Below are 93,269 nucleotides of genomic sequence, written 5' to 3' on the forward strand. Positions count from 1 at the left end.
TAATTCACTATTTATGACATGTCCATCAAAAAATTCTAAAGTAAAACTTGAGTAATCTCCCGAATCGTAGAAAAGCTCGTATAGGTCACTATTTTTACCTAATCTTTCTTCAATTTTTTGCAAACTGTGATAAGTTATTAAATCATAAATGAATCGATTGAAACCATAATTATCGATTGCTTTATAATTTTTATCAATGGCTCTATTAACTTTTGTAACTAATTCAAATTCTGTTTTAATCTCATTTTCGATTATCTTTGAAATTGAAGTTGTATTGCTATAGTAATCATTGCGAAAACAGAAAAGTCGGTAGCAACTTTCAAATAAGTTATAATTTTTGCCAATTAAATTATTATAATATTTTTCGGATAATTGAAATCTAATTCTGTCGATAGCATGTGGAAATGGTCTATCATCATTTTTAAATTCTTTAAACTGCTTTATTATAAAGTATTCAGCCTTGACGAAGACCTTTTTTAAAATGTAATCATAATCCATCTAATTTCAAATTTATTCGGTTAGCTGCAATTATTTTATTGCTATCAATTACTTTTGTATATATCTGTGTAGTTGCAACATTTTTATGTCCTAGCAGTTTTGAGACAGTATATATGTCTGCTCCATTTGCAAGTTGTAATGTTGCGTAAGTGTGTCTAAAATTATGGAAAGAAATTTTCTTTGTGATTCCAGAATCCACCAACCATTTTTTAAGTGGTCTTCCAATATCCGTGTATTTTACATCGCCAAAAACTAACGAGTTATCTTTCGGTTGCAAATTTATAATGTCCAAAACGCTCTGTGAGATGGGATGATTGAATAAATTTCCTGTCTTCTTCTCTCTCAATTTAATGTAGCTACCTTGATGTTTATCGTTATAAATATTAGAAAAAGGCAATGCTTTAACATCGACAAAGCGTAAGCCAGTCAAAGCAGAAAAAATTGCCATGTGTTTTAATTTTGGCATGTCGCACGGTGTGTCCCACAAAATTTCTAATTCTTCTTGGGAAAGGTATTCTCTATACGTTTGCTCTTCTTTAATAAAAACAATTTCGGAGGCAAGGTCTTTTTCAATAATGTTTTTCTTGTAAGCCCTTTTTAAAACAGAAGCAAAGTTTTTAAAATAGGAGGAAGCAGTATTGACTGATAATTTACCTTTGCCAGTTCTTAAATTGTTTGTTTTTAGAAGAAAGTTTCTGTATTTTCTTACATGCTCATCATTTAAAAAGTGTGATAGTAGTCGATTACCTGCAAAAGCTTTATAATAAGTAAGTGAAGCATTCCAACTTGAATGGTTTGAATCAGTTCCATTATTGTAGTATTCCTCAACGACACTATTGTAGAACTCGATGAAATCGACATTGTAAGTGATGTTTTCCTTAAAACCAAACTCTTTATCTTTGATTTGAGTTAACCTTTTGGCGCGCACTAAATTTGCAAACTCCAAAATTGATTTATTATGGGTTTTTTCAACCTCATTCTTTGGTTTTAAATAAACGTAAATTTTTAAAAATTCCCTGCGAGTGGGTTTTCCTGTCTTTGCACTTATAATTTCAGGGAAGAAATCTAAATACAAACTTGCTCTACCGTTTGCAATTGGTTTTTGACGTAGTGATACTGTTGCCATTTGTTTATATTTTAGGTGAAAATGGAATCGATATCTTCTCTTTTTACTAGTACGAATTTACCCTGATTCCTTTTAGGGATATTGAAACGTTTTATTATATTGTATAAAGCTCCATTTGAAATTTGAAATTTGTCAATAATTTCTTGCATGGTGTAGGAGTTATAAATTGTAATTTCATCTTTTGGATCAATTTTATTTTTTTCAATTTCTTTTAAGTTGTTGTCAAAATATCTCTCGATGTCACTTCTTCTAATTAGTGTTTTTCTTTCAGAGAATTGTACCGCATTAATGGCTTCTCGCTCAATCAATCTGTAAACGGTTTTTGGAGACATATTAAGTAGTATTGAAGCGTCCTTAACAGTTAAGAATTGCTTTTCTTTAATATCATCAAATACATCTTTTTGCTCTTTCTTCTGACTTAATGCTGTTGCTGCATTGCTGATTTCAATTTTTGCGTTCCTTTCTTTTAATTTTCCATTCTTACCTCGGCACTTATCAGAACAAAAACGAGTAGTTGTTTTTTGTGCAACAAATACATTTTTACATATCTCACAGACTCGATTTACTTCCATATTTAGATAATTTATGATGTGTAGTAAAAAACTATTATCCCAGTTACATATAAATAAGGGTAATTAAGGGACACAAAATTTATTTTTATTTTCAAAGATAGCAAAAATTTGAAACGAGGTACACTATAGGTACAAAAAATAGCAAAAAATGCAAAAATCTTACAAAATGAAAAAAATATGAAACATAAAAAAACCCTTGATTTACAAGGGTTTTAGTGCTATTTATTTTGTGTTTTTTTGTTAAAAAAAGTGATTTTATTTTCCAATACAAAAGTTAGCAAATATATTCCCCAATAACTCATCATTCGTAACCTGCCCCGTAATTGTCCCAAATTCAAACAACGCATCCTTAATATCAAGCGACATCAAATCAGCAGATAAATCGCTTTGCAATCCCCATTGTACTTTCTGAATCGCCTCCAAGGCTTTGATCAACGAATCGTAATGACGGGAATTGGTTACAATCGTCTCATTATTACGCAAAGCACCAGTGTTTACAAAAGATAGTAATGTATTCTTTAACGCATCAATTCCTGTTTTTTCTTTAGCAGAAATGGAAATCAGTTGTCGGTTGTCGGTTGTCGATTGCGAGTGATGTTCTGTAAGTTCGTGTGCAAAAAAGGATAGCTCATCCTCCGACAATAAATCCGATTTATTGATAACAATTACCAACGCCTTTAGCGGATATTTATTTTTTATTTTTTCAATTTCAGTTTTTAACGTATTAACCGAGAACCGAGAACTGTCAACAGACAACTGATATCCGTCAACCAAAAACAAAACAACCTGTGCTTGTTCCATTTTCTCAAACGTTTTTTTAATCCCGATACTTTCCACCACATCCGTAGTTTCGCGGATTCCCGCCGTATCGATAAATCGAAAACCAATACCGCCAATTACTAGTTCGTCCTCGATCGTGTCCCGCGTCGTTCCTGCAATTTCAGAAACAATCGCACGTTCTTCGTTCAATAAAGCATTTAGTAAAGTAGATTTTCCCACGTTTGGCTCGCCTACAATTGCTACAGGAATACCGTTCTTGATGACATTTCCCACAGCAAACGAATCGATAAGTCGTTTCAACACAAACTCAATTCGCGTTACCAATTCATTAAATTGCGTCCGATCCGCAAACTCTACATCTTCTTCTGCAAAGTCCAATTCTAGTTCAATTAGCGAAGCAAAATTCAATAATTCTTCTCGTAGTTTGGCTATTTCATTACTAAATCCTCCACGCATTTGCTGCATCGCAATTTGGTGACTTGCCTCATTATCTGACGAAATCAAATCGGCAACGGCTTCTGCTTGAGATAAATCCAGTTTTCCATTTAAAAAGGCACGCAATGTAAATTCGCCCGCTTGTGCCATTCTACCACCTTTTCGCAACAGCAATTGAATAATTTGCTGCTGAATAAAAGACGAACCGTGACACGAAATTTCAATCGTATTTTCTCCCGTATAGGAATTTGTACCCTTAAAAATGGTCACTAAAACTTGATCCAAAACTTTTTGACCGTCCAAAATATGACCCAGATGCACCGTATGTGTTTTCTGCCTGCTCAAATCTTTCCCCGAAACCGACTGAAAAACAGATGCTCCAATAACAATGGCATCCGGTCCCGAAATCCGAATTACAGCAATCGCTCCAGCACCAGAAGGCGTTGCCAAAGCCACAATCGTATCTTGATAAATCATAACATTTTAATTTTGTGCAAAAGTACGCAATTTCAGCCAAGCAATAAATACAACTGATGGACTATAAAAATTTTTTGGATCACGGCTTTTGGGCATTCTTTATTCCTTGTTCCCGCCATCCTCCCGCATCTGCACTAGATTGCTTCCTACGTTGGAAAGACTATGGCAGGACGCTCCTTCCTGTCGGGGATAGAAAAACAATCTTCAGGCTTCTTTTAATCCTTTTTCGCATTGCACGAATGAAAGTTTTGATTAACTTTATAACAGAAATCATAAATACGCAACCGATGATAAAAATCCTCTTTCCTACCGACTTTTCAGAAAAGGCAAACAACGCCTTTATATATGCACTAAAATGGGCCGAAAAGTACGACGCCGAGATTACCACGCTGCACGTTTACGATTTGCCAATTTTAGACATGAGTTATGTAGATGTGCCTATTTATCAAGCGGAAGTATACCAAACATTAGAACTCAACTCTTTTGAGAATTTTAAAGATCAAATTCCCGCTTTAAGAGAGGTAGCAGAAAGACACAATTTGGGACACATTCCAATTAAAAATGTGTTATTAAGTGGCGATTTAGTGTCAAATATCATAAACTTGGTGGAGTCAGAACACATTAATTTTGTGATTATGGGAACTTCTCGGGCAAGCGGTTTTAAAGAGATGTTTTTAGGAAGTAATACCGCCAATGTAATGACTGGAAGTGATGCTTGCATTATCGGAATTCCAGACGACTCCTATTACAGACCAATCCGAAAAATTTGTTACACAACACAATTTTCTGATGAGGAACAAGAAGCGCTTCGAAAATTATTGCCCATCGCTAAAAAGTTTGATGCCGAAATCGAATGCATTTTCATTCAAACCGAAGACAATGAAGTAAAGGATGTGATTGTGGCCAACTGGAAATTACTTTTTAAAGATGAAAAAGTGAGTTTTCATACCATTAAAAGTGAAAATGTAGAAGATTCCATTTTAAATTTTTTAGAAACCAATCACATTAATTTATTGGCTGTAGCCAAGCACAAACGCGGATTCTGGGACAGTCTTTTTCATGCCAGTTTGACTAAAAAATTGGCCATGAACATTCATATTCCGCTTTTAGTACTACACGACCATTGATTTTTTAGTAATTAGGAAGTAGTTACAGTATATTTGTCAAAGTTTCAATACCAGATATAATGTACCAAGAATTACAAGACCATTACCGAAGTCAATTAAAAATACGTACCCGGAAGTACAGTGCAATCAGTCTATTTAGAGTGGTAGTTGCTGTACTTTTTTTGGTAAATGCCTATTTGGCAATTGAAGCGTATCAAACCTTCCATTTCTATATCGGAATCTTACTTGTGGCTGTTTTCATCGCCGTCATGCGATTTCACAAAGCGATTGAATTAAAAAGAAAGCTGGATCAAAATCTTATGCAAATCAATACCGCCGAAGCCGCTTATATCAATGAGCAAAAACTTCCCTTTGAAAACGGATCTGAATATATTGATTTTAAGCATGAATATGCCTATGATCTAGATGTTTTTGGACCGGATTCGTTGTTCCAGCACTTAAACCGAACGGCCACTTTTATTGGTAAGAAAAGATTAGCCAACCAATTACTTGCGTGTCAAAATCAGGAACAAATATCGCTCAATCAGCAAGCTATTCAGGAATTGGCCAAAGACCTCACTTGGAGGCAAGATTTTGAAGCAATTGCCAAGTTGAGTACTGATTCCGAGAAATTGTACACCAAACTTAAAAATTGGAGTACCGCGCCAAGTGCCCCAATTGGAACTTTCATGCACGTACTTTCGTATGTTACACCACTTTTATTTATTGCAGCAATTACGACATACTTTCTTACAGAAAAATATGTTTTCTTATCGGTAAGTAGTTTTATCTTTGTTTTCAACTTGGGTTTACTGGGTAATTTCTTTAAACGCATTATGATCGAAAATGCTAATTCGGAGCATATTGACAAAACCTTGTTGCATTACAGCTCACTTTTGTCAAAAATAGAAAAAAGTACTTTTTCGTCTCCGTATTTAATTCAATTGCAGGATCAACTGCTTGCAAATAATGAAAAGACTTCGGTCAAAATTAAAAAGCTATCAGAATTATTTGCTCGGTTGGACAGTATTGGAAATTTAGTAACTACGCCTATTTTTAATGGTGTTTTTCTGTTTCACATTCATACACTAAAAGCGCTAATTGATTGGAAGAAAAAGAACGGAAGTCAATTAATGTCGGCCATTGAAGTCATGGGAGAGGTGGAAATGCTCAATAGTTTGGCAAATTTCACCTACAACAATCCCGAATATGCTTTTCCAAAATTAAATAACGATTACGCCATTGCCTTCACGGATTTAAGTCATCCTTTATTGAATAAAAAAAATAGAATAGGGAATGACGTGAATTTTTCAAAAGAAAATTTCATCATTCTCACCGGATCGAATATGTCGGGCAAAAGTACTTTTTTAAGAAGTTTAGGAATCAATATGGTTTTGGCAGGAACGGGAGCACCCGTTTGTGCATCGGAAGCGAATATTCACCCGCTAAAAGTATTAGTTTCGATGCGACTATCCGACTCATTATCCGACAGTACCTCTTATTTCTTTGCCGAAATCAAGCGTTTGAAGCAAATTATGGACAGCCTAGAAAATGAGCGATCCTTTGTGTTGCTAGACGAAATCCTCCGAGGAACCAATTCAGATGACAAACGGAATGGAACCATTGAAGTGATCAAGAAAATGATTCAGAAAAATGCCGTTGGAGCTATAGCAACTCATGATACGGAAGTGTGTTTGACTACTAATGCGTTTCCAAATCAGTTGGTAAACAAATCCTTTGAAGTAGCGATCGTGGATAATGAGTTGTTCTTTGATTACAAATTACGCGACGGTATTTGTCAAAATAAAAGTGCTACATTTATTATGAAAAAGTGGGGCGTGATCTAGTTGAATTCAATTGACAGATAGTTTTATTTACACAAATTGCACAAATTTTTACAGATGTATCTTTTTTAATTTGTGAAAATTTATGCAATCTGTGTAGCTCTTATTTTTTCGCCTACTAACTTCAACTTCCAAATTCCAACTCAATTTTCCAGCTTCCATCTTCCGATCTTCTCAACCAATCAACTGTTAAACTTAAACAAAGCCATTCTACTTTCCGGCTTTGAATTTGTAATTTAGTGCTGCTAATGAAAAAAAAAGTAGTAAAATGAGTATTCAAACCACAAATCCGTACACTAACAAAGTCGTAAAATCATTTCATCCTATAAATGAAGACGAATTAGAGCAAAAAATTACAGCAGCTCACAAAGCATATCAAAGTTGGAAAACAACACCAATTGCTGAACGTGCAAAATACCTGCATAAAGTTGCCGAACTGATGTTAGAACGCAAGCAGGAACTTGCCCAGATTATTACACTTGAAATGGGGAAACTCATTAAACAAAGTGAAGCCGAAATTGAAATGTGTGCTTCCGTTTACGCATATTATGCAGCCAATAGCGAAGAATTTCTGAAAGATAAAGAAATTGACGACGACGGCGGAAAAGCGTTTATCCGCTACACACCAAAAGGAATTATTTTGGGAGTAGAACCTTGGAATTATCCGTTCAATCAAGTGGGTCGTTTGACAGCACCCAATATTATGGCGGGAAATGTTGTGGTTATTAAGCACGCATCTAATGTGCCGCAATGTGCTCAAATGATTGAAGATTTGTTTCACGACGCCGGATTGCCAAAAGGAGTCTACACTAATTTATATTTAGAAAGTAGTCGAATTGCAAAATTGACTGAAGATCCTAGAATCGTTGCAATGTCATTGACAGGTAGTGAAAAAGCGGGAGCAAGTCTTGCTGAGAATGCGGGTAGAAATCTGAAGAAATCGGTGCTTGAATTGGGAGGAAGCGACCCTTTCATAGTTTTAGAAGATGCCGATATGGATTTAGTACTGAAAGAAATAATGATCGGACGTTTTGGAAATATGGGTCAAGCCTGTACATCGTCAAAGCGAATTATTATACACGAAAGTCTTGCAGATGAATTTACTGAAAAATTAAGTGATGAGTTGTTTCATTTAAAAGCAGGCGATCCAATGGATCCTGCTACATCGGCCGGACCAATGGTCAGTCAAGAAGCAGCAGAGCATATATTAGAGCAAGTAATGGATACCGTAAATGCTGGTGCCAAATTAATTGCCGGAGGAAAATTAATGAACCGTGAGGGCGCCTTTTTTGAACCTACGATTTTAACGGAAGTCAAATCTGGAATGAGAGCATATCACGAAGAATTATTTGGACCTGTGGCTGTAATTTATCGCGTTAAAAGCCAAGATGAGGCAATCCAACTGGCCAACGACTCTACCTTTGGTTTAGGAGGTTCAGTATTTAGTGAGGACATTGAAAGAGCGATTGACGTAGCAAGTAAAATTGATACAGGAATGGTTTTCATCAATGAACATGCGGCTTCAAAACCTGATTTACCTTTTGGAGGAACCAAACGTTCGGGATACGGAACGGAATTGTCTCCTTCTGCAGCACGGGAGTTCATGAATGAGAAATTAATTCGAATTAAAAATAGGTAATACTATTTTTCAAGTAAAAGCATAAAAAAACCGTAGCATTACACTACGGTTTTTTCTATGTATAGAAGTGTTCTACTAGTTATTTAACATTACTGGCATAACCAACATCGTTACTGTTTCTCCTTCTTCTAATCCGTCAATTGGCGTTAGAATTCCCGCACGATTGGGAAGAGACATTTCCAACATAATTTCGTCGGATTGTAAGTTGGTCAACATTTCTGTCAAGAAACGCGAGTTGAAGCCAATTTGCATATCGTCACCTTGGTAGTCACACGTCAATCGTTCTTCTGCTTTATTAGAATAATCAATATCTTCTGCTGAAATATTTAATTCGGTTCCAGCAATTTTCAATCGAATTTGGTGCGTTGTTTTGTTAGAGAAAATCGCCACACGTTTTACAGAGCTCAAGAATTGTTGTCTGTCGATCAATAATTTGTTTGGATTTTCTTTTGGAATAACCGCTTCGTAATTTGGATATTTTCCATCAATTAGACGACACATTAAAATGTAGTTGTCAAACGAAAATGTAGCATTAGAATCATTGTATTCAATCTTAATTTCTGCATCAGAAGTAGAAAGAATATTCTTTAAAATGGTCAATGGTTTTTTAGGCATGATAAAATCAGCTACTTGAGACGCTTTTACATCTGTTCGTGCATATTTTACCAATTTATGTGCGTCTGTTGCTACAAAGATCAATCCTTCCGGAGAAAATTGAAAGAAGACACCTGACATTACAGGACGTAAATCATCGTTACCTGCAGCAAAAATCGTTTTGCTAACAGCTGTAGCCAAAACACCCGCTGGAACTAAAGTTACCGATGGATCTTCTAACTGAACTGATTTTGGAAATTCTTCACCTGGTGCATACGCCAAAGCATATTTCCCTGAATTAGAACTAATTTCAATCGTACTATTTTCTTCAACGGTGAATGTCAACGGTTGTTCTGGAAAGGTTTTCAAGATCTCCAAAAGCAACTTTGCAGGCACGGCAACACTTCCGGTACTGGTGGAATCGATATCGATGGTGGATGACATCGTCGTTTCTAAATCAGAAGCAGAAACCGTTAAAACGGTTGTGTTTAATTCAAACAAAAAGTTGTCTAATATGGGTAAAGTATTGTTACTATTGATAACGCTACCTAAAACTTGTAATTGTTTTAATAAGTACGAACTCGATACGATGAACTTCATTTTCATTTATTTTTATCTCTTCGACCCTTTGTAGGCGAAAATTTTACATTGCACAAATATATCTTAATTGCTTTAATTAAAATAGTAAATTTTTAAAATTTTATTGGTACTTGCGTTTTCTAATGAACGTAAAAGCAAAACCAAATGCCGCTAGCAAAACTAATGGAATTCCGACTGTAATTATTTGAGATGTCGTATACTTTTCACTTACTTTTTGTTCATCAAGTAAAGGCAGCTCTACATTTTTACTTCGAATATTGATTAAACCTTCGTCATCCAATAAGTAATTGATACTGTTGATTAAAAAATCTTTATTCCCGTACACTTGTTGTGTCCATTGGTCGTAACCATTCAGTACCGGTTTTTTATTGACGTACATATAATTGACAATATCGCCATCAGCAATTACAATCATTTTTGTAGCCACTCCTTGGTCTTTATTGTCAGAAATTTTAAAGGGTTTTACACGATTATTGTACACCGAAGTAAATTTACCTTCTAATAAAGTACCGATAATTTGATTTCCTTCGTTAAATTTACTTTCGTCCAAATCGTCCATAAATTGATCCAAACCAATTAAAATTGGCGCACCAACTGCCTTGGATTGTGGCGAACTTTTTAAAAGAACGGTCTTTTTAATGCCGTTTTTCAACGTATCCATTTGATTGGCAAATTCTAATTTTACCAAATTAATATTTTTGTTAATCGGATGATTTTCTTCCGACCTTACCGTGGGCGAATACAACCAATCTATTGGGAAATCCTCACCAGTTTCTGACTTGGCGGTTATTGGCGTAGAAAGTAAATCTTGCACCAATCGCGGATTAATACGAACACCGTATTTAAAAAACAAGTCGTCTAGATTTAGATTTCTAGGAAAAGCAACGGTTTGCTGGTCTGCATTTTGCAAGCTGTCTAAATCAACCGTTACTTGATCCATCAGCCACATGGTTTTTCCACCTTGCATAATGTATTGATCTAAAATATATTTTTCCTCGTCCGAAAAGGCTTGCGTCGGTTTTACAATCAAAGCCATATCAAAACGCTTCAGATTTTCTAGCGTTTTGGGCAAATCATTGGTCAAAGAATCCAAGTTGAATTCGCCCAGAGCGTAATATTCTTTTGCATTCAAAAGCAAATCCGACATATATTTATCAGCGATTTGACCATTACCTTTTAAAATTGCAATACGTTTTTTCTTTTCTGAAGTCAATTTTGTAATGGCGTCCGTAAATGCATACTCTAATAATTGAACCGATTTATTGATGTTTTCTTCCGGTTTATTTCCGTAATTATTCACTAAAAGTGGTACTCGAACTGATTTTTCGCCCATATTGGCGATTGCCCAAGGAAAAATCTGAATGAGTTCTTTTTTACCTTTATTATTTTGGTTGATATTCGTAGGCGAAAATCCCAAACCGATTAATTCAGCAGCAAATTGGTCTGCATTGGCTTCATCAGCATTTGGATTGTTGAATTTGAATATAATGTTGCTATTGTACGCTTTGTACTCTTCTAATAATTGATACGTTTCGCTTTGCAAACGTTTAAATTCTACCGGGAAATCGCCGTCCAAAAACACATCAATGTTGATGGGTTCTTTTACATTTTTCAGTAGATTTAAAGTCGTTTCCGACAAGGTATAGCGTTGATCTGAAGTCAAATCAAAACGCTTGAAAAATTGGGAACTGATAGCGTTTACAATAATTAAAGCAACGATAGTTAGTCCTAAATGTTTGATATTTTTCTTGGTATAAGTAGTCATTAGGATTTTAGTGCTTTTAATTTATAAATCGTTAATGCTAAAAATAGTACAGATATACTTACAAAGTAAATGATATCTCTTGTGTCCAAAACGCCTCTGGCCATACTTTTAAAATGCGCATCCATGCCAATTCCAGAAACCGCAGATTGAAACGAGCCAAAATAACTGGCAATTCCTTCAAAGCCAAAATAGAAAATAAAACAAAGGAAAACAGCTAAAATAAAAGCTACGATTTGATTTTCGGATAGAGTAGAGGTAAAAATTCCAATGGAAGCATACGCTGCAATTAGGAAAAACAGTCCGAAATAGGAACCCAAGGTACTGCCTAAATCAATGTTTCCTTCGGGCAATCCAAGACCGTAAACCACCCAAACATATAATACAGTGGGAATAATGGCAATGGCAATCAAGAGCAAAGCGGCAAAAAATTTACCATTAACAATTGCTGCAATTGACAACGGTTTTGTCAATAGAAGTTCTAAAGTTCCTTGTTTTCTTTCGTCTGAAAAACTCCGCATGGTAACTGCAGGAATTAGAAATATTAAAATCCAAGGTGCCAGCGTAAAAAACGGACTTAAATCCGCAAATCCGCTGTTTAAAATATTGAAATCACCATCAAAAACCCACAGAAATAATCCGTTGAGAATTAAGAAAATGGCAATCACTAAATAACCAATTGGCGAACCAAAAAAGGAATTTATTTCACGAAATAATATGGCTTTCATACGTATTGTTTAATAGGTTTAAGGTTCAAGGTTTAAAAGTTGCGTAAACTTTAAACTTTAAACAAGAGAAACTAATTTATCCACACTCCAGGCTTGCGGTTTATCATTGAATAATTTTTTTGTAAACGCCCACACTTCTTTAAACAATTCAGAATGGCGGTAATTCTCTAAATCCGATTCGTGTTCCCAATAACTGTAGGTAAAAAACAAGTCGGGATTGTCTTTATCTTGATACAGTTCTAATAAACGGTTTCCCGGAGCATTTCGTATCTTATCTTTATTTTGTTCGAAATTTTCCAGAAAAGCGGGAATATTTTCTTGGTGAAAAGATAATTTTACAATTCGTACAAACATATAATTACTATTTTATTTAAAAATAATTTCAACAGTGTCGCGGTAATTTAATCCAAACAAACTTGCCGCACAGCCCACTGTTTTTGGATTGCTTCTAAAAACGCCCAATTCCAAATAATTGGCTTCATTAAAAATAGCCACACGTTGACCGTCGTAAATATCGTTTGAATAATCCACGTTATTGATGATTTCAGAGTATTTAGGATAAATGGTTTTTATAGGAGCTTTCTTTTTTATAACTGCTTTGGCATTAAAAAATATCTCATAAGGCCGGCCTTGACCAATTTCTAAAAATAATTTTTTTGAAATATTGGTTACTACATTGCCAAAATGATCAATGTAAATAATACAGCCTTTAATAACGGCGTTTCCTTCTACAGAAGCTTGTAATTGTGTAACCACTTTCAAAGCATTGATTTCTTTTCCAATTACATTGAGTAAGCCGCCTTTGGCTATGTGCGTTGCTACGGTCACAAAAACATCGAGGTCCGTGGCATCAAGATGCAACCGATCGTGAATGTTGATGGCATACATTTTTTCGGGCGTAATTTTTTGGGTCAAAATACTCAAAATACCGTTATCCGCTGCAATGAAATAATGATCGTTCCACTGCATTGCAATGTGTTGGTTTTCCTTATTCATTTCTGCATCTACACCAATTAAATGAACGGTTCCTTTTGGAAAACTGGAATACGCAGCTTCAATAAGGTAACTGGCTTGGGCTACATTAAATGGATCCACATCATGAGAAATATCAATTAGCGTCGCATCGGGTAATTGCGACACAATTTTCCCTTTCAAAGCGCCCACAAAGTGGTCCTTTAATCCATAATCGGTAAGAAGGGTAATTATTGACATAAAAATGTTTAATTTTATAAATTGTGGAACTCAAAAAAATGCTAAATTTGAGAATCGCAAAGCTAATAATTATCAGCGACTATTTTTAATTAAATACTATTCCATTTGAACGAAAGAACTATTGAACTCGTAGATATCGCTCCCAAAGACTTTTGGGGTGCTCAAGACATTCATCTTGAAACGATAAAAAAATACTATCCGAAGCTTAAAATTGTAGCGCGAGGAACGACTCTAAAAGCCTTTGGCGAGAAAGAAGTCTTGGACGAATTTGAAAACCGATTCAACCGCTTGCTGGTGCATTTTTCCCGATACAATCGCATTGACAACAATGTAATTGAACGCGTCATTGAAGGTGAACATCAACCATCTGAACGCATGAATGACATGGACAAAATTCTGGTTCACGGTGTAGCTGGAAAAATCATCAAGGCAATGACGCCAAACCAAATGTTATTGGTGGAAACCATGGGCAAGAACGATATGGTTTTTGCAGTTGGCCCAGCAGGAACTGGTAAAACGTACACGGGTGTTGCAATGGCTGTTAAAGCATTGAAGGAAAAACAAGTAAAGCGTATTATACTGACTCGTCCTGCGGTGGAAGCTGGTGAAAATCTTGGTTTTCTACCTGGCGATATGAAGGAAAAATTGGATCCGTACATGCAACCGCTATATGATGCGTTGCGCGACATGTTGCCCAATGAAAAACTTGAAGATTACATCTTGAAAGGAATCATTCAAATTGCACCTTTAGCTTTTATGCGAGGAAGAACGTTAGACCACGCTTTTGTAATTTTAGATGAAGCACAAAACACCACACATTCTCAAATGAAAATGTTTTTGACCCGTATGGGAAAAAGTGCGAAGTTTATGATTACAGGAGATCCAGGTCAAGTAGATTTGCCAAGACGTACTATTTCGGGACTGAAAGAAGCTTTATTGGTGCTGAAAGACGTGGAAGGTATTGGAATTATTTACCTAGACGATAAAGACATCGTGCGACACCGATTGGTTAAAAAAGTGATTGATGCGTACAAGCAAATAGAAAATAACGATTAAATTTATTTTTACTTCAAAAGACACTTTTTATAGGTGTCTTTTTTTGTTAAATTTGCAACAGCAATATCAATAACGAAAAACAACTAACTACTTAAGTTTTCTAAAAATTCCTCTTTTTGAGGGTTTACGGAAGGAACTAACACCAACTACAATGAAGTCTACAATAACAGCAACTGCTTTTAATTTTCCAAAACAGAAGAATGTATACCACGGTAAAGTGCGTGATGTGTACAACATTAACGATGAACTTTTAGTAATGATTGCTACTGACCGACTTTCGGCTTTTGATGTGGTCTTGCCAAAAGGAATTCCTTATAAAGGACAGATTTTGAATCAAATTGCCACCAAAATGATGGATTTGACCAAAGATATAGTTCCCAATTGGTTGATTGCCACGCCGGATCCAAATGTAGCTGTTGGTCATTTATGCGAGCCTTTTAAGGTGGAAATGGTAATTAGAGGTTACCTTGCAGGTCATGCTGCTCGTGAATATGCACTTGGAAAAAGAAGTATTTGTGGCGTGTATATGCAAGAAGGTTTAAAAGAAAACGATAAATTTCCCGAAGCAATAATTACACCTTCTACCAAAGCAGATAATGGTTCGCACGACGAAGATATTTCGCGTGAAGAAATACTGACAAAAGGAATTGTTTCTGAAGAAGATTATCTGGTTTTAGAACAATTTACGCGTGCTTTATTTCAGCGAGGAACTTCCATTGCTGCAGCTAGCGGACTAATTTTAGTAGATACGAAGTACGAATTTGGTAAAACAAAAGATGGAAAAATTGTATTGATCGACGAAATTCATACCCCTGATTCTTCCCGCTATTTTTATTCGGAAGGTTATCAGGAGCGTCAAAATAACGGTGAGGAACAAAAACAATTGTCCAAAGAATTTGTGCGTCAATGGTTGATTGCAAACAATTTTCAAGGAAAAGAAGGTCAACAAATTCCCGATATGACTCAAGAATATGTCGATTCGGTTTCCGAACGGTATATTGAATTATTTGAAAAAATTGCAGGACAGGAATTTGTAAAAGCTGACATCTCAAATATTAACGATCGAATTGAGAAAAATGTTTTGGATTATTTGGAAAAGCATTTGAAATAAGAATAACAATTAGGTAAAATGTAAAATGCCCTGAAATAGTAGAGTACTAGTTCAGGGCATTTTCATTATAAAGTAAAAACGATTATTTTTTATCCTTACGTTTCTTCGCTTGTGTTTTTAGCATATTTCTATTCACAGAACCGTGGGTTTTCTTTTTGGTTTTTGAAGGACCACCTAAATTAACCTTTTTGTTTTTCTTGTCCTTTTCATGGAATGCACCATCGCCTTTTAAGTTTACTTTTTTCATCAAGAACTTAATTGGTTGCTTGTCTTTTTCAGGACCGATTAGCAAACTAGACACTTCTACAGTTGATGGAAAATCAATTGTAGGAATTTCATAATTCATTAATAATTCTGCCTCTGCTTTAAAATCTTGCTCGCGCTGCGTTACCATACTGATTGAAGTTCCTGTAGCGTCTGCTCGACCCGTTCTACCAATTCTGTGCATGTACAATTCAGGAAGTTCTGGCATTTCAAAGTTAACTACGTGTGTAATATTTGAAATGTCCAATCCACGCGCCATGATATCTGTGGTAATAATTCCACGCAATTGATTATCTTGGAAATTAGCCATCGTAGTCAATCGATAATTCTGCGATTTATTAGAGTGAATCACGCCAAACTGACCTTCAAAATTGGGCTCAATTCGTTCATGCAGCATGTCGGCAATCTTCTTATTGTTTACAAAAACCAGAACCCTTTGCATGGTTTCATCAGTTTCCAATAAATGTTTTAATAAATTTATTTTAGTATTGAAATTGACTACATCATAAGAAACTTGTTCAATGTTTTCTAACGGAGTTCCCGAAGCTGCAAGTGTAACTTCTTCTGGATAGTCAAAATAATCTTCCAAAATGGCATCCACTTCGTCCGTCATGGTTGCTGAAAATAAGATGTTTTGTCGCTTACGGTCCATCATTGATAGGATAGAGGTCAATTGTACTCTAAAACCTAGGTTCAACATCTCGTCAAATTCATCAATGACTAATTTTTGAGTTTCGTCAAAGCGAATTACACTGTCCAAAGCTAAATCCATTACACGACCTGGAGTTCCAACCAAAATATCAATTCCTTCGTAAACGGCTTTTTTCTGTGTATTGATATTTACACCTCCAAAAATCCCTAAGGTGGAAACTGACATGTATTTTGTTAGTTTTTCAATCTCGGCTACCACTTGGACTACAAGCTCACGAGTGGGTACAAGGATGACAATTTTAGGTGTGTTGGTAGGGGTAAATTTATATAATTTCAATAACGGTAAAAGATATGCAAAAGTCTTACCTGTTCCCGTTTGAGCAATTCCCATCATATCCCGACCAGACATAATTGTTGCAAAAGATTTTTCCTGAATAGGAGTGGGTGTGGTAAATCCTAATTCATCAATTGCTTTCTGTACTGATTTGGGAAGATTAAATTGTTCAAAAGTTGTCATTCGCTATTTTTTTGCAAAGATACGCTTTTTGCATTTAACAAATTTTTGAAGTTTTAAAAAAATTAAGCTTCGGATTAACCAATAAAAAAGAGACTAGATGGCACAACGGAAAATATTTAGCGTGTTGCAAATTTATATTTATTTAGAATAACTATAAATAAATCTTGCAGAACCGAAATTGACACTGTACATTTGCATCGTTATATTAATTAAATCTAAATAACTATATGAAATTTTCTAACTATGCCTTGGGAGCTGTAGCATTGAGTTTAACTTTTTTTACATCTTGTTCCAATGATGATACTGATTCAAATGCATCAAATTATGTAATTCCAACTACTTATACTTTCGAAAGAAACGGAAACACTACAATTGATTTTTCGGGTCAAACAACGCGTTTGCAAATGTTGGACGAAATGGGAGCTAAATTTAATACGGCAGCGGCAAATGGAACAGCGTTGGATGCGGTAGAGTTACAAAATATGTTCAGTAATACCAATACTCCTTTTGCTGTGGCAGATTTAAATAGTTCTGGAAAAAATATTAAAAGTAAAACAGCAGCATCGTCGGATTATTTTACTTTGTTTTTAGGAGGTGGATCTACAGTTGAGAAGACGGCAGTTCAAGCATTTTTTGAAACTCAATTTACAAATGGTGCAGCAGCAAGTCAAGGAAATGCAGCTTCTGCAGGAGTTGCAGGTTCGTATTTGGACGGTAGCAAAGTGCGTCTTTTTGCAGCTAATGGTTTGGAACCACAGCAAATTTTATTGAAAGGTTTGATGGGTGCTATGATGATGGATCAAATCTCTAACCAATATTTATCCGTAAATACATTGGACAATGCTTCAGCGCGTGTGGAAAATAGCAACAAGGTTTTAGCTGAAAATGCTAATTTCACTACGATGGAACATTATTGGGATGAAGCGTATGGCTACGTTTACGGTGCTGATATTGCGTCAACTAATTCTTTAAAATACTGGAGTTCGTACATTGAACAAGTTAATGCGGATGCTGATTTTAATACTGTAAGCGCAAATATCAATCTTGCATTTCGCAAAGGTCGTGCAGCAATTGTGGCTAACGATTATGTAGTGCGTGACCAACAAATTGATATCATTCAAAAGAATTTGGCTTTAGTTGCTGCAGTACGAGCGGTGTATTACATGCAAGAAGGTAAAGTAAAATTAGTGGAAGACAATGGAGCAAAGGCATTTCATGCATTGTCTGAAGGTTACGGTTTTATTATGTCCTTGAGATATACGCGTCAGCCAGGAACAGATGTGCCTTATTTTAGTAAGGAAGAAATAAACACAATGTTGGCTTCATTAACCAGTGGTACAAATGGTTTATGGGACATTGATACTTTAACTCCAAAATTAGATGCAATTTCTGCACAAATTGCGAGTCGATTTGGATTTAGTGTCGCTCAAGCGAGTACAGTAAATTAATTTAGAATAAATACAGATAGATTGTTTTTGAATGCTTAATTTTGCACCAAATTTGAAATTCATATGAAAAAACTGATTTTAGTAGTAAGTTTTGTAAGTGCTTTAGCGGCATGTTCGTCTAGTGACACGGATTCTACCTCGCAAGGAGACAGCTTTAATCGCACCACGTTATTGACTCATTGGGCAGATGACTTGATCATTCCAGCGTTTCAAAATTACAACAGTAAATTGACTGTGTTGACTGCTGATGTAAGTACTTTTAACACCAATCCTAGTGCAGAAAATTTAGCTTTAGCAAGAACTTCTTGGATCGAAGCTTATAAAGCATACCAACAAGTAATGTTGTTTAATGTAGGAAAAGCAGCTGATATTAATTTTAAAGAAGCAGCCAATACGTATCCAACCGATGTAGCAGGAATCGAGCAAAATATTACGGCTGGAACGTATAATCTAGAATTATTATCGCAATTTTCAAAGCAAGGTTTTCCAGCTTTAGATTATTTGTTGAATGGTTTGGGAAATTCGGATACTGAAATTGTTGGCTTCTATACCACTAATGCGAAAGCAAATGCTTACAAAAATTATTTGGTAGATTTAGTTACTGCTTTGAATTCAAAAGGCGGAGCTGTTTTAGCAGATTGGAATGGTGCATATCGTAATACTTTTATTGCAAGTAACGGAACCGCAGTTAGTAGTTCGACCAATAAAATGACCAATATTTTTGTTAAAAACTTTGAAAAAGACATCCGAACAGGTAAAATTGGAATTGCCGCTGGTATATTTTCTAATGGCAATCTATTTCCAGAAAAAGTGGAAGCTTTCTTTAAAAAAGACATTTCAAAAGTATTGTTAAACACGTCAATTCAAGCGCAACAAGATTTCTTTAATGGAAACGATTTTAATGGTTCAGGTACTGGTCCAAGTTTAAAATCGTACTTGGATGATGTAAAAGCGGTTAGAAACGGACAAAATTTAAGTACGATCATTAACGATCAATTTGCCGTGATCTTTGATTCCAATCAAACTTTGAACGATAATTTTGCGCAGCAAGTAAGTTCTAATAATGCAAAAATGATTGAAGCTTACGATGCCTTGCAACAGAATGTGATTTATTTTAAATTGGACATGATGCAAGCATTGAATATTACAATTGACTATGTTGATGGCGACGGCGATTAATTTAATATGAATCAACGCATACATACATATCTCAATACGTACACATCAACCGCAACGCTAGCTTTTTTTAGGCTAGCGTTTGGTTTAATGATGCTCATGAGTCTGATTCGATTTGCAGCGTACGGATGGATTGAAAAGTTCTACATTAAACCTCAATTTCATTTTAGCTACTATGGTTTTGAATGGATAAAACCTTTGGGAAATTACACATATTTAATTTACATATTGGCAGGTATTGCAGCATTTTTTGTGGCAATAGGTTTCAAATACCGTATTGCAATAATTACCTTCTTTTTGGCATTTACATACATTGAGTTGATGGATAAAACTTATTACCTTAATCATTATTACTTCATGTCGCTGGTTAGTTTTGTGCTCATTTTCCTTCCGGCAAACGCCTATTTTTCGGTCGACGCTTACCAAAATAAAGAGTTGGCTTTCGCCAAAATTCCCCGATGGAATCTTGATATTTTAAAAGTAATGCTTGCCGTAGTGTACTTTTATGCCGGTTTGGCAAAAATTAATTCCGATTGGTTGATGGAAGCGATGCCATTAAGAATTTGGCTTCCAACAAATGCCGACTTGCCGCTGATTGGTTCTTATTTAAAAGAAACATGGGTCGCTTATTTCTTCAGTTGGTTTGGTATGGTATACGATTTAGGAATTGTATTTCTTTTGTTGTACAAACGTACGCGCTTATTTGGATTTTTCTTTGTTGTTGTTTTTCACGTATTTACGCGCATTTTATTCCCGATTGGAGTATTCCCTTACGTGATGATCATTAGCACATTGATTTTCTTTGATGCCAATTTCCATAAAAAAATTCTGTATTATATTTCAAATTGGTTTAAAATTTCTACTACCATTTGGGAGAATAATAAAACTAAAGCAGCCACTTTTACGAATCTATACCAAACGAAGTTGATTTTCTTGAGTTTCTTTCTACTGCTTCAATTGGTATTTCCGTTTCGGTACTTGCTGTATCCAAATGAATTATTTTGGACGGAAGAAGGATTTCGATTTTCGTGGCGTGTTATGTTGATGGAAAAAGCCGGTTATACTGAATTTAAAGTCACAGACGCCATTTCAAAAAAGACAATTTATGTAGATAACAGCGCGTTTCTCACCCGATTTCAGGAAAAGCAAATGTCGTTTCAACCGGATTTTATCGTACAATACGCCAATCACTTACATAATTATTATAAAAAACAAGGAATCAATAATCCCATCGTCACTGCCGAAAGTTATGTCGCATTGAACGGACGCTTAAGTCAGCGGTACATTGATCCAACAATAAATTTAGCACAAGAACATGATACATTTCAGCACAAAACCTGGATTTTGCCTTTCAATGATTCCATCAAAGGGTTTTAGTTTATCGTTTTTTCTTCTCTTTTCAGTTGTCCTTTTTGGTCAAACTAAAATTATGGGAACCGTTCAGAAATTTAATAAGGCGGTAATTTCTGGCGTGGAGGTATACAATACTACTTCGGGTGCGAAAACGTTGACCGATGAAAAGGGTCAATTTACCATTGAAATAAAAGACCAAGTTTCCAATCAAATTGCTTTTTATAAAGACGGTTTTGAGTTACTAGAAACTTCAATTAGTTCAGAACAAGAAAATTTCATAGTTACTTTACAAGAAATAACGAATCTTTCTGAAGTAGTTATTCAAAATCAGCGTGCCAAATTATTTAGTTTGAACCGTTTGAGAGATGTGGAAGAAACGGCAATTTATGCAGGTAAAAAAACGGAGGTCATTTCTCTGGCTAAATTAACATCAAATAAAGCAATTAATAATCCGCGTCAAATTTTTGGACAAGTAGTTGGTCTAACAATCAACGAAGGTTCCGAAGGTGGATTGCAGTTGAGCATTGGCGGTCGTGGTTTAAATCCGAATCGAACTTCAAATTTTAATACTAGACAAAACGGCTACGACATCAGTGCTGATGTTTTGGGTTATCCTGAAAGTTATTACGCAACGCCAACCGAAGCATTGGAGGAAATACAAATTGTTCGTGGAGCGGCTTCCTTGCAATACGGAACACAGTTTGGTGGTTTAGTCAATTTTAAAATCAAATCACCTTCTAAAAAGGAATTGGAAATTTCAACTAGAAATACGGTAGGCTCAAATAATTTATTTACCAATTTTACTTCATTAAGTGGTACTAAAGGCAAATTCAGTTATTACACTTTTTATAATTTCAAGCAGGGTGATGGCTTTAGGCCAAATTCAGAATTCAACAGTAAGAACTTTTTTGCCAATTTAAATTATCAATTCAATGCTAAAACGTCGGTGCATTTTGATTACACGCATTTCAATTATTTGGCCAAACAAGCCGGTGGTTTAACCGATTTTATGTTTAATGAAGATCCGCTACAAAGCAATCGGGAACGCAACTGGTTTGCGGTAAATTGGAATTTATATGCATTGCGATTGAAGCATAAAGTTTCTGAAACAGCTGATTTTTCTTTGCAATTGTTTGGTTTAGACGCAAGCCGAAAAGCTGTGGGTTACAGAAGTAATCGGGTTTCAACTCCGGATGTGGATGGAACCGTTAGAGATTTGATTCTGGGTGATTTTGTAAATTGGGGAGCGGAAGCACGTTATTTAAAACGCCATAATTTTTTAGGAATAAACAATGCATTTTTAATTGGTGCCAAATATTATCAGTCCAAGAATACAGGAATTCAAGGTCCAGGAAGTTCAGGAAGCGGAGCCGATTTTTCTTTAGCTACGGGCGAATTTCCCAATTATGCCAATCAATCAAATTATGAGTATCCCAATTTAAACATTTCTGTTTTTGGTGAAAATATTTTCAGAATCACTCCAAAATTTTCTGTTACACCAGGTTTTCGATTTGAGAATATCAGAACTCAAGCCGAAGGTTCTTATAGAAAAATTGGTTTAGATCTTGCTGGAAACGTTATTTTGGATGAGACAATTGCCGAGAATAATGTCAAGGACCGAAATTTTATTTTGTTGGGAATTGGCTTGAGTTACAAATTGAAAAACCGATTAGAATTGTACGGAAATGTATCACAAAATTACCGCTCCGTTACTTTTAATGACATTAGAACGGTTGAGCCAAGTCAGGTAATTGCTGAAAATATTACGGATGAAAAAGGATATACATCGGATGTTGGAATTAGAGGTCAGATTGGCGACAAAGTTAGTTTTGATGCAAGTGTTTTTGGTTTGTATTACAATGAAAAAATAGGTGAATATTTTACAATAAATCCCAATGGAAGTGCAGCACCTGTTCGATTGCGTGATAATATAGGAACTGCTTTAACATACGGTTTTGAAGCTATGTTTGATTGGAGTATCAGCCGAACATTTTTTGCCGAGAACGATCAATTTGTATGGAGTGCGTTTACAAATTCAGCAGTTACAACTTCTGAATACCTGAAATCAAATGCACCAAATATTGAGGGCAATGAAGTGGAATTTGTACCGCTATTAAATTTGAAAACAGGAACATCTGTGGGGTACAAGAATTTTATGACGAGTTTGCAACTGACGTACGTTTCATCTCAATTTACGGAAGCTACAAATAGCATTACTGATGATAACGACAACGCATATGGTATTTTCGGTGAAATTCCTTCCTATTACGTTGCCGACTTTTCTGCTTCATACAAATGGAAAAAATTCAAATTAGAAGCCGGTGTAACCAATTTTACCGATAATAAATATTTTACACGTCGCGCAACAGGTTATCCAGGTCCTGGAATCATTCCGTCTGAAACGCGGACTTTTTATACGACATTAGAATTTACCTTTTAGAACTTCATTTTCTGAATTCGAATCGCATTTAAAATCGCAAGTAAAGCAACGCCTACATCGGCAAAAACAGCTTCCCACATCGTGGCCAATCCACCAGCACCAAGGATCAAGACCAATCCTTTGACCACAAAAGCGAGTGTAATGTTTTGCCAAACAATTTGTTTTGTCTTTTTACCAATAGCAATTGCAAGAGGAATTTTATTGGGATTATCGTCTTGAATAACAACATCTGCCGTTTCAATTGTAGCATCGCTTCCTAAACCGCCCATTGCAATTCCAATGTCGCTTAATGCTACAACTGGCGCGTCATTTACACCATCACCCACAAAGGCAACAATCTTGTCTTGCTTTTTAATTTGTTCCAAATGGGTTACTTTATCTTCCGGAAGTAAATCTCCAAACGCATTTTTAATACCTAACGTTTGCGCTACTTTTTGAACCACAGCATTTTTATCGCCACTTAAAAGTGTTGTTTTGATGTGAAGTGTTTTCAATGCATCAATTGTAGTTTGCGCTTCAAATTTAATAGCATCTGAAATGGTGAGGTATCCGACAAATTCATTTTTGTACGCCACAGCTATAGTTGTGAAAATTATTGCATCTACATTCACCTCATGTGTGATTGAAAACGCATCCATCAATTTAAAATTTCCAACTAATAGCTCATTATTTTGAAACGTGCCTTTCAAACCTAAACCAGCTAATTCTTGTACGTTGCTGAATTTGATTTCATTATTTAAAGTGCCTACATGCTCATGAATGGCCGTTGCAACCGGATGTGAACTTTGACTTTCCAAAACATTAACCAAGGCTAAAATTTCGTTTTTGTCAAATTTAGAATTAAAATTCACTTCCTGCACTTTAAAAACCCCTTCGGTCATGGTACCTGTTTTGTCCATCACCACGTGATTGACTTGCGCAATTAAATCCAAGAAATTACTACCCTTAAATAAAATTCCGTTTTTACTTGCAGCACCAATTCCTCCAAAATAGCCAAGAGGTATACTGATGACTAAAGCACAAGGGCACGAAATAACCAAGAATACCAACGCGCGATACAGCCAATCGTTGAATATGTAATTTTCAACAAATAGTGCAGGAATAAAAGTAATTAGTACGGCTAATCCAACAACTATCGGTGTGTAGATTTTAGCAAATTTGGTAATGAATAATTCTGTTGGAGCTTTTCTCGAAGTCGCATCGCGTACCATTTTTAGAATGTGGGATAATTTACTATCGGAAAATTTTGCAGTAACTTCAACATGCGAAACCGAATTTAAATTGATCATTCCGGCTAAAATGCTTTCATTTTTCACTTTTGAATCTGGAACACTTTCCCCTGTTAAGGCAGAAGTATTGAAGGATGATTTTTCTGAAAGTAGAATACCGTCGAGCGCCACTTTTTCGCCAGGTTTTAGTTGCATTATTTGGCCAATGGATACATCAGTAGCTTTAAGAACAGTTGCATTATTTTGAGCATCTATTACTGTTACTTCATCCGGTCTAGAATCCAAAAGTGATTTAATATTTGCCTTTGCACGTGTTACCGCAAGACCTTGAAACAATTCGCCGATGGTATAAAAGAGCATTACAGCAACACCTTCTGGAAATTCACCAATAGCAAATGCACCTAATGTTGCAATACCCATCAAAAAGAATTCTGAAAACACATCTCCTTTTTTAATGCTTTGAAACGCTTCTTTTAGTACAGGATAACCTACAGGTATGTAGGCGAAGGTATATAAAACGAGTCGGAATGTTTCGGTAAACCAGTCGGGTTTTAGTACATAATCCAACACTATTCCGATAGCTAAAAGAATAAATGAACCCATTGCAGGTCCAAATAGTGCCAGATTATTGTCAGTATCTAATCCGTGGTCGTGAGAATGACCTTCCAAATTGTCATGAGAATGTTCCTCATCTTCAGTAGAATTGGAACAGCATTGAGAATGAGCGTTTTTCATAATTTTTAGGTAGAAAAAATTAATTGTACAGTATAGAATTTGATACGAAGTACAACCACTATATTCAAATATACTACTTATGTAAAGGTAGAAATTTTGAACCAATACATTTTACGCTATTAAAGTAAATCGTTACAAAAAATCAAGAAGAGCATCAAGAATTATAAACAACCATTTTATTTTGATAATTCCGCTTTCAACAAGCGCATTCCTTCCGAAGCGGTATTTGCAAAAACCACTAATTGATTTCGAAGATTTGGAATTTTGATGGGTTTTGGATCGATGTAATAGATTGTAGCGTCGTTTGGCACAAAGTCAACCAATCCAGCTGCTGGGTACACCTGCAATGAAGTGCCAATAACTAAACATAAATTAGCTTCCATTACCAATTGAACAGCTTCTTCCAAAGCGGGAACTTCTTCACCAAACCAGACGATATGAGGACGCAAATTAAACCCATCTTGGTCTTTATCTGAATCTAGTAAATCGATTTTCCAGTCTAAAATATGATTTGAATTTCGTGTACTTCTTACTTTTAGAAGTTCGCCATGCAAGTGCAAAACATTGGAGCTTCCAGCACGTTCGTGCAAATCATCTACGTTTTGTGTAATGATATGCACATCGAAATCATTCTCTAATTCTGCTAAAATTATATGTGCAGCATTCGGCTGCACTGTCAATAATTGTTGGCGCCTTTTATTGTAAAAATCCAAAACCAATCTAGGATTTTTTTGGTAACCTTCCGGTGTGGCAACATCCATCACATTATGACCTTCCCAAAGTCCATCGCTGTCACGAAAGGTTTGAATGCCACTTTCGGCGCTAATTCCGGCTCCGGAAAGTACAACAAGTTTCTTTTTCATATTATTTTTTCTATTAATTCTAATTAGGTTTAATTTTGAAAAATGTTATTTCGGCTGTTTTACAAACTTTACTTCGTCGAGGGGTGGCACAGGGGGAAATATTGGTGGCAATGGTACTAGTAAAGTGTCTTTATTATTGGCATATTTTAAAAATTTACCTTGTTTAAATTTTAGTTTAACTATTTCTTTTGAGTTGTAAGTATTTATTTTTTGAGTATTATTTATCTCGTCGTATAAAGTTTTATATAATTGATATTTAGAGGTTTGTTCGTAATTTATATCATGAAAAATAAACGACACTACTTTTCCATTTGTATATGAAATTCTGATACGAATTATCGGTCCGTCACAAATGAAAATGTCATCTGATTTTTCCATTTCAAAATAAGTGGCATCTCTTTTAAAGGTTTCGTTAGCTATTTTGTGCACTAAATTTTCTTCTAAAGTAGAATCATAACCTACACTACTGACTGAATCGATTTTAATTAAGTTTTTAGCGTTTCCGAATGAATTGATCGTCGAGTAGAAAATTGGTACTGGAATGAATTTCTGCACTTCAGAATCGAGTATATAATTATAGGCCATTACATCTATAGTGTCTAACTCAACTTTGTTAGAATTACATCCCACAAATAAAATGGTAAATATTAAAATGTATTTATTCATTGAGTGTAATTTAGATTACAAATATTGAACATAGATTAAAGTCTAAAGCTACCATTTTTTCTTATTTTTGCCAAAATTAAAATAATGATTGACCTCAAATATCTTGAATTCCTAGAAAACATTTTGACTGATAACCGAAAAGAACGTTTTGCAACTGTTTTAGCAAATCGTACGAATCACTTTACCGTTGCAATGGAAGATATTTTTCAATTGCATAATACCAGCGCGGTAATGCGAAGTTGTGAAGTTTTTGGAGTACAAGAATTGAACGTAGTAGAGGAGAAGTTTGGCAAAAGCATCGATAAGGAAATTGCAATGGGTGCTCAAAAATGGGTGGATGTCAATCGCTTTGAGTCGATTAGCAATTGTATTGAAAGTTTAAAATCAAAAGGATATCAAATAATTGCTACTACGCCACATGAAAATGATTGCATGTTGGAGGATTTTGACGTAACTCAAAAATCGGCTTTTTTCTTTGGAACTGAACGTGACGGACTTTCTGAAGAAGTATTGAAAAACGCAGATGGTTTTTTGAAAATTCCAATGGTGGGGTTTACGGAGAGTTTGAATATTTCTGTTTCTGCGGCAATTACGCTCCAAAATTTGACGAGCAGACTGCGAAAGTCGGATATTAAGTGGCAGCTTTCTGAAGAAGAAATTTTAGTTAAAAGATTGCAATGGGCTAAAAATACTATTAAAGATATTAAGAGAATTGAAGCTAGATATTACGAAGAAAATCCTAAATTATAATTAGAAACGATTTTTCATTTTTCCAATTTCGCGTTAGGGGTGGAAGTGGAGCTCTTTATTGCTTTAAAGAAAGCAATAAAAGCGGGAACGAACGACCCGACCCTGGTGGTAACGCCCAAATAAAATTACAGGTGATTCATTATATTATCTTTTCAAAATCTTATACTCTTCATAACAAGCGCTAATGGCATCCATGATTTGCAAATCGTTTGCGCTTTTTACAAATGCTTCGGAGTAATTACAACGTTCCATGATTTCGGCAATTTCGGATTTGGTTACACCCAATAATGCAGAAATGGTTTCTCGGTCAAATTTAGAAGCCAAAAGATTTTTAACGGTATCGTCTTTTTTCATTTCTTTTAAACGACGTAATTCTTTCGGTTTTTTTCCAAAGAAATTATACAACATGTCTGCTGGATTAAAAATTGAACCTAAAACGCGACCAAAAGCATTTGGAGAATATTCGCCGGCTTCATAACCTTCTGATAGTCCGGAAATACTGTATCTGTAATTTTCTCGTGTTGGAATTAATTTGGCATCTACTTCCAGGTAACCGGTCAGAATGTAAGGACGGACCGTTACTTCTTCCAGAGCGTAGGCTTTTTGGGTCAACTGAATGGTAGTCGACTTATTTTTTATCCAGTCGTTCGTAACTTTAACCTTGATGGATTTAAAACCAAGCAACGAAACGTGTAGCGTGTCGTTGGCAAAAGCCATCAACGAAAACTCACCTTTATCATTTGTTACCGCACCTTTTACGGTGTTTACATTGATGACGTTTACATTGGCCAATAAAAGCCCTGTAGTGTCATCTTTAATGATACCTTTTATGGTGGCACTTTCTACTTTTTCTTGTGCAAAGAGGAAGGAGGAAAGTAAAGTAAAAAAGAAAACTGCAAGATATTTCATGACTTATTTTAAGACCCTAAAAGTACTAAAACAGTTGAAACAATCTTGCAGTTTGCCTATAATTATAAGAAAATTAACTAAATAGTTTAGCTTTTTCTTGGTCTTCTTGGTTTAGGAGAATCTCCAAAACTTTCTGAACGTCTAGGTGCTCTTTCTGAACCTTCGCCTCTTGGCGCTCTATCAGAAGAACCTTCTCTTCGTGGAGCAGCACTTCTTCTTCCAAATCCACCTTCTGATGAACCGCTAGATCTTTCACTTCTGAAACCACCTTCGCGTTTTGGACCGAATCCGCCACCGCCAGAACCTTCACGTCTTGGACCAAAGCCGCCTGATCTTCCACCAGAACTTCTTTCGCCACCAGATCTTCCACCACCGGATCCACCTCTATTGTTATGATCACGTCTTCCGCCACCATCATTTTTAGAAATTTCAACGTTGATTCTTCGTCCTTCGATTTGAGTATTATTCAAAATCTCCATTACTTTATCAGAATGTTCTGCATCTGTATTAAAGAAAGAGAATCCTTCTTTTACATCTACTTTATAAACATCATCACGACCTAAATCTAATGTTTCTTTCAAGAAATCCTTCAATTGCATCCAGTCAAAATTATCTCTTGATCCGATGTTTACAAAATAACGAACAGCATCCGAATTGCTTACCGGACGATCGCCACGGTCTTCACGAGGACCCGCTGATTGATTTGATAAATCGCGTGTTTTCTTGTAATAATTGATGAAACGGTTGAATTCAACAGAAACCATTTTCTTGATCAATTCTTCTTTCGTCAAATCTTCAAGAACCGTGTTGATAGCAGGCAAATACGTATTGATTTCGCTATCTACTTCTGTATCTTTAATTTTGTTTGCCAAGTGCAACAACTGAATTTCGCAGATTTCAATTCCAGAAGGGATCGATTTTTCTTCAAATTTCTGTTTGATGATACGCTCGATAGAAGAAATTTTACGCAACTCACTTTTCGTTACAATAACGATAGAAGTTCCTAATTTTCCTGCACGACCTGTACGACCTGAACGGTGATTGTATGTTTCAATTTCGTCTGGTAATTGGTAATTTACAACGTGTGTAATATTATCAACGTCAATTCCACGAGCGGCAACGTCTGTAGCCACAAGCATTTGGATTTGTCGACCTCTAAACGATTTCATAACTCCGTCACGTTGCGCTTGAGATAAATCTCCGTGCAATGCAGCAGCACTGTATCCATCTTCAATTAATTTCTCTGCAACTGCTTGTGTATCGCGTTTTGTACGACAGAAAACAACAGAGAAAATATCTGGATTGGAATCGGCCAAACGTTTCAACGCTTCGTAACGGTCACGAGCATTTACAAGGTAAAATTCGTGAGATACGGTTGCTGAACCAGAGTTTTTAGCACCAACTGTAATTTCAATTGGATCATGCATGAATTGTTTAGCAATTCGTGAAACCTCTTGAGGCATCGTAGCCGAGAACAACCATGTGTTTTTATCGTCAGGAGTTGTTGACAGGATGTTTACGATGTCTTCGTAGAAACCCATGTTCAACATTTCATCTGCTTCATCAAGGACGCAAAAGTTAATTTTGGAAATGTCAACCAATCCTCGGTTGATCATGTCTTGCATTCTACCTGGAGTTGCTACAATAATTTGAGCGCCTCTTTTAATGTCTCTGGCTTGGTCTGAAATACTTGCACCACCATAAACAGCTACTACATTAATACCTTTTTCGTATTTTGAGTAGTCTTTAATTCCGTTTGTAATTTGCAAGCAAAGTTCGCGTGTTGGAGATAAAATTAACGCTTGTGTGCTTCTGTTGCTAGCGTCAATTTTTTGTATAAGTGGAAAACCAAAAGCTGCCGTTTTCCCAGTACCCGTTTGAGCTAACGCAACCATATCAGTGTCTTTTTCCAATAATAGGGGAATCGCTTTCTCTTGTACTTCAGTCGGATTCTCAAATCCTAGATCTAAAATCGCCTTCAGTAACGATTCACTCAATCCTAATTGTTCAAATTTATTCATATAGTATTTTAAATATTTTGCAAAAGTACGGCAAATATCTCTGAAAAACTAATGTTAATTTATCTTTTATTGAATTGTTAATAATTGATACTCAATAAATTATGATTTACTTAACTTGGCTGAAGAGTTAAAAACAGTACTATTCATGTTAAATAGTATCAAATTCGACTATAATCGACAACTTTAAAATAATTTGATTGTCTTTGGGCGTTACCACAAGGGTCGGGCTATACACTCCCGCTTCCCGATAAAAAATCGGGAGAGCTCCGCTGCTATCCCTAACGCGACTATTCCTGAAGGAGTTTAATCATAGCAAAAATAGTCATAAGTAGTTCATCCAATGTATTTTTCTCTAATACCTGAAATTCTTTTAAACCACAAATTGCACAAATTCGCGCAAATTTAATTTGTGAGAATATGTGTAATTTGCGGTAAAATTTTAATATTGAAGTTTACTTTTTCAAAAATTCAAGCAATTGCTTCACCGCCAATCCTCGGTGACTAATGGAAGATTTTTGCTGCTGGTTCATTTCAGCAAAAGTAATGTTGTAATCATTAGGTTGGAAAATAGGGTCGTAGCCAAAACCTTCAGTTCCCCTTTGTGTAGTAGTAATGTTTCCGTTGATAATTCCAGTAAATAAATGCTGTTTCTTATTTAGGTTCAAAGCAATTACAGTTTTAAAGTTTGCTTTCCGGTTGTCAGCTTCCTTTAATTCAAACAAAACCTTATCGATATTGTCTTGGTCATTTTTTTGTGCACCTGCAAATCGAGCCGAAAAAACACCTGGAGCTCCATTTAAATAATCAATTTCCAATCCTGAATCATCGGCAAAGCAATCAAATCCATACTTTTCCGTAACATAATTGGCTTTCAAAATTGCATTTCCTTCAATTGTATCTGCCGTTTCGGGAATTTCTTCGAAACATTCTATATCTTTAAGACTTAAAATTTGAATAGAATCAGGGACTAAATTCTGAATTTCTGCAATTTTATTTGGGTTGTTAGAAGCAAAAACGAGTTTCATTGTATTTAGTTTTAAAGGTAATTTGATTTTAAAAGGATATCAGACATTAAAGTATATCCATCCAAATTTGGGTGAACTCCATCTTCCGTAAATTTCACATTAAATTTTTCTTTGTCTTCCAATGCAGTGTGAAAATCGATGTAAAAAATCATTTCATCATCTGCTAAAGAAGCTAAAAATGCATTTAAAGTCCTGATTTTATTTCCTGGAAGAACTTTTGGATTCCAATAATAAGCAGAAACAGGTAGAATGGAACACAAAATTATTTTTAAATCGTGCTCTTTCGCCACAGCAATCATAGTCAAGAAGTTATGCTGTATTTTTTCTAAAGTTATTGGTCCTTGATTTTCGGCGATGTCATTGGTTCCAACAGAAATCACAACACACTTTGGTTGTAATTGAATGACATTAGCTGTGAAGCGTGCTAAAATTTGAGAGGTCGTTTGACCACCAATTCCACGATTGATGAAATGAGCATTTTCTTTAAGAAAAGGGTGTTGATTCCAACCTTCAATTATAGAATCGCCAATAAAAACAACCCGATTTTTATCAAATTGCATTTTTAAACTTTGGTTTTCAGCACGAAATCTTTCCAAATAAGCCCAATAATTCTTTAAGTTTTGCAAAAAAGAACAATTTTTATTTCTTTCCGTTCTTGTAACGTACTTTTTCTACCACTTCAATTTTCGGCTCTTTCTTTTTAGATCGGTCGTTACCTTTAAAAGCAGGTTTTCCTGTTGAAGAAACGGGTTTATTGCTAGAATAAGGTTTGCCACTTCCTGACGGCTTTCCTTTTGGTGCAGTAGAACTTCCTGCAGGTTTCGCCGTTTTAGGTCGGTTATTTACTTCATCACGATTTTTGGAAATCACATCCATCGCATTTTTAGGCTCTTCTTTGGTTCCTCTTAAATGAATAATTAATCCGTTCAAAAAATTACGTAGTACTTGGTCGCCACATTCCATATAATTAGGATGGTCATCCGCTCTAAAAAGTGCGTTCAATTCTGGTTTTTCAATATTGAAATCTACTAATTTTAATATATCTACAATTTGGTCGTCACGTAATTGCAGTGCCACTCTTAATTTTTTGAAAATATCATTATTGTTCATAAAAGGAAATTTTTTGTAAAGGTAATTTTTATTTTGTTGTAAAAAGATAGGATGATTTAATATTGTCGCTTTTAAGTTTTTATTGGTAAATATTTAAAGTTAAAATCTCGCAAAGGCGCGAAGACGCAAAGTTGGAGTACGCTTGCTTTGGGACTTAGCGAGATAATTTTTTATAAGTGGAAGAAATGATTCAACCTAAAACAACCATTTCACCGCTTGCTCAAAGTTTTCTCTCCAAAGTTTCTCATTATGTTCTCCGTCTTTCACAATAACCGATTTATTTAATTTTAAACATTCACAACGGTTTCGGTCCAGTAGTCGCACCATTTTTTTTAAATCCAAAGCCATAGTTTCATTTTCTTTATCTCCAGCGAGAAAGAAAATTTTAGCTTTCGTAGTTTCCGATTTTTCCATCAATGTATAAATTTCTTCTGAAAACCAAAATGATGGTGAGAAAACACCCGCTTTTCCAAAAACTTCTGGATATTTTAAAACTGCATAAAACGAAATTAATCCAGCAAGTGAACTACCGAAAATCGCTGTGTTTTTAGTATTCGATTTAGTTCGATAAACACTATCGACTTTTGGTTTCAAAGTTTTTACAATGAATTCCAAGTAGTTATCGCCATTTCCACCGCCGTATTTTTCGTTTTTATAAGGCGTCAATTCGTCGATTCTTTTTTCATTTCCGTGTTCAATTCCTATGACAATTATTTGTGCATTCATTTTATTCAACGTTTCGTCCACTTCCCATTCACCGACATAAGACGTTTTTGCATCAAATAAGTTTTGAGCATCGTGCATGTAAATTACAGGATATTTCTTGTTAGAAGTTGAATAATCCTTCGGTAAATAAACCCATATTTTTTTCTGCACATTTAATTCAGGTGAAAATATTTCAAAAGTAGTTACATTTTCAGAAGCAGTAGATTCTTGAGTATGAACCTTTAAAGAAAAAAATAAAGTAATTATGAAAATGAAAATCTTTTGCATAAGGTGGAAACTTGTGATTTTAAATAAAAAGAAATAATTTAGCTAAAAATAGTTATAATATGAATACGTATGCGATAAAAATTAATTTATTGAGCGAGATGATTGCGTTTTCTATCGTGGATGGCGAATTGCATGAACGTGAATATCAGTTTTTATCTTTAGTTGCAAATGAATTAAAAATATCAAAAGAAGAATTAAATGATTTGTTTCATCAAGAACATTTTTTAATTCCGATAAAGTCTGAAAAACAACGTATTCAACAATTTTATCGTTTGGCTTTGTTGATGCATATTGACGGTTTTTTACACGAAAAAGAAGCCACTGCTATCAAACAAATTGCTATTGATATGGGTCTAAGTCCATCAGCAACTTCACGTTTTTTAGAATTAATTCGCAAGACGAAAAACAGAATTATCGAGCCAAATGAAGTGTATGCTTTATTTAAAGAACAACGGAATTAAAATACTTTTTCTTGCAATGCTTTTATATCATCACGCAACTTTGCCGCTTGCATAAAGTCCAATTCCTTCGCTGCTTTTTCCATTGATTTTCGTTTTTCACGAATCAATTTATCAACCGCATCTTTACTCATATAAGTGGTATCAGGTTCTGCAGCAATGGAAGCTGTGTTTCCTAATTCATAATCGACCAACTTATTTTTCGTAAATGCACTTTCAATTTTCTTATTCAATGCCATTGGCACGACATTATTATCTGTATTGTATTGAATTTGTTTTGCTCGTCGATATTCCGTGTCGTCAATTGTTTTCTGCATACTAGCCGTCATTTTGTCGGCATACATAATCGCTTTTCCATTCAAATTTCGAGCCGCTCGACCAATAGTTTGCGTCAAAGAACGGTTGCTTCGAAGAAATCCTTCTTTATCCGCATCCAAAATTGCAACTAATGAAACTTCGGGTAAATCCAAACCTTCACGCAATAAATTGACACCAATTAAAACATCAAAAATCCCTTTTCGTAAATCCTGCATGATTTCAATTCGCTCTAAAGTATCGACTTCAGAGTGAATATAACGACAACGAATATTCAATTTTGTTAAGTATTTTGCCAATTCCTCTGCCATTCTTTTGGTCAAAGTCGTTACCAAGACGCGTTCGTCTATTTCTGCACGAATCTGAATTTCTTCAATTAAGTCGTCAATTTGATTCAAGCTCGGACGAACTTCAATAATCGGGTCCAACAATCCCGTGGGACGAATAATTTGTTCGACATAAACACCATCTGATTTTTCCAACTCATAATCCGCCGGAGTTGCCGAAACGTAAATTACTTGGTTTTGCATCGCCTCAAATTCCTCAAAACGCAAAGGTCGGTTGTCCATTGCCGCTGGAAGTCGGAAACCATATTCCACCAAATTTTCCTTTCGGCTTCTATCGCCACCATACATGGCATGTACTTGCGAAAGCGTCACGTGACTTTCATCCACGATCGTCAAGAAATCTTTTGGAAAATAATCCAATAAACAGAACGGTCGTGTTCCCGGAAGTCGGCCATCGAGGTAACGCGAATAATTTTCAATACCCGAACAATACCCCAATTCCCGAATCATTTCTAAATCGAAATTCGTTCGTTCTTCGAGTCTTTTGGCTTCAAGGTGTTTTCCAATTTCTTTAAAATAGTCAACTTGCTTCACCAAATCTTGCTGAATTTCCCAAATCGCTCCATTCAAAACATCAGGCGAAGTCACAAACATATTTGCAGGATAAACCGTCAACGTTTTATATTTCTCAACCACTAACGAGGTTTTTGCATCAAAAGCTTCTATTTCTTCAATTTCGTCACCAAAGAAATGCACCCGAAACGGTTCGTCGCCATAACTTGGGAAAATCTCTACCGTATCACCTTTAATTCTGAAAGTTCCAGGAGTAAATTCAGCTTCCGTTCGTGAATATAAACTTTGAACAAGCTGATGTAAGAGTTTTGTTCGAGAGATGATTTGGTCCCTATCTAAAGTGATTACGTTTTTTTGAAACTCAACTGGGTTTCCAATTCCGTATAAACAAGAAACGGAAGCAACAACCAGAACATCGCGTCGTCCCGAAAGTAAAGAAGACGTCGTGCTCAAACGCATTTTCTCCAATTCTTCATTAATAGATAAATCTTTTTCAATGAAAACTCCCGTAACTGGCATAAACGCTTCGGGCTGATAATAGTCGTAATACGACACGAAATATTCCACCGCATTGTTTGGAAAAAACTGCTTAAACTCCGAATACAATTGAGCGGCCAAAGTTTTATTATGTGCCAAAACCAAAGTGGGTCGTTGCACTTCTTGAACCACATTTGCCACCGTAAACGTTTTACCCGAACCGGTAACTCCTAAAAGTGTTTGGAATTTTTCCCCATTTTCAATTCCTTCCGCCAATTTTTTAATTGCTTGAGGTTGGTCGCCTTTGGGTTGGTAATCGGATACAACGTTGAATTTCATAGTAGCTTTTTTTCGAAATACAAATTTAGCAATGTTTTGCGGTATAAAGAAATAAGAAAAACTTAAAACTTCTGACTGGAATGGAGCCGGAGAAGGTTTGCACCCTGTTTTGGGCGTTACCACAAGGTTCGGGCTATCCAGTCTCGCTTTTTTATTATTATTTTTAAAAAAGAAACAATAATAAAAAGAGCTCAATTACTATCCCTTACTCAAAATGTACTTAAACACTAAAAATATATTTTTAAAATCAAAAAATCATATTTACAATACCTGTATATCGCTCGAACTTAATTAAAGTGTGCATTTACGTTAATCAATTGTTTGTGTTATTTTCTCTATATTCAAACTGTTAGCCATAGCTGTAAATATTTCATAATAAGCACCTTTCAGTTCATACAAGTATTCATGCGTTCCTATTTCTACTGATTTTCCTTTCTCTAAAACGATAATGTTCGAAGCATCAATAATTTGCGAAATACTGTGAGAAATAATGATTACAGTTCTGTCTTTTTTAATTGCATCTATCGATTTTTTAATCTGTTCTGTAGCAATTGCATCAAGACTTGCCGTAGGTTCGTCAAGAAATATAATTGGTGGATTTTTTAAAAATAATCGTGCAATTGCAATGCGTTGTTGTTGTCCGCCGGAAAGTAAATGGGCTTCAGATTCATAACCTTTAGGCAGGGCAATTATTTGTTCGTGTATGTAAGCATTTTTTGAAGCAGTTACAATCTCCGCTTTCGTTGCATCTGGATTTCCGTAGCATATATTTTCTGAAATAGTTCCTTTAAAAATGTGATTCTTTTGCAAAACTAATCCTATATTTTTTCTTAGAAAATCAGTGTCATACTCTTTTAAATCAATTCCATCGAGTAAAATCTTTCCTTGAGTTGGCTGATAAAATTTATCTAAAACGTTGACAACTGTACTTTTTCCGGCACCACTTAATCCAACTAATGCGGAAATTTCATTTGGCTTTATAGTAAAATTTACTTTTTCAAGTGCTTTTGTACCATTTGGATAAGTAAAATCTAAATCTATAACTTCAATTTTTCCAGTTATTTTTTCAGGAATATACGTTCCGCTATTTTCTTTGTGATGGTCTGATTCTATAATGTCAAAATAGCCTTCAGAATAAATCAAGGCATCGTTCACTTCGTCATAAATGCGATGCAATTGCCTGATTGGTGCTGAAACATTGTTGAAAAGCATTATGTGAAACATTATCGCACCAATGGTCATTGACCCATTTAACACAAAATAAGCAGTTAAAATGATGATGAATACGACACCTATTTGTTCTACAAAACTTTTAATACTTTCAAATAAAAAGCTCGTTTTCCTTGTTGCCATTTGATTTTCAGTCATTTCAAATTGTATTTTTTGATGACGCTCGGCTTCAAGTGGTTCTCTCGTGAATGATTTTATCACAGTAATGGATTCAATTAATCCTATAATTCCATTGTTTTTTGATTCTCTATAGGTCCGCATTCTTATCCTAAAACCACTTAATTTATTGGCTTGGAGTTGACTGATGTAAAAATAAATAGGTACAATACACAAACTAACTAATCCTACATAAAAATTCGCATAAAACATCAAACCTAGCGCCACAATTGCATTTGCAAAAAGCGGTAAGATATCGATAAAAAAGTTTTGGACAAGTCGGGTTATGCTACTTATTCCCATATCAATACGGGTTTGTAATTTTCCACTTTCGTTTTCGCTTGACGTGTAAAACTCCATTCGATAGGTTAGAATTTTCTCGACAATTGTTTGTGAAATATCGCGAGAAATATAAATACGCAATTTTTCGCCATAAAACTTCTGACCAAATTGTAAGGCAGAATATATTATTTCTTTGGAAAATAAAACGATAGCAATTGTACCAAGCAAATAAAAACCTTTTGAAAGTGGTTCTTGAGCAACCATCAAGTCACTGATGGAATCGACAGTATATTTTAATATTAAGGCGTTAACTTGTGCAGCAAATGACCCTAAAAAAGTAAGTAATAAGGTAGCCAAAACCATTTTTTTATAAGGTTTGACAAATGGAATTACTTTTTTATACAGCGTTTTTATGGTCATCTTTGATTTTAATACTTTTTAAAACGATAAGCAACAATCAGATTTTGCACAAAATATTTCTTATCGTTTGTTCTTTGCTATTCAAAAGTGATCTAGTACATTGTGAACTCCAAACAAGAGATTTTAGTTCAAATTTGTAACAGCTTTCTTATTTATTTTATCAAAAATCATTTTCCTCATTAGGTTTTTGCTCATCAAATCGTCCATTATTCATACGACCTTCATTCATAAAAGTCCAAGCTAAAATCCGACTCGTTTTCTGACCTTGTTTCATTTCAATGACTTTGATTTCCGTTGGTTCAATTTTATCTAGCACTTTCATCAAACTTTTCAAATGTTCGTTTTTTGAAACTAGAGTCGTAAACCACATCACTTGCTGTTGGTATTTGGCACTTTCAAAAATCATTTGCGTAATGAATTTTACTTCGCCACCATCACACCATAATTCTTCTGAAATTCCACCAAAGTTAGGTGTTTTATCAACCGCATCCTTTTGTAATCCTAGGTTATTTAATTTTCGAGTCGTTCCTTTTTTCGCTTCCAACGCTGACATATGAAAAGGAGGATTACACATTGTGAAATGAAATTTATCTTCCGGTTCGATGATGTCTTTGAAGATAAAACGAGAATTCAACTGTTGTTGCAACGCAATTTTTTCACCTAATTCAGGATTGTGTTGTAAAATTGTCGAACAGTTTTTTAAAGCTTTCAAATTTGTATCTGTCGCCACAAAACCCCAGTCGTAAAAACTAGCTCCAATCAATGGATAAATGCAGTTGGCACCCACTCCAATGTCCAAACCTTTGACATAACTTCCTGTTGGAATTTCTGCCTTATTTCCTTTAATTAAATCGGCGATGTAGTGAATATAATCCGCTCTTCCAGGAATAGGAGGACAAAGAAAACCTTCTGGAACATCCCATTTTTCGACTTTGTAATAATGCATCAAAAGTGATTTATTCAAACTTTTAACCGCTTTAGGATTGTCAAAATCGATGGTGAGTTGGTCTGTATTTTTTACTTTTTGAACAAACTGTTGTAATTTCGGATTGGTTTGCACTAAAAGTTCAAAGTCGTAACGTGAACGGTGACTGTTTCTAGGATGCAAATTATTTTTTTCTGTAGATTCCATTTAGTTGATTTATATTAGGTTGCAAATGACTGTTGTATGTTTGCTTATTCTTGTTTACTCTTTTCCACTTTCATATATAAGAAATTTAATTATCAACAGATATTGTAATTCTTTTTCGTTTGTACTTATTTCCATTTCAAAAACTTTTCCATTTACCCATTTCAATACTTTCGATGTCGCTATTTTTTCTGCTCCAAGATAATAATGAAAATTTGAGTTTGTGATATTTAATCCTATTCTTTTGCGATTAATTATTACACCATCTTCTGTGATTATTTTTGAATTATCTACTGATTTTAATTTTCCATTTAAATAGCTTGATTGATAAATTATCTGAAATTTGTCGTAAAAATATCCGTTATAATTTACCTCAAATATTTTTCTATTTTCGTTATCGAAAATCTCAGTAGTTTTTCTATTTCCCCATTTAAAAGTACATTTTGAATAGAACAATTTAAGTTCGTTTTCATAAAGGCAAAGATTTCGATTGGGAAATTCAAGAATTTTAAGGTTCATTTCTAATTAATTATTCTTCGGAATTTCTGTTGCTCGAATTGACACATAACTGATTAATTTTTGCGTATTGCAAAAGCATTATGGTTTTGGCATCGACAATTTCGCCTGAAGCAATCATGTTGTAAGCCGTTTCAAAAGGGAGTTCGATGACTTCAATATTTTCGTGTTCTGAAGCTAAACCGCCGCCTTTTCCTTTCCTCATTTCATCATCGTATTCGGCTACAAAGAAATGAATAATTTCTGTAACCGCACCCGGAGACATGTATGCTTGAAATATTTTTTTTACTGCATGTAATTCATAACCCGTTTCCTCTTCAGTTTCACGTTTGATGCATTCTTCTGGATGTTCAATTTCTAAAACACCTGCACAAGCTTCGATTAGAATACCACTTTCATTTTGGTTTAAATAGGTAGGAAGTCGGAATTGTTTTATTAAAACAACTGTCTCTTTTATTTTGTTGAAAAGTAAAATTGCAGCACCATCGCCACGGTCGTAGACTTCTCGTTTTTGCTCTTCAACTTCACCATCTTCTTTGGTGTAGTCTAGCGTTATTTTGGAAAGTTTTGCCCATTTATCAGACAATATTTCTGTCTTCTTGATAGTTATATTTGGGTTTTTCATAGAAATTTTAGTTTTTAATCGTGGCATTCCATTAATAGTAAATCGCCATCAGAATGTGTAATCGTAACCATTCCATCACTTAAAACCGAGTTACTACTTCCGGTTCGGTAACCAATAGTTAGGGTATCGTTTTCCAAAGGGTATTCTAAATTTTCGGATGAAATTCCTTCTACTAAACCAATTGGAATCAACGATAAAATCGTTTTTGAAGGATACCATTTTTGAAATTTTCTTGGCAATTGAAAAACTTTAGAATAATCATCAAGAATTACAATTTTCAAATCATTTTGGTAGCGAACAATATTAGTCACATTTGTAATGGTGTGGTCTGCTCTTCGTCCCGTTGCCCAAACTACGTTTACAGCAGGAATTTTTCGTTCAATTAAATAATCAAATGCTTTTTCTAAATCGGTTTTGTTTTGATTTGGCGTATGCACAATTTCAATTGGATATTGCGCATTTTTATATTTATCTGCATTGAAATTTCGGTCGAAATCTCCTAATAAAACATCGACTTTAATCCCTAATTCAACGACTCTTGTCATAGCAGAATCAAGAACAACCACAATCGGCGACCATTCTAGTAATTGTCCTAAAAGTTCTGGGCTGCAACTTTCGCCATTTGCAATAATTAAAGCAGGTTCTTGGTCGTCACGAACGATGTGATGGGATGACATTGATTGTAATTAGAATTAAGTTGTAAATATAAAAAAAGACGGCCTTTAAAAAGCCGTCTTTTTCAAAATCCTTTATATAATGTTATTTTAATTTTGCCAAAGCAGCATTAAAAGTAGCACTTGGTCGCATTGCTTTGTCTGTCAACTCATAATTTGGATTGTAATATCCTTTAATTTCTTGACGTGAACCTTGAGCAGCAATTAATTCCGCATTAATTTTATCTTCATTTTCGGATAATTCTTTCGCGATAGGAGAGAAGGTAGCTTTCAATTCAGCATCTTTATCTTGAGCTGCTAACCCTTGAGCCCAATATAGAGCAAGGTAAAAATGAGAACCACGATTATCAATTCCGCCAAGTCTTCTAGAGGGTGATTTATCATTTTCTAAAAATTGTTCCGTAGCAATGTCCAATGCTTCTGCAATTACAATTGCTTTTGCATTGTCGTTATTTTGACCTAAAAATTCAAGAGAAGCACCCAAGGCCAAGAATTCACCTAATGAATCCCAACGTAAATAGCCTTCTTCAATAAATTGTTCGATATGTTTTGGAGCAGAACCTCCAGCACCTGTTTCAAATAAACCTCCACCATTCATCAAAGGAACGATAGAAAGCATTTTAGCAGATGTTCCAACTTCTAAAATTGGAAACAAATCCGTTAAATAATCACGTAATACATTTCCAGTTACGGATATTGTATCAAGACCTTTTACGATTCTTTTCAAAGAGAAATTAGTCGCGTCAATTGGGTTCATGATTTGGATATCTAAACCAGTTAAATCATATTCTTTTAAATATAATTGTACTTTTTTAGTCAATTCACGGTCGTGAGCTCTATTTTCATCCAACCAGAAAATTGCTGGAGTATTAGAAAGTCGTGCACGATTAACAGCTAGCTTTACCCAGTCTTGAATTGGAGCATCTTTTACTTCACACATTCTGAAAATGTCTCCAGCTTCGACTTTTTGTTCGAATAAAACAGCATTATCTCCATCTAAAACTTGAACAGTTCCACTTGCAGCCGCTGTGAATGTTTTATCGTGGGAACCATATTCTTCCGCTTTTTGAGCCATTAAACCAACATTGGCAACACTTCCCATAGTTGTTGGGTCTAATGCACCATTTTCTCTACAAAAATCAATTGTAGCTTGGTATAATCCTGCATACGAACGGTCTGGAATAATCGCCAAAGTATCTTGTGATTTTCCTTCCGTATTGTACATTTTTCCTGAATTACGAATCATCGCTGGCATAGATGCATCAACGATCACATCAGAAGGAACGTGCAAATTGGTAATTCCCTTATCAGAATTTACCATAGCAACCTCAGGACCATTTTCAAAAGCACTATTTAAAGCAGCCTCTATTTCAGCTTGTTTTGGGTGACCTGCAATTTTAGTATATAAAGCAGCTAAACCGTTTTTGGCGTCTACTTTCAATTCTGCAAATTCAGCAGCGTATTTTTCAAAAACAGAAGCAAAAAACACTTCTACAATTGCACCAAAAATGATTGGGTCAGAAACCTTCATCATCGTAGCTTTTAAATGCACAGAAAACAAAATACCTTTAGCTTTAGCTTCTGTCATTTCTTTCGCAATGAACTTTTTTAATGTATTGATGTTTAATGCAGCACTATCGATAATTTGACCGGCAGTCAATGCACTATTTGCTTTTAAAACGGTAGTTGTTCCATCTTGAGCAACGAATTGAATGCTATAGCTTTTTTGATTTTCAATAGTGAGCGACTTTTCACTTCCGTAAAAGTCACCTTCTGGCATACTTGCTACATTTGTTTTAGATGCTGTAGACCAAGCACCCATAGAGTGTGGATGTTTCTTTGCGTAATTCTTAACTGCTTTTGGAGCACGTCTATCAGAATTTCCTTCGCGTAATACTGGGTTTACTGCAGATCCTAATACTTTAGCATAAGCTGCTTTTATTTTAGTTTCCTCGTCATTTGTTGGATTATCGGGATAATTAGGTACCGAAATTCCGTGTGATTGAAGTTCTGCAATTGCCTCTTTTAATTGAGGAATTGAAGCAGAAATATTAGGAAGTTTGATAATATTCGCTTCAGGAGTTGTGGCTAATTTTCCAAGTTCCGATAAAGCATCTTCTTGTTGTTGGCTTTTTTCAACGAAATCAGGAAAGTTGGAAATTATCCTTGACGCTAAAGAAATGTTTTTGGGTGTAATTGTAATTCCGGCAGGAGCTGTAAAAGCTTGAACTATTGGTAAAAACGAATGTGTTGCAAGCATTGGCGCTTCATCCGTAATGGTATAGAAAATAGTAGATTGTTTTGACATAAAGTAAAAATTATTTTTGTTTAATGCGACACAAATATACTAAAAAGTGCTTGAATTCGTATTGTATCTGATAGCGAAAACATTATAATTATTAATTTGGTAAAACAGCGCGGTAGAATTGTTGAATTGATAATTTTTGACACTATAAATTATCTAATTCTAAAATTAGACAATTAAATTACCTGTTTTTTAAACAAAAAAAAACTCCGATTTGCATCGGAGTTTTTAGTAATTGAAAGAAAATTAGAATCTTCTTTTATCTTTAATCTTGGCTTTTTTACCAGTAAGTTCTCTAAAGTAGAAAATTCTAGCTCTACGAACTGCACCTTTTTTGTTGATTTCAATTTTTTGCAAAGCTGGCAAATTCACTGGGAAGATACGCTCAACACCAACTGAACCTGACATTTTACGAATAGTAAAAGTTTCTGTAGCTCCAGAACCTCTTCTTTGAATTACAACACCTTTAAAAAACTGTGTTCTTGTTTTTTCACCCTCTCTAATTTCGTAGAAAACTGTGATAGTGTCTCCAGCTCCGAAAACGGGGAAATCTTTTTTTGTAGTAAATTCGTCTCTAACGAATTTCATTAAATCTGCCATGATAATTTTTAATTATGGTTGTAATCAGACCAACATACACGCCTTTCGCCAGAGGTTAATCCAATAAGGGTGCAAAAGTAGGTAAAAAAATCAATTAAAAATATTTAAGGCCTACTTTTTTTATAAGATAAATCAATTAACCTAAGGTAGTCTTTATAAAATTTCCCTCTTTGTCAAAAACGACAACTGTAAAACGATTGTTGATGTAAATTCCAAGTTCCACAGTGGAATTTGCTCCGCGGTCCACCATTCCCGCTTCGGTAATATTTTGATACGGATAATTTTCCATCATGTAAGTCAGCGCTTTCTCAGGAATTTCGCTATTTTCAATTGTAGCTGTAAACGCAATCATAGCGCCATCTTTATTGTAAATCGCAGCGGAATAACGGCGGTCAAAGATAAATCGAGCTTCATATACCAACTTATTATCATAGCGCCCTTGATATTGCGAAAACCAAACTGGATCTTTTTTAGGAAACCGAGACTCAAAATTTTCAGATATTAGTAGTGGAACATTACTTTCCGGTTTTTTAGGAACAATATCTTGCGCAAATAAATTGGCAAAAGAAAACAGACATAGTAAAGTTGAAATTGTAAGTAGTTTTTTCATAATTTTTTGTTTTTTCTTAAAGTTAAGAATTTTATCAAAGAATTAAAAATGAACAATCTAACTTTAGGAAAAAATTAAACTACTAATCCTCTAATAAATCAGGGCGTCTATTTTTAGTATGTTCGTAGGCTTTGTCCTCACGCCATTTATCGATTTTTGCAAAATGGCCGCTTGTCAACACTTCTGGAACCTTCCAACCTTTATAGTCGGCAGGTCGTGTATAAATAGGTCCTGAAAGTAAATTGTCTTGGAAACTATCGGTTAACGCCGAAGTTTCGTCACTTAAAACACCAGGAATCAATCGAATCAAAGCATCAGAAAGTACTAAGGCACCTAATTCACCACCGGACAAAACATAATCACCAATAGAGATCTCTTTGGTAATAAAATGATCGCGCACTCTTTGATCTACACCTTTATAATGTCCACATAGAATAATAATATTCTCATACATTGACATTGTGTTGGCCATTTTCTGATTCAACGTTTCGCCATCAGGACTCATATAAATGATTTCGTCGTAGGTACGTTCTTCTTTTAATTTTGAAATACAAGCGTCTATAGGTTGCACCGTCATCACCATTCCTGCTCCACCACCAAACGGATAATCGTCAACTGACTTTTGCTTGTTCGTAGTATAATCCCGCAAGTTATGAAAATGCACTTCTACTAATCCTTTATCAATGGCGCGTTTCATAATTGAAGCTTCAAACGGACTTCTTAATAATTCAGGTAAAATAGTGACAATATCGATTCGCATAATTTAATTTTCAAGATTGCAAAGGTACAAAGTTTAGCACAGTTTTGGCCATAAAAAAAGCGACTAGAATTAAAGTCGCTTTTCGTAGAAATGTGTTTTTATTATGGATTTGTAGACCATAAAGAAGCTGATTTTAACATCGCTCTTCTTGAAAGCTGCAAAGCACTCACAATTAATTCTGCAAAATCTTCCGGTTGTAATACTTTTTCAGTATCGCCATCGGTAATTCCCAGATCAAGTGACATTTGTGATGCAATAGTACTTGGCGTCAAAGTACACACACGGATGTTGTTTTTTCTAACTTCTTTCATCAATGATTCTGACAAACCAATTACTGCAAATTTTGAAGCCGAATAAGCCGACGTTCCTGCATTTCCATTAATTCCAGCTGTCGAAGAAACGTTAAAAATATCACCTTGATTGTTCTTGATTAAATGAGGTAAAACTTCGCGCGTTACATAATACATTCCCATCACATTGGTTTGGATCATTCCGTGCCAATCTTCTGGACTCATTTCTAAAAATGTTCCAAAAGCAGCAATTCCAGCGTTATTTACCAAAATATCTACCGTGCCAAAGTCTTTAATTATAGAATCAATTCCCGTTTTAACTTCAGCATGATTTCCTACATCAAAGCTTGCATAAGTGGCATTCACACCTAAAGCTTTCAATTCTGAAACTGTTTCCTGCAAGTTTTTTTCATTTCTACCTGTAATGGCAACGTCAATTCCTTCTTTGGCGAAAGCCAATGCTGTTGCTTTTCCTAGTCCAGATCCGCCGCCTGTAATAATTGCTTTTTTACCTTTTATATTTTCCATGTTCGTTTATTTTAAAAGACAAATTTAATATTTCGGATAAACATAGACGAGTGATTAACGAAAGATTATAGTTCAATTTTTTTAGAAGCTTATTCCAGCACTCCATTTCAAGTCCTCATCAGAAAAGCTATTTTTCCAAACTCAAAAAGGAGCTTCCTTTGGTCGCTCTTTTTGAGCAGGAAAAAATTAGCTTTTCTAATTCCGGGCTTTCCACTTCGATCTGGGCTAGGGGATTTGGGATTTCAGCAATTCTTTTTAATGAGGTTAAAATAATTTTTGTCACATTATAATTGCGGGAAAATTTACGATGTACGCTCGACTGACTCTAACTTTTCTTCGCTTGTAATTTTCTCATTTAAATGTAACTTTTAAGTAGGTTAAAAAATTTAAATATCTTCATTTGGAAATATATAGGTATACGAAGTAACAACTTTGTGCTCTTCGACTTTCAAATGTAAATCAACTGCTTGCTGATTTTTATCAAAAAGTAGAAAGATAGCGTCTCTTGATTTTAAATCATGTAATTTTTAAGCAGTCATTTCGACAGTCAAAAATGGTAGTATTAGAATTAAACAATAAGAGTTCAACGCAATTAATTTTTTTATTTATTCTAATCTATAAAAGTTATTAGTTGGAATTTTTTATGGTCTTACTTTAAAAAATTATTGCCTTGCTAAAAAAATTAAGTACTTTGTCGGAATGGCAAAAATGGTATCATTTATAAACACGAAATCGTTTTGTTTTCAATATTTAAGTGTTTCTTAATTTACGTAAATGGTTTAAGAAACTTTAAGAAACTTTTAAAAAATAGACCCTATTTGAATGAGTACTTTTGCAAAATGTATTTATCACAATCCAAAGTTTTATTCATGGCAGTTGCCACAGGAATTATTGTTGCTAATTTGTATTATTGTCAACCGTTAATCGTTCTAATCGCAAATGAATTTAACATCCCAGAAGCAGAAGCGGGAAGCATCACTTATTTAACGCAAGCAGGTTATGCCATCGGGTTATTCTTAATGGTGCCTCTTGGCGATAAAGTTGAGCGTAAAAAGCAAATTTTAGTTACCACATTTGCATCAGTTCTGGCTTTAATTCTTGCTGCACTTTCAAAAAGTTTCTTCATTCTCGAAATTGCATCCTTATTAATAGGAATAACTTCTATAGTTCCACAACTCATTTTACCGCTTGGCGCTTCGTTAAGTGCTCCTGAAAAAAGAGGAAAAGTGATCGGAACCATCATGAGTGGTTTACTCGTGGGTATTTTATTATCGCGAACCTTGAGTGGATTTGTTGGTGAAATCTGGGGCTGGCGTTCTATGTTTTGGATTGCAGCAGGCGTTTGCTTGGTCTTGTTTTTTGTAATCCGTAAACTATTTCCTGAAAATAAACCCACATTTGAGGGTTCATACGGTCAATTAATTCAATCGCTATTTACCTTAATACGAACACAACCCGTTTTGCGTGAAGCAACATTAATTAATGTGTTTAGTTTTGCACAGTTTGGCGCTTTTTGGACTACTATGGTTTTACTTTTGTCCGAAGCTCCTTTTAATTTCAACAGTGCCACGATTGGTTTATTCGGAATTGTAGGGGCTTCCGGAGCTTTAGCGGCACCATTAGTTGGGAAAATTGGTGATAAAGGAAGTTCCCGAATTGCAATTGGTTATGGTATTTTACTTATGTTTTTGAGCTTTATCGTGTTCTATTTCTCGTCAGAAAGCGTTGTTGGACTCGTGATCGGAATTATCTTAATTGATATTGGTATACAAGCCATTCACATTTCAAATCAAACGCGTGTCTATTCCATTTTACCCGAAGCGCGAAACAGGTTGAACACCGTTTTTATGTCGTTCAGTTTTTTTGGAACAGCTTTAGGTTCTGCTTTCGGACTGTTTTTATGGAAAATAGGAGCATGGGAAGCGGTTGGTTTAGGCGGAATGGTACTTGCTGCTTTGGCATTTGCTGTATATGCGTTTACCTATAAATCAAAACGAAAACAGCAACACGCACTTAACAATTCAGAAATTAATTTGTAAATTTGCCCTTTAATAAAAAAAATAAATACGATGGAAAACGGAATATATGCTAAATTCAACACGCCAAAAGGTTCAATTTTAGTAAAACTTACACACGATTTGACTCCAGGAACGGTAGGGAATTTCGTGGCTTTGGCTGAAGGAAATTTAGAAAATACAGCACGTCCACAAGGACAGCCTTTTTATAACGGATTGAAATTTCACCGTGTAATTCCAGATTTTATGATTCAAGGTGGTTGTCCTCAAGGGCAAGGAACTGGAAATCCTGGTTATAAATTTGACGATGAATTTCATCCTTCTTTGAAACACGATAGACCGGGAGTTTTAGCAATGGCTAATTCAGGACCAGGAACTAATGGTTCTCAATTTTACATCACGCACATTCCTACGGATTGGTTGGACAACAAGCATACTGTTTTTGGTCACGTTGTTGAAGGACAGGATACTGTAGATACTGTTGCTCAAGGCGATACTTTAGAGTCTGTTGAAATTGTGAGAGTAGGAGACGAAGCTCAAAAATGGAATGCTGTAGAAGCTTTTAGAACTTTTGAAGGTTCAAGAGCCAAACGCGAAGCTGCAGAACGTGAAGCTGGAGAAGCTGCAATGGAAGAAATTGCTGCAGGTTTTGAAAAAACAGCTAGCGGTTTGCGTTATAAAATGATTAACAAAGGAAGTGGTAAGAAAGCAGAAGTTGGTAAAACAGTTTCGGTACATTACTCAGGACAATTGCCTGATGGTAAGGTTTTTGATTCTTCTTACCCAAGAAAAAAACCAATTGAATTTCCTTTAGGAAAAGGGCATGTAATTGCAGGTTGGGACGAAGGTATTGCTCTTTTAAGTGTTGGAGATAAAGCTCGTTTTGCTATTCCATCGCACTTGGCTTACGGTTCTGCAGGAGCAGGTGGAGCAATTCCTCCAAACGCAAACTTAATTTTTGATGTTGAATTAATGGACGTAAAATAATTAAGAATTATGAGTTATGAATTTTGAGTGGTAAACGGTATTATCTAAGCTCAAAATTTTAAAACACAAATCCCATTGCAATTTTGCATTGGGATTTTTGTTTTTTGTAGATTTGTAGCACTTTCAAAAAAACTCAAAATGCGAATTCTCTATATCTTTTTATTTCTAGGATTTTTCTCTGCAACTGCACAACAACATTGTGGTTATGATTTTTCATCGTTCTTGGTGCTGCACATTCACGAAGATGGAAAGCCTGAGAATATTCCCAATCTAAAAGTGACTTTGATTGATTTCTTTGGAAATGAAATGGTTAATACGGGAAATAAATACAGCTGGACTCATCGTGATGAAGTGATGACCTTTTATGAAAACTATAAAATTGACAGTAAAGGGAATAAATTAACTGAAGATTCAACCGAAGAAAAAGTGCGTTGGTTTTTTCCTTTTTCGAAAGCTACTTATATCATTGCTACTACGAATGATTTTCCTATTGAAGGAATGCGTGCTAAAATAGAAGATGTTTCTGAAAAACCTGTTTATCAGACTCAAATTATCAATTTATTTGCTTTTAATATGTACGTTTTGTGTACGACTCAGGCAGAAAAAGCACAGCAATTTGGGGCTAGAGTGAATAAGCCGGTTAATGTGGTTTTGAAGAGGAGAGAGTAGGATTTCTTGCGATGATTTGCAGTATTTTTCTATTTACTTTTATATGAGTTGAAAACATTTCATTTAATAAAAAAAATGGTCTCGCAAAGGCGCTAAGTCCCAAAGGTTGTAATGCAAATTTTGCGTCTTTGCGACTTTGCTAGATTAGAAGTGATATGCTAGAAGAAGAAAAGTTTAAAGTATTATGCAAATTAGGTCTCAATTTAATGATTTAAGAAACTCACCTTTATTTCCATTTTATTCCACAGCCAATACTTGGTTTTTGTGGAGAAGCCAAATTCCTATTATAAATCAAGCTGTCAATCGCGTTTCTCAAGTCTGTTCCTCCGGTAGCTAAACCATTTCCAGGTCGGGAATCGTCTAATTGACCTCTGTAAATTAAGCGATTTTGAGCATCAAATAAAAAGAAATCGGGTGTACATGCAGCGTCAAAAGCTTTGGCTACTTCCTGCGTTTCATCATATAAATAAGGAAATTCCATTTTATTTCTAAAAGCAAATTCGGTCATTTCCAAAGGTCCATCTTGTGGATATTTAACAGCATCATTACTTGAAATTGCCATAATCCCAAGACCTTGAACACGGTAATCATTGGCAATCATTACAATTTCGTCGATGGCGTGAATCACAAACGGACAATGGTTGCACATAAAGATGACCAAGGTTCCTTTACTGCCTTTTAATTCGTCGAATGAATACTGGTAGTTTGAGTTTGTGTCTTCCAATTTAAATGAAGGAGCCACCGTTCCAAGAGGTAACATGCTAGAAGGAGTTTGAGCCATTGTGAAATTAATTTGAAGCTAAATGTACTAAAAAAATACGGTTCGAGTTGTATATTTGAAATACTTAACGAATTTGCATTATGGAAAAAAAGGATCTGATTAGTTGGCCTGATTTTGAAAAAATAGATTTACAAGTGGGAACTATTCTTGAAGTAAACGATTTTCCTACGGCTCGAAATCCCGCTTATCAATTGCATATTGATTTTGGCAGTGAAATTGGGGTTTTAAAAACTTCAGCACAAATTACCAAACGTTATTCAAAAGATGATTTACTGAATCGGCAGATTGTGGCCATTGTAAATTTCCCTAGAAAGCAAATTGGGAAGTTTATGAGTGAATGTTTGGTTTTAGGAGCGGTTGGAACAGAAGGAGATGTGGTTTTATTAAATCCGGACTTCAGAGTTAATAATGGAACTTCAATTGCATAAAAAAGTCTGAAAATCATATGATTTTCAGACTTAATGGTGGTTTTTTGGTTTGGTTGTATGCTATTGTTTAAATGTCTTCAAAACGAATGTCTGTAAAACTATTTATTTTAGGTTCTGCTAAAATCGTTTCTTCTTTTTCAGAGAAAAACTCTTTTTTGTAATCTTTTTGATGGCGTTCAGAAATTACTTCTTCACCTTTATGATTTAAAACATAAGAAGTCATTTCCTCCAAAATTTCAGCGAAAGCGGTAAAATCCTCTTTGTACAAGTAAATTTTATGTTTCTTGAAATGAAAAGAACCGTCTTCCTCAGTAAATTTTTTACTTTCCGTAATGGTAATGTAATAATCATCAGCTTTTGTAGCTCTTACATCAAAAAAATACGTTCTTCGTCCTGCTCTTAAAACTTTAGAAAAAATCTCCTCTTTTTCTAACATATCATTTTCTCTCATAACGCTTCTTGTCTAAAATCTTGTTGTTATTGGTATCCAAAAATCAGAAAAAAAAGTTAAATGACCAACAATTACTGCATTTCTTTTTCAGAAAGTTGCTTGTTATAAAGTTCCTTGTAATAGCCTTCTTGGTTTAATAATTGATTATGAGAGCCTTGTTGAATGATTTGACCATCCTCTAAAATGATGATTTTATCGGCGTTTTTAGCCGAAGAAACTCGGTGCGTTACAATAATAGTAGTTTTGTTCTTACAAAACTCTAACAGATTGTGTAAAATTTGCTCTTCAGTTTCCGTATCTACAGCCGAAAGTGAGTCGTCCAATAATAGAATTTTTGGATCTTTGATAATGGCTCGTGCAATTGAAACCCGTTGTTTCTGTCCTCCAGAAAGTGTAATTCCACGTTCACCAAGGACCGTTTCATATTTCAAATTGAAGTTGATAATATTATCATGAACTACTGCTTTTTTCGCAGCTTCATAGACTTCTTCATCTGTAGCATTTTCATTTCCAAACTTAATATTGTTCTTAATAGAATCTGAAAACAAGAAGGCGTCTTGTGGAACGACCCCGATACTATTTCTTAAATCGAATAAATTCAGTGCTCGAATGTCTTTGCCGTCAATGGTAATTTTTCCTTTATTGACATCATAAAGTCGGCTGATTAATGAAATAATGGTTGATTTTCCAGAGCCTGTTTTTCCAATAATTGCAAGTGTTTGACCATTTTCCAATGAAAAGCTTACATTTTTTAAAGCCACAATATCGGTGTCTTCGTAGGTAAATCCTACATTTTCAAAAGCCAACGTACCGTTTATAGGAGTGGATTCAGGATTTTTATTTTGAATTTCAGGTTCAATTTTTAAAAACTCATTAATTCGTTTTTGTGACGCTTCTGCCTCTTGAATCATCGACGAAACCCAACCCAAAGAGGCAACGGGCCATGTAAGTAAATTGACATACAAAATAAATTCAGCAATAATTCCAATGCTGGAAATGGTGCCGTCAATGTACATCATTCCACCAAAATATATTACAACTAAATTACTCACGCCAATAAGCGCCATCATCAAGGGACCGAATATGGAATTTATTTTGGCCAATCGCATACTTTTTGCGCGACTTTCTTCTGACAATCGTTCTACGTTTACTTGCTGGTTGGCTTCCAAGGAATAGGCTTTGATCACACGAATTCCAGAGAAAATTTCTTGGGAAAAGGTGGATAAATTAGATAGATTTTCCTGAAAAATGGTACTTCTTTTGTTGATTTCAACGCTTAACTTGAAAATAGCATACGATAATATAGGTAATGGAAGTAACGTATATAAAGTTAATTTTGGCGATACATTATACATATAGGCAATTACAAACGTAAAGCGTATTAGTGTATTTATAGAATACATAACTGCAGGACCAACATACATGCGCACTTTTCCTACATCTTCGCTAATGCGATTCATTAAATCTCCTGTACGGTTTTTCTTATAAAAGTTTTGGGTTAAAACTTCATAATGACGGAAGACTTCGTTTTTTAAGTCAAATTCTACCAAACGAGACATTACAATTAAGGTTTGACGCATCAGAAATGTCAAAATTCCTGCAATAATTGTGGTGATGATAATAAGTATGATGTTTTGCAATAATTCACTTGCTACAGCGGTATTGTCAACCAAAGTATCCGCTTTCATTGATGTTTCAATAGCTTGAAAAGATTTGCTGATCAGCTTTGGTGTGAAGAGCATAAATATTTGAGCAACGATCGTAATAAGGATACCGAACAAAAAACGATATTTATATTTTGCAAAGTATTTATTCAAAAATTGGAGTTCTTTCATAGGTAAGAGAATCGAAAATGATTTAGTTGAATTAAAATGTTAAAAAATTGTATAATTTTAAATTTTGATATGTTTGGCTTTCGGCTCTGAAAATTATTGTATTATTAAATATATGCAAATTTATTGCAATACTTTGAATAAAACAGTAATTTTGCCCCGTCTTTTTAACAAAGTCATAAAAATCATTTAATAAGTCACAACTATGATTACAGAAGTATTAAAACCGAGTGAGCTTCACAAAATCGATCCAGTTTTTGGACAAATGTCATTTGACAACCATGAACAAATTGTTTTTTGTAACGACAAAGATACTGGTTTAAAAGCAATAATTGGTATTCACAATACGGTTTTGGGACCTGCCTTGGGAGGAACACGTATGTGGAATTATGCCAACGAATGGGAAGCATTAAATGATGTTTTGCGATTGTCTCGTGGAATGACTTTTAAGTCTGCCATTTCAGGTTTAAATCTTGGTGGTGGAAAAGCCGTAATTATCGGTGATTCTAAGATAGACAAAACACCAGAGATGATCAAAAAGTTTGGTGAATATGTAAATTCTTTAAGCGGAAGATACATTACAGCGGAAGATGTTGGAACTACAACTGAAGATATGGACAATATCAAAAGTGTAACCAACTTTGTAACTGGTATTTCTGAAAGCAAAGGTGGATCAGGAAATCCTTCGCCAGTAACAGCTTACGGTGTTTACATGGGAATGAAGGCTGCAGCTAAATTCCAATTCGGAACTGAAAACTTAAGTGGAAAGAAAATCTTGGTCCAAGGAATTGGACATGTTGGAGAAACTTTAGTAGATTATTTGACGAAAGAAGGAGCCATAGTTAAAATTACAGATTTAAATCAAATGCGTTTGCAAGAAGTGAGTAATAAATACGGTGCTACCATCTTTGGAGGTGCTGATTTATACCGTGCTGATGTAGATATTTATTCGCCATGTGCTTTAGGTGCTACAATTAATGATGAGACTATCAATAAATTGAAAGCGAAAGTAATTGCTGGAGCGGCGAATAACCAATTGGCAAATGATGCAGTTCACGGTCAGATTTTAAGAGATAAAGGCATTACTTATGCTCCTGATTTCTTGATTAATGCAGGTGGAATTATCAATGTATATGCAGAAATCGTAGGATACGATAGTGCAGAAGCAATGAGAAGAACAGAGAACATTTACAATACAACTTTAGAAATTTTAAATTTCGCTAAAGAAAGTAATATCACCACGCAAGATGCAGCAATGCGTATGGCACAAAAAGTGATTGACAAAAGAAAACAAGAAAACGCATCTAAATAAGAAGCAGTTTCAATATTATTATTTATTTTTGCAAAGCGAAAGAAGTCTCTTTCGCTTTGTTAATTTTATAAAAGTTCTTATCCGTGCTAAACAGAAGACATATCCGTGTAAAAGTAATGCAATCCATCTATGCATTACACCAAAGCCAATCTGGTGATCTTGAAAGAGAAGAAAAGTTTCTATTCTACAGTTTAGAAAATATTCAAGATTTATACCTCGTAATGATTTCAACACTTATGGAGTTGAAAAAAATGGAGGAAGTGTTCTTACACAAATCAAGTCTAAAACATTTAGTAACTTCAGAAGAGCGAAATCCGAACAACAAATTTATTAAAAACAAAGTCATTCATTTATTAGCAGAAAGCAGTCATCTGACCCTTTCTCTAGAAAATAGAAAAATTGACAATTGGGAAACACATGATGATTACATCCAGCTTTTGTTGCGATTGATCAAAGAAAGTGATGTGTATGCAAAATACATGTCCAATCGTGAAAATGATTTTCAAGAAGACAAGCAATTTGTGTTAGATATCTTTACCGATATCATCGTTCCTAATGAAAAATTATACGATTACCTTGAAGACAATAAATTGACTTGGATAGACGATATTCCATTGGTGAATACCGAAATTATCAAGCAGTTAAAAGCAATAAAAGAAGAAACCGAAATCAGAATGCCTCGCTTGTACAAAGACATTGAGGACAAAGATTTTGCTAAAAATTTGTTTCGCAAGACAGTTTTAAATGAAAAAGATTTAGCAAAACAGTATTTTGATAAAACACCAAATTGGGATACAGAACGAATTGCAGAAATTGACACCATTATTTTAAAAATGGCCATTTGTGAGTTCATGAAGTTTCCATCTATTCCTGTGAAAGTAACTATTAATGAATATTTAGAATTAGCTAAGGAATATTCTACGCCAAAAAGTAGTATTTTTATCAACGGAATTTTAGATAATTTGGTTAAGGAAATGCAGGCAAATAATACCTTGCTAAAAACGGGAAGAGGTTTAATGTAAGATTTTAAAAATATAATTTAGGTAGATTTAGAACAGTAGAACATACGTTTCAAAATAAGCTTCTTTTATAAATTTAATAATAAAAAGTGTTCAGATATGAATTATAAATCGATTGGTTTTATTATCCTTGCGGGATTAGCGTTTGTTTCTTGTAAAAAAGAAGCAGCAGTTGAAAAACCCAAACACGGGTATGTAATTATGCCGGAAAATACGGAAGCATCAAAAACGATTGATCCGAATGCTAAGTATGCCGTAATGGGATTTGAGGCAACTCATCACGATTTTGGGTCTATTAATGGAACGGATAAAGCTGAAAAAGTATTTACTTTTACAAATATTGGTGATGCCGACTTGATTATCACAGATGCTAAAGCTTCATGTGGTTGTACAGTGCCAGAATTTCCGAGAGCACCAATTGTTCCTGGAGGAAAAGGTACTATCAAAGTTGTTTTTAATCCGATGGATCGAAAAGGAATGCAAAATAAATCGGTTACTTTAACCACGAATACCGCTATTGGCAAAGAAAAACTGACCATAAAAGCAAATATTGTAGAATAATTAATTTTAAATAGAATACAGAAAATGGGAGACATAATGCAATTTTTACCGTACGTTTTAATGATCGGAGTTTTTTACTTTTTAATGATTCGTCCACAACAAAAGCGTGCAAAAGCAGAGAAAGAATTTGAAAGTCAATTGAAAGCTGGTGATAAAATTATTACAAAAAGTGGCATCCACGGCAAGATTTCAGAATTAGCTGAAAAAACAATTGTCATTGAAACCATGTCAGGAAAACTGAAAATGGAGCGTTCTGCTATTTCAATGGAAATGAGTGCAAAATTGAACGAAGTAGTTGTTCTTAAAAAATAAGCAACCACAAATTATAATATTAAAACCGAGTTTTTTAAAAGCTCGGTTTTTTTTTGCACATTTTTTTTATAAATAGTGTAAAACCGCTTTAAAAAAGGAAATCTTGAGAAATTAAAGTACCTTTGTGTGCATTTAATTTTTAAAATTATGATTTCAACTGAAACCACTTTTACTACTGAATTAGAAACGTATTTTGATAAATTTCGTAAGAATATTATTGGAATAAACCAGGAATTCACTTCTCCTTACGGCACCAAGAAAATCGTGTATACAGATTGGACCGCAAGTGGTAGATTGTATCAGAATATTGAAAATAAATTGATGAATGAGTTTGGTCCATTTGTAGCCAATACCCACACAGAAACAACCGTTTCAGGAACTGCAATGACCATGGCATATCATCATGCTAGAAAAATTATAAAAAAACACGTTAACGCCAACTCAGATGATATCTTAATTACTGACGGAACGGGTATGACGGGTGTAGTAAATAAATTTCAACGTATTCTAGGTTTAAAGGTTCCCGAGGATTTAAAGTCTTTTGTGCAAATTCCAGAAGAAAAAAGACCGATTGTTTTTATTTCACACATGGAGCATCATTCCAATCAAACGACGTGGTTGGAAACAATTGCTGATGTAGTTGTTGTTCCAGCGTGCGAACGCGGTTTGTTCTGCTTAGAAAACTTCAAAGTTCTTTTAGAAAAGTATAACGATAGATTGATCAAAATAGCATCAGTTACAGGTTGTTCAAATGTGACTGGAATTAAAACTCCGTACCATGAAATTGCAAAATTAATGCATCAAAATAACGGTGTATGTTTTGTAGATTTTGCTTGTTCAGGTCCGTATGTTCAAATTGATATGCATCCCGAAGATCCTGAAGCATATTTAGATGCAATATTTTTATCGCCACATAAATTTTTGGGTGGACCCGGTACATCTGGAGTACTAATTTTCAATAAGAAATTATACAAAAATATGGTTCCGGATAATCCAGGTGGTGGAACAGTAAGTTGGACCAATCCTTGGGGAAAACACAAATACCTAGATAATATTGAGGATAGAGAAGATGGTGGAACTCCTGGTTTTCTGCAAGTTATTAAAACTGCTTTGGCTGTACAGTTAAAAGAGCAAATGGGTATTGATAATATCTTGAAGCGCGAAAAAGAAATTGTGGACCAGATTTTTGCGCAATTTGAATCAGTTGAGAATATACATATTTTAGCGGGGGAACATAAAAATAGGTTGGGAGTAATTTCCTTTTATATTGACGAACTGCATTTTAACCTTGGTGTTAAAATTTTAAATGATCGTTTTGGTATTCAAACCCGAGGTGGTTGCAGTTGTGCCGGAACGTACGGTCACTTTTTGTTACATGTAGACGAAGCACAATCCAATGCCTTAACTACTAAAATTGATTCTGGAGATTTACTTTTAAAGCCAGGATGGATCAGAATGTCTATACATCCTACAACGACTACTTCTGAAATTCAGTTTGTGACTGATGCAATTATTGCACTTTCAGAAAATCATAAGGAATGGGCTGCTGATTACCGTTACAATCAATGTTCAAATGAATTCAGCCATATAAATGCTACCGATTTTGAAAAAGATCTTGTGGAGCGTTGGTTTCTTTAAAAATAATTAGACAAAAAAAACTAGAATATAAAATTCTAGTTTTTTTTTATTCGATTTTCTTACCGACTGTGTTTCCATCTTTTATGCGTCCAGAAATAATATTCAGGTGCTTCGTAGATTTGTTTTTCAACTTCTCTTAAAAACATAGAAGTAATTTCATAATCAGGATAATCTCTAGGGTTATCAACAAGAGGAACAATGGTAGCTTCATAATAACCTCTTTTTACTTTTCGGACACGAATAAAAAACATATTCATATCGAGCCTTTTTGCAAGCATTTCTGCACCTGTATATACGGGAACTTCAATTCCCATAAATTTATCCCAGTATTTTGCTTTAGAAAGTTGAGGCGATTGATCAGATGCAAATCCGTAAAATGCTTTAATTCCGTTTCTTTGGTTGTATTCCATCAACGAAACTGTTTTCTTGGTTTCAACCAACTCCGCTTTTAGACGTTTTCTGATGTCGCGAATGAGCTTGTCAAAATATTTATTATTGATTTTTTTATAAATACCAATGCTGCTGTAGTTCATCTTTTTTGCAATATTGATCAGCCATTCCCAACTGGCATAATGAGCACACATCAAGATCACACTTTTACCTTTGTTCTCGTATTCTTTAATAAGTTCAATGTTGGTAATGACAAATCTTTTATTTATTTCTTCATCAGAAATATTCATGGTCTTGATCATTTCCAAGAACATATCTACCATGTGCGTGTAAAATTTTCGCTCAATGGCTAGTCGTTCACTGGTATTTAAATGAGGCAAAGTAAGCGCTAAATTTTTCCGAACAGTATCTTTCCGGTATCCAAAAACATTGTAAACCCAAAAACAGATAAAATCAGATAGAAAATAAAGGAGGCTAAAAGGTAAGATCGAAATGAACCATATAAATGGATACATCAGAATGTAAACAAGTAGCTGCATAAAGAAGAGTAATTTCTTGCAAAGATACTTTTATTCTTTGGATTTAGTGGAATTATAACAGCGTATCAGGGGTATTTGTTTAAATTTGTAACTTAAAAAAAAAGTTATGAGTACAGCATTAATAGTTATTATTTTAGCTAATGTTCTTTTCAGTTATAAAGGTTTCAATGATTTGATGTTCTTTAGAAAATATGATTTCCACATTGGAAGCATCCGAAATGGAGATCAGGTACGCATGTTCTCGTCAGCATTTTTGCACGCAGACATGACCCACTTATTTTTTAATATGTTAACATTATTCTTTTTTGCACCAATAGTAGTGGCGTATTTGGGCGAATTGTCTTTTATACTTATTTATTTTTCAAGTTTGCTTTTTGGAAATGTGCTGACGCTTTATTTGCATAAAAATAATTTAAATTACCGTGCTATCGGTGCTTCTGGAGCAGTTACTGGAGTATTATATTCGGCAATTTTATTAGAACCAGAAATGACAATTAATTTTTTCATTCCTGGATACGTTTTTGGAATTCTTTATTTGCTGTATTCAATTTATGGTATGCGTGCTAAAAATGATAACATTGGACATACAGCGCATTTTGGTGGAGCTATTGGCGGTTACCTATTTACGATCATTAAACAGCCGGAAATGTTAACCAACAATACTTTTTATGTTGTAGCATTAGCCATTCCAATTGTTATTTTATTTGTTATGGATCGCATGGGAAAATTATAATGGCATGCATTTTGAATTTATTCAACTAACTAATTATAAAAACCAACAAAATGAAAAAGACTTTAGTAATAGCACTTACTTTTTTTATGGCTTTGGGCCAAATTCATGCACAAGAAACCAAACCGATGATTACGGTAAATGGTGAGGGTAAAATTAAAGTGGCACCAGATCAAGTGAGTATTTCAGTATCGGTTGAAACCAAAGGAAGCAAAGCTGCCGATGTCAAAAAAGCCAATGATTCCAAAGTAGACGGCGTTTTAAAGTACATCAAAAAGATGGGTATTGCAAAAGAAGATTTTCAGACCACGCGTGTATCTTTAAATGACCAGTACGATTATGAGAAGAAGAAGCACAATTATGTAGCAGTACAATCTATTGAAATTTTGGTAAAAGACCTTGCTAAATATGATGAATTGATGGAAGGTTTAGTAGATTCTGGAATTAATAACATTGGAAATATCGAATTTAAATCGTCGCAAATTGAACTGCATAAAACAAAAGCGCGAATTGCAGCTATTAAAAACGCAAAGGAAAAAGCGCAAGATTATGTAGGAGCTTTAGGGCAAAAAATAGGACAAGCTTACACTATTGTTGATAATACTCAAGATAATTATTCCAGTCCACGTTATGAAATGATGGCAATGAAAATGGCCGACAATATTCTAGGTGGAACAGATACTTTAGCGGTTGGAGAAATAGAGGTAACAGCAAACGTATCCGTAAGTTTTCTGCTGATCAATTAATACAAAGTGATTCAATTATAAAATCCTTTCAAATTTTAATTTTGAAAGGCTTTTTTTTATTTATTAAATGCTACCGATAATGAATTGATGCAGTACCGTTGTCCTGTTTCAGAAGGACCATCGTCAAAAACGTGTCCTAAATGACCACCACAATTGGCACAAACCACTTCAGTGCGAATCATTCCATGTGTAGTGTCTTTAATATATTCTATTTTCCCAGGAATGGATTCGTCAAATGAGGGCCATCCACAACTCGAGTTGAATTTAGAACTACTTTCAAAAAGCGGTTCATCACAAGCTCCACAACAGTATGTACCTTTTTCAAAATGCATATTGTATTCGCCTGAGTTGGGAAATTCTGTTCCTTTTTGGCGCAAAATTCGATAGCGTTCTAAGCCTAGTTTTGCTTTCCACTCTTCTTCAGTTTTTTTTTCGGAGTAATTCATAGTTTTTATTTTTTTGCTGGAATAAATTTAATTGATACAGAATTCATACAGAAGCGATCGCCTGTGGTTTCTTTCGGACCATCGTCAAAGATATGACCTAAATGACCTTTACAATTGGAACAAATAACTTCTGTTCTACTCATTCCGTAACTATTGTCTATTACATAAACTACCGATCCTTCAATGGCTTTATCAAAAGAAGGCCAACCACAATCGGATTCAAATTTAGAATCTGAATTAAATATTTTTTGACTACAAGCCGCACATACATACTTTCCTTCTTCAAATGTATTCCAATATTCACCCGTAAAAGCACGCTCCGTACCTTTTTCTCGTAAAACATGGTACTGTTCCCGCGTTAATTCTGCTTTCCATTGTGCGTCTGTTTTTGTAGAAGCTGCTGTGATTTTTTCCATTGTTTCATTTTTTAAAACACTACCATTTTGACTTTGACATGAAATTATAGCAAATAAAAAGGTCAATATATACAATAACTGTTTCATGATTATTTTTTTTAATTTTTAATAAAATCAATGATTTTGCCAATCACCTTGTCGTCGCCCAAAATTTTACGGTGTCCTAGTTTCTTGGTAATAAAAAGCGAGCCGTTGGTCAGATAATCATGAATGTGGATTGAAGCGCTTACAGGAACATCAATATCATTCTCGTCATGAATAACCAATACGGGAATATTAATTTCTTGTGCAGATAAATACGCAGAATAACTGTTCATGGTTTTGCTGTACTTTTTTTCAAAGTGCTGACTCAGTAAAGGACCAATTGTAGGTTTCAACTTTAATTTTGAAATAAAATCGGTGATAATATCTTGTACAACGTCGCCACTTCCAATGGTGATTAATTTTTTAATTTGAAAACCATCTTTTACTGCATTAAATAAAGCCATTCCTCCCAATGAGTGTCCAACTGCAGCTTCAAAAGGCCCGAATTTTTTATCAATTTCCTCTATCGATGCAATAAACTCCAACATTATTGAGGAATTTCCAGCTGATTTTCCATGAGCCGGAGCGTCAAAACTAACTACGGAAAATCCCTCAGCCACTAAATTTTCTGCAATTTTAAACAGTTGAGTACCTCGTCCAGACCATCCGTGTACAAGCAATATTTTTTTAGAAGAAGCTCCTAATTCATAAACGACAATATTTTTTTCAATATTTGGAACATTTAGAATCGATTGTTTGCTGCTTTTATCCATATCAAACTCCCGTTTTGGCATCTTATGTTTGATTGGTGTAGAAAATAATTTTGCCGCAAATAATACAGTCAGTCGTTTCGACAACTTTTCTAAAATACCCGCGGTAACAATGACGAATTGAGGCACTTCTTGCGAATTTCGAACATTCGATTTGGTTTGGGACATGAAATAAACTTTTATGCAAGTTATTATTTTATTCACTATTTTTGAGTTGAAATCCTCATAAATAAAGTATAAATATAAGTCAGTTCTTTCACTTTTTTTGAACTTTGAACGATTGAGTTTTTATTTTTTTTAGTAATTTGATACCAGCTTTATATGAAAAAACTAGATTCGATTCCGATTTACCAAAAAGCGATGAGCCTTGTAACATCGGTTAACGGTTTAATGGCAACCATTCCTGAAGACGATGCATTTTTGCAAAATTCGAAAGGAATGATTATGGAAGACGCGATGGTCATGGCTGCAAAAATTGCTGGAGCAGAAGGCGGAGATTTATACAGCATCCGAATGCAAAATTCCGCTATCATCCGCTCGCACGCCATGCATCTTTATACACAGATTGGAAGTCTGCGTTATCATGAAAACTTCAAAGATCTTGAATACGTTACTTTATTGCGAAACGAATTGGACGAATTCAGATTGCTCTTCATTGATTGGGTTGCATCATTTGATACAAATAATCACATGTGGGATGAATGGGGTTTGTTTAATCCTCCTGGTGCAATTCCTCCCACCGATTCGTACGATGATTCTTTTAATATTGATGACTTCCTTGAGGACGAAGATTTGTAATTTACTTCCTATTTGATAGATTGTACTTAGTATAAAGTTATTGTTTTCTCAAATTAACGCGGTTCTCGTGATAATTTTGTAAATTTCTATACAAATATTTTGCTATTAAAAATTTGAATAAAAATTACTATGAAAAAAACAAAACTAGTCGTGATAGGTGGCGATGCCGCTGGAATGTCGGCAGCATCAAAAGTGAGAAGAGAACAACCTGATTTTGAAATTATCGTTTTTGAAAAGTCGGAATACACCTCGTATTCAGCGTGCGGAATTCCATATTTTATTTCCGGAAAGGTAGAAGAGTTGGACGAGTTAATAGTGCGATCTCCAACTCAATTTATTGAAAAGTATAACATTCAAGCCAAAACACTTCATGAAGTTTTAGAAGTAGACACGGATCAGAACAGAATTTTGGTCTGCAACCGTAAAGACAAAACTCAATTTTGGGAATCGTATGATGCGCTCTTAATTGCCACAGGTGGAAAAGCGTTTTGCCCTGAAGTTAAAAATCATACAGCAAATGGAATCTTTGGAATTCAGACGCTGACTAGTGGTAGTAAGGTGGACACTTTTTTAAAGAAGCATCAACCTAAAAGTGCTGTAATTATTGGAGGTGGCTACATTGGTTTAGAAATGGCAGAAGCCTTAATTTTGAGAGGAATGAAAGTAACAATCGTGGATAGAGCTCCAGAAGTAATGTCTACTTTAGATCCCGATATGGGAAAAAAAGTACATGAAGCCTTAGAAAATTTGGGAGTAGAAATTTTCAATTCGGAATCACTTGATCACTTCGAAGAGAAAGACGGGTTGGTATCAGCCGTGGTTACGGACAAACAAACGATCAAGACCAACTTAGTGATTTTAGGAATGGGAACCGCTCCAAATACTTCGTTCTTGATTAATTCTAATATTGAATTATCGGAGAAGAAAGCCATTAAAGTCAATGACAAGCAGCAAACGAATGTTAAGAATGTTTGGTCTGCAGGAGATTGTGCAGAAACGTTACATTTGGTAAGTAATAAACCATTTTACATCGCTTTGGGAACTGTGGCCAATAAGACAGGTTTAGTTGCAGGAACCAACATTGCTGGTGGCGATTTAAAATTTCCAGGAGTTGTGGCCACAGCCGTTTGCAAAATTTGCGTGCATGAAATAGCAAGAACTGGATTGTTAGAAAAAGAATGTGTAGACTTAAAAATTGATTTTGTATCAACTATTATCAAGTCTAAAACACGGGCACATTATTATCCTGAGGCAAAAGATATTTTTGTCAAATTAATTGCTGAGAAAGGAACGGGTAAGTTGCTTGGAGGACAGATTATTGGTGAAGAAGGAGCTGCAAAAAGGATTGATGTACTAGCAACCGCTTTGACTTATAAACTTACTTTGCAAAACATTATAGATCTAGATTTGTCTTATGCACCACCATTTTCGCCTGTTTGGGATCCCGTTCAAACTGCTGCGCGAAAATTAATTGGTATGATTTGATTTCAAGTTATTTGATATTTTAATAACTCATAATATAAATTACATTTCATTAAAAAACCCACGGCTAGTACCGTGGGTTAATTTTTAGAACCGTAATTTAAGTGCTTACTTTATTTTTTAAAGTTTGCAATTCCTTCTCGTAACCACGATTTGTATTCTTCAACTTCAGGTGTATAACCCACTGGTTTATTTAAATTTTCTTCGTCATGACCCATTAAGATATAATACGGCTGAATGTTCGCTTTGTATTTTGTAATGGCAAAATCACTCCACTTTTTTCCACAAGTATCAATCTCTTTTCCATTTGCATTTACAAAGACTTGATCAGCAGGTAACGGAGTACGATCATCTACGTACAGAGAAATCAATACAACTTCACCTTTTAAAATTGATAAAATTTCTGGTTTAGACCATACTTTTTCTTCCATTCTTCGGCAATTTACACAGGTAACGCCAGTAAAATCAATCATTACAGGTTTGTTTACTTTTTTGGCATAAGCCAAACCATCGTCATAATTGTGAAAGGCGACGATGTTATGTGGTCCATATTGAGCATGGTCTGGTAAACTTTCTGCCGTTGTTGCAGCGGCTGCAGAAGCTTTAGAGCCTACACCGTTTGGACTTTCACTATAACTCATAGGTGGTGGAAAACCGCTTATAATATTTAAAGGTGCACCCCAAAGACCAGGAATTAAGTAGACTGTAAATGTAAGGGTCAACAACCCTAGTAAAAGTCTTCCAACTGATATATTAGAAATGGGACTGTCGTGTGGCAAAGTAATTTTCCCCAAAAGGTACAGACTTAACCCACCAAAAATAGCAATCCATACGGCAATAAATGTTTCGCGTTCCAATAAATGCCAGTCCATTACTAAATCTGCCATCGATAAGAATTTAAATGCTAAAGCCAATTCGATAAAACCAAATACCACTTTCACAGTATTTAACCAGCCGCCTGATTTAGGCAAGCTTCCCATCATACTTGGAAATAATGCAAAAATCACAAAAGGAAATGCAAGGCCTACGCCAAATCCAAACATAGCAATTGTCAGTAAAGTTGCACCACCATCTGTAGATAAAACGCCACCAATAACAGCTCCTAGAGCAGGTCCCGTACATGAAAAAGAAACAATAATTAGGGTTAAAGCCATGAAGAAAATCCCAGCAAAACCACCTTTATTTGAAGCATTATCTACTTTGTTTGCCAATGAAGAAGGCATTGTAATCTCGAACGCACCTAAAAATGAAATAGCAAAAACTAAGAAGATGATAAAGAAAAAGATGTTCAAGTAAGGATTAGTAGAAATCTCATAAAAAATATCTGGACTTAAACTTTGGAAGATGTGGAATGGTAAAGAAATCAAAACATAAATCATGATGATGAAAAACCCGTACATCAATGCATTAATTCGGCCCTTTTTCTTATCACCACCTGCACTTTGCTTCAAGAAAAAGCTTACAGTCATTGGTATCATTGGAAAAACACAAGGTGTGAATGTTACTAAAATTCCCGCCAAAAGTGTTCCTAAAAATAACAACCAGAGATTAATTTCATCTGATTTTTGTTCCTCAGTAACAGGTGCTGGAGTTTCTGTTGTAGCTGTATCAGGTTGGTCTGCCGCTTTCATCGTTTCTACATCAGAAGTATCAACAGTACTTTTGTTTGAAATAGGCACAATTGGCTCAATGGATGATTCGTCTGTGTCGGCTACTACAGCTTTTTCAGTGATTTTTAATACGGGCAATTTAAAAATCAAATCTTTATCTTGCTGAATACACTGTTCCTTGCAAACTTGGTAATACAGATTAACTCTTATTTCTTTTAACTTAGGATTGGTGATTTTTACAACTTGCTTAAATTGAGCCGATTTTGCAAAGTAATATTCATCTACTTCAAAAATGTCATTGAATACTTTTTTGTAGGGACTTTCGATTGTTTTGCCTACGGTAGCGTAATTTCCTTTGGTGTCTTTATAGGTAAATTCAAATGGCAAAGAACCACCATCAGGAGTATATTGCGAATACATGTGCCATTCGTCTTCTATTGTTGCACTCATGATCAGCTCAAACTCAGTGTCTGATTTTTGAACCACTTTGGTTTTCCACTTTACAGGATCTAAAATTTGAGCGGACAAGGAATGAACTGCAAAAAAAGCTAGTAGAATATAAAGTAATTTTTTCATTGTATTAAATCAATTTGTAATAGGGTTGTTGTTGTGTTACTAATTTTAAATCGTTCATCAGCTCTTAATCCTACTACCCAAATAATTTCGGTTCCAGAACATAAAAGCCACGCATTTTCTTTTTCTATTTGGGAAAGTTTCTCATCTTTAAAAAATTTACTAACTTTTTTAGACTTGCCATTCATTCCCAAAGGATGAAAAATATCGCCTGTTTTCCAACGTCGCAAAGTCAGTGGATAACTCAATTTTTCGTCATCGACAAATATAGTTTTATTTGTACTATAAAAAGGTTTTGAAACTTTACATAAAAGCAGTTTTATGTGAAAATTAACTTCGGCCGTTCCTTTATGAATACGAAACTCAGAAGTACTATTCCCGATTTTCGGAGCAATTATTAGATAGTTTCTGTTTTTAAGCAATTGATACTGCTCAGAAAGAATTTTTTTACCAGATTCTGCATCTACGAGGTCATAGATGTCTTGCCAAGCAGTAAAACCCAAAGGCTGAAGCCACTGATACAAGTACGCTTTATAGTTTGGGAGGAGTTTTAGTTCTTCAATATTTATTTTCTTATAATCCACTTCATCTTCAACTACTTTTTTGTAAACAATACGCGAAGCATCATCAACTAAAGATTGTGCTTGCTGCAGGTTTTGTAAAGTTTGCTGAAATGAATTGGAAAAGGAAGGATTTAGCTCACGCAAAATAGGAGCGAGGTGGTGTCTGATTTTATTTCTTACGTAATAATCGGTTGCATTTGAAGCGTCTTCGCGCCAATTGATATTATTAACCTTGGCAAATTTTTCAATATCACTTCTGCTAAAATTTAACAATGGACGAATAATTTTATCATTTTGTAGCGGAATGCCGGTCAGTCCATCGATACCAGTTCCACGGGAAAGATTAATGATAAAGGTTTCAACACTGTCGTCCAAATGGTGAGCCGTAGCAATAAAGTCAAAATTTTCTTTTTGTAAAACTTCGTAGAAATAGTCGTAACGCAATTTTCGAGCGGCTATTTGGGTAGATAATTTGTAATCTGTGGCAAATGCCTTTGTGTCAAAACTAGTAGTAAAAAACTGAATATTATTTTCTAAACAATACGCTTCAACAAATTTTTGATCCAAATCACTCTCAGTAGCTCGAAGATTAAAATTACAATGTACGATTGAAAAATTCAAGTTGCTTTTTAGAAATAATGCTGCAAGTACGATACTGTCAATGCCACCACTCACGGCCAAAAGCAAGTGCTTAGAATGGATTGAAGGAAAATGGTGTACAATATTATTTTGAAATTTTAATAGCATGTTCAAAAATACTAAATTTATATCTAAAGCACTTCGCTATCATTCAAAACAAGACGCATTGCTCGTGCTTTTAAAAGACATTCCTCATATTCTTTTTCAGGTTCGGACTTTGAAGTTATCGCGCTTCCCACTGAAAATGAAGCATAATTTTCAGTTGCGTTATACAAAATACTTCGAATGACTACGTTAAAGTCAAAATCGTTTTCAGGAGTAAAATAACCAATGGCGCCACTGTACAATCCTCTTTTGGTTTCTTCCAATTCTTCAATAACTTGCATTGCCGAAATTTTTGGTGCACCAGTCATGCTTCCCATGGGAAACGTAGATTTTATAACATCTACAGCCGAATATTCAGGATTTAAGTTTGAGGTAATAGTAGAAATCATTTGATGTACTTGTTTAAAAGAGTAAATTTTGCATAACTCTTCTACTTCAACTGAATTTTTTTGAGCTGTTTTAGATAAATCATTTCGTACTAAGTCCACAATCATTATATTTTCGGAACGCTCTTTTGGGTCATTTGATAAATGAATTTTGCTCAATTCGTCGTCATCTTTATTGACAAAACGAGGTGATGTTCCTTTTATCGGTTGCGAAATACACTTTTCTCCTACTTTCTTTAAGTAGCGTTCTGGGGATGCAGAAAAGGCAAAATGCTTGTTGTTCTTCAGAAAAGCCGAGAAGGGTGCTTGTGATATTTTATTTAAATCGTCGTAAGTAGTTACGGGATCTAGTATTATTTCCGTAGCAAAAAATTCCATGCAAAAATTGGCCTCATAAATAATTCCTTTATGAATGTATTCCAGCATTTTCTCAGTTTTTTGAAGATACTCTGTTTTTGAGATTTTTTGTTGAATAGTAATTTCAGGTTTATTTGATTCCAACGTAGTTTCCAAGTGAATAATTTCCTGATAATCGGATTCCATTTCATCTGCACAAACATTGAGGTATAGAAATTCAAGTTGATTACCCTTAATGAAAATCAATTTCTTAGGTTGAAAAAAAAACAAATCGGGAAACTGCAGTCCATCGTTATTATTGGACGTTAATTTTTCAGTATCATTTTTTAAATCATATGATAAATAGCCAAAAAGCCAGTCTTTTGTGGTTTTCTGATAAATATTTAAATCCTCAAACGCATTTATAAAATCAGTCTGAATGGATGTAAAAGCGTCAGTGGCTAAAATGCAGTCGAAAGTAGAGTATTCGGAATTACTCTTATTGGAATCCAGAAAAATAATTTCTCTAAATTGCTGACTCCATTGTAATAATTGTTTTTTTACAAGGTCAGCATTTTCAACTGTTTGAATAAAAGTAGTTCTCAAGGTCGGTATTATTTTAAACCTCAAATTTACATTAAAACAAGTGTAAAAAAAAACTCCTCAAAATTTTGAGGAGTTTTTAATAAAATGTTTTGAACTATTGTTTCAAGAATTTCTTTGTAACCGTATTTTCACCTGAAGTGATACTAATTAAATATAGACCTGATGATAAGTCATTTACATCAATTTGTGCGTCAGAAACATTATTAAATGTTTTAGTAAAAATTTGACGACCGTTTAAGTCTAGAACCTTAGCAGAGTTGATTGTTTCTGAACCTTTGATAGCAAGGTTTAATACATCAGCAGCTGGATTTGGATAAACCGAAATTACATCATTTCCAACAATGTCAAAATTAGAAGAGCTCAATAAAGTACTTGTTGCAGAAGCTCTTGAAATATAATTATCAAATATGATTGTAGAAGTAGCAGTGTTTGCAGGAACAGGTGGCGTAGCTGCAGCATTGGCGCTTACGGCAACTTGAAGATAATCAACTTCTGTTGGTGTCATATTTGGAATTCTATTTGCCTCTGGAAGACTGATTGGAGCGGCTGATGGACTTGTTTTCCACATTGCTTCTCCTGTAATTGTGTTGTAGGAACAACCAATGGTATACCAAGTATTTGATGCAAGTACTAATGGTGTTGTTCCCAAATTAATTAAAAACGTACCATTTGTAGCTCCGTTTGCAGCATAAGCAACTCCTGATAAAACTCTAGTATTAGTTGAATAGGCAAATCCAACAGGTGTTCTTGTAGTAGGAATGTCTTGTACTAGTTGGATACCATATAACCTCATTCCAACTTGTGTTCTACTTTCAGTTTCAGCACCAGTAAAAAAATCATATTCGATTTCAATGATATTATTTCCAGCAGTTCTGTTTGCCCATGATACATCTAAGCCGTTTTTCCACATGTAGCGTGATCCTTTGTCGCCATTTGGACTTGTAATTTGTAGGCCATTTGTACCCATATTCCCATTGCTAACCACTTGGAAGTTCGTCACCGCGGCGTTAGTAGATGTTGTAGGTTCTGTTCCATTTGAGGAAAGAGTCAGCCAAGATCCTTGCCCAGGCGTGTTGGCTGTAAAGTCCGTTGACATATTTCCAATAGTATATGTATTAAAATTCTCAGATTGTAATGTTTGAGAAAACGCAATCGAAGAGGCTACTAATGTTAATGATAGTAAAATTCTTTTCATTTTTAAACTTTTTTAAATTGTTCCAAAATTAATCAATTTTATGTACAAATTACATTTGAATTGTGAGATTTTTGAAAGTCTAAAATAAAGGTTATTAGTTTAAAAGTTTTGTTTATATTGTTGATTAATGTACATGGCTTCTCAAAAATATACTTATCGAGTTTTAATAGATTAAGTAAAAGTCAGATCTATAGATGTTGATTTGAGTAAGTTCCAATAGTGTTTAATATGGGTCAAAAAAAAACTCCTCAAAATTTTGAGGAGTTTTAATAAAAATAGTGTGAAAGTTATTGTTTCAAGAACTTCTTAGTGATCGATTTATCACCAGAAGTAATATTGATCAAGTACATTCCCGAAGCTAAACTATTTACATTGATTTGTACATCAGAAACACGCGAAATTAGCAAATTTTAAATACAATCTGATTCTATTATGTTAAATTATTAAAAAGATAAACAGGAGTTTTTTCTACTTTAAAACATATATACTTAATATTCGATACACTTGATTAATGTTGTCTCCACCTTTTCCAAATTGTTTCTTTATCGGTTCATCTTCATGCGACAACCAAATTTTCAATTCTGCATCTAAATCCATAATTCCAGCACTTTCTTTAGAGAATTTCTTGATACTAGAATAGGGGATAGAGAGATAATCCACTTTTGTTCCTACTAGTTGCTTTTCAGCCAAAATCAATCTTTTGTTGGTAAAAACAAACATATCACGAATCACTTTGAAAGCGCCTTCAATTGATTCCCCCTCGATTAAAAGCGGCAAAAATTCCTTCTCAACATCGTTTTTATTGGCCTCTGAGGCATTCCCTAAAATTGCATTAAATAATCCCATAGTATTTTTATTATTAGTTGTTTTTTATCGGTCAAATCTAAATATATTTTCTTCTGTTTGTTTACCTAAATACATATCTTTTATCATTTCAGCAGCAATTACACTAAAAGTAATTCCGTTTCCTCCATAGCCAAGAGCAAAATACATGTTGGGATGTTTTTTATGTTCTCCAATATAGGGCAATCCATCTTTTGTTCCCCCAAATGTGCCGCACCAATAAAAGTCTATCTCTATTTTACTTTCAGGGAAAAATGTTTTAAAACGCTTGAGTATATCTTTATTTTTTTTGTCCATTAAAGCATCGCGTTTTTTAGGATCTTGGAAGGGTTCGTCAAAACCACCCACCATTATGCGGTTGTCTTCGGTGGTTCTGATGTAAAGGTAGGGTCGTGCGGTTTCCCAAATCAAACATTTTTCCTTCCAAAGTTCATCAGGATGCATTGGTTGACTGACTAAAACATAGGTAGACTCCAGCTGCATTACTTTTTCATCTAATAAATTTTCCGATTCAAATCCGGGTGCAGCTACAATTTTCTTTGCTTTTATTTTAATCTCCTTGTCGGTATAAGCTGTTATCGCGTCTTTTTTTGATTTAATTTCAACAATATTAGTATGACTGTATACTTTTAATCCTGAATTTTTTCGATGGTAATCCAAAATTGCTTGACAAAATTTATAGGTATCCACTTGAGCTGATTCATTATTGTACAAAGCGGCTTTACGTTTGATGTTATATTCTGAAAGTAACATCTCTTCGGTCAAATATTGTACAGGTAAACCGTGCTTTTTTCTAATTTCAAATTCTTTTTCTAATTGCTTTTTACCTTTAGCATCTGAAGCCAGATATAGGGATGGAACTCTTTTAAAATCTACATCTATTTTAAGTTGTTTGACGATTTTCTCCAGTGTTGTAATGGATTCTAAACACATTTTATAAGCTTTAACAGCATCTTCTTCGCCCACTTTTTCAATTAAGTCATACAAATATTCATCAATTTCGTACTGCAATTGAGCGGTACTTGCGGTAGTACTTCCCGTAGATTCCATCCTTCGGTCTGCGATGACACATTTTACATTATTTTCACATAGAAAATGTGCCACCAAAGCACCTGTGATACCTGAACCAATGATTAATACCTCGGTTTCAATATCTTGTTCCAACCGTTCGTAGTTTTCCGATAATCCGTTTTTGATCAGCCAAAAAGGCAATCCTGATTTTAAATCCATAGCATTTTTCTATTAAAATTAGTGCAATTTTCTTAGGGCAGAATTTTTTTATCAAATTTTTAAGAAATTTAATCTAATCCTACTTTTTGAGTTGAAAAAATGACTAATTTTAAAAAGTTAAAACTATGTGCCATGTTAGTTAAAGTGTATGGAAGTGCGGTATTTGGAGTGGAAGCCACAACAATTACCATTGAAGTCAATATTGATAAGGGAATTGGGTACCACCTCGTTGGTCTTCCCGACAATGCCATCAAGGAAAGCAGTTACCGAATTGCCGCTGCTTTAAAAAACAACGGTTATGAATTGCCGGGTAAGAAAATCATTATTAATTTGGCTCCAGCCGATTTAAGAAAAGAAGGTTCTGCCTATGATTTATCTTTAGCGATGGGTATTTTAGTAGCTTCGGGACAAATAAAAACGGATGATATTGACAAATACATTATTATGGGAGAACTTTCGCTTGACGGAGGATTACAACCCATAAAAGGAGCATTACCCATTGCAATAAAAGCAAAAGAGGAGGGATATAAAGGTTTTTTTCTGCCGATACAAAATGCTAAAGAAGCAGCGATAGTTTCAGGTCTAGACGTTTACGGAATAGAAAATATAAAAGAAATCATCGATTTTTTCAAAGGTAAAAGTACGCTAGAACCAACCATTTTTGACACCCGAAAAGAGTTTTACAAAACATTAGACTTTCCAGAATTTGATTTTAGTGACGTAAAAGGGCAAGAATCTATAAAACGTTGCATGGAAATTGCGGCTGCTGGAGGTCATAATATTATTTTAATTGGTCCTCCTGGAGCAGGAAAAACAATGTTAGCCAAAAGATTACCCAGTATTTTGCCACCAATGACGTTGAAGGAAGCATTGGAAACCACTAAAATCCATAGTGTAGCGGGAAAATTAAAAGAAGTGGGCTTGATGAATCAAAGGCCATTTAGGAGTCCACATCATACCATTTCAAATGTAGCCTTGGTCGGCGGCGGAAGTTATCCACAACCTGGCGAAATTTCTATGGCACACAATGGTGTCCTTTTTTTAGATGAATTGCCCGAATTTAAAAGGGATGTATTGGAAGTGATGCGGCAACCTTTAGAAGATCGAGAAGTGACCATTTCACGCGCAAAATTTACAATCACCTATCCGTCGTCCTTTATGTTAGTGGCAAGTATGAATCCTAGTCCCAGTGGTTTCTTCAATGATCCGAGTACGCCTTCAACTTCATCTCCGTATGAAATGCAACGGTATTTGAGTAAAATTTCAGGACCGTTATTGGATCGAATAGACATTCATATTGAAGTTACGCCAGTTCCTTTTGAAAAATTGTCGGACAAAAATAAGGCAGAATCCAGCGTCACCATTCGAGAACGCGTAACCAAAGCTAGAGAAATTCAAACTGCTCGATTTGAAGAATCAGAAAAAGTAAATTACAACGCGCAAATGACTTCAAAGCAAATTCGAGAATATTGTGCCTTGGACGAAACATCTAATCAACTTTTGAAAACCGCAATGGAACGACTTAATTTATCGGCTAGAGCTTACGATCGTATTTTAAAAGTTTCTAGAACTATTGCTGATTTAGGTGCTGCTCCAGATATTCAATCGAGTCATATTGCAGAAGCGATTCAATACCGAAGTTTGGATCGTGACGGTTGGTTGGGATAATTTTTATGTTTTTTCTTGACTCCCACGGTTAAAACCGTGGGTTATATTTTGTAAAAAACCCTTTTACAGTTATATTTCTTTTGCACAGATTTCACAAAAGTAAACAGATTAAATTGGTGAAAATTTGTACTAGAAATAGTACATGCGCTTCAAATAAAGTTTATAAATTCTTTGTAAAAGTTTTTCTACGTTTGTTGATTTTTGGGTCAAAATGCTTCCAAATGGCATGAATTGCAGTATTTTCTGCCAATTCTGGTGTTCGGATACAGTCAATAATTCCCCTTTCAGTGAATGTATCGTAATATTGTTTAAAAATAATTGCGGTGACTCCCTTGTTTTGGTATTCGGGTGCAATTCCAATTAAGTAAAATAAGACCGTTTTACTGTGTTTTTTAGCTTTCAACATGTGGTAAAATCCAAAAGGAAACAGTTTGCCATTTGCTTTTTTTAATGCTTCGGAAAAGTCGGGCATGACAATTCCAAATGCGATCAATTTATCGTTTTCGTCAAATACGAATTTGATGTATTCGGGATTGATTAAACTAATGTACTTCTTTTTAAAGTACTCTTTTTGCAAATCAGTAATGGCAACAAAAGACGCCAACTTTGCATACGAATAATTGAAAAGATCAAACATTTCGTCCACATACGGCATCACATCTTTGATTTTTGTAAAATCGGCTGCACGTAATTTATAGCGTTTTTTAATCAATTCCTGTGCTTTCTCAAACATTTCTGGTTTTACATTTGCAAAAGGAAAAATACTTTCTATATATTCTTTTTCAGGTACGTAACCCAGCTTCTCCAAATGAGTGATGTAGTAGGGAAAATTGTACCAAGTAATCATATTTCCTTTTTGATCAAAACCTTCGGTAAGAAGTCCAACCTTATCCAAATTTGAAAAACCCATCGGGCCTTCCACATATTCTAATTGGTTCTTTGTGCCAAATTCATACACTTTTTCAAGTAGAGCTTTTGTAACTTCAATGTCGTCAATTACATCATACCATCCGAAACGCACTTTCCTCTTTTCCTGATTATTGACTTCATCCCAATTAATGATTGCGGCAATACGTCCTACAATTCTATTGTTCTTGTACGCAAGAAAAAGATGTGCATCTGCATTATCAAACAATGGATTTTGATTTTTGTCAAATGAATTGACTTCATCGTTAATTATAGTGGGTACCCAATTGGGTTCATCTTTATATAGGTCAAACGGGAATTTTACAAAATCAGTAATTTCTGCTTTGCTCTTGGCTTCTTTGATAGTTATCATTATGGTTTCTCTACTTCAATTGTTTCTACTTTATCCTTGCGTTCCTTTTTCTCCTTCTTCTTGTCTTTTTCTTTATCTTTCCCTTCTTTACCACTTCGGATTAGGATGGGTTTGTAGTTTTTATCAAAACGCCAAGAAAGTCCGATTCCAGCATCAAAGATGGAAGGCGTATCTTTAAAATTTCCACCAATGCTAGCGTCAATTTGGATGTTGTCTTTAATTAAATATGCCGCACCAGCTCTTAAATTATAATCGGTGTAAGCATCGCTAATAATACCTTGATGCTCTAAAAATCCCGACCATTTATCGTTAAATCCTTTTGTCATTGTAAGAATATAACCGTAGCTATTAAAGTCAGTAGCAATTTTATCTGCAATGAAATTCATGACCAAAACATAGCCGCCGCTAAATTGATTTTGAGTGATAACCGCTAACTTTGGCGAAAATGTATTTTCCAAACTTGAATAGTAAACGCTATTAAAATTTAAATTAGCACCAGCGTAAACACCGACTGCGGGTATAAACTGCCTCCATTTAAATCTGTGGTTTGCTTTCCAGCTTAAAATATTGATTTTTTCTTCGTAGTTTTTGTACGGGTCGTAAATTAAATATTTGGCACCTAAAGTAATTCTTTTAAAATCATTTCTATTTTCGGTCCCTAATGCCGTTTTATATTGATCAAACTGATATTTAAGATCTACGTTAAATTCCAATTGTTCAAAAAAGGCACCATATCTAAGCACCAACTGTCCACCCACTCCTTTTGTCTCAGTACCTAGAAGTACATGTTCCTGACTGATACCGTATACGCCAGTTTCGGCTTGCAATACAGTTTGACCAACTGAAAATGCGGACTGAGACTCTCCAGGTCGGTTGGAATTAATGGCATCGGTATATTGGGCTAAAATAGAATTTCCCGCAAGTACCGTGAGAACTAGTAGACTGTTTTTTATGTACTGAATCATATCAAATAAATTTTCAGATTGGATTGAAACCCAAAAGTACTGTATTTTATTAATAATTTAAGAACGATAATTTATTTTTAAAATTCAAAATGGCTAAATTTGACCTCTTATATTTTAATCAATGGATACTGCTTCTTTTACTGGACTGCTTAGAGTAATACTATATTTCGTAGTTGGATATTATATTGTAAAATTTTTAGCGCGTTTATTTTTTCCAATTGTGATCAGGAAAGTTGTCTCTAAAGCCGAAGAATCGTTCAAACAGCAATACCAATCTCAGCAACAACACAATGACCCTACGTCGTGGCAAAGTCGTTCGAGCAAACAAGAAATCGTTTCGGATACCGAAAAGTCTAATAATCCTAAGTCTACCAAAAAAGTAGGAGAGTATGTAGATTATGAAGAAATTGAGTAAGTTTGCACAGTTCTGTTACAACTATTGATTTTAGTGGTTGGTATTAGAATTTTAAACCTTAATTTTAAGCTGCATCCATGAAATTTTTGAATAAGTTTTATCCCCATCTTTTAGCCTTTTTTGGATTTATAATCATTTCCTTATTTTATTTTTATCCTGTTCTCCAGGGAAAACAATTGTCACAATCTGACATTGTGCAATACACAGGAATGGCAAAGGAGCAAAACGATTTTCGTGCAGCTGAAAATACAGAGCCCTACTGGACCAATTCGGCTTTTGGAGGAATGCCAACCTATCAAATGGGTGCCAATTATCCCAACGATTATATTGGAGCATTAGACGATTTCCTTCGATTTTTACCTCGTCCGGCTGATTATTTATTTCTCTACTTTCTCAGTTTTTACGGCTTACTTTTAGTCCTCAAAGTAGATCCTTTGAAAGCTTTTATTGGTGCTTTGGCCTTTGGATTTTCTACCTATATGATTATTATTTTAGGCGTTGGACATAATGCTAAAGCACATGCAATTGCATACATGCCGTTAGTATTGGCGGGAGTGCTCTTGGTCTTTCAACGAAAATATGTGGTTGGTGGAATTTTGACCATGCTTGCCGCCGCTTTAGAAATAAATGCGAATCACTTTCAGATGACCTATTATTTATTGATTCTGATTTTAATTGTAGCCCTTTTTTACAGTTATCAATTTATTAAAAGCAAGGAATACAAACCACTCTTAACTGCTTTTGGAATTTTTGCCGTAGCCGGAATTTTTGCTATTGGTTCCAATGCTACCAATTTATTGGCGACAGCCGAGTATGCAGATTTTAGTATGCGTGGCAAAAGTGAGCTTTCTTTTAACCCCGACGGAAGTAAAAATGAAACGACTTCTGCAATGGATTACGACTATATCACCGAATACAGTTATGGAATTGCCGAAAGTTTAAACCTTATTGCACCACGTCTATTCGGTGGTGGAAATTCTGAGAAATTAGGAAAAGAATCCAATGTATTTGAATTTATTTCAAAAAAAGGAGCTTCACCAGATGAAGCTTTGAATTTTACGCAAAATTATGGAGCTACATATTGGGGAGATCAGCCTATCGTTGCCGCTCCAGCGTATCTTGGTGCTGTAGTTTTCATGTTGTTTGTTCTGGCTATGTTCATCGACAAACGTAAAATCAAATATGCATTTTTAATTGGAGCCATTTTTACGTTGATGTTGTCTTGGGGTAAAAATTTTGCGATATTGACCAATATCTTTATTGATATTGTGCCTTTGTATGACAAATTTAGAGCGGTATCTTCTATTCAAGTTATTGTAGAACTGTGTATTCCAATTCTTGCAATTATGGGTTTGCAAAGTTTTTTCAAAGCAGAAAAAGCAGCACAAGTGGATGCATTGAAAAAAACAGCGATGGTCAGTTTAGGAATGGTTGCACTTTTATTTGTTTCCAAATTTCTATTTGATTTTGCGGGACCAATCGACGCTCGATTGCAACAAATGTTTGCTCAAACGGGCGATCCAACCTTCGGAACTGATTTTATGGATGCTTTGCGATTGGATCGAAAAGACATGTATTCTGCAGATGTACTTCGATCTGGATTTTTAATTGCAGCTGGTTTAGCTTTCTTATGGTTTTACACCCAAGAAAAATTGTCACAAATGACGACGGTGCTACTTGTTGGAGTTTTCATGGTGGGCGATTTAGTTCTTGTAGATCGAAAATATGTAGATACTTCTGGATTTGTCTCTGCAAGAGAAGTACGTGAACCTTTTCAACCTACACAATCTGATTTGCAAATTTTAGAAGACACATCAAATTTTAGAGTATACGAAGTAAACGGAAGATTGCAAGCGCGAACTTCTTACTTCCATAAATCGCTGTCGGGTTACAGTGCTGTTCGACCAAGGAGAATGGATCAGTTGTTTAATTATCAAATTGACAACGGAAATATGGAAGTTTTAAATATGTTGAACACAAAATATGTGATTCAAGTTGACGATAAAAATCAAGAGTTTCCAGCTTTAAATGACAAGGCAAATGGAAATGCATGGTTTGTCCAAAAAATGAATTTTGTCAATTCGGCTGATGCAGAAATGAAAGCATTGGATAAATTTGACAGTAAAAATGAGGTCATTATCAATAATAAAGAATTTACCGTTTCAGCAGCAACAACGTATAGTAAGGATAGTTTGGCAACAATTAATTTGATTGAATATAAACCAAATTATGCCAAATATGTAACGGTTAACAAGCAAAATGGTTTGGCTGTTTTCTCTGAAATTTACTATCCTAAAGGTTGGATTGCTACTATTGATGGTAAAGAAGTTGCAATTTTTAGAACAAATTATACGTTACGTGGTTTAGAAATTCCAGCTGGAAAACATACTGTTGAATTTAAATTTGAACCGCAAGTGGTTAAAACAGGAAGCACAATCGTATTATTGAGTGGACTGGGGATGCTACTGTTAATAGGCGGAGGTATTTATTTTGAAAGAAAAAAACGAACTAAAGAAGACGTAGTGTAAATCTATTTATTCTATCAATCTCTAAAAATTGACTTTTGAAAAAAACACTAATCATCGCTTACTATTGGCCACCTGCTGGAGGTCCAGGCGTTCAGCGGTGGTTGAAGTTTGTTAAATACCTACCAGATTTTGGAATTCAACCGCATGTTTATGTTCCTGAAAATCCAACGTATCCTATTATAGATGTAGCGCTGGAAAACGAGGTTTCGACAAAAGCGGTCATCGTAAAAAAGAAAATCATTGAACCTTATGGTTTGGCTTCTTTTTTTTCAAAGAAAACGACTCAGAAAATCAGTTCAGGAATTATTCCGCAACAACGAAAACAATCTTTGTTACAAAAGGTTTTATTGTATGTTCGAGGAAATGTTTTTATTCCAGATGCTCGTGTTTTATGGGTAAAGCCTTCTATAAAATTTCTAGAAAATTACATTGCAGAGCATCAAATCGATACGATTATTACTACAGGTCCGCCTCACAGTTTGCATTTAATCGGATTGGGCTTAAAAGAGAAGTTGGACCTGAATTGGATTGCTGACTTTCGGGATCCGTGGACAACAATTGGTTACCATGATGAATTAAAATTGTCATCTCGTTCGGCTCAAAAACATAAGGAATTAGAATCAAAAGTTTTACAAACGGCAGACTCAATTTTAGTGACTAGTGCGACTACAAAATTAGAGTTTCAGCAATTGACCAAGCAACCCATTCATGTCATTACCAATGGCTACGACGTGGAAAAAGTTCAGAATGTACCTTTAGACGAAAAGTTTACCATGGCACACATTGGTTCTTTTCTATCACAACGCAACCCGCGAATTTTGTGGAAATGTCTGAAAGAAATCATCAAGGAAAATCCGTCCTTTAAAAACGATTTTGAACTAAAATTAATTGGAGCGGTAAGTCAAGAAATTTTAGATACAATTGCTGAATTTCGGTTGGATCCGTATGTCAATAATTTAGGATATGTTTCGCACCAAGAAGCAGTTTTACATCAACGCTCGTCTCAGGTGTTACTGTTAATTGAAATAGATTCAGAAAAAACCAAGAGTATTATTCCGGGAAAATTATTTGAATACATGGTTTCTGAACGACCAATATTGGCCATGGGACCTCAAGATTCTGATTTTGAAAGTATCATAAAGTCAACTAATACGGGAGTTTTTCATCAGTATGATGAGTTTGATGCATTGAAGCAATCGATTCTTTCATTCTACGAAAATTACAAGAACCAATCTTTACATGTTCATGCCGTTGGGCTGCAGCAATACAGCCGAAAAAATTTGACTCAACAATTGGCCGAATTAATTAAATCGAAACGCTAATTCTATGGGAATCGTAATCAATCAATCGGCTAAAAACATCGTTGTTACCTATCTCGGTTTTGGAATTGGTGCGGTTAATGCACTTTTTTTATACACCAGTTTTCTTGGAAAAACCCATTATGGAATCGTTGCTTTTTTGCTTTCCGCGGGAAATATAATGATGCCATTGATGGCTTTTGGTGTTCACAGTACGTTGATTCGGTTTTATTCTAAATATAAGGATGACTTAGAACGCGAACGCTTCATGAGTTTTATGCTCTTGATGCCGTTTTTATTGATAGTTCCCATTTCCTTAATAGCCTTTTTCGGCTACGATCTGATTGCTTCGTTGCTTCCCGATAAAAATAAGATTGTCGAACCGTATTTGTGGCTCATTCCTATCATCGGATTATTCATGGGGTATTTTGAAATTTTCTATGCTTGGGTAAAAGTCCACATGAAATCTGTGTTTGGAAATTTTATAAGTGAGGTTTTCGTCCGAATTATAACCACCGGTTTATTGTTTTTGGTGCATTGGCAAACGATTGATAAAACTACATTTATTTACGGAATTACAATTGCTTACGCTATTCAAATGCTCGCAATGTTGGGTTACGCTTTTTATCTAAGAAAGCCGAAATTCCACTTTACGTTACCAGAAAACACAAAAGAAATATTTAGTTATTCGTTCTTTATTATTTTGTCAGGAAGTGTAGCCGTATTTCTTTTGGATTTGGATAAAGTCATGATTCCAAGTTACTTAAATATTACTGAAGTTGCCGTTTATTCAGTTGGAATTTTTATTGCAACTGTTATTGTCGTGCCAAGTAGAGCGATGCTGCAAATTATTTATCCAATTACAGCCAAGTTGATGAGTGAAAATAAGATGCAGGAACTGAATGAGTTGTACAAGAAAAGTGCAATTAATTTGCAAGTATTTGGTGGTTTGATATTGGTGGGTATTTTTTTGAATATCAATCAGATGTACCTCATAATTCCAGGTGATTATGCTGGTGGTTTGAGCGCCGTATTTCTGATTGGTTTGGCCAAATTTTACGATGTAATTTTAGGAAATAATAATGCAATTATTTTAAATACCAAATATTACAGAATGGTCTTGCTATTTGGCGTTATTTTAGTCGTAATGATGATTGGTTTAAACATGCTGCTCATTCCGCTTTACGGCATCACGGGAAGTGCATTGGCAACTTTGATTTCCGTAATTTTTTACAATACCATTAAACTTTTGTTCATTGTAAGGAAGATGAATTTGTATCCTTTTGGACCTACAACACTCAAATCGTTCGGCATTATTGCATCCATATTGGCTTTTTTCTATTTTTGGGAATTTCCTTTTGAACCTTGGATTAATATCGTGCTTAAATCCATCTTGATCACAATTTCATATGTATATCTGAATTATAAATTTAAAATTTCATCAGACATTAACTTTTTGATTGATGGTCAATTGTCCAGATTTTTTAAATAATGAACGTCGAAAATAGTAGGTTTTTCATTGGCTCATCTTATTTTTCAAAGTACAGTTTAACAAATATTTGACTTTTTGAAACATAATTTTCTAAAGTTAATTCCTATGTTTGCTGCCGATGAAACAACAATTTTTTCATAACAACCGATTACTACTTTTCGCAATGGTAGTTCTATTTGCACTTACGCCTTGTAAAGTGAAAGCATCGTTGTTTGAATCATTTGGTTTTACGTATGAGCAAACTTTAAATCAAAGTAAAGTCGCTTCAAGCTGTACAAGTAGTTCGTTTACGGCACACAAAAAGGTGGATTTTAAAGCCACATCTACTGCAGCTGTAAGAAGTAATGGAGTATCATTTTATCTTTCAAAAGAAGAAAAAATTGTTGTAAAACCTAGTGTTACCAGACGGATAGCTTTACAACGTCCTCCCAAATACATTCTCTATAAACAATTTAAATTTGACGTGGTATAATTCTTCCTACCGCGACATTTTAAAAATAGTACGTTTATAAATTATGTTCTCATGAAAAATACTTCTATTATACCTACCCAAAATTGGGCGGGCCTTTTTACATTATCCATTCGCTTCGTTATTGGATGGACTTACTTTTCTGCTTTTTGGCGTCGACTCGTTTTAGAAAATAAATTAGATCCCGAACAAGTGGGCTATATTGGCGAAAAGTTCAATCACTTTATACCGAATGCTTTAGGCATAAAACCTATGATTGAATTCTTGGTTACTAATCCAGATCACCTTTGGTATTCCATGGTGGCGTTTACCATTATTGAAGGAATTGTGGGACTATTTTTAATACTAGGATTCTTTACTCGCTTGATGAGTATTGGTGTTTTCATGCTTGCCATGGGAATTCTTTTGGGTTCAGGCTGGATAGGTACGACTTGCCTTGACGAATGGCAAATTGGTGTTCTAGGAATTGCCAGTGGTTTTACGTTATTCTTTAGTGGTAGTAGTTACTACTCGCTCGATTACTATTTTATGCAGAAGAAATTTAATTTCACAAAAACCAATTGGTTTAAATGGTTGGGATCAGGTGAATTGCAATTTGCAAAAATAAAACCCATAATCTTGACTGGCGCTTTACTTATTTTTGGACTCACTTTATATACCAATCAATTTTTTCACGGTGGTGTTTTTGGGACTTTACACAATAAATCGGTTAAACCAAAAGTAGAAATCAGCGATTTTACAATAGGTGAAAATGAAATCAAATTTCAATTGTATCGAGTAGAAGGCGTCGATGTTTACGGTTCATTCTTGATTGGAATTGATTTATTGGACGCCGATAATAATGGTATCATGGCCCTGAATCAGGATGAATTAGCTACGCTGTCTACTGATGTAATTAAGAATATTTATATAGCCAAAATCAAACCTGGAATTCACAGTTTAATTATTCCGCTTGGTTCTAAAGCTGATTTGACTCTTCCAATTGATACTACAAAACTAACAAAAGGAAAGAAATATACTTTAAAGCTTACTGATATTAGTGGAATTACGTGGACTGCGGAAACCATTTTCAAATAATTATTAAAACTTTTTACCACAGGTTTAGAAGATTATACGCATTTTAAAATCTTTGTAAATCTTCTTAATCTGTGGTTATTTTTTAGATCGTCTATTTGGTCAAGTTGGTGCATCCCGAAAGTTATCTGAAGTGCAAAAAGTAGCATTGTTTTAAACTACAAAAGGACCTGTAATCAATTACAGGTCCTTTTGTATATAAATTAGTTCAAGAATATTACCTCAAAACAGCTTCCAATTCTGTTTCAAAATTCTTCTGTAATTTCGACATGATTTTGTCAATTTGTACATCCGTCAAAGTCTTTGTGGCATCTTGAATGGTAAAACTTACGGCATATGATTTTTTGCCTTCTGGCAAATTAGCACCTTGATACACATCAAATAGATCGATGTTTTTCAATAACGATTTCTCTGTTTGGCGTGCAATCTTATAAATACTATCAAACTTTACTGCATCATCAACGAGTAAAGCTAAATCACGACGAACACCAGGGTATTTAGGAATGTCAGTAAATTTAATTTTACTACTGGCCACTTTTAAAATCGCATTCCAATTGAAATCAGCATAGAAAACTTCTTGTTTGATGTCAAACGATTTAGCGACTGATTTTTTTACTGTCCCAAAATCTACAATTTTTTCTGTCCCTAAATTGTAAGCAAGACCTTCGGCAAAAACATCAGAAGTGGTAGGCTCACTTTGAAATTTCTCAATTCCAAATCGAGAGAGTAAACTGTTAATGTAACCTTTAAATAAGAAGAAATCACTTGGTTTCTGTGGATTGGTCCACGATTCCGCATTTTTATTTCCAGTAACAAAAAGTGTCAAGTGCTTTGGCTCTTCGTAGCCTGAAGGCAACTTATGATACGTTTTACCGAATTCATAAAACTTTAAATCTGTGGCTCTTCTATTGATATTATAAGACAACGCTTCTAATCCAGAAAATAATAAGGATTGTCGCATGGACGATAAATCACGACTCAAAGGATTCAGCATTGTGATATTAAATTCTTCTTTTAAATCATCAGATAATTTGATGTAATCCGGCGATGTCAGAGAATTTGCCATCATTTCATTAAAGCCTAAACTGGTCAATAAACTTCCCACACTATTTTGCATCTTATAATCCTCATTTTTAGGAGATTTTGATACAGAAGCATTTAATTTTTTAGAGAAACTAATATTATTGTAACCGTATACACGCAAAATTTCTTCAATAACATCAATATCGCGTTGAACATCCACACGATAATTCGGAATAATCAGACCTAAAGCCACATCAGAAACGCTATTAATTTTTATATCTAACGAAGCTAAAATCTTTTTTATGGTTTCTTTTGGCAATTCTTCGCCGATAATTTTTGCCGTTTTATTAAAGTTAAAAACTACGGAGTAATCTTCAAGTTTTTTCGGATAGATATCGGTTATATCAGATGTAATTTCTCCGCCGGCTAATTCTATGATTAAATTTGCCGCACGTTTGAGCGCATATTCAGTTATTGTAGGGTCAATTCCTCGTTCAAAACGGAATGAAGCATCGGTACTTAACGTATGTCTTTTTGCCGTTTTTCGAATAGCAACAGGATTAAAATACGCACTTTCTAAAAATAAAGTACTTGTATTTTCTTTTACACCAGAATTTAAACCACCTAAAACTCCAGCAAAACACATCGGTCCATTTTCATCACAAATCATCAAATCTTCTTCGTGTAATGTTCTTTCAACATCATCTAAAGTGGTAAATTTTGTACCTGCAGGAAGCGTCTTAACAATGACCTTATTTCCTTTAATTTTTGCAGCATCAAATGCATGAAGTGGTTGTCCCAATTCGTGCAAGACATAATTAGTAATATCAACAATATTATTTTTAGGTGTTATTCCAATAGATTTCAAACGGTTTTGCAACCAATCTGGCGAAGCTTTCACTGTAATTCCTGATATTGTAACGCCACAGTATCTTGGAGCAAGTTTAGCATCTTCAACGGAAACATCCATTTTTAGCGTTCGTTTGTCAATTCTAAAATTTGAAACAGACGGTGTGATGAATTCAGTGGTAACATTTTTTTGCAACATTCCCGCACGTAAATCTCTTGCAACACCCATGTGACTCATTGCATCGGCACGATTTGGCGTCAAGCCTATTTCAAAAACTTCATCGTTTTCAATATTAAAAACTTGAGCAGCTGGAGTTCCAGCGATCAAATCTTCGTCCAAAACCATAATTCCATCGTGACTTGTTCCCAAACCCAATTCATCTTCGGCACAAATCATTCCGTGACTTTCCTGATCGCGAATTTTTCCTTTTTTGATTACAAATGAATTTCCATCTGCATCATAAAGCGTAGTTCCAATAGTTGCAACAGGCACTTTTTGCCCCGCAGCTACATTTGCAGCTCCACATACAATTTGAATTGGAGTTCCTGTACCTATATCAACAGAAGTGATCTTTAATCGATCTGCATTGGGATGCTGAACACAAGTCAAAACATGTCCTACAACAATGCCTTCTAATCCTCCTTTTACAGATTGAAATTTCTCAACACCTTCCACTTCCAAACCTAAATCGGTCAATAAAGTAGCGGTTTCTTCAGAAGTCCAGTCGGTTTTGATAAATTGCTTTAACCAGTTGTAAGAAATTTTCATTTGCTTGAAATTTATTTTGGGTATTTAAAATCGAATGCAAATATAATCATTGCAAAGTGGAGTTGAAAACAAATAATTTCCTTTTTTAAATTTTAAATGAGTGACATATTTATGTCATAACGAAAAATTCATTGTGTTAAAATTGTTAATTATGTAATAAATTAAGGTTAAAATTATCAATGTGGAAAAAATGTGCTATTAGTTGGTCGAATTGTGCTAATCAAGCTGGAAACAAACATGTAAATTTGAGAAAACGTAAAAAATTATAATATGAGTAATACTGCAAAAAGACCTGATTTTAAGGCAAAGTATGATAATTATATAGGAGGAAAATTTACTGCACCAGTCAAAGGAAATTATTTTGACGTAGTTTCTCCAATTGATGGAAAAGTGTTCACGCAAGCGGCACATTCAACTAAAGAAGATATAGAATTAGCGGTGGATAAAGCGCACGAAGCTTTTGAAACTTGGAGTAAAACATCGGTTACAGAACGAAGTATTTTACTAAATAAAATTGCACAGAAAATTGAAGATAATCTTGAATTTATTGCAACTGTGGAAACCATTGATAATGGTAAACCGATTAGAGAAACTTTAGCAGCAGATATTCCTCTTGTAGTTGATCACTTCAGATATTTTGCAGGAGTAATTCGAGCTGAAGAAAGTTCTATTGCAGAATTGGATTCACAAACAGTTTCTATTGCATTAAGCGAACCATTGGGAGTTATTGCACAGATTATTCCTTGGAATTTCCCTATTCTAATGGCAGTTTGGAAATTAGCACCGGCATTGGCTGCAGGAAACACAGTGGTTTTAAAACCAGCAGAAAGTACACCAATTTCGATTTTAGTATTGATGGAATTGATTGGAGATATTTTACCTCCTGGCGTTATCAATATCGTGAATGGCTTTGGAGCTGAATTGGGACGACCATTAGTAACCAACAAAAAAGTTTCAAAAGCTGCATTTACAGGTTCTACAGCTACAGGACGTTTGGTAATGCAATATGCTACAGAAAATATTATTCCTGTAACGTTAGAATTAGGTGGAAAATCGCCAAACGTTTTCATGAAGTCGGTGGCTGATCATGATGATGATTTCTTTGACAAAGCGATTGAAGGAGCAGTATTATTTGCATTGAACTCAGGCGAAATATGTACGGCACCATCACGATTACTTGTTCATGAAGATATATATGATAAATTCATGTCAAGAGTAATTGAAAGAACAGAAGCAATTGTGGCAGGAAATCCTTTGGATAAAGCTACGATGATTGGAGCACAAGCTTCTCTAGTTCAAAAAGAAAAAATCATGTCGTACCTTAAATTAGGTAAAGAAGAAGGCGCTGAATTGTTGACTGGTGGTGATGAAAATAAATTAGGCGGCGATTTAGATGGCGGATATTACATCCAACCTACTATTTTTAAAGGACATAATAAAATGCGTATTTTTCAAGAGGAAATCTTCGGACCTGTTTTAGCTGTTACCACTTTTAAAACTACGGAAGAAGCAATTGAAATTGCAAACGACACCATGTACGGACTTGGAGCTGGAGTTTGGACACGGGACGCACATGAAATTTATCAAGTGCCAAGAGCCATTAAAGCAGGTCGAGTTTGGATCAACCAATACCACTCATATCCTGCAGGAGCGCCATTTGGAGGTTACAAACAATCGGGGATAGGTCGTGAAAATCATAAAATGATGCTAGGACATTACCGTCAAACAAAGAACATGTTGATTTCTTATGATAAGAAGAAATTAGGTTTCTTTTAATACTTAAATTTTATAAAAGCACTGCTGAAAAGTGGTGCTTTTCATTAATAAAAATTTACATTATGGCAACAATGAAAGCTGCAAGATGGCACAAAGCAAAAGATATTAGAGTTGAGGATGTAGAAATCCCTACGACAGGAAGCCAACAAGTTAAAATCGAAGTACAATTTGCAGGTATTTGCGGTTCAGATTTACACGAATACAACCACGGACCAATGCTGATTCCAGTTGATCAGGCTTATCCTTTAAACGGACATCAAGGTGTAACGACATTGGGGCACGAATTTGCAGGGATTATAAGTGAAATCGGTACCGATGTAAATAATTTGAAAGTTGGTGATCGTGTAGTTGTCGAGCCCCTCTTTAGAAATCCGGAGAGTCCATTTATTTCGAATGGAGAATACAATCTTTCTGAACCATTAGGGTTTGTAGGTTTGACTTCCAATGGGGGATTTGCAAAATATACTGTTGTAGAAGACTATATGATACATAAGATCCCAGATTCAATGAGTTTTGAGCAGGGAGCTTTAGTAGAACCGGCAGCGGTTGCAGTATATTCAGTATTGCAAAGTGGTTTAAAAATGGGACAATCGTGCTTGGTTTATGGAGCAGGACCTATTGGCCTACTGTGTGTTCAAGCGGCAATCGCTGCTGGAGCCTCAAATGTAATCGTCGTAGATATAGCCGAGAAACGTCTGGAAAAAGCGAAAGAAATTGGTGCTACCACAGTTATAAATGGGAAAAGCGCAGATGTCGTAAAGCAAATTAAAACACTTACAAAAGGCGGCGTTGATATATTTTTAGACGCTGCGGGTGTTCAAGCCTCCTTTGATGGAGGAATTAAAAGTTTGAAAAACGGAGGTACAGCTGTTTTGGTTGCACTATTTGGCAAATCGGTCACATTAGATGCATTTGATCAAGTAGTACGAGAAATTACAATTAAAGGAATTATTGCTTACAGGAATATTTTTCCTCAAGTAATCGATCTAATAGATTCAGGAAGAATGGATGTAGAAAAGCTCGTTACTAAGCGAATTAAACTAGACGATATTGTTACTGGAGGGTTTGAAGAGCTAGTTTCAAATCCCGAGCAAGTAAAAATTTTAATAGACATAAAAGGGTAAAAGCAATTTAAAAGAGAATCGTGACTGGCAATTTTGCGACTCTTAATAAAATAACGTAAATATGACAAAAAGAATTGACGCGACAGAAAAAGCAATTGAGCTCATACATATTTTAAAAGAGAAACACGGTGATTTAATGTTCTACCAAGCGGGAGGATGTTGCGAAGGAACGCAGCCCCAATGTTTTGAAAAAGGAGGTTTTTACCAACGGATGGGCGATGTATGTATTGGCGAAATTGAAGGAACCGAATTTTGGGTGGACAACGACTTATTCGAATATTGGAAAAATGCACATTTCACTTTAAAAGTCATTGATGCTTTTGGTGCAGGTGGATTTTCACTTGAATCGCCACTTAAAAAATCGTTTCAAATAGAATATAGACTATTCACAGAAGAGGAATTAGAAAATTTAGAACCCGTTCACTTTATTGAATAATTAATTAACAAGGAGTAATTGATACTGCTTTGGCGTCATGCCCTCATGCTTTTTAAAAAGTCGGCTAAAGTAATTTGCATTTTCAAAACCGGACAAATAACACACTTCATTGATTTGAATACTTGGATTTTTGAGTAATTTCTTGGCACACTTCAATTTTTCATTTAAAATAAATTCAAGTGGACTCATACCCAATTCGCGTTTAAAAAACCGGTAAAAGGAAGTGGTACTCATGCTAGTGATGCTGCTTAATTTTTTCAGGCTCACGTCTTCTTTCAAGTTCTTCTGGATGTACTCCGTAATGTAATTTATGGGTTTGTTTTTAGACACAGTCAAATTTGGATTGTCCAATTCCTTTATGGTTTGCGTCTGTATGATCCGGACCAATAACTCTTGTAAAGTCAAGTCTGCAAGCACATCTTTTGTTATTGAAGTACTCATGCATTCTCGCATTAATTTATTTATGGTCGTGGCCAAATCAATATTGTTATAGAAAAAATAATTGTGGAAGTCCAATTCCCACATTTGATTTTCTCCCACTTTGGGATAGCGCTCGTTTAAAAATTGAAGGGTTTCAGTAATCTTGTTTCGATCAATTGCTAACGCGATGCATTGCGTAGGATGCTCTTTAGAAGCTTCTGGAAAATCAATTTTCATTTTCACATTTGCAGGAATAACCAAGGTTTCGCCCGGAAGATATTCAAAAGCGGGATCGTCGTATAAATGCATTATTTTTTTGCCACGCATCATGCTTGTAACCACCAAATCATTAAATTGAAGTGGTACCAACTCTGACTTTTCGTAGGTTTCAAAAATGTTTAATTCGCAATGATTTAAAGAATATACAGACCTATTTTCAACTAAAGTTTTTAAAGACTTTTCTGTTGTAAGAGCTGGAAGATGCAACTTATCATGCTGGTGAATCATATTTAATTTTTAAAAAATTTACATTTTGAAAGATAAAAAAAATCTACCGAAAATAGTCTAACCAAGTACTATTTTAACTAAAGCACTTCGCCCACATGTTTTTTAATGTTTTCAGCTATTTTTTGCGTAGGCAAATCATTTTCATCATTCCCAAAAGGGTCTTCAATTTCTTCTGCAATAAGTTCTAAACTTGCCAAAACATAGAAGATAAAAACCACTACCGGAATTACATAATAGCCCAAGCTAAAGGCGTAGCCAAAAGGCAAAGTCATAATGTAGAAGAAAATAAACTTTTTGATAAATGCGCTATACGAGTAGGGAATCGGGGTGTTTTTAATGCGTTCGCAAGCGCCACAAACTTCGGTAAATGATTTAATTTCATCATTTAATACAATCAGTTGGTCGCCGGTAATTTGACCTGAAACATATAATTTATTGATGCGCTCAAAAATCTTCATTGCCACTTGATTGGGCAGGTGAATTTTGTGATCTATTTCTAATTCTAAATCATCAAAAAGCTGCAACGCCGTTTCCTCATTTTTCAAGTGCTTATTTAAAACAGTTGCGTAATGCGGAATGATCGTTCTAAAAAATGTTTTGTCATCTTCCGAAGTCAAAATCACACTTAATTTTAAAGCAAAATTTCGACTGTTATTGACCAACGTACCCCAAAGTTTTCGACCTTCCCACCATCTGTCGTAAGCCGTATTGGTTCTGAAAACCAGCAAAAGTGAAATTACAAAACCCAACATACCATGCATGATGGTAATGTTTTTAATATTGTTCTGCGAAGACAAATTTAGATAGGTGATTTCCAAATATTCTATGATTCCGCAATACAGACCAATCGCTAACATGATAGGAATCAACTGTCTGAACGTGTCGCCTTTGTGAAAACGAAAAATGAAGGTAAACCAATCTTTGGTATTGTATGAAACCATTAAGCTAAATTATTTTCTTCAAATTTAAGCGAAAAAAGACTGCTATTCTATTGAAATTTTAAATTCCAACCACCTTTTTCTTGGTAATTTCAGGAATTTTAGCTTATGATAGTATCCAAGTGTTTCGGAATGTAGTCTTTACATCGTTTAATTGAGCGGTTCTAGTGTTCTTTTTTACTCGGTTTGGTTGATTTTGATAGTGTTTTGTGGTTTTTAGGAAATGGACCTTTTTTTCTGACGGGTTGGGATTAAATGTATATATTTGAGAATCGAAAAGATATAAAAAGTTGTATAGACTTGAGTATATCTAGTAGTTGGCGGTAATTCTACAAGATCGACTATGAAGAACAAATATTGAATAATTTATGGCAAGAATATATTATCACGAAGAAAAATTAAGTGGACAAGCTTTTGAAAATAATGTAACTAATTTACAATTATTTGATTTCATTTTCAATAATACCAACAGTAACAAATTTGAAACTGAACCTGTTTTAAGTAGTTCTTTTTTTGGATTATTAAAATCAAAAAAAGAAATTTTTAAAACTGTACTAATTTCCAGAGATGGGATAAATTACAATACAACGGAAGGGAATTTCTATTTACCAAAAGCAATTATTTTTTATGATGAAGACGATTATAATTTCCCGTCTGAATTTTATTTCATTGCAAAATTGGGTGATAAAATTGAAATTCGTAAATGCAACGGCGGAAAAGACATAAAATGGTTTCAGATTCCTGACTTACATAAAGAAATAATAGACATCAAAATAATTTCAAAAATAGAAAATACGATTTTGGAAGTTAAAAGGCTTGTTGAAACAACATACAACAAACAAATTGATATTGACAAGGAAGAGAAAAAAGAAGATGAACTTAGGAAAGTTGAAGAGAATAGACCTTTCTTGACCGAAATTCAAAAAAATGCGTATAAAGAATTGACTGAAATGTGCATCGGTTTAAACTCAAAAAAGAAAAAAGTCACTCATTTTATTGAAAAGCTTAAAAACTATGACAAAGACAGTGAATATTTGACAACACTTAATTTTGTAATGGACTTTTCGGATGAAAACAAAATTCCATTTATTTTGAGATTAGATTGGAAAGCAGAAATAGAAGATTTAGAATGGGCCTTGATATCATCATTAAAAGAAAATTTTAATTTATCAATTGATTTACCTAGTTCAGTAAATTATGACAAAAAAGCATCTGTATCCTCTGACAACGTTTTCGAAGATTTTGATAAACCATTACGAAAAAATGGACTTCAAATAGGATTTATCGACACAAAATCAGATGAATATATTATCGTAATGCATAAAATATCGGACAAAGGTAAAGTAGTAAGTGCAGTAAATGAAATCGGATATGAATATTTTGACAGATAAGAACTACCGCCAACAGCTAAGGTTTCGTTGCGTTCGGAGAACGAACAATGAAACCTGTGTTGAACGGAACCGATTACATGCCGTCAACACTTATGGAGTTATCGTAAAGCGTTTTGAAGAATATCAAGAGGATTAGATGATCCTCTTTTTTT

Annotated in this window: 84 protein-coding genes (1 of these 84 only partly in view); 35 read left to right on the forward strand and 49 right to left on the reverse strand. The window is 34.8% G+C overall.

The features are described from left to right. The 4 genes from H602_RS0104265 to mnmE form a co-directional block, all read right to left on the reverse strand. Positions 1-498, reverse strand: partial view of a hypothetical protein gene (locus H602_RS0104265; RefSeq protein ID WP_026976895.1) — the 5' portion only. Its footprint begins 495 nt before the window's first position; 498 of the gene's 993 nt are visible here — the first part of the coding sequence; it begins with the start codon at positions 496-498; the stop codon falls past the left edge of the window. Next, positions 488-1,624, reverse strand: coding sequence for a tyrosine-type recombinase/integrase (locus tag H602_RS0104270; RefSeq protein ID WP_026976896.1), 1,137 nt, complete (start codon positions 1,622-1,624; stop codon positions 488-490). The genes H602_RS0104265 and H602_RS0104270 overlap by 11 nt, the downstream gene beginning before the upstream one ends. An 11-nt stretch (positions 1,625-1,635) precedes the next feature. Beyond that, positions 1,636-2,196, reverse strand: coding sequence for a helix-turn-helix domain-containing protein (locus H602_RS0104275; protein WP_035758891.1), 561 nt, complete (start codon positions 2,194-2,196; stop codon positions 1,636-1,638). 255 nt (positions 2,197-2,451) lie between these two features. Continuing rightward, positions 2,452-3,888, reverse strand: coding sequence for a tRNA uridine-5-carboxymethylaminomethyl(34) synthesis GTPase MnmE (gene mnmE / locus H602_RS0104280; protein ID WP_026976898.1), 1,437 nt, complete (start codon positions 3,886-3,888; stop codon positions 2,452-2,454). 287 nt (positions 3,889-4,175) lie between these two features. Between mnmE and H602_RS0104285 the strand changes: the two genes are divergently transcribed. From H602_RS0104285 to H602_RS0104300, 3 genes are all read left to right on the forward strand, one after another. Then, positions 4,176-5,015, forward strand: coding sequence for a universal stress protein (locus H602_RS0104285; protein ID WP_026976899.1), 840 nt, complete (start codon positions 4,176-4,178; stop codon positions 5,013-5,015). Between the two features lie 59 nt (positions 5,016-5,074). Next, positions 5,075-6,841 (forward strand): MutS-related protein, encoded by a 1,767-nt coding sequence (locus tag H602_RS0104290; RefSeq protein ID WP_035758893.1) that lies wholly within the window; start codon positions 5,075-5,077, stop codon positions 6,839-6,841. Between the two features lie 265 nt (positions 6,842-7,106). Then, a complete protein-coding gene (locus H602_RS0104300; protein WP_026976901.1) occupies positions 7,107-8,477 on the forward strand; it encodes an NAD-dependent succinate-semialdehyde dehydrogenase in 1,371 nt (456 codons plus the stop codon). Positions 8,478-8,552: 75 nt separating this feature from the next. On the opposite strand, the gene dnaN is transcribed toward H602_RS0104300, so the two are convergent. The 5 genes from dnaN to H602_RS0104325 form a co-directional block, all read right to left on the reverse strand. Next, on the reverse strand, positions 8,553-9,671 hold the full coding sequence (gene dnaN / locus H602_RS0104305) for a DNA polymerase III subunit beta (protein WP_026976902.1): 1,119 nt from the start codon (positions 9,669-9,671) through the stop codon (positions 8,553-8,555). A 100-nt stretch (positions 9,672-9,771) separates the two neighbouring features. After that, a complete protein-coding gene (gene gldG, locus H602_RS0104310; protein ID WP_026976903.1) occupies positions 9,772-11,436 on the reverse strand; it encodes a gliding motility-associated ABC transporter substrate-binding protein GldG in 1,665 nt (554 codons plus the stop codon). Then, a complete protein-coding gene (gene gldF / locus H602_RS0104315; RefSeq protein ID WP_026976904.1) occupies positions 11,436-12,161 on the reverse strand; it encodes a gliding motility-associated ABC transporter permease subunit GldF in 726 nt (241 codons plus the stop codon). Before gldF ends, gldG begins: the two co-directional genes overlap by 1 nt. A gap of 57 nt (positions 12,162-12,218) precedes the next feature. Continuing rightward, the gene (locus H602_RS0104320) at positions 12,219-12,515 is read right to left on the reverse strand and encodes a putative quinol monooxygenase (RefSeq protein WP_026976905.1); all 297 of its coding nucleotides are present in this window, start codon (positions 12,513-12,515) and stop codon (positions 12,219-12,221) included. Between the two features lie 12 nt (positions 12,516-12,527). Next, positions 12,528-13,373, reverse strand: coding sequence for an SAM hydrolase/SAM-dependent halogenase family protein (locus H602_RS0104325; protein WP_026976906.1), 846 nt, complete (start codon positions 13,371-13,373; stop codon positions 12,528-12,530). 105 nt (positions 13,374-13,478) lie between these two features. On the opposite strand from H602_RS0104325, the gene H602_RS0104330 reads away from it, so the two are divergent. After that, on the forward strand, positions 13,479-14,429 hold the full coding sequence (locus tag H602_RS0104330) for a PhoH family protein (RefSeq protein WP_026976907.1): 951 nt from the start codon (positions 13,479-13,481) through the stop codon (positions 14,427-14,429). A 151-nt stretch (positions 14,430-14,580) separates the two neighbouring features. Next, positions 14,581-15,540, forward strand: a complete 960-nt coding sequence (locus H602_RS0104335; RefSeq protein ID WP_026976908.1) for a phosphoribosylaminoimidazolesuccinocarboxamide synthase — start codon at positions 14,581-14,583, stop codon at positions 15,538-15,540. A gap of 82 nt (positions 15,541-15,622) precedes the next feature. On the opposite strand, the gene H602_RS0104340 is transcribed toward H602_RS0104335, so the two are convergent. Continuing rightward, positions 15,623-16,972 (reverse strand): DEAD/DEAH box helicase, encoded by a 1,350-nt coding sequence (locus H602_RS0104340; RefSeq protein ID WP_026976909.1) that lies wholly within the window; start codon positions 16,970-16,972, stop codon positions 15,623-15,625. Between the two features lie 227 nt (positions 16,973-17,199). On the opposite strand from H602_RS0104340, the gene H602_RS0104345 reads away from it, so the two are divergent. The 4 genes from H602_RS0104345 (at position 17,200) to H602_RS0104360 (ending at position 23,389) form a co-directional block, all read left to right on the forward strand. Further along, a complete protein-coding gene (locus tag H602_RS0104345) occupies positions 17,200-18,420 on the forward strand; it encodes a DUF4856 domain-containing protein (RefSeq protein WP_035758895.1) in 1,221 nt (406 codons plus the stop codon). A 63-nt stretch (positions 18,421-18,483) separates the two neighbouring features. Beyond that, positions 18,484-19,599, forward strand: coding sequence for an imelysin family protein (locus H602_RS0104350; RefSeq protein WP_026976911.1), 1,116 nt, complete (start codon positions 18,484-18,486; stop codon positions 19,597-19,599). Positions 19,600-19,605: 6 nt separating this feature from the next. Next, positions 19,606-20,973: an HTTM domain-containing protein gene (locus H602_RS0104355; protein ID WP_026976912.1), complete on the forward strand. Its 1,368-nt coding sequence runs from the start codon at positions 19,606-19,608 to the stop codon at positions 20,971-20,973. A 52-nt stretch (positions 20,974-21,025) separates the two neighbouring features. Further along, positions 21,026-23,389 carry a TonB-dependent receptor family protein gene (locus H602_RS0104360; RefSeq protein ID WP_157504909.1) on the forward strand — a complete coding sequence of 788 codons (2,364 nt, stop codon included), beginning with the start codon at positions 21,026-21,028 and terminating at the stop codon, positions 23,387-23,389. Here the strand turns inward: H602_RS0104360 and H602_RS0104365 are convergent. The 3 genes from H602_RS0104365 to H602_RS0104375 all read right to left on the reverse strand — a co-directional run bounded on the left by H602_RS0104365 (position 23,386) and on the right by H602_RS0104375 (position 26,882). Continuing rightward, positions 23,386-25,353, reverse strand: a complete 1,968-nt coding sequence (locus tag H602_RS0104365; protein WP_035758899.1) for a heavy metal translocating P-type ATPase — start codon at positions 25,351-25,353, stop codon at positions 23,386-23,388. The two genes, H602_RS0104360 and H602_RS0104365, sit on opposite strands and share 4 nt — an antisense overlap. A gap of 176 nt (positions 25,354-25,529) precedes the next feature. Then, the gene (locus tag H602_RS0104370; protein ID WP_026976915.1) at positions 25,530-26,216 is read right to left on the reverse strand and encodes an SIR2 family NAD-dependent protein deacylase; all 687 of its coding nucleotides are present in this window, start codon (positions 26,214-26,216) and stop codon (positions 25,530-25,532) included. Between the two features lie 45 nt (positions 26,217-26,261). After that, entirely contained in the window at positions 26,262-26,882 is a 621-nt protein-coding gene (locus H602_RS0104375; RefSeq protein WP_026976916.1) for a hypothetical protein, read from the reverse strand. 84 nt (positions 26,883-26,966) lie between these two features. Here H602_RS0104375 and H602_RS0104380 point away from each other — a divergent pair, with 84 nt between their 5' ends. Beyond that, complete coding sequence (locus H602_RS0104380) at positions 26,967-27,632, forward strand: TrmH family RNA methyltransferase (RefSeq protein ID WP_026976917.1); 666 nt, start codon at positions 26,967-26,969, stop codon at positions 27,630-27,632. Between the two features lie 144 nt (positions 27,633-27,776). Here H602_RS0104380 and H602_RS0104385 read toward each other — a convergent pair whose 3' ends face one another. The 6 genes from H602_RS0104385 to H602_RS0104410 all read right to left on the reverse strand — a co-directional run bounded on the left by H602_RS0104385 (position 27,777) and on the right by H602_RS0104410 (position 33,690). Next, the gene (locus H602_RS0104385) at positions 27,777-28,541 is read right to left on the reverse strand and encodes a carboxypeptidase-like regulatory domain-containing protein (protein WP_026976918.1); all 765 of its coding nucleotides are present in this window, start codon (positions 28,539-28,541) and stop codon (positions 27,777-27,779) included. Between the two features lie 86 nt (positions 28,542-28,627). After that, positions 28,628-30,562 carry a DEAD/DEAH box helicase gene (locus H602_RS0104390; RefSeq protein WP_026976919.1) on the reverse strand — a complete coding sequence of 645 codons (1,935 nt, stop codon included), beginning with the start codon at positions 30,560-30,562 and terminating at the stop codon, positions 28,628-28,630. Between the two features lie 452 nt (positions 30,563-31,014). Next, on the reverse strand, positions 31,015-31,587 hold the full coding sequence (locus tag H602_RS0104395) for a non-canonical purine NTP diphosphatase (RefSeq protein ID WP_026976920.1): 573 nt from the start codon (positions 31,585-31,587) through the stop codon (positions 31,015-31,017). 11 nt (positions 31,588-31,598) lie between these two features. Next, positions 31,599-32,213, reverse strand: a complete 615-nt coding sequence (locus tag H602_RS0104400; RefSeq protein ID WP_026976921.1) for a GDSL-type esterase/lipase family protein — start codon at positions 32,211-32,213, stop codon at positions 31,599-31,601. Between the two features lie 13 nt (positions 32,214-32,226). After that, positions 32,227-32,697, reverse strand: coding sequence for a DUF1456 family protein (locus H602_RS0104405; RefSeq protein WP_026976922.1), 471 nt, complete (start codon positions 32,695-32,697; stop codon positions 32,227-32,229). 195 nt (positions 32,698-32,892) lie between these two features. After that, on the reverse strand, positions 32,893-33,690 hold the full coding sequence (locus H602_RS0104410) for an alpha/beta hydrolase (RefSeq protein ID WP_026976923.1): 798 nt from the start codon (positions 33,688-33,690) through the stop codon (positions 32,893-32,895). 59 nt (positions 33,691-33,749) lie between these two features. Here H602_RS0104410 and H602_RS0104415 point away from each other — a divergent pair, with 59 nt between their 5' ends. Then, positions 33,750-34,151 carry an excinuclease ABC subunit B gene (locus H602_RS0104415; protein WP_026976924.1) on the forward strand — a complete coding sequence of 134 codons (402 nt, stop codon included), beginning with the start codon at positions 33,750-33,752 and terminating at the stop codon, positions 34,149-34,151. Here H602_RS0104415 and uvrB read toward each other — a convergent pair. From uvrB to H602_RS0104470, 11 genes are all read right to left on the reverse strand, one after another. After that, the gene (uvrB, locus tag H602_RS0104420) at positions 34,148-36,139 is read right to left on the reverse strand and encodes an excinuclease ABC subunit UvrB (RefSeq protein WP_026976925.1); all 1,992 of its coding nucleotides are present in this window, start codon (positions 36,137-36,139) and stop codon (positions 34,148-34,150) included. The two genes, H602_RS0104415 and uvrB, sit on opposite strands and share 4 nt — an antisense overlap. A 309-nt stretch (positions 36,140-36,448) precedes the next feature. Continuing rightward, the gene (locus tag H602_RS0104425; protein WP_026976926.1) at positions 36,449-38,227 is read right to left on the reverse strand and encodes an ABC transporter ATP-binding protein; all 1,779 of its coding nucleotides are present in this window, start codon (positions 38,225-38,227) and stop codon (positions 36,449-36,451) included. A 160-nt stretch (positions 38,228-38,387) separates the two neighbouring features. Then, positions 38,388-39,359 carry a 23S rRNA (adenine(1618)-N(6))-methyltransferase RlmF gene (gene rlmF / locus H602_RS0104430; RefSeq protein WP_026976927.1) on the reverse strand — a complete coding sequence of 324 codons (972 nt, stop codon included), beginning with the start codon at positions 39,357-39,359 and terminating at the stop codon, positions 38,388-38,390. Between the two features lie 54 nt (positions 39,360-39,413). After that, positions 39,414-39,875 carry a hypothetical protein gene (locus H602_RS0104435; protein WP_026976928.1) on the reverse strand — a complete coding sequence of 154 codons (462 nt, stop codon included), beginning with the start codon at positions 39,873-39,875 and terminating at the stop codon, positions 39,414-39,416. 10 nt (positions 39,876-39,885) lie between these two features. Next, a complete protein-coding gene (gene nudK, locus H602_RS0104440) occupies positions 39,886-40,497 on the reverse strand; it encodes a GDP-mannose pyrophosphatase NudK (RefSeq protein ID WP_026976929.1) in 612 nt (203 codons plus the stop codon). Positions 40,498-40,511: 14 nt separating this feature from the next. Then, positions 40,512-41,174: a thiamine diphosphokinase gene (locus H602_RS0104445; RefSeq protein WP_026976930.1), complete on the reverse strand. Its 663-nt coding sequence runs from the start codon at positions 41,172-41,174 to the stop codon at positions 40,512-40,514. A gap of 82 nt (positions 41,175-41,256) precedes the next feature. Continuing rightward, positions 41,257-43,479, reverse strand: coding sequence for an NADP-dependent isocitrate dehydrogenase (locus H602_RS0104450; RefSeq protein ID WP_026976931.1), 2,223 nt, complete (start codon positions 43,477-43,479; stop codon positions 41,257-41,259). Positions 43,480-43,722: 243 nt separating this feature from the next. Further along, complete coding sequence (gene rplS, locus H602_RS0104455) at positions 43,723-44,076, reverse strand: 50S ribosomal protein L19 (RefSeq protein WP_026976932.1); 354 nt, start codon at positions 44,074-44,076, stop codon at positions 43,723-43,725. 136 nt (positions 44,077-44,212) lie between these two features. Continuing rightward, the gene (locus H602_RS18185) at positions 44,213-44,686 is read right to left on the reverse strand and encodes a hypothetical protein (RefSeq protein WP_051224187.1); all 474 of its coding nucleotides are present in this window, start codon (positions 44,684-44,686) and stop codon (positions 44,213-44,215) included. A gap of 82 nt (positions 44,687-44,768) precedes the next feature. Then, the gene (gene trmD / locus H602_RS0104465; protein WP_026976933.1) at positions 44,769-45,446 is read right to left on the reverse strand and encodes a tRNA (guanosine(37)-N1)-methyltransferase TrmD; all 678 of its coding nucleotides are present in this window, start codon (positions 45,444-45,446) and stop codon (positions 44,769-44,771) included. Positions 45,447-45,547: 101 nt separating this feature from the next. After that, positions 45,548-46,264: a 3-ketoacyl-ACP reductase gene (locus H602_RS0104470; RefSeq protein ID WP_026976934.1), complete on the reverse strand. Its 717-nt coding sequence runs from the start codon at positions 46,262-46,264 to the stop codon at positions 45,548-45,550. Between the two features lie 869 nt (positions 46,265-47,133). Between H602_RS0104470 and H602_RS0104480 the strand changes: the two genes are divergently transcribed. The 3 genes from H602_RS0104480 to H602_RS0104490 all read left to right on the forward strand — a co-directional run bounded on the left by H602_RS0104480 (position 47,134) and on the right by H602_RS0104490 (position 49,935). Continuing rightward, positions 47,134-48,303: an MFS transporter gene (locus H602_RS0104480; RefSeq protein WP_245574910.1), complete on the forward strand. Its 1,170-nt coding sequence runs from the start codon at positions 47,134-47,136 to the stop codon at positions 48,301-48,303. A gap of 30 nt (positions 48,304-48,333) precedes the next feature. Further along, the gene (locus tag H602_RS0104485) at positions 48,334-49,266 is read left to right on the forward strand and encodes a peptidylprolyl isomerase (RefSeq protein ID WP_026976936.1); all 933 of its coding nucleotides are present in this window, start codon (positions 48,334-48,336) and stop codon (positions 49,264-49,266) included. A gap of 138 nt (positions 49,267-49,404) precedes the next feature. Further along, positions 49,405-49,935, forward strand: a complete 531-nt coding sequence (locus H602_RS0104490) for a hypothetical protein (RefSeq protein WP_026976937.1) — start codon at positions 49,405-49,407, stop codon at positions 49,933-49,935. Positions 49,936-50,161: 226 nt separating this feature from the next. Here H602_RS0104490 and H602_RS0104495 read toward each other — a convergent pair whose 3' ends face one another. Further along, positions 50,162-50,716 (reverse strand): thioredoxin family protein, encoded by a 555-nt coding sequence (locus H602_RS0104495; protein ID WP_026976938.1) that lies wholly within the window; start codon positions 50,714-50,716, stop codon positions 50,162-50,164. An 80-nt stretch (positions 50,717-50,796) separates the two neighbouring features. Between H602_RS0104495 and H602_RS0104500 the strand changes: the two genes are divergently transcribed. Further along, positions 50,797-51,144, forward strand: coding sequence for a tRNA-binding protein (locus tag H602_RS0104500; protein WP_026976939.1), 348 nt, complete (start codon positions 50,797-50,799; stop codon positions 51,142-51,144). Between the two features lie 67 nt (positions 51,145-51,211). Here the strand turns inward: H602_RS0104500 and H602_RS0104505 are convergent, their stop codons facing one another. Continuing rightward, positions 51,212-51,595: a PUR family DNA/RNA-binding protein gene (locus H602_RS0104505; protein ID WP_026976940.1), complete on the reverse strand. Its 384-nt coding sequence runs from the start codon at positions 51,593-51,595 to the stop codon at positions 51,212-51,214. A gap of 71 nt (positions 51,596-51,666) precedes the next feature. After that, a complete protein-coding gene (locus H602_RS0104510) occupies positions 51,667-53,430 on the reverse strand; it encodes an ABC transporter ATP-binding protein (RefSeq protein ID WP_026976941.1) in 1,764 nt (587 codons plus the stop codon). Positions 53,431-53,632: 202 nt separating this feature from the next. On the opposite strand from H602_RS0104510, the gene H602_RS0104515 reads away from it, so the two are divergent. From H602_RS0104515 to H602_RS0104535, 5 genes are all read left to right on the forward strand, one after another. Further along, positions 53,633-54,739, forward strand: coding sequence for a Glu/Leu/Phe/Val family dehydrogenase (locus H602_RS0104515; RefSeq protein WP_026976942.1), 1,107 nt, complete (start codon positions 53,633-53,635; stop codon positions 54,737-54,739). A 116-nt stretch (positions 54,740-54,855) separates the two neighbouring features. Continuing rightward, entirely contained in the window at positions 54,856-55,761 is a 906-nt protein-coding gene (gene nusB, locus H602_RS0104520; protein WP_026976943.1) for a transcription antitermination factor NusB, read from the forward strand. A 96-nt stretch (positions 55,762-55,857) separates the two neighbouring features. Then, positions 55,858-56,319 carry a DUF1573 domain-containing protein gene (locus H602_RS0104525; protein WP_026976944.1) on the forward strand — a complete coding sequence of 154 codons (462 nt, stop codon included), beginning with the start codon at positions 55,858-55,860 and terminating at the stop codon, positions 56,317-56,319. 24 nt (positions 56,320-56,343) lie between these two features. Next, positions 56,344-56,631 carry a preprotein translocase subunit YajC gene (gene yajC / locus H602_RS0104530; RefSeq protein ID WP_026976945.1) on the forward strand — a complete coding sequence of 96 codons (288 nt, stop codon included), beginning with the start codon at positions 56,344-56,346 and terminating at the stop codon, positions 56,629-56,631. Between the two features lie 147 nt (positions 56,632-56,778). Continuing rightward, positions 56,779-58,269, forward strand: coding sequence for an aminotransferase class V-fold PLP-dependent enzyme (locus tag H602_RS0104535; RefSeq protein ID WP_026976946.1), 1,491 nt, complete (start codon positions 56,779-56,781; stop codon positions 58,267-58,269). A 59-nt stretch (positions 58,270-58,328) separates the two neighbouring features. Here the strand turns inward: H602_RS0104535 and H602_RS0104540 are convergent, their stop codons facing one another. Continuing rightward, complete coding sequence (locus H602_RS0104540; RefSeq protein WP_026976947.1) at positions 58,329-59,198, reverse strand: lysophospholipid acyltransferase family protein; 870 nt, start codon at positions 59,196-59,198, stop codon at positions 58,329-58,331. Between the two features lie 106 nt (positions 59,199-59,304). Here H602_RS0104540 and H602_RS0104545 point away from each other — a divergent pair, with 106 nt between their 5' ends. Together H602_RS0104545 and H602_RS0104550 are read left to right on the forward strand one after the other, a co-directional pair. Then, positions 59,305-59,931: a rhomboid family intramembrane serine protease gene (locus tag H602_RS0104545; protein WP_026976948.1), complete on the forward strand. Its 627-nt coding sequence runs from the start codon at positions 59,305-59,307 to the stop codon at positions 59,929-59,931. 50 nt (positions 59,932-59,981) lie between these two features. Further along, the gene (locus H602_RS0104550) at positions 59,982-60,674 is read left to right on the forward strand and encodes an SIMPL domain-containing protein (protein ID WP_026976949.1); all 693 of its coding nucleotides are present in this window, start codon (positions 59,982-59,984) and stop codon (positions 60,672-60,674) included. 56 nt (positions 60,675-60,730) lie between these two features. Here the strand turns inward: H602_RS0104550 and msrB (H602_RS0104555) are convergent, their stop codons facing one another. The 3 genes from msrB (H602_RS0104555) to H602_RS0104565 are packed head-to-tail and all read right to left on the reverse strand — an operon-like array spanning position 60,731 to position 62,498. After that, positions 60,731-61,120 (reverse strand): peptide-methionine (R)-S-oxide reductase MsrB, encoded by a 390-nt coding sequence (msrB, locus tag H602_RS0104555; RefSeq protein ID WP_035758905.1) that lies wholly within the window; start codon positions 61,118-61,120, stop codon positions 60,731-60,733. Between the two features lie 5 nt (positions 61,121-61,125). Continuing rightward, positions 61,126-61,623 (reverse strand): peptide-methionine (R)-S-oxide reductase MsrB, encoded by a 498-nt coding sequence (gene msrB / locus H602_RS0104560; protein WP_026976951.1) that lies wholly within the window; start codon positions 61,621-61,623, stop codon positions 61,126-61,128. Between the two features lie 11 nt (positions 61,624-61,634). After that, entirely contained in the window at positions 61,635-62,498 is an 864-nt protein-coding gene (locus H602_RS0104565; protein WP_026976952.1) for an alpha/beta hydrolase, read from the reverse strand. A gap of 153 nt (positions 62,499-62,651) precedes the next feature. Here H602_RS0104565 and H602_RS18190 point away from each other — a divergent pair, with 153 nt between their 5' ends. Together H602_RS18190 and H602_RS0104575 are read left to right on the forward strand one after the other, a co-directional pair. Continuing rightward, positions 62,652-63,128: a hypothetical protein gene (locus H602_RS18190; protein ID WP_051224190.1), complete on the forward strand. Its 477-nt coding sequence runs from the start codon at positions 62,652-62,654 to the stop codon at positions 63,126-63,128. A 129-nt stretch (positions 63,129-63,257) separates the two neighbouring features. Beyond that, positions 63,258-64,613 (forward strand): FAD-dependent oxidoreductase, encoded by a 1,356-nt coding sequence (locus H602_RS0104575; protein ID WP_026976953.1) that lies wholly within the window; start codon positions 63,258-63,260, stop codon positions 64,611-64,613. 110 nt (positions 64,614-64,723) lie between these two features. On the opposite strand, the gene H602_RS0104580 is transcribed toward H602_RS0104575, so the two are convergent. The 7 genes from H602_RS0104580 to H602_RS0104605 all read right to left on the reverse strand — a co-directional run bounded on the left by H602_RS0104580 (position 64,724) and on the right by H602_RS0104605 (position 72,696). Next, on the reverse strand, positions 64,724-66,796 hold the full coding sequence (locus H602_RS0104580) for a protein-disulfide reductase DsbD family protein (RefSeq protein WP_026976954.1): 2,073 nt from the start codon (positions 66,794-66,796) through the stop codon (positions 64,724-64,726). Continuing rightward, a complete protein-coding gene (gene tilS / locus H602_RS0104585) occupies positions 66,793-68,103 on the reverse strand; it encodes a tRNA lysidine(34) synthetase TilS (protein WP_026976955.1) in 1,311 nt (436 codons plus the stop codon). Before tilS ends, H602_RS0104580 begins: the two co-directional genes overlap by 4 nt. A 23-nt stretch (positions 68,104-68,126) precedes the next feature. Continuing rightward, positions 68,127-69,428 carry an anthranilate synthase component I family protein gene (locus H602_RS0104590; protein ID WP_026976956.1) on the reverse strand — a complete coding sequence of 434 codons (1,302 nt, stop codon included), beginning with the start codon at positions 69,426-69,428 and terminating at the stop codon, positions 68,127-68,129. A 94-nt stretch (positions 69,429-69,522) separates the two neighbouring features. Then, positions 69,523-70,623 carry a T9SS type A sorting domain-containing protein gene (locus H602_RS0104595; protein ID WP_026976957.1) on the reverse strand — a complete coding sequence of 367 codons (1,101 nt, stop codon included), beginning with the start codon at positions 70,621-70,623 and terminating at the stop codon, positions 69,523-69,525. A gap of 287 nt (positions 70,624-70,910) precedes the next feature. Continuing rightward, positions 70,911-71,030 carry a T9SS type A sorting domain-containing protein gene (locus H602_RS20515; RefSeq protein ID WP_084404206.1) on the reverse strand — a complete coding sequence of 40 codons (120 nt, stop codon included), beginning with the start codon at positions 71,028-71,030 and terminating at the stop codon, positions 70,911-70,913. Between the two features lie 61 nt (positions 71,031-71,091). Further along, positions 71,092-71,469 (reverse strand): PH domain-containing protein, encoded by a 378-nt coding sequence (locus H602_RS0104600; protein WP_026976958.1) that lies wholly within the window; start codon positions 71,467-71,469, stop codon positions 71,092-71,094. 24 nt (positions 71,470-71,493) lie between these two features. Then, on the reverse strand, positions 71,494-72,696 hold the full coding sequence (locus tag H602_RS0104605; RefSeq protein WP_026976959.1) for an NAD(P)/FAD-dependent oxidoreductase: 1,203 nt from the start codon (positions 72,694-72,696) through the stop codon (positions 71,494-71,496). A 132-nt stretch (positions 72,697-72,828) separates the two neighbouring features. On the opposite strand from H602_RS0104605, the gene H602_RS0104610 reads away from it, so the two are divergent. Next, positions 72,829-74,364: a YifB family Mg chelatase-like AAA ATPase gene (locus H602_RS0104610; protein ID WP_026976960.1), complete on the forward strand. Its 1,536-nt coding sequence runs from the start codon at positions 72,829-72,831 to the stop codon at positions 74,362-74,364. 160 nt (positions 74,365-74,524) lie between these two features. On the opposite strand, the gene H602_RS0104615 is transcribed toward H602_RS0104610, so the two are convergent. Together H602_RS0104615 and H602_RS0104620 are read right to left on the reverse strand one after the other, a co-directional pair. Beyond that, the gene (locus H602_RS0104615) at positions 74,525-75,643 is read right to left on the reverse strand and encodes a hypothetical protein (RefSeq protein WP_026976961.1); all 1,119 of its coding nucleotides are present in this window, start codon (positions 75,641-75,643) and stop codon (positions 74,525-74,527) included. Beyond that, positions 75,643-76,608: a transporter gene (locus tag H602_RS0104620; protein ID WP_026976962.1), complete on the reverse strand. Its 966-nt coding sequence runs from the start codon at positions 76,606-76,608 to the stop codon at positions 75,643-75,645. Before H602_RS0104620 ends, H602_RS0104615 begins: the two co-directional genes overlap by 1 nt. A 121-nt stretch (positions 76,609-76,729) precedes the next feature. Here H602_RS0104620 and H602_RS0104625 point away from each other — a divergent pair, with 121 nt between their 5' ends. The 6 genes from H602_RS0104625 to H602_RS0104650 all read left to right on the forward strand — a co-directional run bounded on the left by H602_RS0104625 (position 76,730) and on the right by H602_RS0104650 (position 83,887). Then, entirely contained in the window at positions 76,730-77,023 is a 294-nt protein-coding gene (locus H602_RS0104625) for a DUF4834 family protein (protein ID WP_026976963.1), read from the forward strand. A gap of 77 nt (positions 77,024-77,100) precedes the next feature. Next, the gene (locus H602_RS0104630; protein WP_026976964.1) at positions 77,101-79,551 is read left to right on the forward strand and encodes a YfhO family protein; all 2,451 of its coding nucleotides are present in this window, start codon (positions 77,101-77,103) and stop codon (positions 79,549-79,551) included. Positions 79,552-79,586: 35 nt separating this feature from the next. Next, a complete protein-coding gene (locus H602_RS0104635) occupies positions 79,587-80,873 on the forward strand; it encodes a glycosyltransferase family 4 protein (RefSeq protein WP_026976965.1) in 1,287 nt (428 codons plus the stop codon). Positions 80,874-80,877: 4 nt separating this feature from the next. Next, positions 80,878-82,341, forward strand: coding sequence for an oligosaccharide flippase family protein (locus H602_RS0104640; protein ID WP_026976966.1), 1,464 nt, complete (start codon positions 80,878-80,880; stop codon positions 82,339-82,341). A 118-nt stretch (positions 82,342-82,459) separates the two neighbouring features. Continuing rightward, positions 82,460-82,813, forward strand: coding sequence for a hypothetical protein (locus H602_RS0104645; RefSeq protein ID WP_035758907.1), 354 nt, complete (start codon positions 82,460-82,462; stop codon positions 82,811-82,813). A 51-nt stretch (positions 82,814-82,864) separates the two neighbouring features. Beyond that, positions 82,865-83,887, forward strand: coding sequence for a TQO small subunit DoxD (locus tag H602_RS0104650; protein ID WP_026976968.1), 1,023 nt, complete (start codon positions 82,865-82,867; stop codon positions 83,885-83,887). A 214-nt stretch (positions 83,888-84,101) separates the two neighbouring features. Here the strand turns inward: H602_RS0104650 and pheT are convergent, their stop codons facing one another. Next, complete coding sequence (gene pheT, locus H602_RS0104655) at positions 84,102-86,525, reverse strand: phenylalanine--tRNA ligase subunit beta (RefSeq protein WP_026976969.1); 2,424 nt, start codon at positions 86,523-86,525, stop codon at positions 84,102-84,104. A 270-nt stretch (positions 86,526-86,795) separates the two neighbouring features. Here pheT and H602_RS0104660 point away from each other — a divergent pair, with 270 nt between their 5' ends. From H602_RS0104660 to H602_RS0104670, 3 genes are all read left to right on the forward strand, one after another. Then, entirely contained in the window at positions 86,796-88,301 is a 1,506-nt protein-coding gene (locus tag H602_RS0104660) for an aldehyde dehydrogenase family protein (RefSeq protein WP_026976970.1), read from the forward strand. Positions 88,302-88,363: 62 nt separating this feature from the next. Beyond that, entirely contained in the window at positions 88,364-89,425 is a 1,062-nt protein-coding gene (locus H602_RS0104665) for a 2,3-butanediol dehydrogenase (RefSeq protein ID WP_026976971.1), read from the forward strand. A 61-nt stretch (positions 89,426-89,486) separates the two neighbouring features. Beyond that, entirely contained in the window at positions 89,487-89,861 is a 375-nt protein-coding gene (locus tag H602_RS0104670) for a DUF779 domain-containing protein (RefSeq protein WP_026976972.1), read from the forward strand. On the opposite strand, the gene H602_RS0104675 is transcribed toward H602_RS0104670, so the two are convergent. Together H602_RS0104675 and H602_RS0104680 are read right to left on the reverse strand one after the other, a co-directional pair. Then, on the reverse strand, positions 89,862-90,788 hold the full coding sequence (locus H602_RS0104675) for an AraC family transcriptional regulator (RefSeq protein WP_026976973.1): 927 nt from the start codon (positions 90,786-90,788) through the stop codon (positions 89,862-89,864). Between the two features lie 77 nt (positions 90,789-90,865). Continuing rightward, on the reverse strand, positions 90,866-91,729 hold the full coding sequence (locus tag H602_RS0104680) for a bestrophin family protein (RefSeq protein WP_026976974.1): 864 nt from the start codon (positions 91,727-91,729) through the stop codon (positions 90,866-90,868). A gap of 365 nt (positions 91,730-92,094) precedes the next feature. On the opposite strand from H602_RS0104680, the gene H602_RS0104685 reads away from it, so the two are divergent. After that, positions 92,095-93,117: a DUF6630 family protein gene (locus H602_RS0104685; RefSeq protein ID WP_026976975.1), complete on the forward strand. Its 1,023-nt coding sequence runs from the start codon at positions 92,095-92,097 to the stop codon at positions 93,115-93,117. Positions 93,118-93,269 lie beyond the last annotated feature (152 nt).

The organism is Flavobacterium tegetincola DSM 22377, from assembly GCF_000425485.1.
Taxonomy (GTDB): Bacteria; Bacteroidota; Bacteroidia; order Flavobacteriales; family Flavobacteriaceae; genus Flavobacterium; species Flavobacterium tegetincola.

Coding starts and splice junctions, on each gene's coding strand:
- H602_RS0104270 (WP_026976896.1), bottom strand. CDS start 1,624: ATGGCAACAGTATCACTACGTCAAAAACCAATTGCAAACGGTAGAGCA.
- H602_RS0104275 (WP_035758891.1), bottom strand. CDS start 2,196: ATGGAAGTAAATCGAGTCTGTGAGATATGTAAAAATGTATTTGTTGCA.
- mnmE (WP_026976898.1), bottom strand. CDS start 3,888: ATGATTTATCAAGATACGATTGTGGCTTTGGCAACGCCTTCTGGTGCT.
- H602_RS0104285 (WP_026976899.1), top strand. CDS start 4,176: ATGATAAAAATCCTCTTTCCTACCGACTTTTCAGAAAAGGCAAACAAC.
- H602_RS0104290 (WP_035758893.1), top strand. CDS start 5,075: ATGTACCAAGAATTACAAGACCATTACCGAAGTCAATTAAAAATACGT.
- H602_RS0104300 (WP_026976901.1), top strand. CDS start 7,107: ATGAGTATTCAAACCACAAATCCGTACACTAACAAAGTCGTAAAATCA.
- dnaN (WP_026976902.1), bottom strand. CDS start 9,671: ATGAAGTTCATCGTATCGAGTTCGTACTTATTAAAACAATTACAAGTT.
- gldG (WP_026976903.1), bottom strand. CDS start 11,436: ATGACTACTTATACCAAGAAAAATATCAAACATTTAGGACTAACTATC.
- gldF (WP_026976904.1), bottom strand. CDS start 12,161: ATGAAAGCCATATTATTTCGTGAAATAAATTCCTTTTTTGGTTCGCCA.
- H602_RS0104320 (WP_026976905.1), bottom strand. CDS start 12,515: ATGTTTGTACGAATTGTAAAATTATCTTTTCACCAAGAAAATATTCCC.
- H602_RS0104325 (WP_026976906.1), bottom strand. CDS start 13,373: ATGTCAATAATTACCCTTCTTACCGATTATGGATTAAAGGACCACTTT.
- H602_RS0104335 (WP_026976908.1), top strand. CDS start 14,581: ATGAAGTCTACAATAACAGCAACTGCTTTTAATTTTCCAAAACAGAAG.
- H602_RS0104340 (WP_026976909.1), bottom strand. CDS start 16,972: ATGACAACTTTTGAACAATTTAATCTTCCCAAATCAGTACAGAAAGCA.
- H602_RS0104345 (WP_035758895.1), top strand. CDS start 17,200: ATGAAATTTTCTAACTATGCCTTGGGAGCTGTAGCATTGAGTTTAACT.
- H602_RS0104350 (WP_026976911.1), top strand. CDS start 18,484: ATGAAAAAACTGATTTTAGTAGTAAGTTTTGTAAGTGCTTTAGCGGCA.
- H602_RS0104355 (WP_026976912.1), top strand. CDS start 19,606: ATGAATCAACGCATACATACATATCTCAATACGTACACATCAACCGCA.
- H602_RS0104360 (WP_157504909.1), top strand. CDS start 21,026: ATGGGAACCGTTCAGAAATTTAATAAGGCGGTAATTTCTGGCGTGGAG.
- H602_RS0104365 (WP_035758899.1), bottom strand. CDS start 25,353: ATGAAAAACGCTCATTCTCAATGCTGTTCCAATTCTACTGAAGATGAG.
- H602_RS0104370 (WP_026976915.1), bottom strand. CDS start 26,216: ATGAAAAAGAAACTTGTTGTACTTTCCGGAGCCGGAATTAGCGCCGAA.
- H602_RS0104375 (WP_026976916.1), bottom strand. CDS start 26,882: ATGAATAAATACATTTTAATATTTACCATTTTATTTGTGGGATGTAAT.
- H602_RS0104380 (WP_026976917.1), top strand. CDS start 26,967: ATGATTGACCTCAAATATCTTGAATTCCTAGAAAACATTTTGACTGAT.
- H602_RS0104385 (WP_026976918.1), bottom strand. CDS start 28,541: ATGAAATATCTTGCAGTTTTCTTTTTTACTTTACTTTCCTCCTTCCTC.
- H602_RS0104390 (WP_026976919.1), bottom strand. CDS start 30,562: ATGAATAAATTTGAACAATTAGGATTGAGTGAATCGTTACTGAAGGCG.
- H602_RS0104395 (WP_026976920.1), bottom strand. CDS start 31,587: ATGAAACTCGTTTTTGCTTCTAACAACCCAAATAAAATTGCAGAAATT.
- H602_RS0104405 (WP_026976922.1), bottom strand. CDS start 32,697: ATGAACAATAATGATATTTTCAAAAAATTAAGAGTGGCACTGCAATTA.
- H602_RS0104410 (WP_026976923.1), bottom strand. CDS start 33,690: ATGCAAAAGATTTTCATTTTCATAATTACTTTATTTTTTTCTTTAAAG.
- H602_RS0104415 (WP_026976924.1), top strand. CDS start 33,750: ATGAATACGTATGCGATAAAAATTAATTTATTGAGCGAGATGATTGCG.
- uvrB (WP_026976925.1), bottom strand. CDS start 36,139: ATGAAATTCAACGTTGTATCCGATTACCAACCCAAAGGCGACCAACCT.
- H602_RS0104425 (WP_026976926.1), bottom strand. CDS start 38,227: ATGACCATAAAAACGCTGTATAAAAAAGTAATTCCATTTGTCAAACCT.
- rlmF (WP_026976927.1), bottom strand. CDS start 39,359: ATGGAATCTACAGAAAAAAATAATTTGCATCCTAGAAACAGTCACCGT.
- H602_RS0104435 (WP_026976928.1), bottom strand. CDS start 39,875: ATGAACCTTAAAATTCTTGAATTTCCCAATCGAAATCTTTGCCTTTAT.
- nudK (WP_026976929.1), bottom strand. CDS start 40,497: ATGAAAAACCCAAATATAACTATCAAGAAGACAGAAATATTGTCTGAT.
- H602_RS0104445 (WP_026976930.1), bottom strand. CDS start 41,174: ATGTCATCCCATCACATCGTTCGTGACGACCAAGAACCTGCTTTAATT.
- H602_RS0104450 (WP_026976931.1), bottom strand. CDS start 43,479: ATGTCAAAACAATCTACTATTTTCTATACCATTACGGATGAAGCGCCA.
- rplS (WP_026976932.1), bottom strand. CDS start 44,076: ATGGCAGATTTAATGAAATTCGTTAGAGACGAATTTACTACAAAAAAA.
- H602_RS18185 (WP_051224187.1), bottom strand. CDS start 44,686: ATGAAAAAACTACTTACAATTTCAACTTTACTATGTCTGTTTTCTTTT.
- trmD (WP_026976933.1), bottom strand. CDS start 45,446: ATGCGAATCGATATTGTCACTATTTTACCTGAATTATTAAGAAGTCCG.
- H602_RS0104470 (WP_026976934.1), bottom strand. CDS start 46,264: ATGGAAAATATAAAAGGTAAAAAAGCAATTATTACAGGCGGCGGATCT.
- H602_RS0104480 (WP_245574910.1), top strand. CDS start 47,134: ATGGCAGTTGCCACAGGAATTATTGTTGCTAATTTGTATTATTGTCAA.
- H602_RS0104485 (WP_026976936.1), top strand. CDS start 48,334: ATGGAAAACGGAATATATGCTAAATTCAACACGCCAAAAGGTTCAATT.
- H602_RS0104490 (WP_026976937.1), top strand. CDS start 49,405: ATGCGAATTCTCTATATCTTTTTATTTCTAGGATTTTTCTCTGCAACT.
- H602_RS0104495 (WP_026976938.1), bottom strand. CDS start 50,716: ATGGCTCAAACTCCTTCTAGCATGTTACCTCTTGGAACGGTGGCTCCT.
- H602_RS0104500 (WP_026976939.1), top strand. CDS start 50,797: ATGGAAAAAAAGGATCTGATTAGTTGGCCTGATTTTGAAAAAATAGAT.
- H602_RS0104505 (WP_026976940.1), bottom strand. CDS start 51,595: ATGAGAGAAAATGATATGTTAGAAAAAGAGGAGATTTTTTCTAAAGTT.
- H602_RS0104510 (WP_026976941.1), bottom strand. CDS start 53,430: ATGAAAGAACTCCAATTTTTGAATAAATACTTTGCAAAATATAAATAT.
- H602_RS0104515 (WP_026976942.1), top strand. CDS start 53,633: ATGATTACAGAAGTATTAAAACCGAGTGAGCTTCACAAAATCGATCCA.
- nusB (WP_026976943.1), top strand. CDS start 54,856: ATGCAATCCATCTATGCATTACACCAAAGCCAATCTGGTGATCTTGAA.
- H602_RS0104525 (WP_026976944.1), top strand. CDS start 55,858: ATGAATTATAAATCGATTGGTTTTATTATCCTTGCGGGATTAGCGTTT.
- yajC (WP_026976945.1), top strand. CDS start 56,344: ATGGGAGACATAATGCAATTTTTACCGTACGTTTTAATGATCGGAGTT.
- H602_RS0104535 (WP_026976946.1), top strand. CDS start 56,779: ATGATTTCAACTGAAACCACTTTTACTACTGAATTAGAAACGTATTTT.
- H602_RS0104540 (WP_026976947.1), bottom strand. CDS start 59,198: ATGCAGCTACTTGTTTACATTCTGATGTATCCATTTATATGGTTCATT.
- H602_RS0104545 (WP_026976948.1), top strand. CDS start 59,305: ATGAGTACAGCATTAATAGTTATTATTTTAGCTAATGTTCTTTTCAGT.
- H602_RS0104550 (WP_026976949.1), top strand. CDS start 59,982: ATGAAAAAGACTTTAGTAATAGCACTTACTTTTTTTATGGCTTTGGGC.
- msrB (WP_035758905.1), bottom strand. CDS start 61,120: ATGAATTACTCCGAAAAAAAAACTGAAGAAGAGTGGAAAGCAAAACTA.
- msrB (WP_026976951.1), bottom strand. CDS start 61,623: ATGAAACAGTTATTGTATATATTGACCTTTTTATTTGCTATAATTTCA.
- H602_RS0104565 (WP_026976952.1), bottom strand. CDS start 62,498: ATGTCCCAAACCAAATCGAATGTTCGAAATTCGCAAGAAGTGCCTCAA.
- H602_RS18190 (WP_051224190.1), top strand. CDS start 62,652: ATGAAAAAACTAGATTCGATTCCGATTTACCAAAAAGCGATGAGCCTT.
- H602_RS0104575 (WP_026976953.1), top strand. CDS start 63,258: ATGAAAAAAACAAAACTAGTCGTGATAGGTGGCGATGCCGCTGGAATG.
- H602_RS0104580 (WP_026976954.1), bottom strand. CDS start 66,796: ATGAAAAAATTACTTTATATTCTACTAGCTTTTTTTGCAGTTCATTCC.
- tilS (WP_026976955.1), bottom strand. CDS start 68,103: ATGCTATTAAAATTTCAAAATAATATTGTACACCATTTTCCTTCAATC.
- H602_RS0104595 (WP_026976957.1), bottom strand. CDS start 70,623: ATGAAAAGAATTTTACTATCATTAACATTAGTAGCCTCTTCGATTGCG.
- H602_RS0104600 (WP_026976958.1), bottom strand. CDS start 71,469: ATGGGATTATTTAATGCAATTTTAGGGAATGCCTCAGAGGCCAATAAA.
- H602_RS0104605 (WP_026976959.1), bottom strand. CDS start 72,696: ATGGATTTAAAATCAGGATTGCCTTTTTGGCTGATCAAAAACGGATTA.
- H602_RS0104610 (WP_026976960.1), top strand. CDS start 72,829: ATGTTAGTTAAAGTGTATGGAAGTGCGGTATTTGGAGTGGAAGCCACA.
- H602_RS0104615 (WP_026976961.1), bottom strand. CDS start 75,643: ATGATAACTATCAAAGAAGCCAAGAGCAAAGCAGAAATTACTGATTTT.
- H602_RS0104620 (WP_026976962.1), bottom strand. CDS start 76,608: ATGATTCAGTACATAAAAAACAGTCTACTAGTTCTCACGGTACTTGCG.
- H602_RS0104625 (WP_026976963.1), top strand. CDS start 76,730: ATGGATACTGCTTCTTTTACTGGACTGCTTAGAGTAATACTATATTTC.
- H602_RS0104630 (WP_026976964.1), top strand. CDS start 77,101: ATGAAATTTTTGAATAAGTTTTATCCCCATCTTTTAGCCTTTTTTGGA.
- H602_RS0104640 (WP_026976966.1), top strand. CDS start 80,878: ATGGGAATCGTAATCAATCAATCGGCTAAAAACATCGTTGTTACCTAT.
- H602_RS0104645 (WP_035758907.1), top strand. CDS start 82,460: ATGAAACAACAATTTTTTCATAACAACCGATTACTACTTTTCGCAATG.
- H602_RS0104650 (WP_026976968.1), top strand. CDS start 82,865: ATGAAAAATACTTCTATTATACCTACCCAAAATTGGGCGGGCCTTTTT.
- pheT (WP_026976969.1), bottom strand. CDS start 86,525: ATGAAAATTTCTTACAACTGGTTAAAGCAATTTATCAAAACCGACTGG.
- H602_RS0104660 (WP_026976970.1), top strand. CDS start 86,796: ATGAGTAATACTGCAAAAAGACCTGATTTTAAGGCAAAGTATGATAAT.
- H602_RS0104665 (WP_026976971.1), top strand. CDS start 88,364: ATGGCAACAATGAAAGCTGCAAGATGGCACAAAGCAAAAGATATTAGA.
- H602_RS0104670 (WP_026976972.1), top strand. CDS start 89,487: ATGACAAAAAGAATTGACGCGACAGAAAAAGCAATTGAGCTCATACAT.
- H602_RS0104675 (WP_026976973.1), bottom strand. CDS start 90,788: ATGATTCACCAGCATGATAAGTTGCATCTTCCAGCTCTTACAACAGAA.
- H602_RS0104680 (WP_026976974.1), bottom strand. CDS start 91,729: ATGGTTTCATACAATACCAAAGATTGGTTTACCTTCATTTTTCGTTTT.
- H602_RS0104685 (WP_026976975.1), top strand. CDS start 92,095: ATGGCAAGAATATATTATCACGAAGAAAAATTAAGTGGACAAGCTTTT.